This window comes from Amycolatopsis palatopharyngis (assembly GCF_003385185.1).
Taxonomy (GTDB): Bacteria; Actinomycetota; Actinomycetes; order Mycobacteriales; family Pseudonocardiaceae; genus Amycolatopsis; species Amycolatopsis palatopharyngis.
Map to the genome: position 1 here is coordinate 1 of NZ_PQHZ01000019.1, position 110,942 is coordinate 110,942.

A 110,942-nucleotide genomic window follows, 5' to 3' on the forward strand; every position below is an offset into this window, starting at 1 on the left:
GTATTTGATCTTGCTTGGTGGTACTTGCAGACCCTCCAACCCCATGTCGGGAGGTGACGGGGGCGGGGTGGTGCGGGAGGGTCATGCGGGGCAGCCGCAGGATTGGCGGTGTCGCAGGGTGGGAGGCAGCCGTACGGTCTCGGGCTCGCGATCGGAATCGGCGATACGCGCCAGCAGCAGTCTGACCGCATTGCGACCGATGTCCTCCACGGGCTGGGCCATCGTGGTCAGCGGTGGCTCGACCAGATCGGCCCACTCGGCGTCGTCGTACCCGACCACGGCGATGTCGCTACCCACCCGCAGACCACGCCGGCGTGCCTCGTGCAGGACCCCGACCATCATCGAGTCGTTCGCCACCACCACGGCCGTCGGCCGCTCGGGAGATTCCATCAACGCGCCGAACGCGGCCGTGCCACCGTCCCGAGAGGACTGTCCACAAGAGACTAAAGCCGGGTTCCACGTGCGGCCGCCCCTGCCGAGACCCAGGCGGTAGCCGAGTTTGCGTTCCTCGCTGGTGGTGAGTCCCGGCGCTCCGGAGATCAAACCGATCTGCCGATGACCCAGTGCGGCGAGGTGCTCGGTGAGCGCCGAGGTGGACTGGATGTTCTCCGCGCCAACCTGATCGACATCGCCGCGAGTCGCCACCCGGTCGACCAGCACGGTCGGCAGGCCCAGCGAGACGAGCTCCCCGATGACCGGGCCGTCGCCCGGGGCAGGGGTCAGCAGCAGTCCCTCCACCCGCCGCGCCCGCAGTGCCCGCACGGTCGCCTGTTCGGTTTCCACCGTGTCGTGGGTGTCGGCCAGCAGCACCGTGTACCCCGCCTCCGCGGCCTCTCGTTCGACCGCCTGCATCAGCACAGCGAAGTACGGGTTCGCGAGCAACGAGATCGCCACGCCGATCGACCGGGTGCCCCCGGTGACCAGGGAGCGGGCGATCACATCGCCCGTGTAACCCGTGGTCTCGATCGCCGAGAGGACCGCTGCCCTCGTCTCCGGAGCGACTGCTCTCGTCCCGTTGACCACATGTGAGACGGTGGTGATCGACACCCCGGCCAGCTCCGCGATATCGCGCTGGGTCGGTCTGGACGATCGTTGCGGCGGCACGGCAACCCCTGATTCTGTCGGCAATCGTTTGCGCAAACGCTTGCGCAGCACCCTATCGGTGTCTAACTTGCGGTTCATCCGGGATGGGGCCGCACCGATGGAGGACGGCTATGGCAGAGCGAGGGGCCGCGTCGAAGGACGCGACCCGATGATCCTGTTGGCCGGCCTGTGCACGATCGACCTGGTGCAACGAGTGGCGGAACTGCCGAGGCCAGGGCAGAAAGTGCAGTCCAGCTCGGTGGATGTCGCGGCGGGTGGACCCGCGACGAACGCCGCCGTCACCGTCGCCGCACTCGGCGAGCACGCCCGGCTGCTGACCGTGCTCGGCGCGCATCCGCTGGCCGAACTGGCCCGCGCCGACCTGTCCGAATGCGAGGTGGAGGTGGTGGACCTCGCGCCGGAGCATGCGGACCCACCCGCGGTAAGCGCGGTGGCCGTGCGCGACCACGACGGTGAGCGCACGGTCGTCTCCCACAACGCTGCCGCGGCCCCGCGCTTTCCCGGGAAAGTGCGGGTGGAGGACGCGCGCTTTCCCGGGAAAGTGCGATCGGTGCTGGTGGACGGGCACCACGGGGAGGTGGCGCTGGCCGTGGCCCGGTGGGCGCGTGAGCAGGGCGTGCCCGTGCTGCTCGACGCCGGGAGCTGGAAGCCGGTGCTGACCGAACTGTTGCCGATGGTGGACGTCGCGGCGTGCTCGGCGCACTTCCGTGCACCCGACGGCGTGCTCGACGATGTCCCGTACGTGATCACCACGGCCGGGCCGGATCCGGTGCGCTGGCGGTCGCTGTCGGAGCAGGGCGAGGTGCCGGTCCCCGCAGTGCACGCTCGTGACACCCTTGGCGCAGGCGACGTATGGCACGGTGCACTCGCGCACGCATGGGGCAGGCTGAGCCCGCGGCACGCGATCGAGTTCGCGAACGAGGTGGCCGCGGAGCGGGTGCGACATTCTGGAACACGAACCTGGGTAGGCCCGGTACGGGTCGGAATGGGAGAGAAATGACGTCCATCGATGAGCTGTTGACCAGGGCGCAAACGCTTGCGTCTACCGGAAAGCGCACCGTGCTCGGTATCACCGGCGCCCCGGCCTCCGGAAAGACGACGCTCGCCTGGCGGATCGCCGACGCGCTCGGCACCCGAGCCGTCGTCGTTGGCATGGACGGCTTCCACCTGGCCCAGGTCGAACTGGCCCGGCTGGGGCGCACCGACCGTAAGGGCGCGCCGGAAACCTTCGACGCGCACGGCTACGTGCACCTCGTCCGCAGGCTGAGCGAGGGCACCGAGCCGGTCTACGCGCCGGAATTCCGCAGGGAGATCGAGGAGCCGATCGCGGGCGCCGTTCCGGTGTCGCCCGAGGTGCAGGTGGTGATCACCGAGGGCAACTACCTGCTGCTCGACACCGAGCCATGGGATCAGCTGCGGGCCCTGCTGGACGAGGCGTGGTTCCTCGCCCCGAACGAGGACGAGCGGCTGGAACGCCTGGTCAGCAGGCACCGTTACTACGGTCGCTCGCTGGTCGAGGCCAAACAGCGTGCCCTCGGCTCCGACCAGCGCAATGCCGACCTCATCAAACCCACCGCCGCCAGGGCCGACCTCGTGGTGGAGGACATGCACCTGCAGAATTTCGCGGTGTGAGCCGAGCGGAGCGAGGCCGATCGACAGGGTGTGAGCCAACCGCGTAAAACGGCGGCCGAGGCTGGAACCGTACGGGTGAGCACCTTGCACGCCAAGCGGAGCGAGGCAGATTGAAGGAGTCCAGGTCGTGAGCGAAGCCGGGGTTCTCGTCGTCACGGGTGGGGCGCGCGGAATCGGCGCGGCCATCTGTGAGCTGGCTGCCGATCACGGGTACGACGTCGTGGTCAACTACGCCAGCGATCCCGCCGCGGCCGAGGCGGTCGCCGACCGCGTGCGGGTGAAGGGACGGCGTTGCGTCGCGATCCGCGCCGACGTAGCGAACGAGGACGAGGTGCTCGCCATGTTCGACACGGCCGTCGCGTTCGGTCCGCTCACCGGGTTGGTGAACAACGCCGCCATCACCGGCAACACCCCCGGCAGGCTCGACGAACAGGACGTCCGGACCGTCCGCGAGGTGCTCGACGTCAACGTGACCGGCACCTTCCTCTGCGCACGCGAAGCGGTGCGCCGCATGTCGACACGCTACGGCGGTGACGGCGGCACCATCGTGAACATCTCCTCCACAGCGGCCCGTACGGCCTCCGCGAACGAGTGGGTGCACTACGCGGCGAGCAAGGCCGCGGTCGAGACCCTGACCACCGGGCTCGCGCAGGAGGTGGCTCGCGAGGGAATCCGGGTCAACGCGGTCGCGCCGGGCACGGTCGAGACGGGCCTGCATGCGGCGGCCGGAATGCCGGACCGTCCGCAACGCGTCGCGCCGTCCATCCCACTCGGCAGGCCAGGGCTTCCCGCGGAGATCGCCGAGGCCGTGCTGTGGCTGCTTTCTGCCCGCTCGTCCTATGCGACCGGGACCGTGCTGACCGTCGGCGGAGGCCGCTGACACCAGTTGTCAACAGGCCCTGTGGACAACGAGGGCAGGTTGTCCACAGCTTGGGAATCGAATAACGATCACCGGAAGTTCACCGGATTCAGGTGACAGTGGGCCTGTGCAGGCACTTGGATAACGGCCCGAGTGGGGGTGAGAAAGGATGGCGGTCAGCATGGTGGCACTGATGTACGTGCATCATCTCGCCCTGACGGTTACCGATGTGGACCGAAGCGTGCCCTGGTACGAGCGGGTGCTCGACCTCAAGGAGGTCACCCGCCGCGAGGACGAGCGAACCGGCCTGCGCAAGGTGCTGTTGCGCGCACGGGGTGACCAGGACCCCGGCGTCGCGCTGGTCCTCGTGCAGCACCCGGATCCGACTCGTCCAGGACCGCCGCTCGGCGAGGACGGTGGTTCGCGCTGGGGAGCCGCGTTCGACGAGCGGCGCACCGGTCTCGACCACGTCGCCTTCACCGTCGGTTCCCGGACCGAACTACTGGAGTGGGAACAGCGCCTCGCCGACTACGGGGTCACCTACACCCCGGCCGCGCCGTCGCGCACCATGCCAGGGTCGGAGGCCGTGGTGTTCCGCGACCCGGACGGGATCCAGCTGGAGGTCTGGCTCGACTCGAAGTAGGCCGGTTCAGGCGCGCGCGGTGTCGGACTCCGAGTACTCCATCGGCTTGCGCATCTCCTGGCGGTAGCGCCAGAAGCCGTATCCGGTGCCGATGACGAAGAAGATGACGCTCGCCCAGACCAGCGCGGTCTTCAGCCACGGCACCACGTCGAGCAGGCCGGCGCCGTAGTACCCGAGCAGGACCAGTGTGGGCACCCAGAGCAGTCCGCCCGCGGCCGTGGCCAGCATGAACCGGCGTGGGTCCATCCGGGCGGCGCCCGCGATCAACGGCGCGAGCGTGCGCACCCAGGGAATCCAGCGTGCGGCGACGATGGCGAAGAAACCCTTGCGGTCGAGGAAGGATCTTGCCCGGTCGAGGTTCTGCCGGTTGAGTACCTTGCCGCCGCGGCGTGCGATGAACTTCGTCCCGGTGTGTTTACCGACGTAGTAGCCGACCTGGTTGCCGATGATCGCGACCACCAGCGCCGCGATCGACAGTCCCCACGCGTGCTTGTCCGCACCGTGCTGCGCGAGCACAACGCCGGCGCCGAACAGTAGTGAGTCGCCCGGCAGGAATAGGCCCACGATCAGGGCGCACTCGATGAACACGAAGCTGAGCACGATGACCCACACGAGCAGCGGACCAGCTGTATCCAGCCAGCCGAGCCCGAGACTGGCCGCTTCGGCCTGCACCACATTCACACCGCAGAGCGTACGTGCCATGCTCGCCACCCTGTCTGGGGAACGCACTAACGCTGCGGTTGTGGACAGACCGCAACCGGCTGGACGCGCTGGGTTGCCCCGGTGTCGCTGCCCTGCTCAAAGGTCGGGCAGGGTGTCTCCCCGCACGGCCTGAATGTCGATCTCGATCTTGACCGTGGTGCCGATCGCGGCCACCCCGGCCCGGACCATGGTGTTGTAGTCGATGGCGAAGTCGTTGCGCCGCAACAGCGTCTCCGCGTGGAACGCCGCACGCACGCCACCCCACGGATCCGGCCCGAAGCCGCCGTAGCGCAGGTCGAGTTCGATTTCCTTGCGTTGCCCGTGCAGGGTCAGCTCGCCCCGCAGCACCCAGGTGTCGGTGCCGGTCGCCCGCATTCCAGTGCTGACGAACTCGATCAGCGGATAGTCGTCCACGTCGAGGAAGTCCGGGGAGCGCAGGTGGTCGTCGCGCATCTTGATGCCGGTGTCGATCGCGGCCGCCTGGATCTGCGTCCGCACGGACGACTGCTCCACCGGGCGACCCACCTCGATCCGTCCGGCCAGCTCGCTGAACCTGGCCTTGATGCTGGCGATGCCGAGGTGCCGGGCGGTCGCCACGACCGAGGAGTGTGCCGGGTCGATCACCCATGGCCCCGCGGGCGGGAGCTTGACCGCCCCCGCCGCGGGTTCGAGGGTGACGTCGCCGAGCGAACCACTGCCGTCCGTCCCGATCTGCGCCGTCCTGGCGACCGGCAGGTACCCGGCCGCGGTCAGCACGGCGGTGTAGACGCCAGGGGGCAGTGGCTCGGTGAGCACCGCCCCCGTGGCGTCGGCGGGCACCCGCGCGACCTGCTTGCCGGTCATGTCGGTGACGGTCAGCGTCGCGTTCTCGACCGCGAAGCCCTCGCTGGTGCGGACCTGCACCCGTAGTCCGCCACCCATCAGCGCCCTGAGCCCGTCTGTGAACTCGATCCCGCACCGAGCCCGTCGAGGGCCTGTTCGTAGCCGAGCCGGACGTCGTGGGCGATCTCGCCGGAGGAGTCGGGTGCGAGTTCGACCTGGCTGGTCGCGGGCGGGTAGCCGCTGGCGACGACCGTGTACTCGCCCATCGGCAGGTCGCTCACCGAGTACCTGCCCTCGCCGTCGGTCTTGGTCACAGCCGCCACGTTGCCCTCGGCGTCGAGCACGGTGATCCGCGCGTCGGGTACCACCCGGTCGCCCTCGGTGCGGGCGACACCGGCCAGCGACACGGCGCCGGTCAGTTCGACGTCGTGGCGCAGCACGCCGCTGTCCGGCACGGTCAGCGTGACCGCCGCCGGACGGAGGCGCTCCCCGCTGGCCACCAGCGTGTAGGTCCCCGCGCTCACACCGTGGAAGGTGTAGGCCCCGTCGGTCTGCGTGATGCAGGCCCCGATGACCTCGCCCCGTTCGTCGGTAAGGGTGACTGTGGCCGAGGCCAGCGCCGTGCCGTGGTTGCCGAGGCGCACCACCCCGGTCACCTCGCCGGAGCCGGTCAGCGTGATCTCCACGTTCGCCGGGGATTCGCCGACCACCACGCTGGAGGCCTGCGGCTGGTGTCCGGTGGACGCGACGATCAGGACGTAGGTTCCCGGCCCTGGAGTGGGCACCGTGAACGCACCGTCGGAGTGCCCTGTGCCCCGCGAGACCTGGCGTCCGCGCTGGTCGATGAGGGTCAGCGCGGCCCCGGCCACCGAGGAACCGTCCTGGCGCCGGACGTGCCCGGCGATCGGCTGCCCGCCGGTTTCGGCAGGACTGCCGATCCCGGCCGAACCGTTGGTGATCGGCGCACTCGCGGCCTGGTACTCGCCGTGCCCGTTGCCATCGGCCCGCCAGTGCCTTCCGGCGGCGACGAGTTCACGTTCCGCTGTCTCGGACTGGATCTTCGCCTCGTCCTCGACGGTCACGGTGGCGGTGTCGGCTTCGCCTTCGAGCAGCGCCTCCCCGCCCTCGACCGGTGCCGACGCGGCGGCCGGGCCGCCGGCCAACGGGATCTCCTTCATGAACAGCAGCACCAGGAAGGCCAGCGCCGCCACACCGGCACCGATGTAGAACACCGTGCTGATCGACTCGGTGAAGCCGATGAAGAATGGCCGGGCCTGTTCGATCGGGAGGCTGTTGAGGAACGAGGAGTCCTCCATGATGTTGCCGCCCGCGCTGTTGATCGCACCGGGCGGGAAACCCGCGTCGGCGAAGGCGGTCCTGATGTTGTCGGTCAGCGTGCTGAACAGGATCGACAGGAACACCGCCACACCCAGGGTGCCGCCGATCTGCCGGAAGAACGTGGCGGACGCGGTGGAGACACCCATGTCCCTGCGCGGCCCGGCGTTCTGCACCGCGATGATCAGGGTCTGCATGCAGCCACCGAGCCCGAGGCCGATGACCAGCATGTACGTCAGCGGCTGCCAGATCGGCGAGTTCCACTCCACCTGGGCGAACATGAGCAGACCTGCCGACATCAGCGCGGTGCCGATGACCGGGAAGATCTTGTAGCGGCCGGTGCGCGAGGTGAGCTGACCCGAGATCACCGAGGCGGACATGATTCCCGCCATCAGCGGCAGCATCAGCAGACCCGACTCGGTCGGCGTGTAGCCCTGGACGATCTGCAGGTACTGCGGGACGAGCGTGATGGCGCCGAACATCGCGACACCGACGATGACGCCGCCGACGATCGCGACACTGAACGTGGAGTTGCGGAACAGCCGCAGTGGGATCAGCGCGGCGTCCTTCATCCGGTTCTCGATGAACAGGAAGAGCAGCAGCCCGAACGCGCCGATGGCGTAGCAGGCGATGGCGCGGTCGGAGTTCCAGCCCCACTGGCGGCCCTGCTCGGCGATCAGCAGCAGCGGCACCAGGGTGATCACCAGCGCCAGAGCGCCCCACCAGTCGATCTTGTGGGTGTGTCGCTCGTGCGGGACGTTGAGCACCTTGGCGACGACGAACAGCGCGATGGCGCCGAGCGGCACGTTCACCAGGAAGACCCAGCGCCAGCCCGCGATGCCGGCGAACGAGTCCAGTCCGGCGAAGAAGCCACCGAGCACCGGGCCGAGCACCGTGGAAGTGCCGAACACGGCGAGGAAGTAGCCCTGGTACTTGGCCCGCTGCCGGGCCGGGACGACGTCCCCGAGAATGGTCAGGGCCAGCGACATCAGGCCACCTGCGCCGAGGCCCTGGATGGCCCGGAACGCGGCCAGCTGATACATCGACTGCGCGAATGTGGCGGCGATGGACCCGGCCACGAAGATCGTGATGGCCGCCAGATAGAACGGTTTGCGCCCGTAGATGTCGGACAGCTTGCCGTAGAGCGGAGTCGCGATCGTCGCGGTGATCAAGTACGCGGTGGTGATCCACGCCTGCAGGCTCAGCCCGTCCAGGTCGTCGGCGATGGTGCGGATCGACGTTCCGACGATGGTCTGGTCCAGCGCCGCGAGGAACATCCCCGTCATCAGGCCGATCAGGATGACGACGATCTGCCGGTGCGTCAGGTTCGGCTCGGCGACGTCGTCCTGTGGTGCCGCCGGTGACCCTTCGGCGGTGGTGCTCATACGTTGTCCCCCTGCTTCTGGTTCGTTTGCTGTGCCGCGGCGCCCTCGACGAGATACGGCGCGGTGTCCTCGATGCCGGTGTTGAGGCGGTCGAACAGGGCGTTGAGCGTTGCCCTGTCCTCCTCCGGCCAGTCGGCGACGACCCGGGCCAGCCAGTGGTTGCGCTGTCTGCGGTTCTCCTCGAACACCCGCATGCCCTCGTCGGTCACGGCGAGCAGACAGGCCCGTCCGTCCTCGGGGTCAGCGGTCCGCTCGACCAGGCCGTGCTGGACGAGCGAACTGCTCTGCCTGCTGATGGTGGAGATGTCGGAGTGCAGCGATTCGGCGAGCTTGCTGGTGCGCTGTGGCCCGTCCTGCACCAGGCAGAACAGGAGGGCATAGGCGGCACGTTCGATGCCGTCCGGGCCGTGCTTCGCGACCTGCGACTTGGCGCGCGTGATGAGCCGCATGAAGCGGACGAGCTGGCGGCCGAGCTCGTCGGCGTTGGCCAGCTCGGCATCGGTGGGCTGGTACGCGGGCGCGTCGGCCTGCGTCGCGGAAGTAGTCATGGCGGGTCTTTCGCAGAGAAATGTCTTATTTGACGGCTACAACTAGTTGCTTAAGGCAAGGATGTCCCCAGCGGAGATGGTTGTGCAAGTCAAATAACCCGGTTTGTGGCCGATACCACGTTAGTTGTCACACGCAAGTGTTATGGCGAGGTCGTGCAGAGTTCCGGCAGCCGATGGTGTCCGGACAACCGGGGCAGTAAGGGAGTCTCAGGGTCGGTTTTCCGGGTCTTGGCCAGGGCTTTTCCCGAAGCGGTACGCCCAGCGCGGCTGGTCTCCTCGTGAGGTGAAAACGAACCCCGCATGGCCCCGGCGCGTCTGGCGCCGGCGCGGCCCCTTCGGCAAACTCGTCCTGCTTCTGGTGCTCGCCCTCGTGCCCGTCGGTGTCTTCTTCGCCGGGGCGTTCGGCCTCAACTACCTCAACTCGAAAATCAGCAACGTCGGTGAGCTGGCGTTCGAGAACCCGGTGGACGTTCCACCGGTGCTGGAACCACGGGTGGACTCCGACGGTCGTAAGCATTTCGACCTGCGTCTGCAGACCGGTCGCAGCGAACTCCTGCCGGGCCGCAGTACCGAGACCTGGGGCGTGAACGGCGCCTACCTCGGCCCGACGATCCGCGCTCGGACCGGCGACGACGTCACGATGCACGTTCGCAACGACCTGCCCGAGGCGTCGTCGCTGCACTGGCACGGCATGCGCCTGCCGGCGAAGATGGACGGCGGGCCGCATCAGGAGGTCGCCCCCGGCGACACCTGGTCTCCACACTGGACGGTCAAACAGCCTGCGGCGAGCCTCTGGTATCACCCGCATCCGCATGGGAAGACGGCGAAACACGTCTACCGTGGGGTGTCCGGGATGTTCCTGATCGACGACGAGGAGTCGGACGAACTCGGTCTGCCCGACGAATACGGTGTGGACGACATCCCGCTCGTAATCCAGGACAAGAAGTTCACCGAGGACGGCGCATTGGACCCCGGTGAGATGTCTGCTTTGGACGAGGCTGTCTCGGGCAGTACCGGCATTCTCGGCGACACGATCCTGGTCAACGGCACGTACGATCCGCACTTCCAGGCATCGCGCACCCTGACCCGGTTTCGGGTGCTCAACGGCTCGCCCGCCCGCATCTACAACCTCGGCTTCGATGACGGCCGTAGCTTCCAGGTCGTCGGCACCGACAGCGGTCTGCTGCCCGCCCCACAGGAGCGTGAGCGTGTCGTGGTGTCGCCGGGGGAGCGGGTGGAACTGGTGGTACGGCTGGAACCGGGTGATTCTCCTGTTCTGCGCAGCTTCCCCGGCGGCGTCGGCGCGGGTTTTCCACAGGACCGGTTCGCGGGTGACGACGACACGCTGGACCTCATCCAGCTACGTGCCCCGGCGACCCTCGAGCCCAGCCAGGACATCCCGGAGACGCTCGCGGAGGGCGAGCGACTTACGGCGCCGCCGGACGCGCGGGTGCGCGAGTTCAAACTCGGCGGAACCAGCCGCATCAACGGCGAGCGGATGGACATGGCGCGTATCGACGAGGTGGTGCCCGCGGGCGCCGTCGAGATCTGGGAGGTGCGCGGGGGCGGGAGCCCGCACAGCTTCCACATCCACGACGTCGCGTTCCGCATCCTGGATATCGACGGCGAACCGCCGCCCGCCTGGCTGGCCGGGCGCAAGGACACCGTGTACCTGCAGCCGGGCAAACGGTTCAGGCTCGTGGTGGAGTTCGGCACGGACGCCGATCCCGAGGTGCCGTACATGTATCACTGCCACCTGCTCTATCACGAGGACAACGGCATGATGGGCCAGTTCGTGATCGTCGAGCCCGGCCGGGAGGACGAGGTGCCGCGCACACTCGACATGGCCGGGCATCACCACGGCTGATCTCAGCCCCGCCAGCGCATGCGGATCGAACCGAGTAGCTCGCCCTTGCCCGCCGAGGTGGCGCCCGTTCGCCACACCGCGACCACCCAGGTGCCGGGGTGTGCGCGGGCGCGGGCGAGGTAGTCCTCGGCGCAGGCGTGGGTGTAGCGGGCGAACCACTGCTCACGGGTGACGCCCTTGTACTTCAGCGTCCACCCGGCATCTTCCACCAGTTCGGTGTGCTCGTGCAGGCGGTGTCCTTTCGCGAGTTCGCGGCGGTACTCGATGCGGTGCCAGTAGTCCCAGGTCGGCATTGGATCGAGGATGCGAACGGAAACCAGGGCGGGATCGGCGTTGCGGAATTCCGCTGTGGACCTTCCGCGCGGATGATTGCGAGCACACCGTGTATCGGGAGGTGACCGGTGAGTGAGCAGCAGTCCCCGCCGTTTCGACGCCGACGGCTCGGCCGGACGCTGCGTGACCTGCGCGAGTCGGCCCGCATGTCCCCGGCGGAGGTCTGCGCGCGCCTGGAGTTCTCGCCCGCCCGGCTGAGCCGGATGGAGAACGGGCAGACCGCGCCGGACATCGTGATCGTGAAGAGCCTGCTGGACGAGTACGGCATCCCGGTCAACGACTGGGAGCCCTACCTGGAACTGGCGCGGGAGGCGAAGCAGAAGGGCTGGTGGCAGGCACACGGCCTGCCCGCGATGGGATATGTCGCCCTGGAGGCAGCGGCGAATTCGGTGTGGGATTTCGCTTTGGCGTATGTGCCCGGCCTGCTCCAGAGCAGGGGATACGTGGAAGCTGTTCTCCGTGCGTCGACTCTGCGGCGGACCGAGCAGCAGGTACAAGACCAGATCGCAGTAAGAATGCGCCGTCAGCATCGGCTGTTGAGTGAGGATGGCGGGCTAGAACTGATCGCTGTCGTGGACGAGGGTGTGCTCCATCGGACGGTCGGCGGACTTGAGGTGATGCGCGATCAGTTGCGGCACATCACCAATCTGGCAGCAACGCCCACAGTCACAGTGCACGTCGTACCTTCCACGGTAGGAGTACATGTCGGCATGGAGGGTGCCTTCACTGTCCTGGCGTTTCCTGAGGCCGACGATCCTGATATCGCCTACCTCGAACACGTGACCGGAGCACTTCAACTGGAGAAGAAGGACGAGGTTCGCGCTTGTAGACTTACGTTCGAATTGTTGCGGAACCAAGCACTCGACCCAACCGATTCGATTGGGTTGATCAAGCGGTTGGCGCAGGAGATGTAGTTCGACCAAGCGAGGCGATGCCGTTGTCCAGGCCCTGGCACGTGGGCGCGCGGTGGCGCAGCAGTAGCTACAGCGGTCACGGAAACGACGGCAACTGCGTCGAGGTCGCCTACCCCGGCCCCACGGTCGCCATCCGCGACTCCAAGTCCCCCACGAACGGCACCCTCGTCCTCCCGCCCGCAGCCTGGTCGCACTTTCTCGCCGAAGTGTCGTCCCCCAGCGCCTAGTCGGCCTAGCTCTGCCCAATATTGCCCAACTTGGGTTCTGCACTCGGCTTCGCCAATGCCCGCCTCGTTGCCAGCACCACAAGGCTTATAAGTCGTTCCGCTGCGGGAATTCGTTGGCGAGTTCGTGTGTTGAGTGAGCCATGGCACAGGATCAGGCGCTCCACGACCTCCTCGCCTCACGCATGCTCAGCGTGCTGGTGACGCTCAAGCGGGACGGGCGGCCGCAGCTGTCCAACGTCCTGCACCACTACGACCGCGACGCGGGCGTCATCCGCGTTTCGCTCACCGACAGCCGGGCGAAGACCAAGAACGCGCGCCGCGATCCGCGCGTCAGCCTGCACGTCTCCAGTGCGGAAGGCTGGTCCTACGCGGTCGCCGAAGGCACCGCAGAGCTGTCGGAGGTCGCCCGCGACCCACAGGACGCGGCGGTCGAGGAACTCGTGCAGCTCTACCGTGACCTGCAGGGCGAGCACCCGGACTGGGACGAGTACCGCGCCGCGATGGTCGCCGAAGGCAGGCTGGTGCTGCGCCTGCACGTCGAGCGCGTCTACGGCGCGGCGGGCTGACGCACGCTGCCTACTCGCGGAACGCCAGGCCTCTTGCTGTCAGTTCCTCGCGCAGGATTCTGATCGCCTTCGGGCCGACGCCGTGCAGTGCAAGGAGGTCGGCCTCCCTGGCCTCGGTGAGTTGGGTCAGTCGAATGAGCCCGGCATCGGTCAGCGCTCGTGTCGCGGGCTGACCTATCGCCCTCGGAAGTTCGTCGTTCTGTTCGCCACTCGCCATGTAACTCCTCCGGTTCGCACGCGGGGCCATGATCGCAGGTTCGGCGAGCCGTTGTGGCTCGCCGAACCGGAACGGTCTCAGCGCACCGTGCGGAAGAACTCTCGTACATCGCCGGTGAGCAGGTCGGGTGTCTCCATCGCCGGGAAGTGCCCGCCGCGGTCGAACTCCGTCCAGCGCGCGACCTGCTTGTCCGGGTCGAGCACGCTGCGGATGCTGGTGTCGGTCGCGAACACCGCGACCGCCTGTGGCTGCGCGGGAGCCGGTGGCGCGCTGCTCTCGTCCGCGTTGGCGTACAGCTCGCGATAGGCCTGCATGCCCTCGTAGACCGTGTGCGCCGACGAAGCCCCGCTCCCGGTGAACCAGTACAGGCTGACCGTCGTCAGCAGGAAGTCCCGATCGACGGTGCCGTCCGGCCCCTTGATCGCCGGGTCCACCCACTGCTCGAACTTCTCCGCGATCCAGGCCAGTTGCCCGATCGGTGAGTCGTTCAGCGAGTAGGCCAGTGTTTGCGGCCGTGTCGCCTGCAGGTGGAGGTAACCCATGCCGTCGGTCCGCATCTCGTTGAATCGCTTCGCCCGCTCGGTGTCCGATTCGGACAGCCCGGCCGTGTCCAGCGGTGGGCCGAACGGGTAAGACGCGGGTCCGTTGATGTGGGTGGCGACCACGCGATGCGGCGCGACCATCCCCAGCAACATCGTCACACCCCCGCCGACATCACCACCCTGGGCCGCGAACCGCTCGTAACCGAGCCGGGTCATCAGTTCCGCGAACGCGTTCGCCACCCGGAACAGGTTGCCCCAGCCCGCCTCCTCGACGGGCGTGGAGAAACCGAATCCCGGCAGCGAGGGAATCACCACGTGGAAGGCGTCCGCCGGATCGCCGCCGTGGGCCTTCGGGTCGGTCAACGGGCCGATCATCTCCAGGAAGTCCGCAAAGGAACCCGGCCAGCCGTGGGTGAGAACCAATGGCAGCGCGTCCGGTTCAGGCGAGCGGACATGCAGGAAATGGATGTCCAGCCCGTCGATGTTGGTGACGTACTGGGGGAACTCGTTGAGTCGGCGTTCCTGTGCCCGCCAGTCGAAGTCATCGGCCCAGTACTCGGCCAGCTCCCTGAGGTAGTTCAGCGGTACCCCACGCTCCCAACCGGTGCCGGAGATCTGCCGAGGCCAGCGAGCGCCTGCCAGCCTGGCGTGCAGGTCGTCGAGCTCGGCCTGCGGAATGTCGATGCGGAAGGGGCGGATTTCCGTGTTGGTTTCCATGCCGGGAACGTTAGGAGCGAAACAGGCACGTTCAGTTCCTGTTTCCGGGGACACTCGAAAGATGGCCGACACTCCACAGCGCTTGCTGCGCCTGCTCGCCCTGCTGCAGACCCCGAAGGACTGGACCGGGCCCGAGCTGGCCGGGCGCCTCGAGGTGACCGTTCGCACCATCCGTAACGACGTGGAGCGGCTGCGCGAACTCGGCTATCCCGTGCACGGGTTGCGGGGCGTGACCGGTGGTTACCGCCTCGGCGCGGGCGCCGCCCTGCCACCGCTGCTCCTGGACGACGACGAGGCGGTCGCGGTCGCCGTCGGGCTGCGTCTCGGCACCGGGCAGGGTGCGGTTACCGGCATCGAAGAGACCTCGCTGCGCGCGCTGGCCAAGCTGGAACGGATGCTGCCCGCGCGTCTGCGCAGGCGGGTCAACAGCCTGCGGACCTACCTGGTGCCCCTTCCCGGCACCGGTCCGACGGTCGACGCGGGCGCGCTCACCGCCATGGTCGCGGCGGCCCGCGACCACGAGCGCCTGCGCTTCGACTACACCGGGCACGACGGCACCGAGACCAACCGCGACGTCGAACCGCACCGGCTCGTGCACGCCCGTGGCCGCTGGTATCTGGTCGCCTGGGACGTGGGCCGCGCGGACTGGCGCACCTTCCGAGCCGACCGGATCCGCCTGCGGATCCCGAACGGCCCTCGATTCGTGCTTCGCGAGGACCCCGGTGGCGACGTCGCGGACTACGTCAGCCGGGGTCTCGCCACCGCGCCATGGCAGTTGCGCGCGCGGATCACGGTTCACGCGCCCGCGGCGGTGGTCCGGCAGAAGGTGCCCTCCGTCGTATCGGTGGAAGTGGTGGACGAGAACACCTGCGTCATCACCGCGGGCTCGGATTCACCACAGTTCCTCGTGCACTACCTCGTCCAGCTCGACGCCGACTTCGAGGTCACCGAGCCGGCCGAGCTCGTCGAGTACGTCAGGAAACTGGCACGCCGCTTCCAGCGTGCGACGCCCTAGCCGCCGAGCCGGTCCAGCACCTGGTCGAGATTCCGGACGATCGTGTCGCTGGTGTCCCCGACGGCGGCCCGCAGGTAGAGGGCGTCGCCGACAGCCGCGATCAGCTCGGCCGTCAACGGGTCGGGCACGTGCTCGGCCAGCAGGGCGCGCCAGGACTCCATGATCGAGCGCATCGCGGCATCGACCCGCGGTTCGTTGCCCGCCATGCGGATCGTCGCCAGGGTCGCCTTGTGCAGCGGCTCGTTCTTGGTGACATCGCTGACCGAGGACCGCAGGTAGTAGTGCACAACGCCGTCCGGCGCCTGCTTCGCCTGTTCCATGTCGGCCTCGTTCAGCCGCTTGATCCGCTCCAGCAGCCCGTCGAGCAGGGCTTCCTTCGAGCCGAAGTGGTAGAGCAGGCCGCCTTTTGACACCCCGGCTTCGCCGGCGACGCCATCGAGCGTCACGGCTGCGTGGCCGTGGTCGACCAGCACGTTCTCGTAGGCGTCCAGGATCCGGTCACGGGACGAGGGCTTGGGCATGGATTTGACTATACCGTCTGGACGGTTTACTTTCGAATCGGGCGGTAACTGTACCGTCCAGACTGTTTACTTCAGGAGTGGATCGTGAGTCAGGGGGATCGCAAGCAGTGGGTCGCGCTCGGCGTGCTGGTGTTGCCGGTGCTGTTGATCAGCGTGGACATGACGGTGCTGGGCTTCGCCCTGCCCTATCTCAGTGAGGACCTCTCGCCGACCGGTGCGCAGCAGCTCTGGATCGTCGACATCTATTCGTTCATGCTCGCCGGGCTGCTGGTGCTGATGGGCACACTCGGCGACCGGGTCGGCAGGCGGAAGCTGCTGTTGGCCGGTGCGGTCGCCTTCGGTCTCGCTTCGGTGCTCGCGGCGTTCTCCACCAGCGCGTTCATGCTCATCCTGGCTCGCGCGCTGCTTGGCGTCGGCGGTGCGACATTGATGCCGTCCACGCTGTCGCTGATCCGCAGCATCTTCCTCGACGCGCAACAGCGGCGGATCGCGATCGCGGTCTGGAGTGCGGGCTTCTCCGGGGGGATGGCGCTCGGACCGGTCGTCGGCGGCTGGCTGCTGGAGCACTTCTGGTGGGGTTCGGTCTTCCTGATCAACGTGCCGGTGATGGTGCTGCTGCTGATCCTCGGACCGTTGTTGTTGCCCGAGGCGCGCGACCCGAAGCCGGGCCGGTTCGACCCGTTTTCGGCGCTGCTGTCGATGGCCACCGCGCTACCGGTGGTGTACGGCATCAAGTCCGCCGCCGAGGAGGGGCTTTCGATCACCGCACTGGCCGCGATCGCCGTGGGCGTCGGTGCCGGTGCGCTGTTCCTGCGCCGCCAGCGCAGGCTGCCCGACCCGATGATCGACCTCACGCTGTTCGCCAACCGGCGCTTCAGCGTCTCGCTCGTGACGAACGTCCTCGGGGTGTTCGCCATGGTCGGCCTGCTCTTCCTGGTGCCGCAGTACCTGCAGCTCGTGCTGGGCCTCCGGCCGATGACGGCAGCACTGTGGATGCTGCCAGCCACGATCGCGGGAGTGATCGGCGCGCTGACGGCTGCCCGGCTGGCCAGGTGGTTGCCGCTGCCGTCGCTGATCGGCGGCGGACTGTTGCTCTCGGCGGCCGGGTATCTCCTGCTCGCGACAATCGGCACGGACTCCGGGCTGGCCGCGCTCGTGGCCGGGTTCGTTCTGGTTGGCGGCGGTATCGCGGTTGCGGAGACGCTGACCAACGACCTCATCATCGCGGCCGCTCCGCCGGAGCGTGCCGGTGCCGCGTCGGCACTGTCCGAGACCGGATACGAACTCGGCGGTGCGCTCGGTATCGCCGTACTCGGCACCATCGCCACCGCGATCTACCGGGGCGGTATCCCAGCGGATGCGCCCGAGGCCGCGCGGGAGACCCTCGGTGGCGCGGCCGCGGTCGCAACGCAGCTGCCGCCGGGAGAGGCGGCGGGCCTGCTCCGCAGCGCGCAGGAGGCGTTCGTGCAGGGCCTGCACGTGACCGCGTACGCGGGTGCGGCGCTACTGCTCTACGCCGGGTTCCAGGCGATGATCCTGCTGCGTAACCGCAACCGGAAGGCAGTGGTGACCGCGCCTCTGCCATCCTAGGAAGGTCGGAATTCCTGCTCGTGCACACGAAACGTAGGCCATGGCGAAGTCAGTCAGCACTCACCTGCTCAACGCCGTTCGCGGCGGGCTCATCGGTACCGCGGAAGTGGTTCCCGGCGTCAGCGGCGGCACCGTCGCGCTGGTCGTCGGCATCTATGACGACCTGATCATCTCCGCCGGGCACCTGGTCAGTGGTGTCCGGATGGCGGCGACCGACCTGCCCCGAAAGCGTGGGAACGCGCGGGCGGCGGCCGAGTTCGGCAAGGTGCGCTGGGCCCTGGTGCTGGCCGTCCTCGCGGGCATGGCCATCGCGGTGCTGACCGCGGCGCGACTGGTCTCGCCGCTGGTGAAGGAGCACCCGGAGCCGTCCTACGCGGTCTTCTTCGGGCTGGTCCTGGCCTCGCTGTGGGTGCCGTTCCGTGGCTCCGGCCGGCGGTGGACGCCGGTGAACTACCTGCTGGCCCTGGTTGTCGCGGCCGCCGCCTTCGTGGTCACCGGACTGCCGGCCGCCGAGGTGGACCCAAACCCCGTGCTGGTCGCCTTCGCCGCCGCGCTCGCGGTGTGCGCTCTGGTGCTGCCGGGTGTCTCCGGTTCGTTCCTGCTGCTGACGTTCGGGCTCTACACCGTCACGATGGACGCGCTCAATGAGCGTGACCTCGGCTACATCGGCACGTTCGCCCTTGGGGCGATCTTCGGTCTCGCGTTCTTCGTGAAGCTGCTGCAGTGGCTGCTGGAGCACCACCACCACACCACCCTGGTCGTGATGACCGGTCTGCTTGCCGGATCGCTGCGGGCGTTGTGGCCGTGGCAGGACGAGGGCCGCAACCTGCAGGCGCCCGCCGACAACGCACCGATGATCTTCGGGCTGATGGCGCTCGGGTTCGTCGTGGTCGTGGTCGCGATCCTGATCGAGCGCAGGGCGCACGCACGCCGCGTCTCGGAGGCCGACGACAACGAAACGACAGCGGTCATCAAGCTCTGACAGCGTGTCTGAGACTTGCGGGTTGCGAGATCATGGTGATCCGTGGAACTCGGCTGACGAAGTCTCGATCGCGGAACCGAGTTCTCAGACAGGCGCTGACTTCACGCCCGGCATGGTTACGGTGGAGACATGAGCAACTGGCACCGTGAGCGAGTCGGGCACGGCACTGAGCGATGTGCAGCCCGCCGGCGAGTGAGGCAAGAGACATGAGCAATGATGCCCTGCTGACCAGACTTCGCGACGAGCTCGGCAGGGAGGCCGTGCTCACCGACACCGACGTCACCGGAAGCTACTCGCGCGACATGATGCCGCTGGCGCCCTCCGGGACACCGCTGGCGGTGGTGCTTCCGCGCGACGTCGCCGGGGTGCAGGCGGTCGTGCGGGCGTGTGCCGAGGCGAAGGTGCCGATCGTTCCGCGTGGCGCGGGCAGCGGGCTCTCCGGCGCGGCGAACGCGATCGACGGCTGTGTCGTGCTGGTGCTGACGAAGCTCAACGAGATCGTCGAGATCGACGCGGGTAACCGGCTCGCCGTGGTGCAGCCGGGCGTGGTGAACCTCGACTTCCGCGACGCGGTCGAGAAGCACGGGCTGTTCTATCCGCCGGATCCCTCCAGCTACGACTGGTGCACGATCGGCGGGAACCTCTCCACCAACGCCGGTGGCCTCTGCTGTGTGAAGTACGGGGTCACCACCGACTCGGTGCTCGGGCTCGAGGTCGTGCTCGCCGACGGCTCACTGCTGCACACCGGGCGGCGCACGGTGAAGGGTGTCGCGGGCTACGACCTGGCGCGACTGTTCGTCGGCAGCGAGGGCACGCTCGGAATCATCACCCAGGCCACCGTGGCGCTGAAGCCGTTGCCCCAGGCCCCGGCCACGCTCGTGGCGGGGTTCAGCAGCACCGCCGCCGCTGGTGAGGCCGTCGCCAGGGTGGTACGCGAGGGCCTGGTGCCGTCGTTGATGGAGATCATGGACGCGGCGTCGATCAAGGCATCGGAGACCTACCTCAAGACCGACATCGGAGCCGGTTCGGACTGTCAGGCACTGCTGCTGTGCCAATCGGACGCCGGTGGCGAGGTCGCGCGGCGGGAGATGGCCGCGCTGGAGCAGATCTGCAACGACTGCGGCGCGGACATGGCCTACGCGACCGACGACCTGGCCGAGGGCAACATGCTGCTGCAGGCGCGGCGGGTGGTGCTGACGGCGCTGGAGCTCTACGGCACCTGGCTCACCGACGACGTGTGCGTGCCGCGCACCCGAATCGCCGAGCTGATCGCGGGCTGCCAGCGGATCAGTGAGGAGGTCGGCCTGCGGATCGCGGTCGTCGGGCACGCCGGGGACGGCAACATGCACCCGACGATCGTCTACGACCCCACTTCCGCGGACGAGTTCGCCCGCGCGCAGCGAGCGTTCGACGACATCCTCGAGGTCGGCATGGCGCTCGGCGGCACGGTGACCGGGGAACACGGCGTCGGCAAGATCAAGCGGGAGTGGCTGGAGCGCGAGATCGGCCCGGTCGGACTCCGCGTGCACCAGCAGATCAAGGCCGCTCTCGACCCGGAGAACCTCTTCAACCCCGGCTCGATGTTCGCCATGCCGTGACCGTTCCGGTAGTGCCATTCCTGCGGGATCGGCGCCGGGTTTTGCGGGCCAGGCTGGCGCGGAGGTCGCGCGTGTCTGTCGTCGTCACGTTGTTCACCCTGTACCGGCTACAGCAGCGTGAGCAGGCCGACCACTGATCCGGCAGCGAGGCCGAGCAGCACGGCCAGCAGCAGGATCCAGCGGGCCGCCAGTGGCGCGGGTGGTCGCGGCTCCATCTCCTTGGCTGGCAACTGATGCTCGACGGTGACCGGTTCGTCCTCCTGGCCGGCACTCGGACCAGCCAGGTCGTCGAGTGCGGCGCGTTCGCGCTCCAGTGAACTGGCGCCCGTTCCCGAGAGCAGCCCATAACCGTGCGGCAGTCCGTCGTCGGCCTGTTCCCCGGTGGCCGGGCGCTGCTGTTCGGCCCGTGCTGTCGCCGCATCCGGTGGCCGTGGAGGGGATGGGGCCGCCCTCGCCTGGGCGCGCAGGGCCTCGGCCAGCAGGCGCTCGGGATCGGAATCGGCGGGCTCGCTCATCAGGCTCAGGGTATCGCCCGGGCTGGCGAGACTCAGCCGAGTAGGCCGGACCGCCGCCAGACTCGCTCTGTCGACCCGCCGATGAGGCCCGCTTCGGACAGAAAGGTGACCACCCGTTCGGCCCCGTGTCGCTTCACCTCACGATGGTGCGGATTGGCCCAGGCCTGCGCGCGGGCCTGGCGCGGGTCGAGCCCGGCCCGCCGATACTGCGCGGACCGGGTCAGCGAGGTCGCCAGCAGCATCGCGCCCTGGGCGGCCACGTACCTGGCGAATTCGCGCTCCACCCGGCGACTCGTCTCCAGCGTCCGCAGCAGGTCCTCCCTGGCGTACCGCACATGCCGTGCTTCCTCGGTGACGTGGATTCGCATCACAGCACGCACGATCGGTTGCAGGCTCTCGTCGCGCATGGTGTCGCGCTGCAGGACGTCGAAGACCTCCTCACCCATCAACGTGGCGGCCCACATCGACGGTCCGCGCAGCACGAACGGGAGCGTATGCCCGATCAGATACCAGCGTGGATGCTGCCGATACGGCCGGCCGCCCGCCTTCGTGATGAGCTTGGCGAACATCGTCGAATGCCTGCACTCCTCGGCCACCTCGGTATAGGCGTACTGGACGTGTTCGGACGTCGGATCACCGCGATAGGCCAGTCGCATCAGCAACTGCATGAGGATGGTCTCGAACCAGATGCCAACACTGACGGTATTGATCATTTCCTGCTTGGAAAGTTCGAGGCGCTGCCGCTGGCTCATTCCGGCCCACAGTTCGGTGCCGTAGAGCGTGACCAGTTGCTCTGGCACGAAGAACTTGTCGGGATGCAGGGGCGCTGCCCAGTCGATATCGACATCGGGGTCGTAGAACTGCCTGGCCGAGGAGGTCTGCAGGCGTTGCGCGGTGACCTCGCGCCCTGGTGGGGTCCGTGCGGTGTGACTGGCCATGGGCCGTTCCTCTCGCCGGCTGTCCCCAAAGATTAGAACGGCCATTGAAAGAATGGAACCTCAAATGGTTTTGCCTTCCTCCTGGCTCAGCAGCGGGCCGAAGCGGCGGGCCAGCCAGTCCGACAGTTCCCGGCTCATCGACTGGGCCAGCGCCGCCGACACCGCCGACTGAGCCTGTGGCCGCAGCCGTTTGGCCTGCTCGGTGAGTTCGGGAACCTCCGCGACGCTCGGTGTCCAGCCCGCGTCGGTGGAAGGCAACACGTGGTCGTCGACCAGGCGCAGGAACAGCGCGGCCAGTTCGTCGGTATGCCGGAGCACCTGCTCGGCGATGTCCAGCACCGTCGGCATCGGCACCCCGGCGGCGAGCAACTCGCGACCGGCCTGCAACAGCCGAGGGCTACGGACCAGGATCGTGGCTCCCTGACGTTCGAAGATTCCCAGCTTGAAGGCACGTTCCAGGGCGGAGGCGTCGCCGTGGCCGCCGAATTCAGCGGCGAGTTCGGCGAGTGTGAGCTGCGCTGGAACCTCGTCGGTCCACGGCTGCGTGAGTACCTCTTCGAGCCCGAGCAGGTCACCGAGATCGCGCCCGGCCTCCCAGGCGGAGATCATCTCGTGGATCTGCGCGAAGGTGTAGCCGCGGTCGAGCAGGCCGAGCACCAGGCGCAGCCGCGCGAGGTGGGCCTCGGTGTAGACGGCGATACGCCCGCGCCGGGCGGGCGCCGGAAGCAGGCCACGATCCTGGTAGACGCGGACGTTGCCGACGGTGGTGCCCGCCAGGCGGGCGAGGTCGTCGACCCGGTATTCGGACATCAGCGCAGTCTAGGGAGTGGGGGTGGTGGCCGTGTCGATCCACTTCCCTCGGCGCAGCACCCTGGCGGGCCGAAGGTCTTCGTTCAGCACCACCAGGTCGGCTCGCAGACCGACCTGCAGGGAACCGGTCGTCGCGGTGAGGCCGAGCAGTTCGGCGGGTCTGCCGGAGGTGGCGCGCACGGCATCGGTGATGCTCAGGCCCGCGCCGGTGACCAGGTTCCGGAACGCGACGTCCATGGTGAGCGTGCTGCCCGCCAGCGATCCGTTGCTCGCCAGTGTCGCCACACCGTCGGTGACGTCGACATCGAGCCTGCCAAGTGTGTAGGTGCCGTCGGCCGCGTCGGTCGCCGACATCGCGTCGGTGATCAGCACGGTCCGGCCGAGGCCCGCGTGGGTGGCGGCCAGGCGGAGCACGGTCGGGTGCACGTGGACCAGGTCGCAGATGAGTTCTACCGTCACCCGCTCGTCGTCCAGCAGTGCGCCGATCGGGCCCGGCTCGCGGTGGTGCAGCGGACGCATGCCGTTGAACAGGTGGGTGGCGACGGTGGCGCCCGCGTCGACCGCCGGGCGGATCTGCTCCTCGACGCCGTCGGTGTGTCCGATCGCGGCCAGCACGCCGGACTCGCTCAGCTGACGCACGGCCTTGATGCCACCGTGCAGTTCGGGGGCGAGGGTGACCATCCGGATATGGCCCTGGCCGGCCTGCAGCAGCGTTTCGACCGTGTCGGTGTCCGGCTCGCGTAGCGCGTCCGGATCGTGCGCGCCGCAGCGGGACTGCGCGATGAACGGGCCTTCGAGGTGAACACCTGCCAGTTCACCGTCCTCGACCAGTTCGGTCAAAGCCGCGATCTGGCTGGTCAACACGGGTACGGGGTCGGAGACGAGGCTGGCCAGCAGGGTGGTCGTGCCATGCCTGCGGTGCGCGGCGATGGCTTTGCTCGCCTGGGCGGGGTCGGTGGTGGAGAATGAGGCACCACCTCCGCCGTGGCAGTGGGTGTCGATGAACCCAGGGACGACCAGGGAACCCGAGACGTCGATCCGGCGGCCCGCAGGTCCGGGTCCGGAACCGATTCCGGTGATCAGCTCACCGGAGATCGAAACCCAGCCGGGATCGATCAGCCCGTCCGGGCCGGCGATCCTGCCGCCGGTCAGTACGAAATCTTCGACACCACTCACGACGCCATCATATTGGTCCAGACCAGGTAGTGGGCAACCCACCACATTTCGACGCTATCTCGTTATTTAATTACGACCCTGCGCTTGCATGGCCTTCTGCAGGGCTTCCAGTGCGCGACTCGCGGTCGATTTGACCGTCCCCTTCGAGATACCGGCCGCTTCGGAGATCTCGGCCTCCGACAGACCGCCGTAGTAACGGAGTACGAGCACCTCGCGCTGCCGTGGCGGGAGTTTGGACAGCGCGTTGACCACCGACTGGTGTTCGGTCGAGAGCATCGCGAGGCTTTCGGCGGAGCGCGCGTTGACGGCATGTGGCGGCACGTACTCGCGGGCCGTCTTGCGCCTGCGCAACACGCTGCGGGAACCGTTGACCACGGCCGTCCGGAGGTAACCGACGGCCGCGGCCGCATCGCGCAGGTTGCCCCAGTTGCGGTGCAGGCCGGTGAATGCCTCCTGCACCACGTCCTCGGCGGTCGCGGGTTCGTCGACCAGCAGGATGGCCAGCCGGACGAGGCGCATCCGGTGAGTCCGGTAGAGGTCCTCCAGGGTCAGCGGTGCCGCGGGCCTCACCGGCGGCGCCGGAGCGTCCAACGTGCGCAGGTGGCCCAGCGTCTGCTCGACGCTGCTCTCCGCGCTGCCCTGCATGTGCGTCCCCGTCCCTGGCCTGTGTCTGCTGCCTGTCCTGCCGTTCATCCGCCTGCAGGCAAAGCGTATCGGGTTGGCCAGCGGAAGCCAGTGTGGCGCGGAGCGTCTCGGGTCCGGGGTGGGCGCCAGAAGTCGCGGGTTTCCCCCGATCGCTTACGGTGCGCTGGCACTCGCATGTCGACGTTGGAGGACAGATGGCCTGGTTCGTGGTGGAAATTCGTTATGTGCAGGACAAGTTCGCCGAGGTGCGTCCCCGGCACCGGGACTACCTCGCTGACCTCGCCGAGCAGGGTGTCGTCGCCGTCGCAGGACCGCTCGCGGACGGCAGTGGTGGTATGTACCTGTGCCAGGCGGAGGACCGCGAAGCCCTCCAGGCGGTGATCGACGCCGACCCGTACTACATCGAGGGCGCGGTCGAGGAGCGCACCGTCCGGGAGTTCACTCCGATGATCGGCGCTTGGGTGCCCCAGGCCTCGGTCTGAGGCGTTACTTGGTAGCCGCGCGGCCGCCGTGCCCAGTGACGGCGGCTTCGCGCGCACCGCGGGCCTTGATGTCCTCGAGTGCGCCGCGGTCCGCGTCTGGAACGAGTTTGCGCGAGCCGATCTCGATGATCGGCGGCAGGAACGCGCGGATGAGTTTGAGCCCGCCGACCCAGCGGGGCACGTGAATGGTCCTGGCCCTGCGCTTGATGCCCGCCTCGAGGCAGTCCAGTGCGACCTCGAGCGGGTAGGTCTTGCCGATCAGGCCGGGCATTCCCGCACGCATCTTGCCGAACACGGGGTGTGCGTCTGCGCTGTCGACCAGATCGGTACGGATCCAGGTCGGGTGCGCGACGCCGACCTTCACGCCGAGGTGGTGCACCTCGGCGCGCAGGCTGTTGCAGAACGCCTCCACGCCGGCCTTGGCCGCCGAGTAGTTCGCCATGCCGGGGGCGTGGGTGATCGCGGCGAGTGAGGAAATCGCCAGCAGGTAGCCCTTGCGCTCGATGACGTGCGGCATCGTCACGCGGAACGTGCGCCAGACGCCGAGGAGGTCGACCTCGATCACCTTCTCGAACGCGCCGGGGTCGACCGAACGCACGAAGCCCGTGCTGGCGATCCCCGCGTTGGCGATCACGATGTCGATGCCGCCGAAGTGCTCGACGACTCCGGCCGTTGCCCGCTCCAGCGCGTCCCAGCTGGTCACGTCGGCTTCCCAGGAGTGGGCGCTGGAGCCGATCCGCTCCGCCACCGCCTGCTGCTCCTCGGCCTCAAGTCCGACGAGGGCGACCTTGGCGCCGTCGGCGGCCAGTCGCTCCGCGAGGCCCGCGCCGATTCCGCGCGCCGCCCCGGTGATCAGGACGACCTTGCCCCTGACCTTGTTCTTGCCGCCACCGGTAAGCAGGGAGAGCGGGTTCGCCATCTGGTGCCTCCTCGACACGCCATCGTGCTTGGTGCTCAGCACGCTACCTCAACCTACTCCCAGTAGGCTACTCGCCAGTAAATCGCACTTTCCCGGGAAAGCGGCGTCGGGTCTCGCACTTTCCCGGGAAAGCGCGATTCGCGGTGCTCGGCGGGAATGCTCTGGAGAGGCCTCGAGTTGGCAAGTACATGACTGTTGATCTCGGTAGGTACGGAATCTGGCGGCCCGCGGGCGGGCTCACCCCTGAGTTCGCCGCCGAGGTGGAAACGCTCGGCTTCGGCGCCGTGTGGATCGGCGGCTCGCCCCCCGGCGACCTCGAACTAGCCGAGAGCCTGCTCGACGCCACGAGCACGCTGGCCGTCGCGACCGGGATCGTGAACATGTGGACCGACGACGCGGAAACCGTCGCCCGGTCCTACCACCGGCTCGCCGCGAAGCATCCTGGCCGGTTCCTGCTCGGCGTCGGCGTCGGCCACCCCGAGGCGCAGCAGACCTACACCCGGCCCTACGACAAGATCGTCGAGTACCTCGACCAGTTGGACGCGGCAGGCGTGCCGGTCGAGGGGCGCGCGCTGGCCGCGCTCGGACCGAAGGTGCTGCGCCTGTCCGGTGAGCGGACCGTCGGCGCACATCCGTACCTGACGACTCCCGAGCACACCCGGCAGGCTCGCGAGATCCTCGGGTCCGGCCCCCTGCTTGCGCCGGAACAGAAGGTCGTCCTCGGCACCGACCCCGAGCGCGCTCGCACGATCGGCAGGCCGGCCGTGCGCTATCCCTACCTCATGCTGGTCAACTACCTGAACAACCTGCGTCGACTCGGCTGGAGCGAGGACGACATCGCCGACGGCGGCAGCGACTCGCTGATCGACGCGCTCGTCGTGCACGGTGACGCGACGACCGTCGCGGCCGGGGTCAAGGCACACCTCGACGCCGGGGCCGATCACGTCAATATCCAGGTCCTCACCGAGGAGGGAGCCGACCCGCTGCCGGTCTACCGGGAACTGGCGAAGGCGCTGCGCTGACTGCCGAGGTGGGCGCGATCCGAGCCTCGTAGGATGCGGGCACAAGGTGCCGCGTTTTCGAGGAGGACAACGATGCCCATCGCGACCCCCGAGGTCTATGCGGAGATGCTGGACCGGGCGAAGGCGAACGAATTCGCCTACCCGGCCATCAACGTGACCTCGTCGGAAACTCTGAACGCCGCCCTGCGCGGTTTCGCCGAGGCGGAGAGCGACGGGATCATCCAGTTCTCCACCGGAGGGTCGGAGTTCGCGTCCGGCCAGAAGGTCAAGGACATGGTCACCGGCTCGACCGCGCTGGCGGAGTTCGCGCACGTGGTCGCCGAGAAGTACCCGGTGAACATCGCGCTGCACACCGACCACTGCCCGAAGGACAAGCTGGACGGCTTCGTCCGGCCGCTGATCGACATCTCCCAGGAGCGGGTGAACCGCGGGCAGAACCCGCTGTTCCAGTCGCATATGTGGGACGGGTCGGCGATCGACCTCGAGGAGAACCTGGAGATCGCCGCCGAACTGCTGGAGAAGGCGGCCGCCGCGAAGATCATCCTCGAGGTGGAGATCGGCGTCGTCGGCGGCGAGGAGGACGGTGTCGCCAACGACATCAACGACAAGCTCTACACCGCCGAGGGCGACTTCGTCCGGACCATCGAGACGCTCGGGTCCGGGGACAAGGGCCGGTACCTGCTCGCGGCGACGTTCGGCAACGTGCACGGCGTGTACAAGCCGGGCAACGTCAAGCTGCGCCCCGAGGTGCTCAAGGGCGGCCAGCGCGTCGCCGCGGAGAAGCTCGGGCTGGCCGAGGGCTCGAAGCCGTTCGAGCTGGTGTTCCACGGCGGTTCCGGCTCGTCGATCGAGGACATCCACGCGGCGCTGTCCTACGGCGTGGTGAAGATGAACGTCGACACCGACACGCAGTACGCCTTCACCCGCCCGATCGCCGAGCACATGTTCAAGAACTACGACGGCGTGCTGAAGATCGACGGCGAGGTCGGCAACAAGAAGGTCTACGACCCCCGCAGCTACCTCAAGGCCGCCGAAGGCGCGATGGCCGCCCGCGTGGTCGAGGCCGCCGAGTCGCTCAAGTCCGCGGGCCAGAAGCTGAGCTGAGTCGCGGATCGCTGGGTGTCCCCTGAGGATGTCCCCAATGTGGCATTGGGGAACTTCAACGTCCCGAATGCCGCATTGGGGAACTTCAACGTCCCGAATGCCGCATTGGGGACACCCAGCCCCTCACCCGGAGGAGTGGTGAATTTGCCTGCCGAGTCAACTGCCGGGCAAGGTGTCGCTCGATGATGCCCAAACGCCTGGTGGCCGCCGTTCTCGTCGGCGCCCTGGTTCTCGCCGCCGCGAGCACCACGCTCGCCCTGCTGCTGTAGCCGCCCCTCACCTCGCGGGGGACTCACGTGGGAGCAGAATGGTGGGCATGACGCACGCCAACCTGCTCGGCCCCGAGCCGACCCACCTGCCCGAGCGCGCCGAAGCCGAAGCCGCGATGGATTCCGGCACCGACCCTGCCGAGGTCGCCGCGGAGTACCCGGACTTCAGTGAGGCGTGGGCCGCACTGGCCGATAAGTCCTTCGAGGCGGGCGAGACCGTCGCCGCCTACGCCTATGCCCGCACCGGCTACCACCGCGGCCTCGACCAGTTGCGCCGCGCGGGCTGGAAGGGCTTCGGTCCGGTGCCCTGGTCGCACCGGCCCAACCAGGGTTTCCTGCGCGCGCTCGCGGTGCTCGCCAAGGCCGCGGGCCGGATCGGTGAGACCGAGGAGTACGAGCGCTGCACGAAGTTCCTCGTCGACTCCGACCCGGCCGCTGCCGAGGCGAACGGCCTCAGCTGAGGCTCGCTCCGCCTCAGAACCAGCCGCAGTTGTCCGGAGCGGGCTTACCCGCGAAACGGCCCTCGAGCCAGGCGAGGGCCTCAGGGTATGCCCGGATCGCGCCACCGATGTGGCTCGGCACCAGAGAGGTGCTGAACTGCACGGTGGCGCCCTGTGCGCACCACTCCCGGGCCATCTGCCTGCCCTGCGCGTAGGGAACGATGTCGTCCAGCGCGCTGTGCACCACCAGCACCGGGACATCCGGTTTCCGCTCACCGATCCGTTGCTCCGCCACCCGCGAGGCGTAGGGCTCCTCGTTCAGGTAAGCGGCGAGCGGGCGGCCGTCCTTGGTCAGATCGGCCGACCTGGTGAACGCGTGCGCGGTGATCGCCTCCGGCGTGCACTGGTTCTCGACCTCGGCCAGCAGCCGCTTGCCCTCGTCGTTGAGCAGGTCCGGGATGTTCAGTTCCGGGTAGGCGTAGTCCAGGCTGAGCAGTGAATAGCCGAGGAAGCCGGCCGCATAGTGTCCGTCGAGGTTGACTGCCACCTTCGCCAGGTCGGCGGGCACCGCCCCGGCGTAGGCGCCCTTGATGTCGAGTTCCGGTGCGTACTCCGGGGCAAGTTCCGCCGCGGCGGCCGAGGCGCCGCCGCCCTGCGAGTAGCCGGAGATGCCCAATGGTCCAGAGTCGGGCAGATCCGCCTCTGGAAGCCGCTGCGCCGCCCTGAGCGCGTCGAGTACCGCGTGGCCCTCGGCGGCCCGGTTCACGTAGGTGTGCATACCGGGTGTGCCGAGGCCCTCGTAGTCCGTGACCACGACCGCGAAGCCGCGGGTGAGCATTCCCGCGATGGAGGGACCCTCGTACTCCAGCCCAGCGGCGAGTGCCTTGGACGGTGCGCAGTTGTCGCCGACTCCTTGAGTGCCCGGCGCGTAACCGACGATCGGTCGCTCGCCGGTACCCCTCCACGGCACGTCCGGAGTGAGGACCGTACCGGTCACGGCGATCGGATCACCGTGGGTGTCCGTGCTGCGGTACATGATCCGCTGTACCTGCGCAGGTGCCCGGACCAGCTTGACCGGGTCGAGGAAGAACTCCGACGGTTCGCTCCTGATCACGTCACCGGGCTGCCCCGGCGGCAACGGCGAAGGCGGGTCGTAGAAGGATGGCTCGGCGGAAACCGGTGTCGCGACGACCGTGAGCAGGGCGAACCCCACGGCCGTGCTGAGCAGGGCGCCGAGCAGGCGATGGGCACGGCCGGGTGCGCGCATACTTGCTCCTCGATGAGCGTGGTTTTCGACAGAGATGTCGGAAATGTGTCTATGTGAGGTGGCGCACGATGTCAACCCCCGCCCGGCGCCGACCGGGACGGCCTCGGAAACTGCCACAGGAGGAACTGCGCGCGCTGGTGCTGCGTGCGGCGAGAAAGATGTTCGCCGCGCATGGGCAGCATGCGGCCACGATCGAGCAGATCGCTCGAGAGGCCGGGGTGAGCAGGCAGAACGTTTACGAGCACTTCGGTGATCGTGCCGTTCTCTTCGCCGCCGTCGTAGCCGAGGTCGAGGAACTCGCGGTCGCGTGGATGGGAGCTCAGGCGCTCGGCAACACCGAACCCGATCTGCGGGTGTGGGCGCGCGCCAACTTCGCGGCGATGTTCGACTTCGTCGAGGAACACCCCGACGGGCTACCGGTGCTGGAGGAGGCCGAGCGCGGCGGGGATCCGGCGATGACGCGGGTGCGCTCGCAGCTGGCCGGGCTCTACACCGAGGCCAGCAAGAAGCGCTGGGCCGCTTACGGCATAGAACCCGGCCGCACGGATACGGCGCTGGCCGCGATGTACATCGCGATGACCGAGGCGCTGGTCAACCTCACAGGCGACGGCGAACCCCCGGACAGGGAGGCGCTGATCGACCTGCTGACCGAGTTCACCATCGGCGGCGTGTTGCGGCTTTACCAGCACGGAACGGGCATCATCGACCGGCTGCGCTGACCGTCGTGGTCAGCAGCGGTCGAGCATGTCGCCCAGTGCCGACTTCTCCGCGTTGCTGACGGTGAGTTCCCACTTGTGTTTCACCGCGACCCACATGCTGGCGTAGGTGCACCAGTAGCTCGTCGTCGGCGGCTTCCAGTCCTCCGGGGCCTTGTCGCCCTTCTCCTGGTTGACGTTGTCCGTGACGGCGATCAGCTGCGGGCCGGAGAGGTCGTTGGCGAACTCTTCCCGCTTGTCCGTGCTCCACTTGGCCGCGCCGGTACGCCATGCTTCAGCGAGTGGAACGACATGGTCGATGTCCACATCGGACGGCTGTGACCAGGTGGCCCCGTCGTACGCGCTGTGCCAGCTGCCCGAGGTCGGGTAGCAGTCGTTGCCGGTTCGTACGTTCGTGCCGTCGCGCTTGAGGACCACTTCGCGGGTGTTGCAGTTGTCGCCCTGGCTGCCCCAGTGCGGAAACTTGTCCCGGTCGTATCCGGTCATCGGACCGTCTGCGGACACGGTGAGTTCGGCCAGTTGCGCTTCGGCGGTGGGGCCGCTGGGGATTCCCGGCGGTTCGGCGGCGGCGACACCAGCGAGACCCGCGACGAGGAGCGCGGAGACACCGGTGGCGGCGAACGCCCGGCGGACTGTGCGGAACGAGGAGTCGGTGCGGGAGACGTTCACGGCGTGCCTTCTCTCGTCAGGCCGGCGCTTTGGCTGCCGATCCGGCGGTTGGGGACTTTCCGACCTTGAACCAGGAAAGTGACGAACACAACACGAGTGGGTGAATCGGACCAGCACTTTCGTGGGAAAGTGCGCCAACACCTCGCAATTTCCCGGGAAAGTGCGAGCGCCGTGGCGCCGGGATCAGGCGAGACCGCGAACCAGACGCAGGTTTTCGGTGTGGCGGTACCAGGTCCAGCGCTTCATCGGCCGGGAGTACGGCACGCCGTCCGACAGCGGGACCAGCGGGAGGCAGCCGAGCTGGAACGCGCGCGCGGTGAACGTGATACGCCGTTTGAACAGTGCACCCCTGGTCACCTGCACCACGAGTCCGGCGTTGCTGTCGTCCGGCTCGACGGTGATCCCGCGAGCCGCACCGCGTAACGCCACGTCGTCATCGCAGTAGGCCACGCCGCGTACCGGGCCGATCACTCCGCGTCCGACCAGAACCCCGCCTGCGTCGTCGCGGATCAGTGGGACGGGATCCACATCACCGACGAGCGCGAGGTGCAGTGCACGCCGGGGATCGGTCGGCAACGACCAGATCTCCGCGACCGCCGAAGCGGGATCGGCCGGGACGAAACCGAGGGTCGTCGCGGCAAGTTTGTCCTTGCGTAGCAGGCGAAGTGCCACTGCGGCCAGGTCGCTGTCCGTGCCTGCGACGACCAGATGTCCCGCCCCTTCGGCGGTCAGCAGCGGGTCCACGTCGGACTTGCCGGGCCGGGCAGGAAGGTGGTGGACTGGGAGCCCTTCGATGTCGGGAAGCTCCGGCGTGTTCTCACCGCACACCAGCAGCAGTCCGTGCACGTGATCGACCTTCCTGTCCATTTCGTGTTGGCTGATCGCCGGTGCTGATCGCGCGATGTACAGTCATGCACCGGCATTTCCCATCGCCACAATCCTGTCGCCGAACATCCTGGAGTGTCACATGCCGGCCATCGTGCTCATCGGAGCCCAATGGGGAGACGAAGGCAAGGGCAAGGCCACCGACCTGCTTGGCGACCGCGTGCAGTGGGTCGTGCGTTACCAGGGTGGCAACAACGCGGGCCACACGGTGGTGCTGCCCGATGGCCAGGACTTCGCCCTGCACCTCATCCCGTCGGGAATCCTCACGCCGGGGGTCACCAACGTGATCGGCAACGGCGTCGTGGTGGATCCTGCTGTGCTCCTCGACGAGCTGGCCGGGCTGGAGAAGCGCGGAGTCGACACCTCGGGGTTGCTGCTGTCCGCTGACGCGCACCTGATCATGCCGTACCACGTGGCCATCGACAAAGTGACCGAGCGCTACCTCGGCGCGAAGAAGATCGGCACCACCGGACGCGGGATCGGGCCCTGCTACCAGGACAAGATCGCCCGCGTCGGCGTACGGGTGCAGGACCTGCTGGACGAGAAGATCCTCCGGCAGAAGGTCGAGGCGGCCCTGGAGTTCAAGAACCAGGTGCTGGTCAAGGTCTACAACCGCAAGGCACTCGACCCCGAGCAGGTGGCTGACGAGGTGCTGGAGGCGGGCGAGAAGTTCGCCCACCGCATCGCCGACACCAGGCTGCAGCTGAACAAGGCCCTCGAGCGCGGCGAGACCGTGCTGCTGGAGGGCTCGCAGGGCACCCTGCTCGACGTCGACCACGGCACCTACCCGTTCGTCACGTCCTCGAACCCGACCTCGGGTGGCGCGAGCGCGGGCTCCGGCATCGGCCCGGGGCGGATCACCACCGTGCTGGGGATCCTCAAGGCCTACACCACTCGCGTCGGCTCCGGACCGTTCCCGACGGAGCTGCACGACGAAGCGGGCGAGAACCTGCGCAAGTCCGGCGGTGAGTTCGGAGTCACCACGGGACGTTCGCGTCGCACGGGCTGGTTCGACGCCGTGATCGCCCGCTACGCGGTGCGGGTCAACGGAATCACCGACTACTTCCTCACCAAGCTGGATGTTCTCTCCGGTCTGGAAAGGGTTCCGGTCTGCGTCGGGTATGAAGTGGACGGTTTCCGCACCGAGGACATGCCGATGACGCAGACCGACGTGCACCACGCGACGCCGGTCTACGAGGAGCTGCCGGGCTGGTGGGAGGACATCAGCCAGTGCCGCACGTTCGAGGAGCTCCCGGCCAACGCGCGCGCCTACGTCGAGCGCATCGAGGAACTCTCCGGCGCCCGGGTCTCAGCCGTCGGCGTCGGCCCCGGCCGGGAACAGACGATCGTCCGTCACCAGTTCGCCTGACGCCTCCGGAGGAGTTCCCCAATGTGGCTTTCGGGAACTTAGACGTCCCCAATGTGGCATTGGGGAACTCCAACGTCCCGAATGCCACATTGGGGAACTAACCTCAGCGGTCCTGGCGGGCTTCCAGTGCCGTGTCCGGCTGGTCGGCGAAGAGGCCGTCCACGCCTGCCGCGAAGAAGGCTTCGTACTCCGCGAAGGCGTCACCCCACGCGGCCGGGTCGTCCGACGACCGCAGGTTCGCCGGCAGGAACGCGTTCTCGTTGCGGAAGGTGAACGGCACGACCTCGAGTCCCGCGGCGTGCGCGTCGCGCACGAGTGAGCTCGGCGAGGTCAGGTTGCCGTCGGCGTCCCTCGGGATGATCTGGTTCTTCTCCGGCCCGAGGTAGTCGGCGTACCGGGCGATCTCCCGCAGGCCTTCCGGCGTCACCAGGTCGGCATAGGTGCGCGGGTCGTCCCCGGCGACGAAGTCCGCGGGTGCGCCATTGGCGAGTGTCAGCTGCACGAGCGGGACGCGCACCTGCCGGTCCAGTTCCTTCAGGTTGTTCACCTCGAACGACTGGATGATCACCGGCGCGTTGTGCCGATCGAGGCCGTTGCGCTTGAGGATCTCCACCAGCTTCGGCTCGACGGGGTTGCCGATCGAGTCGAAGTACGTGGAGTGCTTCACCTCCGGATACGTGCCGAGGGTGCGCCGCAGCTCCCTGCCGAGGCGCTTCGTGAGATCGAGCACCTCCTGGTACGTCACCACCTCGAACCGGCCGTCGTAGATCGTGTTGTGCGGCCGCAGCTGCGGAATCCGCTCCACCGCGCGCAACGTCTTCAGTTCCGCGAGGGTGAAGTCCTCGGTGAACCAGCCCGTGTGCTCGGTGCCGTCGATGACCTTCGTGGTCTTGCGGTCGGCGAACTCCGGGTGCTCGGCGACGTCCGTGGTGCCGCCGATCTCGTTCTCGTGCCGTGCGACCAGGTGCCCGTCCTTCGTCGGAACCAGGTCGACGTCCACCCAGTTCACGCCCTGGCGATAGGCCAGCTCGTAGGACGCGAGGGTGTGTTCGGGGCGGTATCCCGGCGCTCCCCGGTGTCCGACGATCACCGGCCCATCGTGCCCCTGGCGGGCGGTTGCCCCAGCATCCGGCCCCTTCTCCTTCGCCACGGCCGTGCCCGACACGGTGACCACGCCGAGTACGGCGAGTCCGGTCAGGGCCAGCGCGGCCAGTCTTGTTCGCACCATCGCAGGGAACCTCCAAGCAGGGATCCAGGATCTTCCGGGCAACCCTCACCGCCCAGTGCGTCCGCAGGGCGAAGGAACCAGGTCACCTCGCTGACACCCTGGTAAACGACGAGTGCGCGGAGTCTAGCCAGCCGCGGTATTTCATCGGCGACTTTCCGTAACTGCGGGCTGTACATCAGGGGAACCCGCAGACCGGCTACCGGCACGGGCTACGCTCTGCGCGTGCGTGTCCTGGTAATCGGCTCCGGAGCCCGTGAGCATGCCCTCGTCCTCGCCGCCTCGCACGACCCGGCGGTCACCGCGATCGGCTGCGCGCCCGGCAACGCCGGAATCGCCGCGCTCGCGGAACCACTCGCGGTGGACCAAGCCGACCCCGCCTCGGTCACCGAACTGGCCGTGAGCTGGAAGGCTGATCTCGTGGTGATCGGCCCCGAGGTGCCGCTCGTCGCCGGTGCCGCCGACGCGGTCCGCGCCGCGGGTATCACCTGTTTCGGCCCTTCCGCCGCCGCCGCCCGGATCGAGGGGTCCAAGTCCTTCGCCAAGGACGTCATGGCGACCGCCGGTGTCCCGACCGCGCACAGCGAGATCGTGGACAACCCGGCACATCTCGACGCCGCGCTGCTCCGCTTCGGCCCCACCTGGGTGGTCAAGGACGACGGCCTGGCCGCAGGCAAGGGCGTCGTCGTCACCAAGGACGTCGACGTCGCGCGCAAGCACGCCATCACCCTGCTCGACGGTGGTCATCCTGTGCTGCTCGAGTCGTTCCTGGACGGTCCGGAAGCGTCTCTCTTCTGCCTGGTCGACGGCCGTACCGTGGTGCCGTTGCTGCCCGCGCAGGACTTCAAGCGGGTGGGCGACGGCGACGCGGGACCGAACACCGGCGGAATGGGCGCCTACGCTCCACTGCCCTGGGCCCCCGACGACCTCGTCGAGGACATCGTGCGCACGACCGTGCAGCCGGTGGTGGACGAGCTCGCGAATCGTGGCACGCCGTTCTCCGGGCTGCTCTATGCCGGGCTCGCGCTCACGTCGCAGGGTCCGCAGGTCATCGAGTTCAACTGTCGCTTCGGCGACCCGGAGACCCAAGCGGTGCTCGCGCTGCTGCGAACGCCGATCGCCGGGCTGTTGTCCGCCACCGCCACCGGAACCCTCGCCGAGCAGCCGCCACTGGACTGGGCCGACGGCGCGGCCGTGACCGTGGTGCTGGCGGCCGACGGTTATCCCGGCGTCCCGCGCCCCGGTGACCTCATCACCGGTTCGGAGGCCGAGGGAGTGCTGCACGCGGGCACCCGGCGGCGCGAGGACGGCGCGGTGGTCTCGCACGGCGGCCGGGTGCTCTCGGTCGTCGGCACCGGCGCGGACCTCGAAGCCGCGCGGGCACAGGCCTACGAGCGCGTGGCGAAGGTGCACCTGCCGGGATCGCATCACCGCACCGACATCGCCCTGCGCGCCGTACGCGGCGAGATCGTCCTGCCCGTACCCCAGCACTGAACCGGTTTTCTGGCGAATTCAGACCGCTGTTACACCGGCGTTGGTAACCTCTTCTGGGAACCGGCCGGTTACCGACCGTCAGCGGGGGTGGGCAGATGACAGACAGCGCCGTGAGTTCCGGTAGTGCTCTGTCGACGTACGCGCTGGGTGCGAGCGCCCCCGTTGTCCCCGGAGCCCGTGATATCCAGGTCGAACCGGGCAAGCTCCTCGAGGTCGCTGGCGTGCTCGAGGAGCAGGCCAACGAGTTGCAGGACCGGGTCCGCGCCCAGCTGGGCGCGCTGCGTATCGCACCGCCGTCGGAGGACATCGTCAGTAAGAACGCCATCGAGGCGTGGAACTCGGTGGTGGTCGACGGCGAGGAGTCCTACGAGGCCAGGGTCCGGGCCTACATCGAGGGTTTGCGTGCCCTGGTCGAGCAGTTGCGCGCTGCCAGCGCCGCCTACGAGACCGGCGAGGACGACAAGGCGGCGAGCTTCGGTGACCGGCACGATCCCGGCGCGTAACCAGGTGCTGCTCATGGTGGTGCTGCTGGGACTGTCCGGGTGTGGTTCGACGGAGCCGGGACTGGCCGTCCCCATGCCGGACAGCGCCGGGCCGAGTGAGCCGGTCCAGCGACCGGAGGAACTTCCGCTCGACGACGTCCACCCGTGCTCGCTGCTCAGTGGTGCACAGCTCGACGAGCTCGGGGTGAACAGCAAGCCGAGGCCGGCTGGGCGAGTCTGCTCGTTCGACGTCGACCGTGCCCGGCCGTACTACTCGCACGTGCTGGAGACGATCACGGATGCGGACCTGCACGCCTGGATCGACGGTGCGTACGCGTCCACGACCGTGCGTACCCGTAGCGCGGACGTGGCCGGGTTCCCGGCCCTGACCCGCTTCCGGGAGCGGGGTACTCCTGGCGACTGCGAGACCCTTGTCAGTGTGGCGCGGGGACAGACTCTGCGCTCACAGTTGTATCCGATCACCCGTGACGCCTTCGACCAGCAGGAGCTGTGTGCACTGTCGGCGAAGGCCGCGACGCTCGCGTTGCGGACCCTCCGAGCGAAGGGCTGAGTGAGAGAGCATGAATGGCGTGCCCATCAGCGTTGCCGACATCTCGGCCCTGGTCGACCGGATACGCAGTCACCGGTTCGACGGATACACCGATATCGGCCTCGCTGACGAGATCGACCTGTTCAGGGCGGGAGCGGGCACCGAGGGTCTCGGCGCCGCGGTGGACGCGCTCAAGGCGGTCGGCGACGCGCTGGTGAGCACGGAACGGACACTGCGCGAGGAGTTGGGCAAGCTCGGTGTCGAGTGGCAGAGCGACGCCGGAATCCAGGCAGGCGCCGCGATCGACCGGGAGGCCGCCTTCAGCGCCGACGCGAACGAGAAGGTCAGCCACTCGGCCGAGATGATCTTCGCGCAGGGCGAGGCCTTCAACCGGACACTGCACAAGTTGCCCGACTCGCGGACGCTGCGTGAGGGCGCGGGCGGCTACAGCCTCGGCGACTCTCTGTTCAGTCTGATCGGCTACGAGACCGACCACACGAGGAAGGTGCTCGCCGCGCGAGAGGCCAGGCAACAAGCGCTCGAGGCGCTGAACGGCTACGCCATGGAGAGCGGCGAGAACCTGAGTTCGGTCCAGCCGATGTCGCGGCCGGAGGCGTTGCAGATGAGCGCGGCTCCACGGCTTCCCGGTTCGGTGGATGCCGGCGGCGGGCCGCTGCCGGACACCTCGTCGCCCACCGTCGCCGCCGATGCGGCAGGGGAACAGGGCAGGGCACCTGCCCAAGGACAGGCACCAGCACCACTGCGCGGACCGGCCCCGGTGGCCGAGGCGCCGGCTCCGGCGATGGGCGCGACGTCGCACCCCGCGCCGGCGGCGCGGGGCACGGGAGCTCAGGCCCCTGCGGCCACCGTGCCGAGCGGTACGGCTCCGAGCGCGTCCGCGCCCAGCACCTCCGCTCCTGGCACGAGCGGCACCGGCGGGTTCGCCGGTGCGGTACGGCCAGGCCCGCAGCCCGATCCGGGCCGGGTTCCGGCAGCAGGAGGCGGTTCCGGGGCAGCGGCCCCGCTCGCACCAGGAGCCGCCGTCGGCGGCGTCGCGGGAACGGGCTCAGGCGCGGGTGCCGGGGCCGGATCGTCCTCCGGATCGACGCAGGGCGGTGCCGCGGGTGCCAAACAGGGCCAGCCCAATCCGACCGGCAGGCCCGCAGTTCCCGGCGGCCCCACGGCCACCCCGGTGGGGGGTGTCGCTGGCAAGTTCGTGCCGCAGGCAGGTACCGGAACGCCGGGAGGACAGGCGGCCAACGAGACGCAGCTGGGCAAGGGTAAGTCGTTCGGCTCGGTGCCCCAACCGGCGCAGCAGCCCGGCCCGTTCAGCGGCTCGGTGACCCCGGCGCAGAGTGGCGGCCCTGGCAGGGCGGGCGACCTCAGCGGAGGTATCGCCGCACTCGGTGCGGGCGGAGTCGCGGGCGCACTCAGCGGGCAGGACGAGCGCAAGGGCCGGGGTGTCGGCCGCAGCGCCCCCGGAGCCGCCCGCTCCCCGCATCAGTTGCCCGTCGGCGACCTGCCGGAGGAAGAGGCCAGAGTCTCGCGCAACTCGGAGAAGCTCAACCCCCGAGGCGGCAAGGGACAGAGCAGCTTCATGGAGCGCGCGGCGCCGCAGGACGGGGAGTCCGATGAGGGCCACGTGCGCAAGTTCGGCATCGACGACAGCGACTTGTTCGCCGATCCGCGCATGGTTTCGCCGGACGTGATCACCGGATCAGACACGGATCGGCGCTGAACACCTCGATGACCGAACCGAACGGCAGCGTTGTGCTGTCGGCCCTGGAGCTGGACATGCTGTGGGAGGTCGAACGACTGCCCGACAGGCATCCGGCACTCGACGTCCCGAGCCCCGGCGTCACGCGGAACGAGCGCGCCATGCTCGTCGAGCAGGCGTGGGAGTCCTTGTCCCGGCGCGGGCTCGCGCGCGGCCGCAAGGCCTCCGGCGAACTGATCGACATGCTCAACCTGTTCGCCCACCCCAAAGTCTCGATCGACGTGTGGGTGTGGACCGACAGGGAGATCCGCGGGCTCGCGGTGAGTATCGGTAGCCAGGCCCTGCTGGGCGTGGTCGACGGTGACGAGGTGTGGCTGATCCCGGCTCGGGACGGAGCGCTACCGGAGGCCGCCGTGTCGGTGGCCGGTGAGCTGGCACCCGGCATCGGCCAGTCGGTCAGCGTGCCGTACGAGGTGCTGCGCGACGCCGACGCCGAGGCGCAGGGTGACGTCAAGGCGATGGTACTGGCACTCGAGGATCGCAAGGTTCCGTTGTGGGAGGCGCAGGAACTCGCGGGAATGCTCGTCGGAACCGTCGCGCGTGGACAGTTGGGAGTGCAGAAGTCCATACGCGACGGTCAGCGTAGGGCGGGGAGAGTAGTGGCGTTCCATGACACCGATGCGGGCCGGTACCTTTTTCAGGTGGAGCGCAACGCGGATGGTCAGGATTGGGCGACCATCGCGCCTGCCGACAATGCGCTGCTGGCGCAGCGGGTGTGGGAACTGCTGGACGAGGTGTGATCACCAACGTCCTGCTGGACCATCCCGTCCTGGCCTGGCTGACCTACCTGGTTGGTGCGCAGATCTGTGCTTCTGTGGGCTACCTGCTCGCCCGCTGGCCCGCATTCGGCCCGAGGGTGGCATGGGTGCTCAGCGGCGTCGCGATGCTGCCGATCGGGGCGCTGACACTCGTGCCGACGTCCCGCGTTGTGGAACAGGTCTGTGCGGTCCAGTTCTCTGTTCCGTCATTGGCAGCTGTGGAGAACGTGGCGAACATTGCCCTTTTCGTTCCGTTGGCACTGTTCGCCACCGTGGCGATCCGGCGTCCGGTCGTCATATTGGCGGCAGGCTCGGGATTGTCTCTGATGATCGAGGGGATGCAGGCTCTCATCCCATCGATCGGCCGTTCCTGCGACACGAACGACTGGCTGATGAACACCATCGGGGTGATTCTCGGTGTTCTCGCCGCCGTTGCCGTCATCGCACTGGCGAAAGCGCGCAACGGCACCACCGGAGGTCCTACAGTGGGCCGGGAACCCTGACGGAGGAGCCCACGTCCTATCGTCGGGAGCGCGAAGGGGATGACAAGGCGTGCCGAAATACGAGATCGACGCCATTCGCGGATTGGTGTCCGCCGCGCAGGCGAATTCGGGTGGAATCGGGCAGATCGCGGATGGTTTGCCCAAGGATCTGGACCAGAACGCGTTCGGCGGGATGCAGGCGTCGAAAGACCTCTCCGGCGGAGTCGGCGATTTCATCGGTTCCATGTCGGACCAGTTCGCCCGCGGCGAGATGCTGCTGAACGAGGTCGCCTCGGCGCTGGACAGGATCGCGCAGAGACTCGAGGAGCAGGAAGCGGACTACGGCGACGCCGTGACTCCGCGCGAGGCCTGACGATTCAATCCAGATCCAAGTCCCGCCGAGTCGATCGTGACGCGCGTTGCCAGCAAACACGGAACGGGGGAGAGCAGTGACCGACAGTCCTGGTACCACCGCGATAGCGGATATGGCGGCGCTGCCCGGCCCGGGTGGCGGGAAACTCGGCGAGTTGTACAGCCAGGTCGGCAAGATCAAGAGCGAGGTCGCGACGCAGGCCGCGGAGAGTTTCCGAACGGCCGCGACGAGCGCTGGTGATCGCGGCAAGGCCGTGCAGAATGCGGTGAACGCGGTCGAGGGCAAATGGCAGGGCGAGGCCGCGGAGGCGTTCCTCGGGTACATGAACCGCTTCACCAGGGCGGGCAGCGACATCCAGGCATCCCTGGGCAAGGCCGCGACCTCAATGGACGGTGTGGCCGAGCGTCTGCGACAACTCAAGACCGACGTCGACAAGGCGTTGTCCGACGCGGCCGACGAGGCGAAGCGGGTCAACCAGCAGGCCGAGGACGACATCACGGCGGCGCGGGACAGGCTCGGCGCGGGAGAGCCGCCGGAGAACGTCCCCGACCCCGCACGGATCCGTTCGGCGGCGGACACGCGGCTCAAGGAGATTCGCGACGAGGCCGAGCGCAAGGTCGAGGGCCTGTTGGAGACGGCGGAGGCGGACCTGTCGAAGCTGCTTGGCGGGATCAAGGTCGACCTCGACGGGGACGGCTTCTGCGGTATCCAGCCCCCCGCCTCGGACAGCACAACGGCGTCCAGTGTCGAACGGGTGGGTCCCGCGCCGCGCTCGGCGCCGGAGGTGTCCGGCGGCAGTGGTTCCGGGGGCTCCGGCGGTGGCGGTTCCTACGGTGGCGGTGGTGGTACCGGTGGCGCTCTCGGCCCGAGTGGCCCGCCGTCCAGCGGACCACCCCCCGGAAATGTCGGCCAATGGATCCGCGAGGCCATCAAGATCCTGCAGGCCAACGGAATACCCGTCACCGAGGACAATATCGACGAGATCTGGACGATCATCGAGAAGGAATCCGGCGGAGATCCCCACGCCATCAACAACTGGGATTGCGTGCCGCTGAACACCAAGATCCTGACGAAGCGGGGCTGGCTGAAACACAACGAGGTCGAAGCCGGCGATCACACGATCGGCCACGACCTGGAAACCGGGCGCGGTGAATGGACTCGGATAAATCGAGTGGTGCACTACGGAGACGCGCCCTTGGTCCGAGTCGGTAACTCCCGCTGGCACGCGACGACGACTCCCAACCATCGTTGGCTCGTGGAGGGTGGCGATTCGCGGTTCGTTGCCACCACCGGTCTCGACCGGGAAAGCCGCGTCGTCCTCGCCGCCCCGGCCGGCAACACGTCGAGCCTGTCTGTCACGACGGACGAGGCGGGGATGCTGGGCGAGGTCGCGAGTGCCGGATACTCGACGACCGGATGCCCGGCCGACCTGCTCGCGCGTGCCGGACACCCCCGGCAGGACGCCGTCCGGCAGGTTCTCTCGATGTCGGCTGATCAGCGGACGGCGTGGCTTCAGGCGGTCATGGGTACCGCTGGTGCATCCGCGACGGGTGAAGTACTCGAGGCCGCACTCATCGCCGTTTACCTGTCCGGGGCGCGGCCGGAGGTGTTGCGTCCACGAGCGCCGTCGCTTCCTGACTGGAGTCTGGAAGCGCTGGTGCGCCCGAACAATCCCGTTATCCCGGGCGCGTTCCTCACCACGGAGAGCGCCGGTCGCGGTGACGTCTGGTGCGTGAGCACCGGCTTGGGCACCTGGACGGCGATGGAGGACGAGCACGTATTCCTGACGGGGAACTCCAACGCTGCCAAGGGGACACCGTCGAAAGGCCTGATGCAGTGCATCGATCCGACGTTCCAGGCGCACAAACTGCCGGGGCACGACGACATCTACAACCCGGTGGACAACATCATCGCCGGCGTCCGCTACACCTTTGATCGCTACGGCGGCTTCGAGGGCCACCCGGGCCTCAAGTCCATGGCGGGCGGTGGCGGTTACCAGGGCTACTGACCCCGCACGTCACGCCGTTCTACGCTGATCGCATGGTCGATCCCGTTGCGTTCCCCGGTCCTTCCCGCCGCGCCGACGTCGCCCCCTTCCACGTGATGGAGGTGCTCTCCGCGGCCAAGGCGCGGCAGCGCACTCACGGCGACGTGATCGCGCTGTGCGCGGGGCAGCCGACCGCCGGTGCTCCGCGCCCGGTGCTCGACGCCGCCGAGAAGGCGCTGCGGGAAGGCGATCTCGGCTACACCGTTCAGCTCGGTATCCCGGAGCTGCGCGAGGCGATCGCCGGTCACTATGAGCGGAGTTACGGACTCGAGGTAGACCCGCAGGACGTCATCGTCACCACCGGATCGTCCGGCGGGTTCCTGCTCTCGTTCCTCTCCGCGTTCGAGGCGGGTGACCGGGTGGCGATGGCGCGTCCGGGCTATCCCGCCTACCGCAACCTGCTCGCGGCGCTCGGCTGCGAGGTCGTCGAGTTCACCACCGATGAGAGCACCCGCTTCCAGCCGACGACGGAACTGCTCGACCAGTTAGGGCCGATCAGCGGCCTCATCGTCGCCAGTCCCAGCAATCCCACCGGCACGACACTCGCTCCCGGCGAGCTCGCCGCGATCGCCGGCTGGTGCTCCGCGCGGGGCGTGCAGCTGGTCAGCGACGAGATCTACCACGGCATCTCCTACGGCACCGAACTCGCCAGCGCATGGCAGAGCTCGCGGGAGGCGCTCGTACTTGGCTCGTTCTCGAAGTACTTCGCCATGACCGGCTGGCGGCTGGGCTGGATGCTGGTGCCCCAGCGGCTGCATCGGGCGGTGGACGTTCTGACCGGCAACTTCAACATCTGCGCACCCGCGCTCGCCCAGCGCGCCGCGGTGGCCGCCTTCACCGCCGACTCGTACGCCGAACTCGACGGGCACGTCGAGCGGTACCGGAAGAACCGGGACCTGCTGCTCGGTGGCCTGCGGGAGATCGGGCTGGATCGGGTGGCGCCGGTGGACGGGGCGTTCTACGCCTATGCCGACGTTTCCGCGCACACCTCCGACAGCCTGAGCTGGTGCCAGCGTCTGCTGGCGGACACGGGGCTGGCCATCACACCCGGCATCGACTTCGATCCCGGAGAGGGCGGCAAGTTCGTCAGGTTCTCCTTCGCCGGATCCGAGTCGGAGGTGGCGGAGGGTGTGCGCAGGCTCGGCGCTTGGCTCTGACCGGTCTGCACCGCCGTAGAGAATCGGGGTAACCCGGAGATCTCCCTGAGGATCGCCGGAGAAACGAGCTTTACCGGCCACGGCGTGACAGCCTGGAGACAGCGGCACACCGAATCGGAGGAAGACCATGTTCTGGAAGATCGTCGGGGCCCTGATCGCCATCTGGCTGGCGTTCACCGTGCTCGGATTCGTGATCAAGGGTCTGTTCTGGCTGGCGATCATCGGTGGCGTGCTGTTCGTCGGCACCGCTGCCTACGGAGCCATCAAGGGTAAGAACGACCCCAAGCGGCTACGGTCGTGAACACTGGCGCGGTGATCCTGTCGATCGTGCTGGCCTCGGTGTTTCTCGGGGCAGGTGGCGCGAAACTGGCCGGATCCAAGCCGACGAACGAGGCGGCCGCACACCTCGGCGTACCCCGCGGGCTCGACCTGACCATCGGTGCGCTCGAGGTCGCCGCGGCGGTCGGCCTGATCGTCGGGTTCTGGGTGGGCTGGCTCGGGGTCGCCGCATCGGTCGGGCTGGTGCTGATGATGATCGGTGCCGTGCGCTTCCATCTGCGGGCCGGGGACTCGGTGCAGAAGTTCAGCCCACCAGCCGCACTGGGGGTGCTGGCGGCGATCAATGCGGTTTTGCTGATCGCGTAGCGAAACGGCTCAGGCCGGGCGCAGGAACGTCAGCGCGGTGCTCGCGCCGGTCCAGCGCTCGGCCCGCAGCCCTGCCGCCCTCGCTCCGTCTATATTGGACTGTCGATCGTCGACGAACAGGCAGTCCTGTGGCCGCGCACCGATTCTGGTCATGAGGACGTCGAAGATCGCGCGATCCGGCTTGGCCAGGCGTAGGTCCCCGGAGAACACCAACTCGCGAAAGTGCCGCGTCCAGTCCTGGCGTTCGGCGAACCGGGCGAACGACACCGGAGCGTTGGACAGCAGCGCCATCCGCGCCCCGGTCTCGGACAGTGTTTCCAGGAGCTCGAGGGCCGGCTGCTCGGTTCGGGACCAGCCGAGGATGTCCAGCTCGGTCAGCTCGTCGGATGTCGCGCGATCGATGCCGACCCCCACCCGCTGCCCAACCGCTCGCCAGTAGTCCAGATCGGTGCAGCCGCGATCGTATGCGCTTCGCGCCGCCCAGTACGCGGGTTCGAACTCCGAAGCGGGCACGCCGAGCCGCTGCGCGAGCGCGGGCAGCTTGTCCGTCCTGGCGCTGATGACTTCGCCGTAGTCGAAGACCAGCCACTCGTTCCGGGTCATGCGAGCGCCGTCTTGATGCGTTGCAGGGCTTCTTCGATATCGGTGGCCGAGACATCGCGGTGGGTCACGAACCGCACCTTGCCCGCCATCGGCAGCGTCCGGATCCCGATGGATTCCAGCGCGTACAGGGAGCGCTGAACGTCGGCGACACCGGCCAGGACGATATTCGTCTCCGGCGTCTCGACCTGCCAGCCGAGTTCGGCAAGGCCCTCGGCCAGCCGCCGCGCGTTCTCGTGATCGGAGTGCAGGTCGCTCATCTGGTCCAAGGCCACGAGGCAGGCCGCGGCCAGCACTCCCGACTGGCGCGTCCCGCCGCCGAGCATCTGCCGCATCCGTTTCGCCCGCTCGATGAATTCCGCACTCGCCGCGAGCACCGAGCCGACCGGGGCGCCGAGGCCCTTGCTGAAGCAGGCGGCGACCGAGTCGACGCCAACGGTGAGTGCCGCGGGTGGCAGGTCGAGGGCGGTCGCGGCGTGCCAGATACGGGCGCCGTCGAGGTGTACTCGCAGCCCGGCTTCCTTCGCGGTGGCCGCCAGTTGGGCGTGTTCGTGGGGCGGGGTGACGGCTCCGCCCGCCGCGTTGTGTGTGTTCTCCAGGCAGAGCAGGGTGGTGCGCAGGGTGTAGTAGGGGCCGTCGGCGGGGCCCACCGCGCCGCGCAGCGTGCCCGGCGTCGGGCGGCCCGGGCCCGCGTCGTGCTCGAGTGGAGCCGGCATCCCGCCTGCCAGCCATGCCGCTGAGCCCAGTTCGTTGACGAGGACATGGGCGTCGCGCGGGGCGAGGAAGCGATCGCCCCTGGACAGGTGCAAACTCAGCGCGATGAGGTTGGCCATCGTGCCGCTGGGTGTCCACAGCGCCGCGGGCATGCCGAGTAGTGCGGCTGAGCGCTGTTCCAGCTCCTGGACCGTGGGGTCGCCGTCGAGGACATTGTCCCCCACCTCGGCTCTGGCCATCGCCGCTCGCATCGCGTCGCCTGGACGGGTGACAGTGTCGGATCGAAAGTCGATCACGGAAGCGGCAGTTTTGGTCACGGTCAGATCACATCACAGGACTGTTTGCGCTTTCAACCGCCGTTTGCTCCGCAGATTTTTCTGCGGCGATCTCGTTCGGTGTGCAACCGTGGACGTCCCCACTTCCGTCCTTCACCCGGACGACCAAAGCGAGCGGAGAGCCAACCGCGTGGACCAGCGCGACGAGCAGGAGTTCGCGGAGTACTTCGCCGCACGGCGGGACTCCGTGCGCAGGACCGCGTACATGCTGTGCGGTGACTGGCACCGCGCGGACGATCTCGCGCAGATGGCTTTCGTCGCGCTGCACCGGAAGTGGCGCAAGATCCGCGACCGGTCGGCGACGGATGCCTATGTGCGGAAGACGCTGGTCAGGGCCTCGATCGACGAGTCTCGCCGGCCATGGCGAAGGGAACGACAGACGGAAACGATGCCCGAGCAGGTCGTCGAGGGCGAGCACCTCGACGACCGGGTCGCGACCAGGCAGGACCTGCTCGCGGGACTGCGCAAGGTGCCACCGAAGCAGCGGGCGGTACTGGTCCTGCGCTACTTCGAGGGGCTCGATGTGGCCGCGGTGGCCGGCACCCTCGGCTGCAGCGAAGGCAACGTGAAGAGCCAGACGGCGCGAGGGTTGGCGAATCTCCGAGTGGTGCTGGAGGAGGTGGAAGCGCATGGATGACCGCGAGCTGGAGACCCTGTTCCGGGACGCTCCCGGCGAGCCGCCTGCGCCCACCTTCGACGTCGGCGACATCGCCGCGCGCTCCAAGCGGGCTACGGCCCGTAAGCAGAACATGATCGTTCTGGCATGCAGCTTTGGTGTACTCGTACTTGCCGGTCTCGGCACGCTCGGTGTAGTGCTGAACAGTGGACTCCCCGAGGACACTGCGAGCGTCGCGGGCGGTGCGGTTTCCGACAACGCGACCAAGTTCGACGCTCAGGAGCAACCCGGGGACGTCCCAGGGCGTCTTCCCAACGCGGGGACACCAGAAGGCTTCCCGGACGCGTCGCCCAAGCAGGGGGGCGACGCGTCAGGGGAGAGCACCTCAGGGTGCGATCAGGTTGATCGGGAGCTCGCCATCGCCCTCGCTGGCGAGCTCCCGATCGCCGTCACCTCCGATGCGCAGCCGGGTCGGCTCTGCGCACCCGGCTGGCGCTCCGCCGGATTCCACGTCGAAGACGGCAGCGCATCGGGCACCGTCTCGGCGACGGTCGTTCCGGCGGGCAGCGCGATCCAGCTGGCCGAGCAGCCGCGTGGAACCGCGATCGTTGAGCGTCCCGCTGCGTCGGGCAGCACGGTCGTCGTGCTGAGCATCCCCGACCCGGGGTCGAAGGCCCCAGTAGCCGATACGGTGGAGTCCATCGCGGCCAAGCTCGCCGCCAGGTACTGACCTGGCAGGATGTTCGGAATGAGCGACCGGCACCGAGACCATGTCGGGTATGGCACTGAGCGATGTGGAGCCTGCCGGCGTGTGAGGCAAGGGATATGAGCGACCGGCACCGAGACCATGTCGGGTATGGCACTGAGCGATGTGGAGCCTGCCGGCGTGTGAGGCAAGGGATATGAGCGACCGGCACCGAGACCATGTCGGGTATGGCACTGAGCGATGTGCAGCCTGCCGGCGTGTGAGGCAACAGGCATGAGCGCTCCTGCCAGCACTCCCAAGGGGGAGCGCAGGCGCGCGGCACTGGTGGCCGCGGCCGCCGAACTGCTCACCGAAGGCGGCTTCGACGCCGTTCGTCACCGGGCGGTGGCTGAACGGGCCGGGTTGCCGTTGGCGTCGACCACGTACTACTTCGACTCCCTCGACGATCTGGTGACGGCGGCAGTCGAACACCAGTCGCGCGCCGAGCTCGACCAAGGCCGTCAGTGCCTGGACGACCTGGTGACCAGGAACCGCGGCGTCGACGCCCAGGTGGACCTCGTGCTCGAACTACTACTCGGCCCGCAGCACGACGATCGTGCGGCCGATGCCGAGGCGGTGCTGCTGCGGTACGAGCGGCTGGTGGCGACCGGCCGCCGCCCTTACCTCCGGCCGCTGATGCGCACCCTGAGCGCCGAGCTGAACGAGCTGCTCACAGAGATCTTCGCCCGGTCGGGCAAGTCTGTCGGCGCAGCCGAACTCGAACGGCTCATCGCACTGGTCGACGGTGCCGTGGTCAACGCACTGGTGGCGGTGGACCCCGAGCCGAGGACGGCCGCGGCCAGGATGCTGCGCATAGCACTGACCTGAGCAGGGTTTACGCTGTTGCGCCGTGAGTGAGAAACCGCGAATCCCGAACGTGCTCGCCGGCCGCTATGCCTCTGCCGAACTGGTGGCGCTGTGGTCGCCGGAGCGCAAGGTCGTGCTGGAGCGGGAGCTCTGGCTAGCCGTCCTGCGCGCGCAGAGCGAGCTCGGGGTCGAGATTCCGGCCGGGGTGCTCGCCGACTACGAGCGTGTGCTGGAACAGGTGGATCTGGACTCGATCGCGGCGCGCGAGCGGGTCACCCGGCACGACGTCAAGGCGCGGATCGAGGAGTTCAACGCGCTGGCCGGGCACGAACACGTGCACAAGGGCATGACCTCGCGGGACCTGACCGAGAACGTCGAACAGTTGCAGGTCCGGCGCTCGTTGGAGCTGGTGCGTGGCCGGGTGGCCGCGGTGCTCGGCAGGCTTGCCGTGCTGGCCGCCGAGTACGGCGACCTCGTGCTGGCCGGTCGCTCGCACAACGTCGCGGCGCAGGCCACCACGCTCGGCAAGAGGTTCGCGACCTCGGCCGACGAGCTACTGGTCGCCTTCGACCGGCTGGACGAGCTGGTCGCGCGCTATCCGTTGCGTGGGATCAAGGGTCCGGTCGGTACCGCACAGGACATGCTGGACCTGCTGGGCGACGAGGCCGCGCTGGACAGCCTGGAGCGCAAGGTCGCCCAGCACCTCGGTTTCGAGCGGGTGCTGACCAGCGTCGGCCAGGTGTACCCGAGGTCGCTTGACTTCGACGTCGTGTCGGCGGTGGTCCAGGTCGCGGCCGCGCCGTCCAGCCTGGCCACGACGATCCGGCTGATGGCGGGCAACGAGCTGGTCACCGAGGGCTTCAAGCCCGGCCAGGTCGGCTCCTCGGCGATGCCGCACAAGATGAACACCCGCTCCTGCGAGCGGGTCAACGGGCTCGCCGTGGTGCTGCGCGGTTACCTGTCCATGGTCGGTGAGCTCGCGGGCGACCAGTGGAACGAGGGCGATGTGTCCGACTCGGTGGTGCGCCGGGTCGCGCTGCCGGACGCGTTCTTCGCGCTCGACGGGCTGTTGGAGACTTTCCTGACGGTGCTGGCCGAGTTCGGTGCCTTCCCCGCGGTTGTCGACCGCGAACTGGCCCGCTACCTGCCGTTCCTCGCGACGACGAAGGTGCTGATGGCCTCGGTCCGCGCTGGTGTCGGCAGGGAGACCGCGCACGAGGCGATCAAGGAGAACGCCGTCGCTGTCGCCCTCGCGATGCGCGAGCAGGGGCAGGTCGACAACGATCTGCTGGACCGGCTTGCCGCCGACGAGCGGGTGCCGCTCGACCACGCGGAACTCGAGAAGCTGCTCGCCGACCGGATCTCGTTCACCGGCACCGCGGGACGACAGGTCGCCGCCGTGGTCGCGCGGGTCGAGGAGGTCCTCAAGCGCTTCCCCGAGGCCACGAACTACGCCCCGCAGCCCATCCTCTGATCGCACTTTCCCGGGAAAGCGCGGGGCGGTAAGCCCGTGACCTGGGGCCCGCAGGGCCCAACCTCGCGCTTTCCCGGGAAAGTGCGAGGTCTTGAGCCGGGGCAGGGCGTGACCTCGCTCACCTGAGCGCTCACTATCTGAGATCGAGTGGATTGCGGCGCGGTGCTCTGGAAGCATCAACGCCGTGGTGACGCAGGTGGCTATCGTCGATCGTGTCGCGCTGGTACAGCGCAGGCACATCGATCTGCTGCGCGTCAGCTCGGCGCTGTGCCGATTTTGCTGATCCGCTGATGTAGCGCGTCCGCGCGCTTTCCAGCGGTCTAGCCCGGTCTGGTTACTTCCACCGCCGCGGCCGCCCCTGGATGTGCGGCCGGCCCTGACTCCCGAGGTCCGCATGCACACTCTCGTCCTGTTCGGCCTGGCAGGCTTCCTCGCGCAACTCGTCGATGGCTCACTCGGGATGGCTTTCGGCGTCACCGCGACCACGACATTGGTCACCGTTGGCACCGCGCCCGCGGTGGCTTCCGCCGCGGTGCACCTCGCCGAGGTCGGTACCTCGCTGGCTTCCGGCTTCTCGCACTGGCGCTTCCGCAACATCGACTGGCGAACGGTGGGCATCCTCGCGCTGCCCGGCGCGATCGGCGCTGTGCTCGGCGCCTACGTGCTGACCTCACTCAGCTCGACCTCCGCCGCCGTCTGGATCACCACAGTCCTGTTGGTGCTCGGGCTGTACGTGCTGATCCGGTTCGCCTTCCTCAAGCTGGGCAGCCTGATCACGACGAAGCGCCCCGGCGCCCGCTTTCTGGGGCCGCTGGGGCTGATCGCCGGATTCATCGACGCCAGCGGTGGCGGCGGCTGGGGTCCGGTCGCCACGACGACGCTGCTGTCGTCCGGCAGGCTGGAGCCCCGCAAGGTCGTCGGTTCGGTGGACACGTCCGAGTTCATCGTCGCGCTGGCGGCGAGCGTCGGCTTCTTCTTCACGCTCTCGCAGGAGCACCACCTGAACTACACGGTGGTGGCCGGGTTGATGATCGGTGGCGTTATCGCCGCGCCGTTCGCGGCCTGGCTGGTCCGCAGGATGCCGCCGCGGGTGCTCGGCGCAGCTGCGGGCGGGATGATCGTGTTCACCAACGCCCGTTCGCTGCTCATCGCGGCAGGCGCCGGAACCACGCTGATCGTCGTGATCTACGTGGCGATCGTCGCACTGTGGGGTGCCGGGCTGTTCGCCGCGATCCGCTCGGTCCGGGAGGAGAAGCGGGTCAACACCCTCGCCGGCGAGGACGACCCGAAAGCCTCCACCGCCCGGTCCCTCTCCTCCTGACCCGCGCGCCTCACCTCCAGGGCTTGGGACGCCTGCAAGTACACCCAAGCAAGATCCACATCGGCTTTAACCGCAGCCAAGTGGCGGGGCGATGGGCGTGGGTTGGTGGTAGAAAACTGCGAAGTTGACCTTGCTTGGGTGTACTTGCAGGCGCACCAATGGTGAGGGGGCTGGGACTGGGGTGGGTCTCGCAGCGGCGGGAGGGCGCCCTGAGGTGTTGGGGTGGTTTCGCTGGGGCGTCACCTCGGGGAAATGCGGCGGCCACTCCCGTCGGGCCTACTGGGTGGCGTGGACGCACGTTTGCTCGTCTCACTGTCCGGCATCAACTCCCGATCACTGCAGCGCTGCGCCGAGCTGGCCACGGAGCTGGACCAGCGGCAGGTACCGCTGTCCATGCTCGCCACTCCGAACACCGCCGAGCCCGACGCCACAGCATGGATGCGCACCCGTGCCCGCGCCGGCGACGACGTCCTGCTGCACGGCTACGACCACCGCGTCACCCCGACGCATACGGTCCGGATCGGCCGTAAGGCGGAGTTCGCCGCGCTGCCTGCGCACGAAGCCCGGCTGCGGCTGATCGCGGCGACCTCGGCCCTGGAACGCACCGGCCTGCGGGCCGACGGATTCGCCCCGCCGCGCTGGCTCGTCTCCCGCGGCACCCTGGACGCACTGCGCGAACGCGGGTTCTCGCTGTGCGCCGACCTGTCGGCGGTCCGGATCCTGCGCACCGGCGAGGTCCACCGCGCGCGGGTACAGGGATTCGGCGGTCAGCGTCAGCGCACGGAGACCGTCCGCTGCTTCGCGCTGGTACTCAGCGCCGCCCGCTCGGCCCGCCGTGGCGGCCTGGTCCGGCTCGGCGTCGACGCCGCCGATCTGGCGCACGCCAGCAGGCGCCAGGCGTTTCTCGATGCCGTCGACATCGCCCTCGAGGCGGGAGCGCGCGGTGCGACCTATTCGGCTACAGCCGCGCGTACTCGCCGCGTGGCAGCACCCTGACCTCGGTGCTTTCGGGCGCGAGATTGGTGAACAGCCCGTAGTGCATGGCGGGGTTGGCGAGCACCGCCTCGTGGATCGGCACGGCGAGTCGTGGCCCGACCGCGCGCAGGAAGTTCACCGCCTCACTCGCCTTCAGCCACGGCGCGCCGGTGGGCAGGCCCAGCACGTCGATCTGCTGCTCCGGAACATGGAACGAGTCGCCGGGGTGATAGAAGGCGCCGTCGCCGAACACGAATCCGACGTTGGGCACCACCGGGATGTCGGTGTGGATCACCGCATGCCGCCCGCCGACGGTGTTCACCTCGGTTTCGCCGATGGTGAGCACGTCGCCCGCGTGTGCGGTACGAGCGGGTAGCCCGAGCTTCTCGACCGTCTCGGCCGTACCGGGGTCGGTGATCAGTTCGGCGCCCGGATTCGCGGCCAGCAGCGCGGGCAGGCGTTCGGAGTCGATGTGGTCGAAATGCTGATGCGTGATGAGGACCGCGTCCAGCTCCCGCTCGTTCTCGAAGCCTGCGGAGAACGTACCGGGGTCGACCAGTATTCGGGCGCTGTCCGTCTCGAGCAGAACGCAAGAATGTCCGAAGTGGACGATACGCATCTGTTCTCCCTGCTACGGAGGCATGTTCATCAAGGCTACGTCCAGGGTGCCGAGCCGTCGAGGAGTGCGTCCCCGAGTGGGGTACGGCGATACAGCACGCCACGGCCGCTCCGGCTCGCCGTCAGCAGCCCCGCGTCGCGCAGGGCGGTCAGGTGCTCGGAGACCGTGCTCGGGGCGAACCCCAACCTGCCGGCGAGGGCGGCCGTGGTGGCCGGCGCGTCCAGTGCGTGCAGCAGCGTCGCCTTCGTCCTGCCGACCACCGCCGTCAGCGCGGCGTCCGGGGCAGGTCGCGACGACCACAACTCGGCCACTCCCCGCGCGGGATAGAGCACCGACGGCTGCCACGGAGGCACCATCATCACGCCCACTCTCGGCCAGGCGAATACGCAGGGCAGCAGGGCGAGCCCGCGCTCGTCCAGTTCGAGCCGCGCGCGGCTGCGGCTTTCGACGGCCAGCACCGCACCGGCCAGCCGGATCTGTGGATGGAGCCCGGCAAGGGCGAGCGCCGTACCGCCCTCGGCGAGCCTCGCGGACCGATACGCGATGTCGGCGGCGAGCGTCTCCCGGATCTTCGGCCAATGCGGTGCGACGAGTTCGGCCCACACGAGCTCCAGCTGGTCGGCGAGCAGATCGCGGGCCCGCTGTGGATCGTCCGGCAGCGCGCCGAGATCGGCATCGACCATGGCAAGTTCGGTGGCGACCTGTTCGGCAGGTGTCCTGCGGACCTCGGCGAGTTGCGCCTGTGCGGTGGTGCGGGGTCCGGAAGGGGGTGGGCTGAGGAAGTCGGTGATGTAGTGCCGTGCGCCGAGTACCAGCCGCAGTTCGCCGATCGGCAACGTGCTTGCCCTGCGCGCGGCTTCGGTCAGCCAGGGCAGATGCGCCGGGTGCCCACGCAGGCCGAACAGTGTTTGCACCGCGCCCAGCGCTTCCTCCAACGGCGAGATCGCGAACCGCACACGGTTGGTGCTCGCCCGCGTGAGGACCAGTTCGATCACGCCGACCACCGCCGTCCAATTCGGCCCTGCCCGAATCAGTATCGCGCATCATCGCCGCGCCGCAGAGTTCGTCCATGACGACGATCGACCACGCCGGCCCCACCGGCCTCCTACGGCATGTCGGGTACTGGCGCTGGTCCGCCGGGGTCCAGCTCGCACGGCTGCCCACCACGATGGCCCCGCTGGCGTTCACCGTGCTGACCACCGCCACCACGGGTTCCTACCGCCTCGGTGGCGTGATGATGTCGGTGTTCGTGGTGGCCGAACTGCTCGGTGCCGTTCCGGCAGGCAGATTTCTCGACCGGATCGGTGCGGGCAGGGGCATCGTGCTGATGCTGGTCGCCGCCGCGACGGGGCTCACCGCGCTCGCTGCTGCAGCCGCGGCGGGGGCGTCACCGATCGTGCTACTCGTACTGGTGGTCGTGCCCGGTGTCGTGGCAGGCGGGCTCTCGGGCGGCTTCCGCACCCTCCTCGCGGGAACCGTCGACGATGCGCTGCTGCCGAGGGCGATCGCGGTGGACGCCATGTTGATGGAGGCCGTGCTCATCGGTGGCCCCATGCTGGTGGTGCTGCTGAATCTGGTGGACTCGCTGCTGCCGCTGGCCGCGATGGCCGTGGTCTACCTGCTCGCGGCCACCTGCGCGCCCCGCACGGTCACGGTGCGGGTGGAGCAACCGGCGCAGCGCCCCAAGCTGCCGATCGGCGCGGCGGCGTGCTGGCTCGCGTGCCTGTTCTCCATCGGGCACCTGTTGTCCACGGTCGAGGTCGCTCCGCTGCCGCTGGCGCAGCGCCTGGGTGCGGGGGAAGCGGCGGCGGCCCTGATCGTGGCCGTGTTGTCCGGCGCGAGTATCGGCGGCAGCGCGTTGTTCGCCTGGCGCGGCCGCACCACCAGGGCCTCGGCGATCGTTTTTCTCTGCGGGTTCGTCGTGGGCGGGGTGCTGGCGGCGATCGGGCACGGCTGGCCGGGCCTGCTGGCTGGGGTGGTGCTCATCGGCGTATGCGTCGGGCCGTTGCTCACGGTGGCGTCGGTGCGATTGCAGCGGCTGTTGCCGGCGGGGCGGCGGTCCGAGGGCTTCTCGGTGGCCTTCGCGGTCAACGCGTCCGGTTTCGGAATCGGTTCACTCACCGTCGGACTGCTACCGCTGCACCTGGCCCCGTTGCTCGGCGCGGGTAGTGCGGCGCTGGCCTGTGCCATTCTGGTGGTACGCCCTTCCTGACAGCCTGTTGGCAGCTTGTCAGTAAGGCCTTAGTCTGGCCTAGCAGCCGAGCCGATGGAGGCATGCCTGATGACCCGCATCGTGGAACCCGCCGAGCAGCCCACACCGGAGGCGGCCGCCCCGGCCAGGGAGACGTTCGACTCGCTCAATCCGGCGACCGACGAGGTCGTGGGCACGTACCCGGTGCACACCGCCGAGGAGGTCGAGCAGGCCGTTGCCCGCGCTCGCGAGGCCGCGCTGTGGTGGGACTCGCTCGGTTTCGACGGCAGGGCCGAACGGCTGCGCCGGTGGAAGGGCGTGCTGGCGCGACGGCTCGCGCAGCTGTGCGACGTCGTGCACACCGAGACCGGTAAGCCGCACGGGGACGCACAGCTGGAGGCCGTGCTGGCCATCGAGCACATCGCCTGGGCGAGCAAGAACGCGCGCAAGGTGCTCGGCAAGCAGCGAAGGGCCGCGGGCCTGCTGCTGTCCAACCAGGCGGCGAGCGTGGAGTACCAGCCGCTCGGCGTCGTCGGCGTGATCGGACCGTGGAACTACCCGGTCTACACGCCGCTGGGTTCGGTCAGCTACGCACTGGCAGCGGGCAACGCGGTCGTGTTCAAGCCGAGCGAGTACACCCCCGGCGTTGGCAAATGGCTCGTCGACGCGTTCAACGAGGTGGTGCCAGAGCACCCGGTGCTGCAGCTGATCACCGGCTTCGGTGCGACGGGTGCGGCACTGACCAAATCCGGGGTGGACAAGATCGCCTTCACCGGATCGGCCGCCACCGGCAAGAAGGTGATGGCCTCGGCCGCCGAGACGCTGACCCCGGTCATCATCGAGGGTGGTGGGAAGGACCCGTTGCTGGTCGATGCCGACGCCAACCTGGACGCGGCGGCGGACGCCACCGTCTGGGGCGCGTTCTCCAACTCCGGACAGACCTGTGTGGGTGTCGAGCGGGTGTATGTGCACGAGCAGGTACACGACGAGTTCGTCGCCAAGGTCGTCGAGCGGGCGAAGCAGGTGCGGGCGGGAGCGGATCCCGGTGCGCAGTACGGGCCCATGACCATGCCGAGCCAGATCGACGTCGTCCGCAGGCACATCGCCGACGCGCTCGCCAAGGGCGGCAGGGCTCTCGTCGGCGGTGCCGACGCCGTCGGCGACCGGTACGTGCAGCCGACCGTGCTGGTCGACGTGCCGGAGGACTCGATCGCCGTGCGCGAGGAGACATTCGGTCCCACCGTCACCATCGCCAAGGTGCGCGATATGGACGAGGCGATCGAGAAGGCCAACGACTCGACGTTCGGGCTCGGCTCGACGGTGTTCTCCAAACGGCGCGGCATGGAGCTCGCCCGCCGCCTGCGCACCGGGCAGACCGCGATCAACGCGCCCCTGTCCTTCGCCGGGATCGCGTCACTGCCGTTCGGCGGGGTCGGCGACTCGGGCTTCGGCCGGATCCACGGCCCGGAGGGCCTGCGCGAGTTCGCCAGGGCGAAGTCGATCGCCAGGCAGCGCTACACCGCACCGCTGGCACTGACGACGTTCAGCCGTTCGGAGAAGACCGACGCCCTCGTCGGCAAGCTGATGGCCGTGATGCACGGCAAGCGCTGATTCCAGCGCCGCCTGCGGTGTGTTGGGGTTCCCCAATGTGGCATTGGGGAACTCCAACGTCCCTAATGCCACATTGGGGAACCCCCCGGCCCGCCGGAATCAGCGGCCGCGGATGAGGTCGGCGGCCTTCTCCGCGACCATGATCGTGGGTGCGTTGGTGTTACCGCGCGGCACCACCGGCATCACCGAGGCGTCGACCACGCGTAGCCCGTCCACCCCTCGGACGCGCAGCGCGGGATCGACGACGGCCTGCTCACCGCTGCCCATCGCGCACGTGCCCACCGGGTGGTAGAGGGTCTGGGTGCACTGGCGCACGTGCTCGGCCAGCGCCGTGTCGTCCGGGTCGGCCATCGAGGGCAGGAACGGCTTGTCCAGGAATCGGGCCAGCGGCCCGGTGCGCCCGATCTCCATCAGCGTGCGGATCCCCGCGAGTGTCGCCTCGAAGTCGGCTGGCTCGCTGTAGTAGGCGGGGTCGATCTCCGGGCGCCACTGCGGGTGCGCCGAGCGCAGTCGCAGCCTGCCGCGGCTGGCCACGTCGACCAGCGTCGTCGCGGAGGTGAACCCGGGGACCGTTGGCTCCCGGAAACCGTTGTCGTAGAACAACGTCGGCGCGACGTGGAACTGCATGTCGGGGGCGTCGAGACCGTCTACTGTAGACATGAAACCGCCCGCTTCGCCGACGTTGGAGGCAAGTGGGCCGCGTTTGGTGAGCTGCCAGCGCAGCATGCCGACCGGTGTCGCGGCGTCGACGAGGTCCGTGGTGTCGCGTGTGGACCAGATAACCGGTGTCGCCGGATGGTCGTGCAGGTTCTCGCCGACGCCTGGCAGGTGCACGGCCACGTCGATACCGTGCTCGCGAAGATGCTCGGCAGGGCCGATGCCGGACAACATGAGCAGCTGGGGTGAGTTGACCGCCCCGCCGCAGAGGATCACCTCGGTACCGGCGTGCGCGGTTTGCTCCGTTCCGCCATGTAAGAAGGACACGCCGGTGGCCCTGCCATCGGTCACCAGCACCCGGGTGGTCTGTGCGTGGGTACGCACGGTGAGGTTCGGGCGTTTCATCGCCGGCCGGAGGTACGCGTCGGCCACCGACCAGCGCCTGCCTTTGCGGCAGGTCACCTGGTACAGCCCCGCACCGTCCTGCGACTCTCCGTTGAAGTCGTCGTTGCGCTTGAGGCCGTGTGAGACGGCGGAGTCGACCCACGCGTTCGAGAGTTCGTGGGTGAAGACGCGGTCCTCGACATGCAGAGGGCCGTCCGTGCCGTGCAACGGGCCGCCCAGCCGGGTGTTGCCCTCCGCGCGCATGAAGTAAGGCAGCACGTCGGCGTATCCCCAGCCCTCCGCGCCATGCGCGTCGCGCCAGCCGTCGTAGTCGGCGCGATTACCGCGGATGTAGATCATCGCGTTCATCGACGAGCAGCCGCCGAGCATCTTGCCGCGTGGCCAGTAGGCGGAGCGGCCGAGGTGTTTCTGTTCTGTGGTCTCGTAGTTCCAGTCCCATTGGGTCTTGAACAAGGAGGCGAAGGCCGCTGGGATGTGGATCTCGTCGGCGGTGTCCTCGCCGCCCGCCTCCAGCAGCAGCACTCGTGCCGATGGATCCTCGGTCAGGCGGTTCGCCAGCACGCATCCGGCGCTGCCCGCTCCGACGATCACGTAGTCCCAGTCCTGATCGGCCACGATGCCTCCTGGTATTGGCGCTGCGTCAACGACCGATGATGACCGAAGACACATACTCAGGCCAAGGGTGTCATGTCCGGACTGCTCCGTCTGCCTGAATCTGCGGTGTTCGAGCAACTCACTCGCAGTCACGTCCGTCTACCTGACGTCGCGCCTGAGAGGTGCGTGCGTCGGTCGCGGCGGGTGGCTTGTCGGGGGGCTACCCGCCGCGGCCGTGTGAGGCCGCCGAGCCCGCTCCCGCAACGCTCGGTTAGGCTCAGTAAGGGTTGTGCACAATGCGGTCGACAGGGGTCGGCCGGAGCTTGCGGAGGCCGGCTCGTGGCGGGCGTATGCAGGTGAGACTCCAGCGGCAGGCGAACCAGCGGCTGTGCATTACCCGACTTTGAACAAGACACAGTAAGTACCGCCGACCTGCACAGACGAGGGAGCAGTCTGCCGTGGCCCGAGTCGTCGTTGACGTCATGCCCAAGCCGGAGATCCTGGACCCCCAAGGCCAAGCTGTCGCCGGCGCATTGCCGCGCCTCGGTTTTCAGGGGGTCACCGGTGTCCGCCAGGGAAAGCATTTCGAGCTCGAAATCGACGATTCCGTCGACGACGAGACGCTCGCCAAGATCGCCGAGGGCTTCCTGGCCAACCCGGTGATCGAGGACTGGACCGTGCGCAGGATCGCCGAATGACCGGCCCGCGCGTCGGGGTCGTCACCTTCCCCGGAACCCTGGACGACACGGACGCCGAGCGCGCCGTGCGCTACGCCGACGCCGAACCGGTCTCGCTGTGGCATGCCGACGCCGACCTCAAGGGCGTGGACGCCGTGGTCATCCCCGGCGGCTTCTCCTACGGCGACTACCTGCGCGCAGGCGCCATCGCGCGCTTCTCCCCGGTCATGACCTCGGTGATCGAGGCTGCCCACAAGGGCATGCCGGTGCTCGGGATCTGCAACGGCTTCCAGGTGCTGTGCGAGGCCGGCCTGCTGCCGGGCGCGCTCGTGCGCAACGAGGGCCTGCACTTCATCTGCCGGGACCAGTGGCTACGCGTGGAGAACAACACCACGGCGTGGAGCACCCGGTACGACGCGGGCGCCGAGATCCTCATCCCGATGAAGAACATCGACGGTTGCTACGTCGCCGACCAGCCGACCCTGGACATGCTGGAGGCCGAGGGCCGGGTCGTGTTCCGCTACGTGGACGGCAACCCGAACGGCTCGCGTGCCGACATCGCCGGCATCACCAGCTCCAACGGACGGGTCGTCGGCCTGATGCCACACCCCGAGCACGCCATCGACGCCCTGACCGGTCCGTCCGACGACGGCCTCGGCATCTTCTACTCCGCCCTGGACTCCCTGGTCTCCGCCTGACGACGCGCGATATCTCGCACTTTCCCGGGAAAGTGCGAGATACCCGGCGCGTGCAAGTACCGCGCTTTCCCGGGAAAGTGCGATCAGGTGGGGGCGGCGGCTTGGACCAGGCGGGCGTAGGGGCCGTTCGCGGCGAGTAGCTCGTCGTGGCTGCCCAGTTCGGTGATCCTGCCATCCTCCAGCACCACCACCCGGTCGGCCGCCGCCGCAGTGTGCAGCCGGTGAGCGATCGCGATCACCGTCCGTCCGGCCAGCACCCGGCTCAGCGAGCGCTCCAGTGCGCGCGCCGAACCGGTGTCCAGCAACGAGGTCGCCTCGTCGAGCACCAGCGTGTGCGGGTCGGCCAGCACCACCCGCGCCAGCGCGAGCTGCTGCGCCACGGACGCGGGCACCGCCCGAGCCCCTGACCCGAGCACCGTGTCCAGTCCCCGCTCCAACGACCGCACCCAGGGCGACGCGCCGACCGCGTCCAGTGCGTCGAGCAGTTCGGCGTCGGTCCACTCCCCGTCACCTTGTCGCTGCGCGGGCCGCGCGGGCAGAGTCAGGTTCTCCCGCAGCGTGCCGGCGAACACGTGGTGCTCCTGGGTCAGCAGCAGTACCTCACCGCGCAACAGATCCTCCGGCATCGAGGAAACCTCGACCCCGCCGATCGTGATCGACCCGCTGGTCGGTGCCGCGATCCCGGCCAGCAACCGGCCCAGCGTCGATTTGCCTGCCCCTGACGGTCCCACCACCGCAAGCCGCTCGCCCCTTGGTATCCGCAGGTCGACGCCGTGCAGCACCTCTCGGCCCGGCGCATAGCCGAACCGTACGTCGCGCACCCGCGACACCGAGTTCTCCGGCGCCTCACCGGACGCACCCCGCCGGTCCTCGCTGCTCGCCCGCACGCCGAGTACGCGGCGCAACGCGGTGCCCGAGATCCGCAGGTCATCCACCCACCACAGCACCTCGTCCATCGGCTCAGCCAGCGCCTGCGCGTAGAGCACCATCGTGGTGATCGTTCCCAGCTGCACCAGCCCGTCGCTGTAGGCCCAGGCGCCAAGCAACAGGATCACCGCGATCGGGATCGCGTGCGAGAGCTCCAGCCACGGAACCCACCGCGCCTCCAGCTTGCGCATCATCCGCTCACCTGTGACCGCTTCCTGCAGGCGATGCTCGCCCTGCGCGATGCGCCGCCCCGTGAGCCCGAGCGCCTCGGCGGTCCGCGCGCCCTCCGCGGTCTCGTGGAAGCCGGACTGCAGAACCGCCCACCGATCCAGCATCTCCTCGATGGCCTTCGGAATCCGCTTCCAGTACCAGCGGGTGGGGATGCCCAGTACCGGGACCGCGACGAGTAGCCCGAGTGCCAGCAGCGGCGAGGTCAAGATCATCGCGACGACTGTCAGCACCACCGTGATCAGCGCGATCAGGATCTCCGGGACGGCGTTGCGGACCGCGTAGCTGATCCGGTCGACGTCGCTCGTCGCGCGGCTGAGCAGGTCGCCGGTGCCCGCGGCCTCGACGGTGCCCAGCGGCAGCCGGAGCGACTGCTCCACGAAGTCCTCGCGGGTCTGCGCCAGTACCCGCTCGCCGAGGATGCCCGCCCGCAGCCGCGCTGCCCGTTTCAACACGCCCTGGGCCAGCAGGATCCCGACGAACATCAGCGCCAGCAGGTCGATGCTCACCGTGTCGCTGCCCGTGACCACCTTGTCCACGAGCGCGCCGAGGATCTGCGGCCCGGCAAGGCCGGCGACGGTCGCGATCATGAACAGCCCGATGACGGCCGCGAAACCCGACCGGTGCGTGCGCAGCGTGCCGCGTGCCCAGATCCGGGCCTGCGCGGCCGTGGCCAGCGGCAGTTTCAGTTGCACGGTGTCACCTCGGGCAGTCCGGGTCCGACGACCTCGTCGGCCACCGCGGCCCACAGCGGGCTCTGGGCGAACACCACGGTCGTCCGGCCTCTGCGTAGTTCGGCGACCCGCTCGGTGATGCGGGCCTCCGTGTGCGCGTCGACCGCAGAGGTCGGCTCGTCGAGCAGCAGCACATCGGCGTCCAGTGCGAGTGCCCGTGCGAGGTTCAGCCGCTGCCGCTGGCCGCCGGAGACCTCGCGCCCGCGCTCGCCGATCAGCTCGTCAAGGCCCAGCGGCAGCGCCTGCACGATGTCCTCCGCGTCGGCCGCCTCGATGGCGGTAACGACGTCCACGGACGTCTCGGCCGGTGCCGCGACCTGCTCGCGCAAGATGCCGGAGAACCAGAGGTCCTGGTTGTGCGCGTACACCACCCGATGCCGGAGTTCGGCCAGCGCGACCCGGTGCGCGGGTACACCGGACACCAGCACCCGCTGCCCCGGCGCCGCGTCGGTGAACCTCGCCAGCCGCTCCGCGACCGCCTCTGCCCGCGCCCCGAGGTCGATCACCGTGAGCTTGCCCGCCACCGCCGTGACATCGGACTCGGTGTCGTGCAGCTCCAGCGCACCCTCCGGCAGCGGAACCGGGGACTCCGGGTCGGTCAGCCTGGCACGCAGACGCAGCAGGCCACATGCCTTCTTCGCCGAGACCACTGCTGAAGCGAATGCGCCCGCGGCCTCGGTCGCCGTGTTCACCGGAATCACCAGGAACGCCGACGCCCCATAGAAGGCCACCAGCTCACCCGCGCTGATCACACCCTCGGTCGCGAGCCGGGCGCCCAGCCAGGTGATCGTGACGGTGACCAGACCGGGTAGCACCACCTCGGCGGCCGACAGCCAGGACTCGCTGCGAGCGACGTCCACACCGGCGCGCTGAACCCGCCTGCTCGCCGACCGGAAGCGGCCGAGGAACTGCCACTCGCCACCGACGCCCCGCAGCACACGCAGGCCGGACACGATGTCCGCACCCAGTGCGTTGACCCCTGACAGCTCCTCACGCTGGGCCTGCTTCCGCCGTTGCAGCGGGGCCAGCAGCGGACCGATGCCCAGCATCGCCAAGGGCACGCCGACCAGCGCCACGAGACCGAGCAGCGGCGAGAAGGTGAGTAGTGCGACACCCACCACGACGAAGGCTACCACCGCGCCGACCAGCCTGCCCGCGACCTCGAAGGCGCTACCGCAGTGGTTCACGTCCGAGGAGGAGAAGGCCAGCACGTCTCCCGTGCCCGCCTGCTCGCGCAGGGCAGCCCCGAGACGGGCGGTGTGCCTCGCCACGGTTCGCTGCGCGCTGGAAGCGCCGTGCATCCACATCCCGTGCCCGGTGAACAGCAACGAGGTGCCGAACACGGCCTGCGCGATCCCGATCAGCAGGATCAGGCCACCGAGCAGGAGCAAGGCGCCGTTGTCACCACCGGCGATCCCGTTGTCGATGGCCTTGCCCACCACCAGCGGCAGCAGCGCGCCGGGAACGAGCCACAGCGCGCCGAACACCGCCGAGACCGTGGCCAGCCAGGGCCGCGCCCGGAGGATCGCCAGCAGGAAGCCTGCCGGCGTGGGCTGCTCGGGTAGTCGCAGCGTGGGAGCCGGATACGGCGAGTAGGGCACGTCACACGACGTTAGAAGGCCCGGGAGTGCGAGGCGACCGAATTTCGCCCGCCCGTCTCCCACCACCACCCAAGGGGAGGCGCTGACGCGCCGCGGTGCTGCCCGCCCGTCTCCCGCCGCCACCCAAGGGGAGGCGCTGACGCGCCGCGGTCTCCCGTGCCGGGACCGGCCGCTCGTCTCCCGCGCCAATACCACAAGTACCCTTGACCCTGTGGCGAATCCTGACGTGGACACCTTGACCAGCACCGTCGTCGACACCACCGCACATGCCGTGGGGACTCCCGAGCTCGCGCAGCCCTATCTCGAACTCGGTCTGGCCGAGGACGAGTACGCCCGGATCCGCGAGATCCTCGGCCGCAGGCCCACCGACGCCGAACTGGCGATGTACTCGGTGATGTGGAGCGAGCACTGCTCGTACAAGTCGTCCAAGAAGCACCTCGGCTACTTCGGCGAGACGTCCACGCCCGCGATGCGGGAGAAGATGCTCGCCGGCATCGGTGAGAACGCCGGTGTGGTCGATGTCGGTGACGGCTGGGCCGTCACGTTCAAGGTGGAGAGCCACAACCACCCGTCCTATGTGGAGCCGTATCAGGGCGCCGCCACCGGTGTGGGCGGGATCGTCCGCGACATCCTGGCGATGGGCGCCCGCCCACTCGCGGTGGCCGATCCGCTGCGATTCGGACCCGCGGACGCACCGGACACCCGCAGGGTGCTGCCGGGCGTGGTGGCCGGAGTGGCGGGTTACGGCAACTGCCTCGGCCTGCCGAACATCGGTGGCGAGGTCGCGTTCGACAAGTCCTACGCGGGCAACCCCTTGGTCAACGCCATGTGCGTCGGCGCGATGCGGGTGGAGGACCTGCACCTCGCGCACGCATCCGGGACCGGCAACAAGATCATCCTGTTCGGTGCGCGGACCGGCCTGGACGGTATCGGCGGTGTCTCCGTGCTGGCCAGTGACACGTTCTCCGGCGACGAGAGCGCGGGCGGGCGCAAGAAGCTGCCGAGCGTTCAGGTGGGCGACCCGTTCACCGAGAAGGTCCTCATCGAGTGCTGCCTCGAACTGTTCGCCAAGAAGATCGTGGTGGGCATCCAGGACCTCGGTGGCGCAGGCCTGTCCTGCGCGACCTCGGAGCTGGCCGCGGCCGGTGACGGCGGGATGCACATCGAACTCGACCGGGTTCCGCTGCGCGCCGAGGGCATGACCCCCGCGGAGGTCCTTTCCAGCGAGTCGCAGGAACGCATGTGCGCGGTCGTGCAACCGTCCGATGTGGACGCGTTTATGGCGGTCTGCGCCAAGTGGGACGTCATCGCCACCGAGATCGGCGAGGTGACCGACGGCGAGAATCTGGTGATCGACTGGCACGGCGAGACGGTTGTGGACGTACCGCCGCGCACGGTCGCGCATCAGGGCCCGGTCTACGACCGCCCGTTCGAGCGTCCGGCCAAGCAGGATGCCCTGCAGGCGGACTCCGCGAGCTCGCTGCCGCGTCCGTCCACTTCGGAGCAGCTGCGCGACACCGTGCTGACGATGATCGCCTCGCCGAACCTGGCGTCCAAGGAATGGGTCACTCAGCAGTACGACCGCTATGTGCGGGGCAACACCGTGCTCGCGCAGCCCGCCGACTCCGGCGTGATCCGGATCGACGAGTCGACGGGGCGTGGCGTCGCGATCTCCACGGACTGCAACAGCCGCTTCGTGTTCCTCGACCCGTACCGCGGAACCCAGCTGGCACTGGCCGAGTCCTACCGCAACGTCGCCACCAGCGGGGCGATGCCGCTCGCGGTCACCAACTGCCTGAACTTCGGTGCTCCCACCGATCCCGGCGTCATGTGGCAGTTCGAGCGCGCCGTGCACGGCCTCGCCGACGGCTGCGTGGAACTCGGGATCCCGGTCACCGGCGGCAATGTCAGCTTCTTCAACCAGACCGGAGACACCGCGATCATGCCGACCCCGGTGGTGGGTGTGCTCGGTGTGCTCGACGACGTCACCAGGCGCATTCCGACCGGCATCGGTGCCGAGGCCGGAGAGACGCTGATTCTGCTCGGCGACACCCGCGAAGAGCTGGACGGTTCCGCCTGGGCCGAGGTCATGCACGGCCACCTCGGTGGTCAGCCGCCCGAGGTGGACCTGGCCAGGGAGCGGCTGCTGGCCGAGGTCCTGGTCGCCGGCTCGCGGGACGGATTGATCTCCGCCGCGCACGACCTGTCCGACGGTGGGCTCGCCCAGACACTGGTCGAAACCGTGCTGATCGGTCAGTGCGGTGCCAGGGTCGTGCTCGATCCGGACAGTGACCCGTTCGTGCAGCTCTTCTCCGAGTCGGCGGGCCGAGTGCTGGTCGCGGTGCCGCGTAGCGAGGAACTGCGGTTCACCGAACTCTGCACCGCGCGGGGCCTGCCCTGGCGCAAGACCGGCGTGGTCGACCCGGAGTCCGGTGCACTGGACATTCAGGACATCGCGAACTTCCCGCTGACGGAGCTCCGCGAGGCCTGGGAAGGCACCCTGCCCGCCCTCTTCGACTGAGCTTCAGGCCCCGCGGATGGCGCGCGGGCTCACCTCGTTCTCGAACGTGGCTTCGGTGAAGGTCGAGGCCGCTTCGAACCGCGTGCCGGTGAAGTCCGCGAGCCCGTTGACGGTGAAGCCGTCGAAGCCCGCGCGGTCGTGGAACAGTACGTCGCGGCACAGGAAACGGCCGCCCAGCCGTCCACTCCGGACTTCGGCAGCGGTGAACCAGGCCGGTCCGGAGATCTCGCAGCCGCTGAGGTCAGTTGTGCTGTGCAACCGGGCATAGCGCAGGGTCAGCTCGCCGATCCGCCGCCCGGAAAGGTCGAGGTACTCCAGTACGGCGCCGGTCAGATCGAGGTCGGGAGCAGGAATGTGCGGTTCCCCCGTTTTCGGCAGTAGTACGACCACGAGGCGCTGCGCGGTGAGCCGGACCTGCAGTTCGTGCTCGGCCGCGACCGAGTTGTCGTGTGTGGCGCCGCCGCCGTCGTCGTAGCGGGAATGACCGAATGGCCGGCGCAGGTAGGCGCAGAGCACGTCTAGCACCGTCTGGGTGTAGTCGACGCGGCCCTTCGCCAGTGCGGCGAGTGCATGCAGTGCGCCCACCCGTACCTGGTCCGCTTCATTCCCGAGCAGTTCGACCGACCGCGCGAAACGCTCATCGGCCACGCGCTCCCTGTCATGCTCGTGGCGTTGCCGTTCGATCTCCTGGCGAGCCTCCTCGACCCGCCGTCTGCGGTCGTTGAGCCAGAGTGCGTAGAGCGCGATCACGGCACCACCCGCGAGGCCTCCTGTGCGGAGCGCATCACTGCGGCTGGTCTGGTCTTCGGTGAGCAACCAGCCGCTGACCAGTACGAGTAGCAGTACCGAGCACAAGATCGTGCCGAGCAGCGGGGCCCGCCGGCGAAGGGATGCACCGCTCATCGAGCGGAAGGGGGATCGGTCACCAGTGAGCGCTGCAGGAGCACGGTGTCCAGCCACCGGTCGTGTTTGAAGCCGACCCCGGTGAGCCTGCCGGCCTCGGTGAAGCCGCGGCAGCGGTGCAACTCCAGCGAGGCCGCGTCACCCGTGTCGGCCACGACTGCCAGCACTTCCCGGATCCCCACCGCCGCACAGCGCTCGAGCAGCGCGTCCAGCAGCCTGCCGCCGGCGCCTTTGCCCGCGGCCGTGGGCGCGAGATAGATCGAGTCCTCGACCGTCCGGTTGTAGGCCGGTCGCGTCTTCCACGGCGTGCAGTAGGCGTAGCCGATCAGGGTCCCGTCGAACTCTGCGGCGAGAAACGGCAGACCCGCGCCGGTGACCGCCGCGAAGCGCCGCTCCCACTCGGCGGCGTCGGGTGCTGTCAGTTCGAAGGTCGCGGTGCTGGTCTCGACGTAGTGCGCGTAGATCGACCTGATCGCGGGAAGATCGTCGGTGACCGCGTCCCGGAGGCTTAATTTCTCTATAGTGGAACTGCTCACTACTATAGGATAGATGAATCTCGTCGCTCTGGGCCAGCGCGTGCAGCGGCTGCGTGCGCAGCGCGGCATGACGTTGCAGGAGCTCGCTACCGAGGGCGGAGTCAGCGTCAGCATGCTGTCCGCGGTGGAGCGGGGAGCGAAGGCGCCAACGGTGGTGGTTCTGGACCGGATCGCGACCGGCCTCGGGGTTCGGCTCGCAACCCTGGTCGCCGAGCCCGATGCCGACCGCGTCGTGATCCGCCGTGCCGCCGAGCAGGACACGGTCGCCGAAGGCGGGTGGAGCCGGACGATCCTCTCGCCCGTGGTGCCGGGCGTGAACTTCGAATGGATCCGCACCACTCTCCCGCCAGGCCGTGACGCGGGCAGCTTCCCCGCCTACGCGCCGGGCTCCCATGTGTTCGTCGTACTGCAGGAAGGGCGGCTGCGGCTGACGGTGGGCGAGCGCGAGTCTGAGCTCCGGGCCGGCGATTCGGCCTATTTCGCCGCGGACGCCGTGCACCGCTACGCCAACCTCGGCGACCGGGACTGCGTCTATTTCGTGGCCGCGTTGATCATGCGCCCCCGAACACCGAACAGCCGTCAGGACCATCCCGACGCAGGACGGTCCTGACGGCTCTCCCGAGGGTCAGTTGATGAACACGAGGCTGATGCAGAAGCCGGTCTCGTCGAAGTTGTCCGCCGACACCTCACCGGTCATCGGCTCTCCCTCCAGCGTGCCGCTGAGCTCCGCGGTGACGTAGTAGGTCCCGTCGCTCAGTTCGCCGACCCGCAACTGGGCGTCCCCGTCGATCAGGATGTCCACGTCCCGCTCGGTAAGGGATTTCTCGGCTGCACACACCATCGCCATCGACGCGGCCTTGTCGCCACTGTTGATCTTGCCGACCCAGTCCTCGATGACGACCTTCGCCGCCGCGGCCCCGGTTCCGTTGCCGGTGCCCGGGTCCGGTGAGTCGGCCTCGCTCGGCTCTGCCTCAACGGACTCGGGTTCGCTCACACCGGTCGGGCCGGCGGTCGGCGGGGTGGGCAGGTTCAGGTTTCCGCCGGATATTTTGATGCTCTGCCAGCACCACTTCTCCGCCTCCTTGTTGAGGCCGCCGTCGAATCCGATCGGGGCGCCTTCCAGCGTGACCTCGACGCTTGCCGTGTAGGAGGTCTCGGAGACCTTCTTCGGCTCGCCGAGCAACCGCGCGCCGCCGACGTCGTCGACGTTCTCGATGGCCTTGCCGACCTGTGACTCGGCTGCGCTGCACTCAAGTCCGCTCAGGGCAGCGCGGTCCTTGCTGTTCAACCCCGCGACGATGGCCTCGGCCGTCTCCTTGGGGCCTGCCCCGGACGCGTCCTCGTCACTGAGCAGGAAACCCGGCGCGAGGAAGCCGGTGATCAGGATGCCTGCGACGGCCAAGACCGCGACGGAGAGGCCGATCCACAGCCCGGTCTTGCTCTTCTTCGGTGGCGGACCGCCGAAGCCACTGAGCTGCCCGTACTGCCCACCCTGCGGATATCCGGCGTACTGCCCGTATGCCGCGTTGGGGTCGTAACCGGGCTGGCCGTACTGCCCACCGGGCTGCTGGCCGTAGCCGGGCTGCTGACCGTACGGTCCGGCAGGCTGGCCGCCCTGCTGCGGGAAGCCGCTCGACTGCGGGTAACCACCACCCTGGCCATAGGGATCGGGTTGCTGACCATATGGCTGACCAGGCTGAGGTGGGTAGGTCATGAGCCGTTCCTCCAGTGATCCTGCGCGGAAGCGGTCCCATGCCGTTTTGGGTATCGAGGCGCGCCCGCGCTGGTTGCGTCAGTGCTGCGACGCGAGCGTGGAGGCTTCGGTTCCTCCTCTTGTTCACCCGGATGCGCGCATCCTGCCTGGGCTTGTTCGATCCACGTAAAGCGGCTCCCGCCCGATCTGGATGATCGAGCGGGAGCCCGTGACGCGGTGTTTCGATGCGTGCTCAGCCGGTGGCGAGCACCTTCAGCCGGTCGTACGCCCCGTTGAACGTGTTCTGGTCAATGGGGCTGGAGGTGTACTGCCAGAAGGTGTAGAAGCTCCACCCGTTGGGCAGCGTGCCCACAGACGAGCTGTACCTGGCGATCCACAGCGGCACCGTGCCACCGAAGGACTGCGCGGTACCGACGCACTGGTTCCACCAGCTGGTGGAGGTGTAGATGACCGGCCAACGACCGGTGCGAGCGTGGTAGGTGTCATGGAAGTCCCTGATCCACGCGGCCATCGACGCCTTGCTCTTGCCGTAACAGGTGGAGCCGTAGGGGTTGTATTCCATGTCGAGCGCCCCGGGCAGAGTCTTTCCGTCGCGGGACCAACCGCCACCGTTGTTGACGAAGTAGTTGGCCTGCACGGCGCCGCTCGACCTGTCCGGCAGGGCGAAGTGGTAGGAGCCGCGGATCATGCCGATGTTGTATGAGCCGTTGTACTGCTGGGCGAAGTACGGGCTCTTGTAGCCGGTCCCCTCGGTCGCCTTCACGTAGGCGAACCGCTTGCCCTGGTTCCACCAGTACTGCCAGTCGACGTTCTTCTGCCAGCCGCTCACGTCGATCCCCGCGACGCTGGCCTGAACCCGCATATCGTCACCCTGCGCGGCCGCGGCGCTGGTGGCAGGGCTGGACTCGTCGCCTTCGACTCTGGCGATCTGCGAACCGAGTGGGTGGTCGTACTTCTTGACGTACTCATCCACGGGCATGCCGTTGATGACCTGGGTGTTCGCGGCTGCCGGGGTCAGTGCGCCGAGCAGGAGCACACTGGCCGAGGCTGCGACGGCGGTGCCGATCACGCGCCGCCAACCTCTTCGTGCAGTGGACATAGGTATCCCTTCCGAGTTGCCCTCGCGGAGGATGGCTCACTGCCTGTAGCCATCCGAGCGTCGATTGTCGCGGACAACTGTGTCGCTTGTCACTAGTTTGCGTGAAATACCCGAAACGAGTGGGTGATTTACAGGTGCAACTCTTGCGCTGGCAGCGGGAAGGGTCTTGGGATCGAACTAGCCGGTGGCGAGCTTTTGCAGCCGTTCCTGGCTGCCGTTGAAGTAGTTCTGGTCGCCGGGCAGGCTGCCCGCGTCGGCCCACTGCCAGATCGTCTGGGTGGGCCAGCCCGCGGGCAGTGCGCCGATCTCGGGGGCGTAACGCGCGAGCCACAACGGGTTGGTCGAGCCGAAGGCGTCGCTGTTGCCGGTGCAGGTCTTCCACCAGTTCGTGCTGGTGTAGATCGTCGGGTGCCGGCCGGTCAGTTCGTGGTATCTGTCCGAAAAGGCCTGAATCCAGGCCGTCATCTCCGCGGGCGACTTGTCGTAACAGGTTTCGCCGTACGGGTTGTACTCGACGTCGAGCGCACCGGGCAGGGTTTTGCCGTCCGCGGACCAGCCGCCACCGTGGTTGACGAAGTAGTCGGCCTGGGCCGCGCCGCCGGACACGTCCGGACGGGCGAAGTGGTACGCGCCGCGGATCAACCCTGTCTCGTAGGAACCGTTGTACTGCTGGGCGAATCGGGGACTCCGGTAACCGGTGCCCTCGGTCGCCTTGACGTAGACGAACTTCGCCCCGGTCTTCGCCGCGGCCGGCCAGTCGACGTCCCCCTGCCAGCCGCTGACGTCATGGCCGAGTGTCTGGTCCGCCGGGCCGTACCGGCCACTTGGCGGGACCCCGTGGACGCCCTCGTGCTTGGCGATCTGCGAGCCGGCCCAACGTTCGCCCGCGCCGGTGTAGTTCGCGGTCTCGGCGGGCGCGGGTATAGCGGTCAAGACCATGGCACTGGTCGCCGCGATCGCGGCGACTGCCAGGCCGGCGCTGCGAGGCGCGAGGTTCATCTGCATTGGGTGACTCCCAACCAACTCTGGTGGCACGTCCCTCCAGGGCATCACCATGCCTCGATAGAACGTATTTCGCGAGCTGAGAGTCACCCGAAAGAGTAGAAGTGTTCAGGTAGGACAGAGCGAAAAGGAGAATGTTCCCTCGCTCTTCAAGGGTTTACCGCTCCCGGGCGAGCGCCTGAACGAGATGCTCGGCGGGTACCACGGCCGTCACCACATCGTGTGGGTTAATCGCGACCGGGTGGCCGGCGAGCAGTTCGACCATGTCGCGGCCGAGGACCGCCCGCGCGTGCGGCCATTCCTTCGGTACCAGCGATTTGGCCGTGTAGGCCGGGACCAGTACTCGACCGTCGGTGTTGTGGAACCCGATGACCGTGCGCTGCACCGGGGACATCGCGTACACGAACAAGGTCGAGTCGAGGATGACCTTGGGCAGATCCTCCGCGGGCCGGTATTTCGTCCGGACGAGCTGCAGCAGGCGTTCCAGATCGCTGTTCGGTTCCGGAAAACCGAGCGCCTTGGGCGAGGGCCGGTAGCGGTCGTTGGGGTGGAAGTCCTCGACGATGTCGCCCGCGGCGTTCACGGGGTACGCGCCGACGACGGCCCAGGACGGCACGCGTCCGTTGGGGTCGAAGGCCTCATCGATGACGTAGAGCCAGCTGTTCGGGTTGGCCCTGGCGTTCGCCCGCATCTCCCGGGTGATCTTCGGTTTCTTCGGGATCGTCGGCTTCGAAATCAGCCGGTCCGCTTCGTCCCGCTGCGCCATATCGGTCCCCACGTCTGTCGCGTCGCCTGATGATGTGTCCGGCGGTGTCGTGTCCTTCGCTCATCCTAGTGTTGCGGCATGAGCCCTTCGCGTCCGCCTGATGCCGGTGAGTTACGAGCCGCGGTCCAGCGGGTTTCCGCCTGGCTGAGCGGAACGGAGCCGGAGCCGCCGCGTTCGGAGGTCGCCGCCGCGGTCCGGCTGAGCCTGCGCACACTCGCCGCCGACGCTCCCGGCCGCAGCGTCGAGGTGCGGGTGCCTCCGTTCGCGGCCGTGCAGTGCGTCGAAGGGCCAAGGCACACCAGGGGCACGCCACCGAACGTCATCGAGACCGAGGCCCGCACCTGGTTGGAGCTCGCCACGGGACTGCTTCACTGGGCGGACGCGGTGGAGCAGGGCAAGGTCAGCGCATCGGGAACCCGCGCCGACCTCACCCACTTGCTGCCGATCCTGCGGTTGTGACACGTCCCCAATGCCACATTGGGGACATCTGAGTTCCCGAATGCCACATTGGGGACGTTGAAGTTCCCGAATGCCACATTGGGGAACTTCGGCAGGCCCCCAGGGGTCAGTTCTTTCGGGCGATGCCGCCCGCGATGCAGTACTGAACCTGGTTGAGCGGCTTGAGCTGGGGGCCGTCCGGCCACCAGTCGGCGCACAGGACCAAGCCGGGGTCGACCATGTCCAGGCCACAGAACAACGCCTCGATCTCGGACTTCGTGCGGAAGGTGCCGCTGCCCATCGGGCTGTGCAGGAAGACGTCCTCCATCTTGCGGGCCACCGTGCTGTACTCGTTCTCCGGATCGAGGAAGTGGCTGATCGCCACATACGAGCCAGTGGGCAGTGCGTCGATGTAGTTCTGCATCATGTCGACCAGGTTGTCGCTGCCGGTGTAGTGGTGCAGGGTCCCCATCTGGAACAGCGCGATCGGCTGGGTGAAGTCGAGATGCCTGCGAACCACCTCGTCCTCCAGCACCTGCTGCGGGTTGAAGATGTCCGCCGCGGAGAAGTGCGTCTGCTCGTTCTCCTCGAGTAGCGCCCTGCCGTGTGCGAGGACCACCGGGTCGTTGTCGATGTAGACGACCGTGGAGTCGGAGTTGATCCGCTGCGCGACCTGGTGGGTGTTCTCGGCTGTGGGCAACCCGCTGCCGCAGTCCAGGTACTGGGTGACCCCGGTCTGGTGCGCGATGAACCGGGTGGCGCGAATCAGGAAGCCACGGTTCTCGGTGGCGAGGTCCTGCGCCTCGGGCGCCTTCTTCTGGACACCGCGCAGCACCTCGCGGTCGATCTCGTAGTTGTCCTTGCCGTTGAGGAACGCGTCGTATACGCGAGCGATGCTGGCCCTCGTTGGGTCGACGCCGACGGGCGGTTTCGGGTCGGTACGCGGAGCAACTTCGGTCATCCTGGCCTCACAGTCGTGAAATGGTGGACGGGCAGGTGTGCGACCTGCCGGGCTTCGGCTATGACGGGTGCCACACAGGGTATTGGTATGCGCTCGCGCCGTAAACGGAGGTCTGGGTCGCCGCCTGACCAGGACACGCACGCTGCGTGAGCAGTTGGATCTTTTCGGTGGAACCCGGGGTAGGGTTCTCCATCGCAGTGGTCGGTTGGGCAGTATCGACAGCGAAGAGCGCACAGGAGAGGACGCGGCAATGACCACGGGCGGCGCCGAACACGGTGGAGGACCGACGGCGAGGCGAATGGTCCTCGGCGCGCACCTGCGCCGGTTGCGGGAGTCGGTCGGGATCACGCGGTCCGAGGCGGGCTACCAGATCCGCAGCTCGGAATCCAAGATCAGCCGGCTCGAACTGGGCCGGGTCGGCTTCAAGGAACGCGATGTCGCCGACCTGCTGACCATGTACGGCGTGGCCGACGAGCAGGAGCGCGACAACTTCCTCGGCATGGTCAAGGAGTCCAACAAGCCAGGCTGGTGGCAGAGCTACAGCGACGTCATGCCCAGGTGGCTGGACAACTTCGTCGGTCTGGAGGAGGCGGCCTCGCGGCTGCAGGTCTACGAACTCCAGTTCATCCCCGGCCTGATGCAGACCGAGGACTACGCGCGGGCGGTCGTGAGCCACGGGTCGCCGGATCCGTACAACGACGTGATGGAACAGCGGGTCGCGTTCCGGATGCGCAGGCAGAAGATCCTGCAGAGGCCCGACGCACCCCGGTTGTGGGCGGTCATCGACGAGTCCGTGCTGCACCGGCCCATCGGCGGCCATGCGGTGCTGCTCGGGCAGATCGAGAAGCTGCTTGAGCTCACGGCGACGCCGCATATCTCGTTGCAGGTCGTCGAGATGCACCGCAGTGGATATGCCGCCGAGGGCGCGTTCACGCTGCTGCGCTTCGCCGAGCCAGAACTGCCGAACATCGCCTACATCGAACATCTCAGCGGCTCGCTGCTCATCGAGCGGCTGGACGAGGTCGAGCCGTACAGCCGTGCTCTGGACCGGCTCGCCGTCGACGCGCTCACGCCGGACCAGACACGACAGTTCCTGCTGAAGCGGCGCAGCGAGCTTCGTTCCGACCTCGACTGAGGGGCTGGCAGGGCGAGCCAGCGTAGGGCAAGGCCTACCTACTTGTTGTCACCCAAATTGGTTAATTTCGACCAAAATTCTGCTGCACGTGCATTCACACGCGCACTGGCACGTGCTACGTTCCGTGCACAATTGAATGCACGTGCAGATGCATTGTCCCCCGAGTTAGACGTCGGGAAGGTTGGGGATCATGGAGCAGGTACGTAACGGCATGTCGGCAGACCTTCTGTCGAGCGCGAACTGGCGCAAGAGCAGGCACAGCGGAGCGGTCGGCAACTGCGTCGAGGTCGCACCACTGGCAGGCGGAGAGATCGCGATGCGCAACTCGCGCTTTCCCGGCGGTCCCGCGCTGATCTACACGCGTGAGGAGATCGCCGCGTTCCTCGCGGGCGCCAAGGACGGCGAGTTCGATGACGTCCTCTCGTGATGCGGACCAGGTCGTGGAAACCGAAAAGGCCCTGCGCAGGCTGATCGACCGTGGCTACCGTTTCGTGCACCCCAGAGATGCCGACGGCGAGGTTCTCGCGGTGGTCGGAGTCCGGGCACACGGCACGGTGATCGATGTGGTCCGGCTGGAGGCCGAGGACGATGTTCTCGCGATCCGCATGCCAGCCGACGAATCGGACATCCTCGAACCTCGTACCCAGTTGTGGCGGTCCAGGGGTGAGATGCGCGTCGTAATCGACGAACTGCTCTCGCTCGGCGACCGTGAGTATGCCCCCCGCAGCGCGGAAGCCCGTGGCTGCTGGGTTCCCGGCGAGCCAGGCCGGGCCAAGTGGCTGGTGGCTTCGGCTTAGCCGGTCAAAGAGGAGTTCGACAAGGCGCGGCCCCGGTGTACCCCCTGCACCGGGGCCGCGCCTACTTGTAGTGAGGCCAGTCTCGAACTGGCGCGCAACCTCGGTCATCGGGCTGTGGCCGTCTACACTTCAGACGTAGGCAACCCTCGTCATCAGGGAGCTCCTCGGTGCTTTCCGACCAGTCCGCCACTGGATCTTCCGCGCCCGACCAGCCAGAACCCGAACCCCGCGAGGAGTGCGGCGTCTTCGGCGTCTGGGCTCCGGGTGAGGAAGTCGCGAAACTGGCCTACTACGGGCTGTACGCACTTCAGCACCGTGGGCAAGAGGCCGCGGGAATCTCCGTGGCCGACGGCCGCCAGATCGTCGTGTTCAAGGACCTCGGCCTGGTAAGTCAGGTCTTCAACGAACAGATCCTCTCGACCCTGCAGGGGCATATCGCCGTCGGCCACTGCCGCTACTCGACCACCGGTGGCGGTACCTGGGAGAACGCGCAGCCCAACTTCCGCACCACGGCGGCAGGCAGCGGGCTCTCACTCGGCCACAACGGCAATCTGGTCAACACCGCCGAGTTGAACGAACGGGCGCGTGAGCTGGGAGTCATCAGCAGGCAGGGAGCCACGACCGACTCCGATCTGATCTGTGGCCTGCTCGCCGCGGCGGCTGCCGACAAGGGCATCGAGGCCGCCGCGCTCGAACTGCTCCCGACGGTCAAGGGCGCCTTCTGTCTCACCTTCGCCGACGAGAACACGCTCTACGCCGCCCGCGATCCGCACGGCGTCCGGCCGCTGGTCCTCGGCAGGCTGGAGCGCGGCTGGGTGGTCGCGAGTGAGACCGCGGCACTGGACATCGTCGGCGCTTCCTTCGTCAGGGAGGTCGAGCCCGGCGAGTTGCTGGCGATCGACGCGGAGGGGTTGCGTTCCTCGCGCTTCGCCAACCCCGAGCCGAAGGGGTGCGTGTTCGAGTACGTCTACCTGGCCCGGCCCGACACGACGATCTCCGGCCGCGGCGTGCACGCGACCAGGGTCGAGATCGGCCGCAGGCTCGCCGATGAGCATCCTGCCGACGCCGACCTGGTGATCCCGGTGCCGGAGTCCGGCACGCCCGCGGCCATCGGCTACGCGGCGGCGTCCGGCATCCCGTACGGCTCAGGACTGGTGAAGAACGCCTACGTCGGGCGCACGTTCATCCAGCCGTCGCAGACCATCCGCCAACTCGGCATCCGGCTCAAGCTCAATCCGCTGCGCGATGTCATTCGCGGCAAGCGGCTCGTGGTGGTGGACGACTCCATCGTGCGAGGCAACACCCAGCGCGCGCTGGTGCGGATGCTGCGCGAGTCCGGCGCGCTCGAGGTGCACGTCCGGATCGCCTCGCCACCGGTGCGCTGGCCCTGCTTCTACGGCATCGACTTCGCCTCCCGCGCCGAACTCGTCGCGAACGGGGTGGACACCGACGGGATCCGCAGGTCGATCGGCGCGGATTCCCTCGGCTACGTTTCGCTGGACAGCCTGGTCGCTGCCTCCGAGCAGCCGAGGAGCCGGCTGTGCGCAGCATGCTTCGACGGCGAGTACCCGATTCCCCTGCCGGACGAGGCACTCGGCAAGAACCTGCTGGAAGGACTCAGTGGCGCGGAGGGGGCCTCCGGCCCGGCCCGGCACGTGTCCCCTGCCGGGTACGGTGCCGAGGACGCCGTCCGGCGTCCCTGATGATCCGAGAACCCAGGACGGAGTTCGCTTCGTGAGCGAGTCCACGAGCGCCACCTATGCCGCAGCAGGCGTCGATATCGACGCTGGCGATGAAGCTGTCGAGCTGCTCAAGCCGCATGCGGAGCGTGCCTCCCGCCCCGAGGTGATGGGTGGTGTCGGCGGGTTCGCGGGTCTGTTCAACCTGAAGCTGGACCGCTGGACCGAGCCGGTGCTCGCCTCGTCCACCGACGGTGTCGGTACGAAGATCGCCGTGGCCCAGGCGCTGGACAAGCACGACACCGTCGGAATCGACCTGGTGGCGATGGTCGTCGACGACCTGGTCGTGACGGGCGCGGAACCGCTGTTCCTGCAGGACTACATCGCGGTCGGCAAGGTCGTTCCCGCCCGGATCGAGGCGCTGGTCGCGGGTATCGCCGAAGGCTGCGTGCAGGCAGGTTGCGCGTTGCTCGGCGGGGAGACCGCCGAGCACCCGGGAATGATGGGCGAGGGCGACTACGACATCTCCGCCACCGGTGTCGGTGTCGTCGAGGCCTCGCAGCTGCTCGGCCCGGATCGGGTCCGGCCGGGCGACGTCGCCATCGCGATGGGATCGACGGGCCTGCACTCCAACGGCTACTCGCTGGCCAGGCACGTGCTGTTGGACATCGCCAGGATGCCGCTCGGCGGGCACGTCGAGGAACTCGGCAGGACGCTGGGCGAGGAGTTGCTCGAGCCGACCAAGATCTACGCCCGCGACTGCATGGCGCTCGTCGCGGAGGCGGAGGTGCGGACTTTCGCGCACATCACCGGCGGCGGCCTCGAGGCGAACCTGGCGCGGGTCATGCCGCGCGGGCTGCGGGCGAGCCTGGAGCGCGGAACGTGGACCCCGGCCTCGATCTTCGCGCTGATCGCGCAGCTCGGGAAGGTCGACCGCGCCGAGATGGAGCGCACGTTCAACATGGGTGTCGGCATGGTCGCGATCGTCGCGCCCGAGGACGTCGATCGCTCGCTCGCCGTGCTCACGGCGCGGCACATCCCGGCGTGGGTGCTCGGTGACGTCGGCCCGGCCGAGGACCCCGACGGCCCCCGCGCGGTCCTCTCCGGAGACCACCCTCGTTTCTGAGGCACGGCCCTTGTGCGCCTGCTGCGTACAGAGGACATCGGGGACAATGGCCGCATGGCCGATGACCTCAGGGTGAACTCGCGGCTGGTCATCCCGGCCGGCGAGCTCAGCGAGCGCTTTTCCCGCTCGTCCGGCCCTGGTGGCCAGGGTGTCAACACGACGGACTCGCGTGTCGAGCTCTCCTTCGACGTCGCGAACTCGCCGTCGCTGCGCGACGACCAGCGGGAGCGACTGCTGCGCAGGCTCTCCGGGCGCCTGACGGGTGGGGTGCTGACCATCGCGGCCAGTGAGCATCGTGCGCAGCTGGCGAACCGGGAGGCCGCACGCGAACGACTGGTGGCAGCACTCCGGGATGCCATGGCGCCACCGCCGCCGCCCCGCAGGCCCACCCGGCCGACCCGTGGTTCGAAGGAGCGCCGGATCGCGGCGAAGAAGCGTCGCGGCGATGTGAAGAAGGGACGCAGGGGTCGTTTCGACGACTAACGAATTTTCGTACATACCGGGCAGTTCTGTGGATCACCCCGGCTGGTCGGATTAGTGTGCGCCGGGTGACTGGTGCAACCCATGCGACCCCCGAACCGCCCGACGACAGCTTTCTGCGAGCCCTGACCGCCGCGACCGCCGACGCCGTCGCCCGCGCCGAGCCTCCTGGCACCGACCACGCCGGGGCCCCTGCCGAGCTACGCGAGCAGGTCACCGCCGCCGTGGCCGGACACGGTGCCGAACTGGTCGCGCTCAGCCGGGATCTGCATGCCAATCCCGAGGTCGGTTTCGCCGAACACCGGTCGGTCCAAGAGGTCGCGGCGTTGTTGCGGCGGCACGGTCACCACGCGCGCATCGGTCTCGGCGGCCTGGATACCGCCCTGATGGCGAGCGCGGGAACGTCCGGCCCGCATATCGCCGTACTCGCCGAGTACGACGCGTTGCCCGGCATCGGTCACGCGTGCGGGCACAACATCATCTGCACCACCGCGGTCGGTGGCTTCCTCGGTGCGGCGTCCGCCGTCACCGCCGCAGGCGGCCGTGTCTCGCTGATCGGCACTCCCGCCGAGGAGGGCGGCGGTGGCAAGGAAACGCTGGCTCGCGCTGGTGTGTTCGACGACGTCGACGCCGTGGTGATGCTGCACCCGTTCAGCCACGACATCGCGATGCACCCGTTCCTCGGTCGCCGCCAGCTCGAAATGGTCTTCCACGGAGTCGGCGCACACGCCGCGGCGCAGCCGTTCATGGGCCGCAACGCGCTGGACGCGGCGGTCACGGCGTACCAGGGCGTCGCCGCGCTGCGCCAGCACCTGCCACCCGGTGACCGGGTGCACGGCGTCTTCACCGACGGCGGGGCACGACCGAACGTGGTTCCCGAGCGTGCCGCACTCCTGTTCTACCTGCGTTCGATGCGGCCGGAGACCCTGCGGGACCTGGCGGACCGGTTGGCGGCCATCGCACGGGGTGCTGCCGAAGTCACCGGCTGCGGCGTCGAGCTCGTCTGGGATGCGCAGCCGCCGTACCTGCCGATCCGGTTCAACCAGGCACTGGCCGGAAGGTGGGCGGCCAACCAGGAACCGTGCGGGCGCAAGCCGTTGCCGCCGGGAATCGTGCCCGACTTTCTCACCGGTTCCACCGATCTCGGCAACCTGAGTTACCGAATGCCCGCGATCCATCCGATGATCGCCGTGTCAGAGCCCACGGTTGCCTTGCACACCAAGGAGTTCGCCATCGCCGCCGGTTCGGGCAGCGGTGACGAAGCGGTGTTGGACGGAGCGCTCGGGCTCGCGTTGACCGCGCTCGACTACCTGGCAGACGACGGGCTGCGCGAGGCGGTGCACCGCGAGTTCGCCGAAGCCGGCGGGCCACTCGACGTCCCGGAGTTCTTCGCCTGAACTCCGATTCGTAGGCACAGCAACGATCTTGGGGGTGGCGCCATGTCAAAGGCCATGCAGCAGCCCGAACAGACCCGGCTGGACAGAACACTCAACTGGATCGAACGCGCGGGCAATCGCCTGCCGGAGCCGTTCATCCTGTTCGCGCTGCTGACCTTGCTGGTCGGTGTGATCGCCACCGTGATGGCCGCGTTCAACGTGTCCGTGCTGATTCCCGGCGAGGACGAGGCGACACCGATCCGGGGCGCGTTCAGCGGTGAGGGCGTGCGCTTTCTCTTCACCGGGCTGGCGAAGAACTTCATCGAGTTCCCGCCGCTGCAAACGGTCGTGACGATCATGCTCGGTGTGGGAATGGCCGAGCGAACCGGAATGCTCGCCGCGGTGATCCGGCTGGCGTTCCGGAAGGCGCCACGCTGGCTGTTGCCCTACGCGCTGGGCTTCATCGGAGTGACCGGCAGCATCATGGCTGACTCCGCGTTCATCATCATCCCGCCGCTGGCCGCCATGGTTTTCAAGGCAGCGGGGCGGCATCCGGTCGCCGGGTTGATCGGCGGGTTCGCCGCAGCGGGAGCCGGTTACTCGACCTCGGTGCTGGTGACCAGTCTCGACGCGCTGTTCGCGGGAATCAGCAACTCGGTGGCCGCGACCCTGCCCGATCCGGGAACCACCGTCACTCCGGTGTCGAACTACTTCTTCAACGTCGTCGCCGCGATCCTGCTCAGTCTGACCGCCGGGTTCATCATCGCGAAGGTGGTCGAACCCTCGTTGGAGCGCAACAACTTCCCGCGCGACGAGGTGTTAGAGGACGTCGGTGGCGACTTCACCGGGCCGGCCAAGCCGGAGCACAACGCGCTCTCGGTGGAACTGGAACCCAAGGAGCGTCGCGCGCTTCGGGTGGCCGGGCTGACCCTGCTGGGCCTGATCGCCGCGATCATGGTGCTGGTTCTGGTGCCCGGATCGCCGCTACGCAACGACGAAGGTGGCTTCCTGCCGAAGTCACCGTTGCTCGACTCGGTGACGACCCTGGTGTTCCTGGCGTTCTTCGTGCCCGGACTCGCGTACGGCATCGCCGTCGGTGTCGTGGCCAAGGCCGCCGATGTGCCGGTGCTGATGGGCAAGGCACTCAAGGACCTTTCGGGGTTCATCGTGCTGGCTTTCATGCTCGGTCAGTTCATCGCGTTGTTCTCCTGGACCAACATCGGCGCCTGGCTCGCGGTCACCGGGGCCAATTTCCTGCAGGACATCGGGCTCACCGGGTATCCGGCGTTGCTTGGCTTCATCATTCTCGCCTCGTTGCTGAATCTGTTCATCATCTCCGGCTCCAGCCTGTGGACCTTGATGGCGAGCGTGTTCGTGCCGATGTTCCTCTTACTGGGCTTCGAGCCCGGGTTCACTCAGGCCGCATTCCGGGTGGGTGACTCGGCGACCCAGGTGATGACCCCGCTGAACCCCTACATGATCGTGTTGCTCACCTTCGTCCGGCGCTATCAGCCGGATGCGGGTCTCGGCACGGTGATCGCGAAGATGGTCCCGTTCGTGGTTCCATTTTGGACGATGTGGGCGGTGATTCTGAGCGTGTTCTACTTCGCGGATCTGCCGATGGGGCCGGGAATGGATATCCACATCGACCGGTAGTGGCCGCTAGCTGTTGATCGACCTCGGTCCGTCGGTGAATCTGTCGACATATCGGCCCGTGGACGTCGAGTACGAGCTGGCTGCTGAGGGCGCGGGCAGGGTCGTGGCGGCACCCGCACCGCTCCCGGTCGGAGTCCGCGCGTCGGGCCTTTCCCGCGCCACCTCCCTCGGCCGCGGGATCGGTGTTCGCGGTGCGGGAATCGCGGAGGCACGCCACCACCGGCGGGTGAGCAGGGCGCCGCCCGCCGCGCTGATCGTGTTGAGCATGACGTCATCCACCGAGGTCACGCGGCCTGCGTTGATCAAGTACTGTCCGGTTTCGATGATCGTCGAGATCAGTAGCGCTCCGAGTGACACCCGGATGAGTGACCGATATGCCGGAAATCGGAGTGGGATGAGGGCCCCTAACGGGGTGAGCAGGATGAGATTGCCCCCGATTTGCCAGATCGAGCCGTGCGGTGCCACCGCGTCGAGCACGTCGGTTCCCGGCAACAGGTGCAACGTGGAGCCGGCGGATCGGTCGATCGGCATCGCGACCAGACAGAAGATGAACGTGGCCGCGGTGACGAGGCCGACGTCGATTCCGGCCATGAGCCGGGCCAAGCGGGGCACGTAGACCCGCGATCGGCGCGAGGTCAGGAGGTGCCAGGCGAACGCCGCGAGCGGTAGCGCGGCGAATGCGACAGGGATGAGATCGGCGAATGTTCCGAGCAGTGACTTCACCACGCCTCCTTCTCGAACGCGACTTGTCGTCACCTTTGCACCCGGAAACCGGGGCTGCGCGTGGAGAAGGAGGCCCGTTGAGGTGATCTTGAAACGGGCGGCGACCGTGCGACTGTGCTAGGGCCGCGTCAGCTATCAGTGCTGGTCAGCCGGTCGGCGAAGAGCCAATAAGACCAGCACCATGACACCGATCAGCACGTAACTGCTCCCGAGCAGGTGCTGCCACCACGTCCATCGCAGCTCCAGGTCATGGGTCTGCGGGAGGTGGCTGTGCGGTCCGATCGCGAACACCGCGAGTACCAGCCCGACCAGGATTCGCACCCCGAGGCCGCTGCGCAGCGCCAGCCGGACCAGCACCACGGCGCCCGGGATGATCCACACCCAGTGATGCGACCAGCTGACCGGTGACGCCAGCAGCCCGAACACGGCGATCGCCAGTAACGCGCCGACCTGATCGCCCGCGGCCAGCGCTCGCCTGGCACCGATCCAGGCGAGCGCCAGGGCCACGGCGACCAGGGTCAGCCACAGTGCGGTCTGAAACGTGCCCTCGGGCAGCAGCCGGTAGAGCACGGCTCGGAAATTCTGGTTGAACGCGTAGGCGAGGCCCCCGATGCGCTCCGGGTCGAGCAGCGAGTCGAACCAGTACCGCGCTGTGTCCGATGGTGCCAATGCCCAGGCGAACAGACCGAAGCCCACGAAAGAACCGCAGGTCACAGCGGCGGCGCGATACTGCTTTCGGGCCAGGAAGTACAGCACGAACACGGCCGGGGTCAGCTTGATCGCGGTGGCGAGGCCGATCAGCAGGCCGCGTGGCCAGCGGGTACGGGGCAGCAGGCAGTCCAATGCCACCAGGCCCATCAGGATCAGGTTGATCTGGCCGAAGCTGATGGTCTGCCTTGCGGGTTCGAACACTGCCCAGGCAGCGGCGGCTCCCACTCCGACGACCACGGCGACGCTCCGGCGCCCGTACAACCGGCCACTCACCGCGAGGGTGGTCGCGAGCAGGCCGAGCACGCTGATGGCCGTGATCAGCACCTTCGCCACATGCCACGGCAGCAGCCATACCGGCGCGAACACGATCGCGGCGAACGGCGGGTAGGTGAACGGCAGCCGCATACCGGGCACCAGGTCGGGGAACCGCTCCGAGTAGAGGCCGATCCCGTGCAGCCACGCGTACCCGCCCGCGCGGTAAACGTGCAGGTCGAGAAAGCCGGGCCAGATGAGGATGAATGCCAGGGCGGTCACGCCGAGTGCGATCAGCAGGCCTTTGGAAAGGCGGGTGTGCCGCTTCAGTTCGGCAGCGTCTGCCGCGCGGACGCCGTGGCGCCGCGACACGGAAATCTTGCTGCTCAACCCCTGGCCCCCAGCTCGCGAATACCGCACGATGTGCGGCCGATCCTAGGGTGAGGCTGGCGCCACCCGACGTTCAGCTCAGGTTGGGCACGGCTCCTTCTGTTCGTGCTCGCTCACCTGAGGGCCGGCGCAGCGCCAGCCAGATCAGCGAGCCGAGGCCGACGAGCACGTAACTCGAGCCCACCAGGTGCTGCCACCACACCCACTGGAGTTCGGCTTCGTGCAGCTGCGGCAGGAAGGTGTGCGGCCCGACTACGAAGATGAGGCCGAGCAGTACCAGCAGCCCGCGGAGCAGCGCGCTCGCACGGTGGCCGGTTCGTGGCAGGATCACGGCCGCAGGGGCGACCCACACCCAATGGTGCGACCAGCTGATGGGCGAGGCGAGTACGGCCCAGCAGGCGATGGCCAGCAGTGCGACGACGTCGTCACCTGCGGCGCGTGCTCGTCGTGCGGCGATCCAGGCCAGAACGAACGTGCCTGCGACGAGCAACGCCCACACGGCCGATCGCACGAGACCTTCGTCCAGCACCCGGTGCAGGATTGCTTGGTAGGACTGGTTGAACGCGTATGCCACGCCCACCGTGGTGTCGGTCCTCGGCAGGAAGTCGAACCAGTACTTCAGGGACTCCCCGGGAGCGAGGGCGAATCCGGCCAGGGTGAAGCCGCCGAACGACGCCAGGCTGACGGCCGCCGCCCGGTACTGGCGGCGCACCAGGAAGTACAGCACGAACACGGCCGGGGTCAGCTTGATCGCGGTGGCGAGGCCGATCAGCAGGCCACGCGGCCAGCGGGTACGGGGCATCAGGCAGTCCACCGTCACCAGCCCCATGAGGATCAGGTTGACCTGGCCGAAGTTGATGGTCTGCCGGACCGGTTCGAGCACCAGCCCGGCCGCGGCGACGCCGAGACCGATCACCAGCGCGAGCGAACGCCGGCCGTACACGCGGTAAGCGGTGACGACCACCGTCGCGACGAGGCCGAGCACGCTCAGGAAGGTCAGGACGAACTTGGCGAGGTGCCACGGCAGCAGATAGAGCGGACTGAACAGGATCGCGGACAGCGGGGGATAGATGAACGGCAGCGGCGATCCGGGCACGAGCCCCGGAAAATCGGGCGAGTAGAGGCCGATCCCGTTGAGCCAGGCGTAGCCGCCGGTGCGGTACACATGCAGGTCCACGAAACCGCTGATCAGGATCGCGTAGGTGGCCACCGAGACCACCAGGACTGTCAGCGCGATCCGCACCAACCGTTGATGACGCTGGTACTCGTCCGGAGCCGAGGTGATTCCAACCCGGTCGAGAACGGATCGATAGCTGAGCAAACCGTAACCCCTTGGACTCGTATGCCAAATCGTTACAATAGCGGATGGCCTCGCTCAGCTGCGCCAGTGGTACTGCCGCTCGGGCCGCCCGGTGCCGCCGTAGCGAAGCCGTACCTCAGCCTGTCCGGTGGCCGAGAAGTGCTCGAGGTAACGCCGCGCGCTCGGCCGGGAAAGCTCGGTGACCCGGGCACATTCGGTGGCCGACAGCCCGTCGGGGTGGTCGCGGAGTGCCTGCCGAACCAGCTGCGCCGTCTGTTCGGTCAGTCCCTTCGGCAGCGTGCCCCCGGAGCGAGGCCTGCCGCCGAACACCGCGTCGACGTCGTGCTGTCCTGCACCCGTCTGTGCCGAAAGCCGGTTCAGTTTCTCGTGCAGGGAGCCGAAGTGCTCGAGTTGATCCCGCAACGCCGCGTACGGAAACGGCTTGATCAGGTAGTGCAGCGCGCCACCGCGCATCGCGCTCCTGATCGTTTCGACGTCACGTGCCGCGGTGATGACCACAACGTCGGTGTCCACGGTTGACGGATCGGCGCGCAGCTCGCGAAGGACCGCGATGCCGTCCAGATCGGGCAGGTAGATGTCCAGGAGGACCAGGTCGGGTTTGAGGTCGTTGACCGCGCGCAACGCGTCGGCTCCCGTGTGCGCCACTCCGACCACGGTGAACCCGGGCGTCCGCTCTACGTATCCACTGTGGACCTTGGCCACCATGAAGTCGTCGTCCACGACCAGAACCCGGATCACGTCGTCACCTTCGCCGCATCGGCGAGTATCGGCAGTTCCGCGGTGAACACCGCACCTCCAGCGTTGTGTACCTGTACGGAACCGCCCCGCCTGCGGCAGATCTGCCGGGTGATCGCCAGCCCCAGCCCGCGCTGGCCGGCATCCTCGGCGGCCTTCGTGGTGAAGCCGTGGGTGAAGACCTCCGTGGCGATCTCCGGTGCGACACCGGGGCCGGAGTCGCGAACGACGACCGCGACCGTATCGGACTCCTGCCGGATCTCCACCTCGATCCAGTCGCCGCCGGTGCCGTGCAGCGCATCCAGTGCGTTGTCCACGAGGTTGCCCACCACGGTCACCAGATCACCGGACAGCCGTTCGTCCACTGAAGCGAGGCTGCTGGTTTCGGTGAGCCGTAGCCCGATTCCCTGCTCCGCGGCGAGACTCGCCTTCGCGATCAGCAGCGCCGCGACGGCGACATCGCCGATATGTGTGGTGACCTGGTCGTGCCACTCGTCGTGCGCCCGGCTGACCAGGTCGACGTAGTTGCGCACTTCCTCGTACTCGCCCAGTTCGATCAATCCGGCGATGGTGTGCAGGCGGTTGGTGAACTCGTGCGCCTGGGCGCGAAGGGTGTCCGTCGCCCTGGAATTGGCGGCGAGTTCCTCGCGCAGGGCGACCAGTTCGGTCCGGTCGCGTAACGTCGCCACGGCGCCGAGTTCGCGACCGTCACGCGCGACCGCCATCCGGTTCATCACCAGCACCCGCCCCGCGCGCAGCACGATCTGGTCGGCTCCGCTCGCCGTTCCGATGAGGACGTCCCGCAGCCGTTGGTTGAGGTCGAGGTCGGCAACGCGTACACCGACACATTCCTGCGGAAGGGCCAGTAGCTCCCGTGCCTTGTCGTTGACGAGGGTGATGCGGCCCTGCTCGTCGAGGGCCACCACGCCTTCCTTGATCCCGTGCAACAGCGCCTCGCGGTGCTCCACCAGCCCGGTGATCTCGCGGGGTTCGAGACCGAGGGTCTGCCGCTTGACCCACCAGGTGATGAAGACCGAGCCGGCGATGCCGATCAGGGTCGCGATCACCAGCAGGGCCAGCGCGTTACCTGGAGAGTTGGTCACGCCCTCGAAGAACCCCGGCATCTCCTTGCCCGCAGCGACGATCCCGAGGATCTCACCGTTCTTGTCGAGCACGGGAACGTGCGCCACGAGGTAGTCGTCCACCTCCCCGACCCAGGCGCGGCCTACGGTGACCGTGCTCTCGCCGAGCGGCAGCGCGTCGCGGATCTGCCGTGGATCCGGTGAGGTCAGCACCTTCCGATCGGGGCTGGCGATGATCACCGAGTCCGCGCCGGAGAGGCTGCGTGCGCTTTCGGCGAAGATCGGGAGTGCGTCGCGCCGCACCGGATCGGCCAGGCTGGTGCGTACCCCCGGCGTCGCCGCGACGTTTTCCGCCACGGACAGCAGCTTCCGGCCCTCGGTGTCGGTGAAACTCTTGCCGGACTGGATCACCGAGAAGGTGACCACGCACGCCAGCAGCGCGAAGACGATCGCCAGCTGCCAGCCCAGCAGTTGGCGGGCGAGGGAACCCTGTACGCCCACGCCACACCTCCGTGTGTTCTGTCTCGCTTGACCGGACCTCCAACTATGACACCTCGCCGGCGCTGCGCCACGTGACCACAAAGAACACAAGTACCGAAAGGCGCGTAAGGGAGACAGCGGGCCAGCGCCGGGGGAGCATGACCGATCAGGCGGATGCTGACAGGCGTGGCGGATCGGCGGGGTTGCGTTTCATGGTGATTCGTGGAACTCGGCCGACGAAGTCCCGCTATCGAGGCGGCAGGGCGTAGAGCAGCGAGACTGGAAAGTCTTCTGGGAAGTCAGAGCCCTGGCGACTCGATCGCGGACCCGAGTTCTCAGACAAGCACTGAGGCCGGCGTCACACGGTCCGGCGAACACGAGCAGGACAGAAACACGAGCACATCGAGGTGCACTCCGCATGAAGAACCCGAAGACCTGGCTGGCGGTGCTGGGTGCCGCACTGCTGGTACTGGTCGTCCCACCACTGGTGTCCGCGGGTGGTGACGAGAGCGGCTCACAGATCCGCGGCCTGCGGTTCATGGTGCCGAACTCCCCAGGTGGTGGGTACGACATCACCGCGCGCACGGCGGCGAAGACCATTGAGGACGCCGAGTTCAACGGCAACATCGAAGTGTTCAACCTGCCCGGAGCAGGTGGCACGGTCGGCCTCGGCAGGCTGGTCAGTGAACGCGGAAACGCGAAACTGGCCATGTCGATGGGACTCGGCGTTGTCGGCTCGGTCTACACCAACCAGTCGCCGTCCTCACTCCAGGACACCACGCCGATCGCCCGCCTGACGGAAGAGTCCGACATCGTCGTGGTGGCGAAGGACTCCCCGTACAAGAACATCGGCCAACTGGTCGAAGCCTGGAAGAAGGACCCTGGTGCGGTCCCGGTCGGTGGTGGTTCCTCCCCCGGCGGGCCGGACCATCTCGCGCCGATGCTGATGGCGAAAGCCGTCGGTATCAAGCCCCGCCAGGTTCGGTATGTGCAGTACGACGGGGGCGGTGAGCTGATGGCCTCGGTACTCGGCGGAAAGGTCGGTTTCGGGGTTTCCGGAATCGGCGAGACCCGCGACCAGATCGATGCGGGAGAGCTGCGCGCGCTCGCGGTGACGAGCCCGAAGCGCGTGCCGGGTATCGACGCTCCCACCCTGCAGGAGTCCGGAGTGGACGTCGGCTTCACCAACTGGCGCGGAGTGGTCGCACCGCCCGGCATCAGTGACGAGGACCGGGACAAACTCGTGACGATGTTCAGCAGGATGCACGGAACCGAGCAGTGGCAGGAAGCACTGCGGAAGAACGGCTGGGGCGACGCGTTCCTGACCGGAGACGAGTTCGGTGCCTTTCTGAAGTCGGAGAACAATCGCGTGGTTTCGGTACTGAAGGAGTTGGGGCTGGCATGACTTCCTCGCTCGGTAACTCGTCCACGGAAACTGTGAACACTGTGGACAGCCCTGTGGATACCTTCGGGAACTCGGCACCGCCGCCTTGGTGGCGCGCGCATTCCGAACTCGGAATCTGTGTGCTGATGCTGGTGCTCGGTGTGCTTGTGCTGACCGACGCGCTGACCATGCCGGCCGATTTCACCCAGCGCGGGCCGATCGGACCGAAGACCGTGCCGGTGGTCGTCGGCTCGTTACTCGTGCTCGTTTCGGTTCTGCTGGCCCGCAATGTGTTGCGCGGCGGCCGGGGTGAGGCCGAGGCGGGCGAGGACATCGACCTCGCCGCGCCGACCGACTGGCGCACCGTGCTGCTGCTCTCCGGAGCGTTCCTGGCCAATGCGGCACTGATCGGCACCGTGGGTTTCCCGATCTCCTCGGCGATTCTGTTCTGGGGTGCCTGTTATGCCCTTGGCAGCCGCAACTTCGTCCGCGACCCATTGATCTCCGCAGCGGTCGCGGTGATCACCTGGGTCATGTTCAACGAGCTGCTCGGGGTTCCGCTGCCCGGTGGGCCGCTGATGGAGGTGCTCTGATGATGCGTCCGCCAATTCGCACTTTCCCGGGAAAGTGCGCGAAGGGCATTCCCGTGACCTGGGATGAGCGGTTCCGGTCTCGCACTTTCCCGGGAAAGTGCGAGCAGAACTGGCCCGGTGCGGGTGCGGAATCAGGCGTTGTGCTGGAGGTGTGCTGACCGTGGACTCGTTCTCCCTGCTGATCGACGGGTTCGGTGCCGCACTGACCCCGCAGAACCTGATGTTCGCCGTCATCGGCGTGATCCTCGGTACGGCGATCGGAGTGCTGCCGGGGATCGGCCCGGCGATGGCCGTGGCCCTGCTGCTGCCGGTGACCTTCGGGCTCGACGCCTCCGCTGCGTTGATCATGTTCGCCGGCATCTACTACGGCGGCATGTTCGGTGGATCCACCACATCGATCCTGCTGAACACACCGGGCGAGAGCGCGTCGGTGGTGACGGCGATCGAGGGCAATCCGATGGCCAAACGCGGCCGGGGCTCGCAGGCTCTCGCCGCGGCCGCGATCGGTAACTTCGTCGGCGGCATGATCGGCACCCTCGGGCTCGTCGTGCTCGCACCGACCATCGCCTCGCTCGCGGTGAATATCGGGGCGCCCGACTACTTCGCGATCATGGTGCTGGCGTTCATCGCTGTCACCTCGGTACTCGGCCGGTCGCGCATCCGCGGCTTCTCCTCACTGCTGATCGGTCTGACGATCGGCCTGATCGGTCTCGACCAGATGACCGGGCAGTCCCGGCTGACGTTCGGATCACTGCACCTGGCAGACGGCATCGACGTGGTGATCGTGGCGGTCGGATTGTTCGCGGTCGGCGAGTCGCTGTGGGTCGCGTCGCGGCTGCGGCACGGGCAGGAAAAGCCGATCCCGGTCGGTCAGCCGTGGCTGGGCCGTAGCGACCTGCGCCGCACCTGGCGGCCGTGGCTGCGCGGGCCGGTGATCGGCTTCCCGTTCGGCGCGATTCCCGCCGGTGGTGCGGAGATCCCGACGTTCCTCTCCTACGTTGTCGAGAAGCGGCTGTCCCGGCGCAAGGACGAGTGGGGCAAGGGCGCGATCGAAGGGGTCGCCGGCCCGGAGTCCACGGCCAGCGCCTCAGCAGCCGGCACGCTGGTGACGATGCTGACCCTCGGGCTGCCGACGACGGCGGTGGCCGCGGTGATGCTGGTCGCGTTCCAGCAGTACGGGTTCCAGCCGGGGCCGCTGCTGTTCGAGCAGGAGTCCGGTCTGGTGTGGACGTTGATCGCGAGCCTGTTCGTCGGGCTGGCGCTGCTGCTGGTGATCAACCTGCCGCTCGCGCCGCTGTGGGCGAAGCTGCTGCGGATTCCGCGCCCTTACCTGTACGCGGGCATCCTGTTCTTCGCCAGCGTCGGCGCGTATGCCGTCGGCGGCGAGGTGATCGACCTACTGCTGCTGTTCCTCGTCGGGCTGCTCGGGTTCGCGATGCGCAGGTACGGACTACCGGTGCTGCCCGCGGTGATCGGGGTCATCCTCGGCCCGGCAGCCGAACTGCAGATGCGGCGGGCGTTGCAGATCAGCGACGGTGAGCTGATCGGCCTGGTCAACTCGCCGATGGCACTGGTGGTTTACGCGATCATCGCGGTGATCCTGGCCTGGCCCCTGGTCCGCAGGTTCCTGCCCAGGGCCGAGGTGAGTGAAGAACGCATCGACGCCTGATGCCGTCGCCGAGGCCCCCTGACTCGCGTTGCGAACGCGAGCCAGGGGGCCTCGTTCGTATCAGCTGCGGGCGGCGGCAGCGTGGGCTTCGGCGAGCAGGCGCTGCAGGTGCAGGCCGCGGTGGACGTCGCAGGGGTGGGTGCTGGTGCCACTGGCGATCATCGCCGCGAAATCGTCCAGCATGGCTGTGTAGGACTCGCTCGCCGAGCCGGGCCTGCGTCCGAGGCAACGGAACCCGTGCTCTCCGTACACCGCGAACTCGACCACGGTCGGTTGTACGGGCAGCCGCAACGACATGCTCACGGTGCTGGTGGCGCCGCCGGTGTGCTCGAGCAGCACGTGCCAGAGGTCGTTCGCTCCCTGGTGCGCACTCAGCACCCGAGTGATGCGGCCGAGTGCGGCGTCGATCAGGTCGAAGGCATGCGGTCCGATGTCGGCCAGCGCACCCTGCTCATGCCGCCACGCCGAAGCGCCGTAGGTGTCCCCGAGCAGCGCGCCGGACAGCCAGCGCACGTTTCCGCCGGACCAGTCGCCCTCCTGGGCCAGCCCGCTCAGCCACTCCTGGGTCTGTAGCGAGTAGCGCAGGGTGAGTACCACCAGCGCCACGACACCGGACTCGGTGACGGCGTCGGCGAGGCGTTGCGCCCCCGCGACATCGGCGGCGATCGGCTTCTCCAGGATCAGGTGCTTACCGGCCTTGGCCGCGCGGACGCCCAGCTCGGACTGGATCGCCGGCGGCACCGCGAGTGCGACGGCGTCCACGGCGTCGAACAACTCGTCGACATCGGCGCAAGCGACGGCGCCATTCGCCTCGGCGAGTTCCCTCGCCACCTCCGGCCGCCGCGTCCAGATGGCGGACAGGGTGGTTCCGGGATGGTCGGCAAGGCCGGGGACGTGCACCGACGAGGCCCATGGGCCACCGCCGATCAGACCGACTCGGAGGGGGGCTGGAGGCGCTTCATCGTGCATGCGCGAAAGGGTAGGCCACCCAGCTGGAGTCAGGTGTAGCTGTAGAAGCCGCGGCCGGTCTTCTTGCCGAGCAGGCCCGCGTCGACCATCCGCAGCAACAGCGGCGGGGCCGAGTAAAGCGGCTCCTTGAACTCGGCATACATGGAATCCGCGATCGCCTTGATGGTGTCCAGCCCGATCAGGTCGGAAAGGCGCAGCGGTCCCATCGGGTGCGCGGTGCCCAGTTCCATACCGCGATCGATGTCCTCCGCCGAGGCGAAGCCGCTCTCGATCATCCGGATGGCCGACAGCAGGTAGGGCACCAGCAGCGAGTTCACGATGAACCCGGCGCGGTCCTGCGAGCGGATCACGGTCTTGCTCAACGCGCCGGTGACGTGCTCGTCGGCGCGCCGGATCGTCTCCTCGCCGGTGAGCAGCGAGGGCACCAGTTCCACCAGTGGCAGGACCGGAACCGGGTTGAAGAAGTGGATGCCGACCACCTGCTCGGGCCGGCTCGTGGCCATGCCCAGCTTCATGATCGGAATGGAGGAGGTGTTCGAGGCGAAGATCGCGTCCGCGCGCTGGACGACCTTGTCGAGCGAGCTGAACACCTCGACCTTGGCCTGCTCCTGCTCCAGTACGGCCTCGACCACCAGGTCCCGGTCGGCGAACGCCTCCAGGTCCGTGGTGAAGGTCAGCCTGCCCAGTGCGGCTTCGGCGTCGGCCTCGGACAGCTTGCCGTTGCGGACGCCGCGTTGCAGCGACTTCTCGATCCGGGCCCGGCCCGCATCGAGTGCGGGCTGGCTCACCTCGGTGATCGCCACCTCGAGCCCGGCTTTCGCGTGCACCTCGGCGATACCCGAACCCATCAGGCCCGCGCCGACCACACCTACCCGCTGGATCTCAGTCACTGCTCTCCTCACCGTGCCCAGTCAATCCGATGTCCGGCAGACGCACGTTCTGAAGACACACGAAACTCGAGGGTGGGGTCTGGGGTTGCCCCCAGCACCCACCCTCGGGTTTCTCGTACGTCAACGGCGGTACTCGTCGTACCCGTCGTCGTACGGGTCTTCGTCCCGCTGCTCGTCCACGTGCTGGTCACCGGAGGAGCTACCGGACAGCTCTCGCTGTAATGCATCGAAGTCCGTGGTGGGAGTGCTGTACTTGAGCTCCCGGGCCACCTTCGTCTGCTTGGCCTTAGCTCGGCCGCGCCCCATGGCTCGACCCCCTCGCACAGGGGCGGGGCGGCCGGGGGAAATCGGCGGCCCCGCATCGTCTCGACAACTATTTCCTCCGACCACCGTACCGTGTCCCGGGGGTAAGACGCGACGCGGCACGGTGTGCGGGATCCGACACTTCCGGAGCTTGTCCGAGAACCCGGGTCCGCGACCCGAGCCACCAGGGCTCCGGCTCCGATGGGCCGTCCAGTTTTGCTGCTGACCGCCCGCCCCGCCTCGACAGCGGGTTGTCCTCCGGTCGCGGACCGTGCCGCCCGCCGGTCGCCGCCCGTCCGGCTCGCGGTATAGCCAGGCGGTGGTTGCGATCCCCGGCCGACGTGCCACGATTCTCCTGTGCTTCGACCGTTCGTGGCGTACCTGCGGGTGTACGAGCCACTCTCAGCGTTCGGCGACCCGCCGGACCCGCGGCTGGTCAAGGCCGTCGAGACCGCGCAGCTGACCAGGGCCTCGGCAGGCGAACGCGAGCAACTCATGTGGCTCAAATCACAAACCGCCGCGCCCGCGCGGTTGCTGCCCGCCGAGCTCGCCGACGGCAGGGCCGCGCCGAGTACCACGACAGATGTCCTGGTGCTGGACCCGGCCGAGGTGCCTGTCGGTCCCGACGTCACGGTCGGTCCGGGGCCGCTGGTCTGCCCCCTCGAACTGCGGGCGCGCTCGGCCGCCGCCCTCGCCAGCTTCGTCGGCGACGCCCACCCGACCCTGCGCGACTCCGTGCTCAACGCGGGCGGGGTCAGCGTCGAGTCCGTGCGGGCACGCACCACCGCCGCACTCGGCGACCTGCGCCGCTCCGCCATGCACGTGCTCTCCACCACCTGGACTGTGCCGTTGCCGTGGTTCGCACTGGTCGATCCGGACGAGCGGCGGCTCGTGCTCGGCGCGGGCAGGCACGATCCGGAGCGAGAGCTTTCCTGGCGGGTGGCGATGGTGGACGCGCGCAGGCGGGTCTCCGACGCACGGAAGCTGGTGGAGAACAGCATCGGTGACTCGGGGCCCGGCCGGGTGCTCGCGGAGACTGGCCGCTGGCTGGAGCACTTCCACGAGGACTCCGCGGTCGAACTGGACTACGGCGGCCTCGTGCAGCTGATCTCCGACCCGATCCTGGACACCGACACCTCCGCCGAGGAAGTGCACCGGATCCTCGACTCGCTGCGAACCGGCGATGTCGAGGAACTCGCCGAGTTGTTCCAGGACCTGCGGGACTACTGGGCGGAACTGGCCGCGAGGGAACGCCTCAACTGATCGGTCGGGCGCAGTTCGCCGACCGGCCGGCCGCCGCCGAACACCTCACCGTAGCCACGGCCGAGTCCGTCGAGGACGGACCGGGCCGCCGGATTGTCCGGCAGCGCCCCGAGCGCGTCCAGCGCCGCGACCAGCAGCGGGTTACGTGGCCGCTGAGCTCCGTCGTCCACCTTCAGCGCGATGGCCGTGCCGTCCGGGAGAGCGATCGCGTGCACCCCTTCCGCACCACCCTTGGCCAGCAGACCCTCGACGGTGAGCATCAGCATCGTGTCCTCGCGGCCCGTGCCGGCCACCAGCCACGGATGCGCTCGCATGACGTCGGCGATACGCCGCTCGGGGCCGTCCTCGGCGGTGATGAGCCTGCCGAACGCACGGGCAAGGCCGGCCAGGGAGAACGCGAACAGCGGTGCCCCACAGCCGTCGACGGCGGTGGAGGCGATCGGCTCACCGGTGAGCTTGACGACCGTTTCGGCGATGACCTGCTGTAGTTCGTGCCCCGGGTCCTCGTAGTTCGCCAGTGGCCAGCCGCGCTGAGCGCAGGTGACGACCATGCCCGCGTGCTTGCCGGAGCAGTTCATCGCGGCCCTGCGCTTGCCCGGCCAGTCGCGGATCGCGGCCACCCTGCTGTCCTCGTGCAGCGGGTAGTCCGGCGGGCAGTGCAGTGCCTGCTCGTCGAGACCGTGGGCGGCGAGCAGCGCCAGCGCCCGATCGACGTGGCCGGGCTCGCCGTTGTGCGAGGCGCAGGCCAGCGCCAGGTCGGCGTCGTCGATCTCCAGACCGGCCCGGAGCATCCCGAGTGCCTGTAACGGCTTGTTCGAGGAGCGGGGGAAGACCGGAATCTCGACGTCACCGACGGCTGTGCGAACGGAGCCGTCCGGGTTGGTGATCACGAGGGCGCCGTGGTGCACGCTTTCCACGAAGTTCGAACGGACGACCTCGATCAGGGCAGGATTGGCCGAAGAAGTGAGACTGGGGGTGTTCAAGGGAAGCGCTCTAGTCCTTTCTTGTCGAGCGCGCGATCGGACGAACGTAGCCGGGCCCGAACCTTTGATGCGCACGTTAGGCCGGGCAGCGGCACGCCTCCGCTCGTCCGAGCCTTCGGCGGGCGCGCGCCCGGGATTCCTTGGTCGTCAGTTCACTGACGCTCGCTCTGGTCCTTTCCGGTCCAGCCGCGTTCACGGCTGATCAGCTCGTCGACCGAGGCCGTGCCCTGCGCGTACCGACCGGCGATCTCGGCGTTGATGGTGTCCACCACGCACTGCACCTCGCGCCGTCGCTGAGAGACCGACACTTCCTGCTCCCGGTAGTCGGCGAGGGTCACGAGCAGTTTGTCATCACTGAGTGAGGTGACGTCCGACAGATCCGAGTCCCCGACCAGTGCCTCCGCCTGTCTGCGGTGCTCGCCCGCGCGCGACGGCTCCAGCGGCTGGTGCCTGCCGGAGCCCATGGCCGGGCCGAGCGCGTTGTCGGCGAGGATCGTGGCCAGCTGGTCGACCACACTGCGCCCACCGGAAGTGCGCCTTGCCTGTTCGGCGAGGACGATGTCGATCCGGGCGTGCAGCAATCGGCGCAGGTAGGACAGGTCGGTTTCCTCCTGCGCTGCCTCGTTCCGGCGTTCGCGCAGCGCGGGGAGCGCGAGCTCACCGAGGTCGCGCACGTAGTCGGCGTTGAGGACGCGGTCGATTCGACGACGCCCACCGGGCCGGACTTCGATCACGGTCGCCATCCTGCTCTACATCGGTTGGGTGCGCCAGGGCCGGTCGTCTGAACCACTCGCTCTAGCTGATGTCTGACCATGATCTCGCAATCCGCCGTTCGCAGAGGCCCTCAGCCACGCAGAGACTTGGCCGCGGCCCGGCCGGGAGCCTCCCCCTCCTCGGGGACCGAGTCGGGATCGACCGCCGCCTGCACGATCCGGTCCTCCGTGCCGGTGAGGAACTCCCCGTCCACCGGGGCAGAGCGTTTCAGCAGCGCCAGCGCGATCGGACCCAGCTCGTGGTGCAGGACCACGCTGCCCACCCGGCCCACCGTGCGCTCGCCGAGCGTCACCGGGTCGCCGGTCTCCGGCGTGATCTCCGGGGAACCGTCCAGGTGCAGCAGCACCAGATGCCTGGGCGGCCTGCCGACGTTGTGCACCTTCGACACGGTCTCCTGCCCGCGGTAGCAGCCCTTTGCCACGTGCGCCGCCGAGCCGATCCAGTTGACCTCGTGCGGAATCGTTCGGTCGTCGGTGTCCATGCCCAGCCTGGGGCGCAGGGACTCCACCCGCAGCGCCTCGTAGGCCCAGCTGCCGACGGGACGCGCCCCAGCGTCGGTGATGCGCGCCCACCACCGTGCCAGTTCGCCGCGCGGCACGTGGAGGTCCACGCTGGCACGCCCTGGCCAGGGCATGCGGCGCGCGAATCCACCGGGAAACGCCGCGACGCTGTACGGCTCGTCGTCCAGCTCGATGTCCAGTGCGCTGAGGATGCCCTGGATCTCCGGTCCGAGCAGGGTAAGCGTCGCGAGCTCGTCCGTGACGTCGGAGATCTCGACCTTGGACCAGAACTTCATGGCCTCGAAGTACTCGAGCGGGCTCTGCATCCCGCCCTTGGGTAGCGCGCTGGTGATTTCCGCGCCGGGCATGGTGTCCAGGTAGACGGTCTCCCCGACGTGGGCCAGGACCAGATGCGACTCGACCCGGCCGTAGCTGTCCAGTACGAGCGACTCGGTGCCGCTGCCTTCCGCAAGCCCGGTGACGTGCTGGGAGATCACCAGGTGCAGCCAGGACAGTCGCTCCTCGCCCCGCACCGCGAGGACCTGCCGGTACGACCGGTCCACCACGGCCACGGACCGGACGGCGGTGCGCTGCTCGGCGAACGGATCGCCCCAGTGCCATGGCACGCCCTCGTCGGGGTGGCCTTCGGGCGCCGCGATCGATCCGGGCAGCTCCAGCAGCGGCGAGTGATAGCTCATGTATTCGATGGTAGGCCAGGAAGGTTATGCACGGTTCAGTCCCGATTCACGGGTGGCTGAGTAGTGTCGCGGTATGCGCGTGCTCGCCTTCACAGACGGAACACTGGCCGACCCCGACGCCGCCCACATCCGAGTCGATGATCTCGGTTTGCTGCGCGGGGATGGGATCTTCGAGACGATCCTCGTCGTCGACGGCGAACCGAGGGAACTCGGTCCGCATCTGGACCGCCTTGCCAGGTCGGCTTCGATGCTCGACCTGCCCGAACCGGACGGCCCGACCTGGGAACGCTTGTCGCGCAAGGTGATCGACACCTGGGCCGAGCGTGGCGGATCGGCTGAGTTCGGACTCAAGCTGGTCTACACCCGGGGGCTGGAGGGCGACCCCTCCTCGGCGCCGACGGGATTCGCGCTCGGATTCGAAATCGACGAGAAGGTGATCCGGGCGCGTACCGAAGGTGTGGCCGCGGTTACCCTCGATCGTGGCGTCGACACGGACCTCGCCGAGCGCGCGCCGTGGCTGCTGCTGGGGGCCAAGTCGCTGTCCTACGCGGTGAACATGGCGGCGGGCCGCGAGGCCGCTCGCCGGGGCGCCTCGGACGTCGTCTTCCTCGCCAGCGACGGTTCTGTGCTGGAAGGGCCCACCTCAACCGTCGTGATCGCCCGCGGCCGCACGCTCTACACGCCGCCTGCCACCATCGGCATCCTGCCGGGCACGACCCAGGCCGGGCTGTTCCGCGGGGCCGAGCGCGCCGGGTGGAGCACCAAGATCGAACCGCTGCGGGTCGAGGATCTGCGCGCGGCCGACGCCGTCTTCCTGGCTTCGTCGGCGCGGAAGGTGACTCGGGTGCACACCCTCGACGGGGAGGTGCTGCCGGATTCCGCCGCGCTGCACGCCGAGGTCGCGCAGGCCTACGAGGCCGTCTACACCTGATCGGTACGGCGGATACGGATGACTCGCGGGGTGACGTCCTCGGCGAGGTAGGCGGTGACCTTGTGCAGGCCGTCCAGTACGTAGCCAGGTTGTCCCGCCCGGTCCACCAGTACCGCCGCGGGCCGGTGTCCCGCCCGGATCGCGGAGCGGTAGTACTCGACTCGCGCGTGCTCCGCGCGGGGCCAGTCCCCGTGCGGGAGGAACGTGTCGTCGCTGAGTTCGTACTGACCGTCGGTCAGCAGGTCGAGCAGCGGTCGCAGCGTGTCACTCAGCGGTTTGCGGATCTGCCCCGTCGCCAGCGCGATGCGCAGTTTCGCGGCCAATTGTGGACGCTGTGCGGGCGGTAGTCCGTCCACGACGTCGAGCACGCCGGTACCACCGCTCACCGTGACCTCTTCCATACTCAGAATGACGCCCGGAAGCGCAGGATGGTTCCTGGCCGGGCCTGCGCGAGCGAGGGCAGGGCGTCCGGATGAACCACCGCGACCACGGGATAGCCGCCAGTGGTCGGATGGTCGGCCAGAAACACCACGGGCAGGCCGCTGGGTGGCACCTGGATCGCGCCGGTGCGGATGCCCTCGCTGGGCAGCTCCGTATCCGTTCGCTCGGGTACGCGGCGCAATGGGCTGCCGTCCAGTCGCAGGCCGACCCGGTTCGAAGCCGAGGTGATCGTCCAGCTGCCCGCCAGGCCGGTGGCCGGGTCGATGAACCAGTCCTCGCGGGGGCCGAGCAGCACGGGCACGGCCAGATCCGTGCTCGGTGGCCGCGGCGCCAGCGTATCCGCCCCGGTGGGCACGCCGGTGGCAGCGCCGAGAGCCAGAAGGTCGCCCGCCGCAAGTGGTGGCGGCCCGATGCCGGACAACACGTCCCTGGAGCGGCTGCCGAGTTCGACGGGGGTGTCGACGCCTCCCGAGATCGCCACGTAACAGCGCAGTCCGCTCGCGGGGGTCCCGAGTGCGAGCGTTTGTGCGGGGCGCAGGTGCAGCGCGACATGCGAACCCACCTCGCGGCCGTCGATCCGTACCGAGACCGCGGGACCGGTCACCGCGATCGTGCAGGAGACGCGCGCGAGCAGCCGGAGCCCACCGAGCAGGGCCTCCACTCCGGCCGCGCCCTCGGGATTGCCGACGAGCCGATTCGCCAGCCGCAGGGCGGGCTGGTCCAGCGCGCCGGATGGCGGCACGCCGAGGTGTGCGTGTCCCGGCCTGCCGAGGTCCTGGATCAGCGCGTTCGGACCGGGGTCGAGGACCTCGACGCTCCTCATCCGACGCTCCGGAAGCGGACGGTGTCCCCGGGTGCGAGCAGCGCGGGGCGCTCGGCACGCGGGTCGAACAGCACGGCACTGGTTCGCCCGAGCAGCCGCCAGCCGCCGGGCGACGAGCGTGGATAGACGCCGGTGAACTCGCCCGCTACGGCGACCGAGCCGGCGGGCACGCTGGTGCGTGGGGTGTGCAGTCTCGGCTGCCGCAGTGGCTCGGGCAGGCCGGTGAGGTAGCCGAAGCCCGGGGCGAAACCGGTGAAGGCGACGCGGTACTCGGCCCCGGTGTGCAGCTCGACGACCTCGTCGACGCCGATGCCCGCGGTCTCGGCGACCTGATCCAGATCAGCACCGTCGTAGTGCACGTCCAGCAGGACCTCCCGGCCCTCGACGGCAGGTGGGTGCTCGAGATCCGCCGACTCCACCAGTGCGCGAATCGTGGCGAGCCCGCGCTCGCCGTCGCGGCTGGCGATCAGCAGGCTGCGGGCCCCGGGGACCAGTTCGGTGATGTGGTCCTGCTCGGCGGCCGCGATGACGGCACGTACGGCGGTCATCTGCCGCAGCGAGTCGCAGTCGAGCAGCGTCGCGTCCAGCCCGTACCGCCGCCAGCGCATCGGCCAGGCGCCTCAGCCCACCACGCGGCGCAGGTAGAGCGATACGTGCGGCTGCATCGGCTCCCCGACCATCGCACGCTCCTCGACGTAGCCGAGGTCACCGTTGTTCACCAGGCCGTAGAGCCGCTTGGCCCCGGTGACGTCCTTGGCCGTGGCGCTGCGAATGACGGCATCCGTGCCCAGCTCCCAGGAGGACTGGCCGCCGGGCTTGCCGTAGAAGAGTTCGAGGATGCCGCTGGAATGGGTGAGCAGCAGTTCGATCGTGTCGTCTTCCTGCGGACGCCACCAACCGGTCTCCCGCGCCGCGGGACGGACGACGTTGCCCTCGTCGTCGAGCAGCCAGGACCGCGCCTCGTGGAACAGGAAGGGACGGCCGTCATGGGCGATCGTCAGCTGCTGAGCGATACGCCGGGGGCCGTCGATGGTCGGGTAGTTGACCTCACCCTCACCACGCCACACGCCGACCAGCGGCAACAGGGCGAGGCAGGCGTCGTTGAGGTTCTCGCCCTGGCGCAGGTTCGCCGTGTCGCCAGGGATCGGCAGATCGTCCAGCTGCGGAACGTTGCGCTCGCGCGTGTTCTCCGCGCGGGCAGCCGCCGCCACGATCGCGTCGTCGCCGCTGGTGGACATACTCAGCGCTGGTCCGAGTACAGCCGGTAGACGACGTAACCGCCGAACCAGGTCACGCCGAGGATGGCGAGCAGCAGCAGGGTCGTAAAAAGAATCTCCACGGCCAGCACAATAACCCCTTGCCTCCGCGTGCACCTGCCCGGAGTGGCGCCCAACACGAATCAAGGCCACCTCGCGTGTGTGTCGAACACACGCGAGGTGGCCTTGCCGGCTTCGTTCGGTCAGACGGCGATCGAGACCTGGTGCAGACCCGGCCCTTCGGCGGTCACGTTCGCCTCACCGTTGCCCGCACGGTGCAGCGCGCGCACCGTCCACTGTCCCGGCGCCGCGTAGAAGCGGAAGTCGCCCTCTGGCGAGGCTTGTACCTCACCGACGAAGTCGCCGCCGTCGTTGAGCAGCCGGACGTAGGCTCCGCCGAGCGGGCCCTCTCCGCCGCGTACCGTTCCCGCGACCACGACCTGACCGTTCGTGTCGATATCGGCCGCCGTGGCCGTCTGCGCCGGGGCGCCGCAACCGTCGCTCATCGTCACTTGCCTCCTGTCCCTGCTCCGGTTTCGATCGGCACGCCGACGAGCGAGCCGTACTCAGTCCAAGATCCGTCGTAGTTCTTCACGTCCTCGAGCCCGAGCAGCTCGCGCAGCGCGAACCAGGTGTGGCTGGAACGCTCGCCGATGCGGCAGTAGGCGATGGTCGACTTCGAGGTGTCCAGACCCGCGTCCTTGTAGAGCTCGGCGAGCTCCTCGGCGGACTTGAAGGTGCCGTCCTCGTTCGCGGTCTTCGCCCAGGGGACGTTCACCGCGCTCGGGATGTGGCCGGAACGCTGCGCGGATTCCTGCGGCAGGTGTGCCGGAGCGTTCAGCTTGCCGGTGAACTCGTCCGGGGAACGCACGTCCACCAGGTTCTTCGTGTTGATGGCGTCGACGACCTCGTCGCGGAAGGCGCGGATCGTGGTGTCCGGCTCCTTCGCGGAGTAGCTCGTGGCCTCCCGCTTGACCTCGTCAGCGGTCAGCTCGCGGCCGTCGAGCTCCCACTTCTTGCGGCCGCCGTCGAGCAGCTGGACCTTGTCGTGGCCGTACAGCTTGAAGTACCAGTACGCGTAGGCGGCGAACCAGTTGTTGTTGCCGCCGTAGAGGATCACCAGGTCGTCGTTCGAGATCCCCTTCTCGGACAGCAGCTTCTCGAATCCGGCACGGTCGACGAAGTCGCGCCGCACCGGGTCCTGCAGCTCGTTCTTCCAGTCGATCCGCACCGCACCGCGGATGTGTCCGCCGTCGTAGGCGGTGGTGTCCTCATCGACCTCGGCGAACACCACACCGGGGCTGTCCAGGTTCTCCTCGGCCCACTGGGTGGTGACCAGGACGTCTTCACGGCTCATGGAGCGGCACTCTCTTTCTCTACGGTTTCTCGAGCAGTTCTGATTAGGACGGTTGACCGGTCCGGGGCGCGAACCGGCGGACGAGCAGGTAGACCTCGCAGCCGAGGCAGAAGTTGAACGCCGCGTTGAGGAATGCGGCGAACAGTGCGAACGCCGTGGCCACCAGGCCGAGCGCGGTGAGTTCCGTGGCGTAGCCGATCGTGCCGACCAGTGCGAACACGAAACCCACCGCTTGAGCGAAGCGCAGTGGTGCCGCGTCCTCCCGCTCGCTGGTCGGCCCCAGCCGCGGTGCGACCAGGAGCCGGTACAGCACCGAGTACGGCGCGGGCTTCAGTCCGACGAACGCACCGATCGCGAACACCACTGTCTGCGCCGCGAGCAGCGGCCACCAGCCGGTGGCCAGTACGACGGCGAGTACAACGGTCGTGATGACGGCCGCGAACCGCGGTCCGCGGGGATCAACAGCGGGTCCTGCGAACATCTGGCGCTCCTGGGCTGGACAGATGGTGGCGCATACGCGCCCGGCTCGACAGGTGGAGCAACGGTCGGCGGCGGAAGCCCTGATCAGCGCAGGGGACGCACGCCGGAACGCGGCGAGAGTGGACACAGGCTGCTGCGCACGCGGCACAGGTCAACTGCGCGGCGCTGCGTCAGCAAGTGAATAGGCAGCCGGTCCACGAGGGCCAGAGTACCCAGTCTTCCCTCAGAGTGGGAAGCCCGCTCACCGTATGGGACGAGTCCCAGATTCCGGGACCACGGTCCTCGCACTTTCCCGGGAAAGCGCGCTACTTGCACGCGCGGGGTACGTCACTTTCCCGGGAAAGTGCGTGTGGCGGGAAGGTGGGGGCGTAGCGCGTCCAGCAGATCGGCGGCCTTGGGCACGCCGCCCACCCGCAGCAGTTCCGTGCCGCGGGTGGACAGGGCCAGAGTGGTCGGGGTGCGCAGCACGCCGAGCGCCTCGGCGACCTCGGGCCGCTGGGTCACGTCGAGGTCGACGTGGTGCAGGCCCGTCGTGCGCTCGGCCAGGTCGGAAAGCACGGCGCGAGCATGCCTGCACGGTGCGCAGAACGTGGTGGAGATCTGTACCAGCGTGACTCCCGCTGTGGGATCGATTACCTCGGTGACCGCGGCGGGCAGGGCGCGTTCGGGCCGCTTCGCGGACCGCACCCGGCCGTTGCGCGCGGCGAGCAATGCGCCCGCGACCAACGCGGCGGCCAGCGTGGCCAGCAGCACCCACACCCCGGTCATCGACGTTCGATTCCTTTCCCGCTTCTGTCCTGTCAGTTGCCCGACATCCCGCTGAACCGGACGTTCTCGGCCGTGCCCTTGACCACGATCGCCCCATCCTCCACCTCGATGGCGGTCGGCGTCACCGTGAAGGGCAGCGACCCAGTGCTGATGTCCGCCTCGAAATTGGGCAGCAGCACCTTCTGCACCTCAGGTGGAACAACGGTCCTTTCCTCGCCATTCCCGAACTCGAGGCGCTGCGGGCTGATCCGTACGGTGTTCCCGTCGAGGTCGATGATCGCGAACGCGACGATCTCCACCCGGTCGCCCGCGATCTGCACTTCGCCGGACAGCCGGACCCCGGTGGACGAGCTGTCCTTCTTGTTCTCCTCCTCGGAGAGGTTCTCCTCCACGTTGGGCTCGTCACCGTGGTGGACGTAGTCCTCTGTGGACGGTGCGATCCGCAGGTTCTCGATCTTGTCGAGCGGATCGACGTTGGCCATATCGCTGTCCTTGATTCGGACCTGACCCTCGACGTCGCTGATCGTGATGTTGTCCACGTTGCCAGCCGTCAGGTCGGACAGCGGAGCGTCCACTCCCCGCAGTTCCGCTCTGACTCCGACGTCGCGCAGGGTGTCCTGGACCGGCACTCCGGTCGCGGAGACGGAGATGTGGCGGTACTCACCGGCGAGTGCCTGAGTGGTGAACGGGAAGCCGTGCACGGTCACCGAGGGATCTTCGGTCAGCCCCAGTTGTTCCCGTGCCTTCTGCGACACCGTGTGCTCCGCAACGGCCGCGAGTGCGAAATCCGCTCCGACCAGCAGTCCTGCCAGTACCAGGAGGACGATCACGATCTTCCTGGCGCGCCGTCCCTTGCGCTTGGCGGGACGGCCGGGACCGCGCCGATTCTGCTGGGTGACGGGACTGCTCACAATCGCTTCCGATCTGTCATCGAGCCGGCTTTGTGCCTGTGTCTTACGCAATACTCGGTTCATGCACTGTCGCAAGGTTCGACCACCGTCCGCGTCTCACCTGCATGCGGCCGCCACGAGCCGACCTCCGGCCGGCCCCCGTCGACCGCATTGTGCATAAACCAACCTGCCCGACCTGGTGTGATCCGGTCGTCAAGATGGGGACTACTGCCTTGTCGTCGGCTATTCTCACTCAGCACCGACTCGGTTGCCGAATCCGAGGCGACCTCACGAACAAGGCGGTGTGGCAATGAGCCTGGACTTGCTGGTTCTCACGGCGGAACAGGACGCCAACGCCGTGCTTCCTGCCCTCGATCTGCTGCCACACACCGTACGCGTGCGCGCCCCCGAGGTGACAGCACTGCTCGACGCGGGCCCCCGGGACCTGATTCTGCTCGACGCACGGGCGGACCTGGCCTCCGCGAAGAGCCTGTGCCGCCTGCTCAAGGGCACGGCTGACGACGAGGCGTCGACGCCCGTCGTCGCGGTCGTCGGCGAGGGCGGGCTGGTGGCGGTCAGCGCCGAGTGGCGCACCGACGACATAATCCTGCCCACCGCGGGGCCTGCCGAGGTCGATGCCCGGCTGCGGCTGGCCACCACACGCGACGGGGCGGTCTCGCAGGCCGACGCGGAACTGCGCGTCGGGGACCTGGTGATCGACGAGGCCACCTACACCGCCCGGCTGCGCAAGCGCACCCTCGAACTGACGTACAAGGAATTCGAGCTGCTCAAGTACCTCGCGCAGCACGCGGGCCGGGTGTTCACCAGGGCCCAGCTGCTGCAGGAGGTATGGGGCTACGACTTCTTCGGCGGCACGCGCACCGTCGACGTCCACGTGCGGCGGCTGCGGGCGAAGTTCGGCCCAGAGCACGAGCAGATGATCGGCACCGTGCGCAACGTGGGCTACAAGTTCGAGCGTCCCGCGAAGGGCGCCGCCGCGACGCCGCCCACCGCGTCGATGATGCCGGAGCAACTTCAGCGCGGACACTTCGCCAACTCCTGATCCCCGCCACTGGTTGCGGCTTGTGCACAACTCGGTGACGGGCCGCCCACAGCGACGGCTGGGTAGGTTGGAGCCATGCTGAACGCGGTGTGGATCGAGGACCCGGACCCTGCCACAGTCGAGCGGATACGTGCGCTGCTGCTCGCGGCGCGGGACGCCGACGGAAGGCCGGAGCTTCCTCCCGGCACGACACTTCCCCCGGAACTGACCGGCGGGTCGCACCTGCTGGCGGACGTGGCCGGTGAACTCGCCGGATACGCCCATCTGGACACCGAGGGCGATTCCTTCGGCCGGCAGGTCGCTGAGCTGATCGTGCACCCGCGGCGGCGACGCAACGGTTACGGCACGGCGCTGGTGAAGGCGCTGGTCGACAGGACCGGCGCGGTGGCAGGAGAGGACCGGCTGCGCGTATGGGCGCACGGCGACCATCCGGGCGCCGCCCGGCTTGCTGAGCGAGTGGGGTTCACCAGGGCCCGTGAACTTCTGGTCATGCACGCCGGCGTCGAGGGCGAGCGGTGGCCGGAGCCCTCGCCGCGCGAGGGCGTCACCATCCGTACGTTCCGCCCAGGACTCGACGAGGACGCCGTGATCGCGGTCAACGCCCGTGCCTTCGACTGGCATCCGGAGCAGGGCAGTCTTACGGCGGAGGAGCTGCGGGCCACCGAGCGGGAGGACTGGTTCGATCCCGCGGGTTTCTTCCTCGCGGAGAACGCGAAGGGTGAGGTCGTCGGCTTTCACTGGACGAAGGTCCACGAGCCGAACCCGGAACGGTTCGGCGGAAAGCCCGTCGGTGAGGTCTACGTGGTGGGTGTGGACCCTGCCATGCAAGGCGGCGGTCTCGGCAAGGCACTCACGCTGGCCGGTCTGCGTCATCTGGCCGATCGCGGTCTGGAGCAGATCATTCTCTATGTCGAGGGCGACAACGCACCCGCGGTGTCTGTCTACTCCGGACTCGGATTCACCCGCTACGAGGTCGACGTTCAGTACGCGTCGTAGCCGCCGCCAGGTCTCGCACTTTCCCGGGAAAGTGCGGATGGTCAGCCGAACCGGCCGGAGATGTAGTCCTCCGTCGCCTGGTTGCTCGGCGTGGAGAAGATCTTCGTCGTCTCGTCGATCTCCACCAGCTCACCGGGCTGGCCGACGCCGCGCAGGTTGAAGAACCCGGTCGTGTTGCTGACCCTGGCCGCCTGCTGCATGTTGTGCGTCACGATGACGATCGTGTAATCGGCCTTCAACTCCATCATCAGGTCCTCGATGGCCTGGGTCGAGATCGGGTCGAGTGCCGAACACGGCTCGTCCATCAGCAGGACCTCGGGTTCCACCGCGATCGCCCTGGCGATACAGAGCCGCTGCTGCTGCCCGCCGGAGAGGCTCGAGCCCGGTTTGGCCAGCCGGTCCTTCACCTCTCCCCAGAGGTTCGCCGACCGCAGTGACCTCTCGACCAGATCGTCCAGATCGGACTTCTTCATCCGCTTGTTGTTCAACCGGAGGCCCGCGGCCACGTTGTCGTAGATCGACATGGTCGGGAACGGGTTCGGCCGCTGGAAAACCATGCCGATCTGCCTGCGGACACCGACGGGGTCGACGTCCTGGCCGTAGAGGTCCTCGCCGTCCATCGTGATCGTGCCGTCGACCCTGGCGTTCGGAACGAGTTCGTGCATGCGGTTGATGGAGCGCAGGAACGTCGACTTGCCGCACCCGGACGGGCCGATCAACGCGGTGACCGACCGTGGCTGGATCGTCATCGAAACGCCCTGCACGGCGAGGAACGTGTCGTAGTAGATGTCGAGGTCCTTGACCTCGATGCGCTTGGCCACTGTGCTTCCTATCGGTGTTGATCGGACGACGCGTGATCGTCGAACGCGTCTACGGGTCGCAACTCGGGTTGTCCTGTCATTTTCCGCAGCTCGGCGACCCGCAGCCGCCATCGCGAGGCCTCCGGCCGAGCGCGTCCTGTGGTCCTCTTGGCTTGGGCCACTGTGCTTCGCTTTCTATCCGTATCTACCCGCTCAACCGCGGGTCTTCGGTGCGAACAGTCGGGAGATCAGTCGTGCGATGAGGTTGAGCGCCATCACCAAAATGATAAGGACCAGTGCCGCAGCCCAGGCCCGATCGAGGGATGGCTCAGGCGGGACGCCCGGACTGACGTACTGGTAGTAGGAGAACACCGACAGCGTCGCCATCCGACCGTCGAAGGGATTGAAGTTGTCGCTCGAGGTGATACCAACGGTGATCAGCAGCGGTGCTGTCTCCCCGATGACCCTGGCGATGGCCAGCGTCACGCCTGTCGCGATGCCGGCCAGCGCCGTCGGCAGCACGACCTTCACGATGGTGCGCCATTTGGGCACGGCCAGCGCGTAAGAGGCTTCGCGCAGCTCGTTCGGCACGAGCTTGAGCATCTCCTCTGTGGAGCGCACGACCACGGGGATCATCAGCACGCTCAACGCGATCGCACCCATGATCCCCATTCGCACACCGGGACCGAAGATGAGCGCGAACAGTGCGTAGGCGAACAGACCGGCCACGATCGACGGGATACCGGTCATCACGTCCACAAAGAACGTGATCCACTTGGCGAGCTTGCCTCGGCCGTATTCCACCAGGTAGATGGCGGTCAGCATGCCCACCGGCACCGAGATCAGGGTTGCCAGGCCGGTGATGATCAGTGTGCCCATGAGGGCGTGATAGATGCCGCCGCCCTCGCCGACGACACCGCGCATCGAGTAGCTGAAGAACTCGATGTCGAAGCGCTCGAGGCCCTTGCTCAGCACGGTGTACACGACCGAGATCAGTGGCAGGAGCGCGAGAAGGAACGCGGAGTAGACGAACGCTGTGACCGTCCGGTCAGTTGCCTTGCGGACGCCCTCGACGATGCGGGACCACAGGTGGATCGCGGCCGCGTAGCCGACAGCGACGATTACGGCGGCGAACACGATGCTCATGCCGGTCTGCCACAGCGCGATGCCGAGCACGAGCGCCGCTGCAAGTGTCAGCTGCGGTGCCCTGCGAGGCAGCGTGCCATGGGTCAGGGGCATTCCGCCGAGGGGAGTGTCCAGGTCCTGGTCCGGACCACGGGAGGTGGTCGAAGTGCTCATCAGTTGGCTCCGGAGAAGTTGCGGCGCCGGTTGATCACCGCGCGGGCGGCCATGTTCACGAGCAGAGTGATGGCGAACAGCACGAGACCGGACGCGATCAGAGCGTTCACGTCGATCCCCGTGGATTCCGGGAACTCCAGGGCGATGTTGGCCGCGATGGTGCCGGGATTGCCACTGCTGATCAGATTGAACGTGACTCCGCCGGAGACCGACAGCACGATGGCGATGGCCATGGTCTCGCCGAGCGCGCGGCCGAGTCCCAGCATCGACGCTCCGATGATGCTGGAGCGACCGAAGGGAAGCACGGCCATTCTGATCATCTCCCAGCGCGTTGCCCCGAGTGCGAGGGAGGCCTCCTCGTGCAGCCTGGGGGTCTGCCGGAACGCTTCGCGCACGACTGCGGTGATGATCGGCAGGATCATCACCGCAAGCACGATCGCCGCGACCAGCATCGTCCGCCCGGTCGCCGACGGCGGGCCCGCGAACAGCGGGATGAACCCGACGTTCTCCGCCAGCCATCCGGACGGTCCGAGGGTCGCGGGCGCCAGTACGGCGACGCCCCACAGGCCGTAGACGATGCTGGGCACCGCGGCCAGCAGGTCGATGAGGTAGCCGAGGCTCTGAGCCAGCCCGCGCGGCGCGAAGTGGGTGATGAACATGGCGATGGCCACGGCGAGCGGGGCCGCGATCACCAGCGCGAATATGGCAGAGATCAGCGTGCCGAACAGCAGTGGCCAGATGTAGAGGATCAGGCCGTTGTCGCCGGGGATCTCCTCCTTCGGTGCCATGAGTGCGGGCCACGCCTCGACCAGCAGGAACGCGGCCACGCCCGCGAGAACGACGAGGATGAGGATCCCAGATCCCGTCGACGCTCCGGCGAAGATGCGATCCCCCGGCCGCTGCCGGATGCGGCGGCGGACCGGTTTCCTCTCTGTGCTGGAGGGCACCGTCAATCCCTTTCTAGTGATGTGTTGGCAACTGCCCCGGTTCGATGTTCCAGGGGTGGACGCGCAGCGGCCCGGGCGATCGCCGCATTTGACGATCGCCCGGACCTCGGCAGGTGTTGCGTGTGGTGGATGATCAGCCTGCCGAGATGGCCTCGACGGCGGGCTGCAGCTTCTGGCGCAGCGAGTCCGAGATCGGTGCGGAGCCGGCCGACTCCTCGGAGGCCTGCTGGCCTTCCTCGCTGATGATGTGGTTGAAGAAGGCCTTCACCATCTCGGCCTTCTTCGGGTCGTCGTACTTGGTGCAGGCCAGGTTGTACGACACCAGCACGATCGGGTAGGTGCCGGACTCGGCCGTGTCGCGGGCGAGGTCGTAGGCGAAGCTGTACTCGCCGCGGCCTTCGACGCGCTCGGAGACGTCCAGTACTGCGGCTGCCGCCTCCGGCGAATACGCGACGAACTCTTCGCCGACACCGACCTTGACCGTGGTCAGGTCACCGGCCTGGCTCGCGTCGGCGTAACCGATCGTGCCCTTGCCGTTCGTGACCGCCTGGACGACGCCGGAGGTGCCCTTGGCTGCCTCGCCGCCCGGTACCGGCCAGTCACCGCTCACCTCGTGCGGCCACGCATCGCCAGCGGCCTTGGACAGGTAGTCCACGAAGTTCTCGGTGGTGCCCGACTCGTCAGCCCGGTTCACCGGAGTGATCGGGGTGTTCGGAAGTTGCACGCCCGGGTTGTCCGCTGCGATAGCGGGGTCGTTCCAGGTCTTGATCTTCTGGTTGAAGATGTCGGCGATCGTCTCGGGCTTGAGGTTGAGCTCCTCGACGCCCTCTACGTTGACGATGACCGCGATCGGCGAGACGTACGCTGGAATCTCGACGACCTGGCCGCAGCGCTCCTTGGCGGCCGCTAGCTCCTTTTCGTCGAGGTAGGCGTCGGTGCCCCCGAAGTCGGAGCCGCCGTTAACGAACTGCTCCCGGCCGCCACCGGAACCGATCGGGTCGTAATTGACGGTGACATCCGGGTTGCCCTCGATGAAGCTGGCCGACCACGCCTGCATCGCGGCGTCCTGTGCGCTGGAACCCGCACCCGCGATTGTGCCGGACAGGTTCGACTCCCCGCCGGCGCTGTCGCCCGCTGGCGCCTCGTTGGCCGAGCCGCAGGCCGCCAGACCGACGGTGAGCGCGGCAGCCGCCGGCAGCGCGATGATGCGGCCCAGGGTGGAACGCTTCACAGTTTTCCCTCTTTCGAAGTGTCTTCAGTTGCACGACTCGTCGTATGCCCTCGATTGAGGACGCTAAGAGGCAGACATGACGTCGCAGGGCAGAGAAGGTGAACGGCAGGCGAACGACGCTCGGCAAGAATCGGTCGTCACGGCAACGTCACGGCTAAGTTACTGAGAGTTAGACATTGGGCGAAAAATACCCGTCTTGACCAGGGCGTAACCCAAAAGAACCGTCACGCGAAGCTCCGCGTGACGGTTCGTGGTCGATGAGAGGTCAATCACTTTCGGGGCTTATCCCCGACGTGTTCACCCTCGGAACGAGGTTCAGAGATCCTCGTCCGGACCGTAGCCAGGCATCTTGCCGGTGACGACGAACACCATTCGCTTCGCCACCGAGACGGCGTGATCGGCATAGCGCTCATAGAACCGGCCCAGCAGGGTGACGTCCACAGCGGCGGCCACACCGTGCGGCCAATCCTTGTCCATGATCACGGTGAACAGGTGCCGGTGCAGGTCGTCCACCTGGTCGTCATCGGACTCCAGGCTGCGGGCCGCGTCGACATCCTTGGTCTGGATGACCGACTGGGTCTGCCGTGCCAGCTTCACCGCGACCTCGCCCATCTGGGCGAAGTAAGTCCGCACCTGCTCCGGCAGTACCGGATCCGGATGCCTGCGCCGGGCGGTCTTGGCGACGTGCAGGGCCAGATCGCCCATCCGCTCCAGGCTCTCGGCCGCGTGAATGGCTGCCAGCACCGTACGCAGGTCGGTGGCGACCGGCGCCTGCAGTGCGAGGAGGGCGTATGCCTGCTCCTCGCATTCCGCGCGCGCGTCGTCCACCTTCGCGTCGTTGCTGATCACCTTCTCGGCAAGTGCCAGATCGGTGTCCAGCAGAGCCG

At 68.2% G+C, this 110,942-nt stretch carries 115 protein-coding genes and 3 pseudogenes (1 of these 118 running past the window's edge); 60 read left to right on the forward strand and 58 right to left on the reverse strand.

Annotation, left to right across the window (positions count from 1 at the left end; genetic code table 11):
* Nucleotides 1-81 precede the first annotated feature (81 nt).
* On the reverse strand, nt 82-1,104 hold the full coding sequence (locus D0C15_RS16185; RefSeq protein WP_116046082.1) for a LacI family DNA-binding transcriptional regulator: 1,023 nt from the start codon (nt 1,102-1,104) through the stop codon (nt 82-84).
* A 148-nt stretch (nt 1,105-1,252) separates the two neighbouring features.
* Here D0C15_RS16185 and D0C15_RS16190 point away from each other — a divergent pair, with 148 nt between their 5' ends.
* The 4 genes from D0C15_RS16190 to D0C15_RS16205 all read left to right on the forward strand — a co-directional run bounded on the left by D0C15_RS16190 (nt 1,253) and on the right by D0C15_RS16205 (nt 4,238).
* Nucleotides 1,253-2,104, forward strand: a complete 852-nt coding sequence (locus tag D0C15_RS16190) for a PfkB family carbohydrate kinase (RefSeq protein ID WP_116046084.1) — start codon at nt 1,253-1,255, stop codon at nt 2,102-2,104.
* Nucleotides 2,101-2,736 (forward strand): nucleoside/nucleotide kinase family protein, encoded by a 636-nt coding sequence (locus D0C15_RS16195; RefSeq protein WP_116046087.1) that lies wholly within the window; start codon nt 2,101-2,103, stop codon nt 2,734-2,736. The genes D0C15_RS16190 and D0C15_RS16195 overlap by 4 nt, the downstream gene beginning before the upstream one ends.
* A gap of 127 nt (nt 2,737-2,863) precedes the next feature.
* Nucleotides 2,864-3,616, forward strand: a complete 753-nt coding sequence (locus tag D0C15_RS16200) for an SDR family oxidoreductase (protein WP_116046090.1) — start codon at nt 2,864-2,866, stop codon at nt 3,614-3,616.
* Between the two features lie 160 nt (nt 3,617-3,776).
* On the forward strand, nt 3,777-4,238 hold the full coding sequence (locus D0C15_RS16205) for a VOC family protein (protein WP_116046093.1): 462 nt from the start codon (nt 3,777-3,779) through the stop codon (nt 4,236-4,238).
* Nucleotides 4,239-4,244: 6 nt separating this feature from the next.
* Here D0C15_RS16205 and D0C15_RS16210 read toward each other — a convergent pair whose 3' ends face one another.
* The 4 genes from D0C15_RS16210 to D0C15_RS16225 form a co-directional block, all read right to left on the reverse strand.
* Complete coding sequence (locus D0C15_RS16210; protein WP_162830099.1) at nt 4,245-4,940, reverse strand: DedA family protein; 696 nt, start codon at nt 4,938-4,940, stop codon at nt 4,245-4,247.
* Between the two features lie 96 nt (nt 4,941-5,036).
* Entirely contained in the window at nt 5,037-5,861 is an 825-nt protein-coding gene (locus D0C15_RS16215) for a YceI family protein (protein ID WP_116046096.1), read from the reverse strand.
* Nucleotides 5,861-8,482: an MFS transporter gene (locus D0C15_RS16220; protein ID WP_116046099.1), complete on the reverse strand. Its 2,622-nt coding sequence runs from the start codon at nt 8,480-8,482 to the stop codon at nt 5,861-5,863. The genes D0C15_RS16215 and D0C15_RS16220 overlap by 1 nt, the downstream gene beginning before the upstream one ends.
* Nucleotides 8,479-9,030 carry a MarR family winged helix-turn-helix transcriptional regulator gene (locus D0C15_RS16225; RefSeq protein WP_116046102.1) on the reverse strand — a complete coding sequence of 184 codons (552 nt, stop codon included), beginning with the start codon at nt 9,028-9,030 and terminating at the stop codon, nt 8,479-8,481. The genes D0C15_RS16220 and D0C15_RS16225 overlap by 4 nt, the downstream gene beginning before the upstream one ends.
* Nucleotides 9,031-9,313: 283 nt before the next feature.
* On the opposite strand from D0C15_RS16225, the gene D0C15_RS16230 reads away from it, so the two are divergent.
* The gene (locus tag D0C15_RS16230; RefSeq protein WP_245975867.1) at nt 9,314-10,897 is read left to right on the forward strand and encodes a multicopper oxidase family protein; all 1,584 of its coding nucleotides are present in this window, start codon (nt 9,314-9,316) and stop codon (nt 10,895-10,897) included.
* A 2-nt stretch (nt 10,898-10,899) separates the two neighbouring features.
* Here the strand turns inward: D0C15_RS16230 and D0C15_RS16235 are convergent, their stop codons facing one another.
* On the reverse strand, nt 10,900-11,190 hold the full coding sequence (locus D0C15_RS16235; protein WP_116046107.1) for a hypothetical protein: 291 nt from the start codon (nt 11,188-11,190) through the stop codon (nt 10,900-10,902).
* Nucleotides 11,191-11,298: 108 nt separating this feature from the next.
* Here D0C15_RS16235 and D0C15_RS16240 point away from each other — a divergent pair, with 108 nt between their 5' ends.
* The 3 genes from D0C15_RS16240 (at nt 11,299) to D0C15_RS16250 (ending at nt 12,937) form a co-directional block, all read left to right on the forward strand.
* The gene (locus tag D0C15_RS16240) at nt 11,299-12,144 is read left to right on the forward strand and encodes a helix-turn-helix domain-containing protein (RefSeq protein ID WP_116046109.1); all 846 of its coding nucleotides are present in this window, start codon (nt 11,299-11,301) and stop codon (nt 12,142-12,144) included.
* 17 nt (nt 12,145-12,161) lie between these two features.
* Entirely contained in the window at nt 12,162-12,371 is a 210-nt protein-coding gene (locus tag D0C15_RS16245) for a DUF397 domain-containing protein (protein WP_116046112.1), read from the forward strand.
* Nucleotides 12,372-12,511: 140 nt separating this feature from the next.
* The gene (locus D0C15_RS16250; RefSeq protein WP_116046114.1) at nt 12,512-12,937 is read left to right on the forward strand and encodes a PPOX class F420-dependent oxidoreductase; all 426 of its coding nucleotides are present in this window, start codon (nt 12,512-12,514) and stop codon (nt 12,935-12,937) included.
* Between the two features lie 10 nt (nt 12,938-12,947).
* Here the strand turns inward: D0C15_RS16250 and D0C15_RS16255 are convergent, their stop codons facing one another.
* A complete protein-coding gene (locus D0C15_RS16255) occupies nt 12,948-13,154 on the reverse strand; it encodes a helix-hairpin-helix domain-containing protein (protein ID WP_116046117.1) in 207 nt (68 codons plus the stop codon).
* A gap of 77 nt (nt 13,155-13,231) precedes the next feature.
* Nucleotides 13,232-14,413 carry an epoxide hydrolase family protein gene (locus tag D0C15_RS16260; protein ID WP_116046119.1) on the reverse strand — a complete coding sequence of 394 codons (1,182 nt, stop codon included), beginning with the start codon at nt 14,411-14,413 and terminating at the stop codon, nt 13,232-13,234.
* 61 nt (nt 14,414-14,474) lie between these two features.
* Between D0C15_RS16260 and D0C15_RS16265 the strand changes: the two genes are divergently transcribed.
* Nucleotides 14,475-15,428 (forward strand): helix-turn-helix transcriptional regulator, encoded by a 954-nt coding sequence (locus D0C15_RS16265; protein ID WP_116046121.1) that lies wholly within the window; start codon nt 14,475-14,477, stop codon nt 15,426-15,428.
* Here the strand turns inward: D0C15_RS16265 and D0C15_RS16270 are convergent.
* Nucleotides 15,425-15,949 (reverse strand): TetR/AcrR family transcriptional regulator, encoded by a 525-nt coding sequence (locus D0C15_RS16270; RefSeq protein ID WP_116046124.1) that lies wholly within the window; start codon nt 15,947-15,949, stop codon nt 15,425-15,427. The genes D0C15_RS16265 and D0C15_RS16270 overlap by 4 nt on opposite strands.
* An 84-nt stretch (nt 15,950-16,033) precedes the next feature.
* On the opposite strand from D0C15_RS16270, the gene D0C15_RS16275 reads away from it, so the two are divergent.
* The 3 genes from D0C15_RS16275 (at nt 16,034) to D0C15_RS16285 (ending at nt 20,119) form a co-directional block, all read left to right on the forward strand.
* Nucleotides 16,034-17,539, forward strand: coding sequence for an MFS transporter (locus D0C15_RS16275; protein WP_245975869.1), 1,506 nt, complete (start codon nt 16,034-16,036; stop codon nt 17,537-17,539).
* 40 nt (nt 17,540-17,579) lie between these two features.
* Nucleotides 17,580-18,521, forward strand: a complete 942-nt coding sequence (locus D0C15_RS16280) for a DUF368 domain-containing protein (protein WP_116046128.1) — start codon at nt 17,580-17,582, stop codon at nt 18,519-18,521.
* 206 nt (nt 18,522-18,727) lie between these two features.
* On the forward strand, nt 18,728-20,119 hold the full coding sequence (locus tag D0C15_RS16285; RefSeq protein WP_116046131.1) for an FAD-binding oxidoreductase: 1,392 nt from the start codon (nt 18,728-18,730) through the stop codon (nt 20,117-20,119).
* Between the two features lie 107 nt (nt 20,120-20,226).
* Here D0C15_RS16285 and D0C15_RS16290 read toward each other — a convergent pair whose 3' ends face one another.
* The 5 genes from D0C15_RS16290 to D0C15_RS16310 form a co-directional block, all read right to left on the reverse strand.
* A complete protein-coding gene (locus D0C15_RS16290; RefSeq protein ID WP_116046133.1) occupies nt 20,227-20,634 on the reverse strand; it encodes a hypothetical protein in 408 nt (135 codons plus the stop codon).
* A 32-nt stretch (nt 20,635-20,666) separates the two neighbouring features.
* Nucleotides 20,667-21,572, reverse strand: coding sequence for an AurF N-oxygenase family protein (locus D0C15_RS16295; protein ID WP_116046135.1), 906 nt, complete (start codon nt 21,570-21,572; stop codon nt 20,667-20,669).
* 60 nt (nt 21,573-21,632) lie between these two features.
* Nucleotides 21,633-22,382, reverse strand: a complete 750-nt coding sequence (locus tag D0C15_RS16300; RefSeq protein ID WP_116046138.1) for a MerR family transcriptional regulator — start codon at nt 22,380-22,382, stop codon at nt 21,633-21,635.
* A gap of 9 nt (nt 22,383-22,391) precedes the next feature.
* Complete coding sequence (gene nagA / locus D0C15_RS16305; protein ID WP_116046140.1) at nt 22,392-23,558, reverse strand: N-acetylglucosamine-6-phosphate deacetylase; 1,167 nt, start codon at nt 23,556-23,558, stop codon at nt 22,392-22,394.
* Nucleotides 23,559-23,624: 66 nt separating this feature from the next.
* Nucleotides 23,625-24,203, reverse strand: a complete 579-nt coding sequence (locus D0C15_RS16310) for a SigE family RNA polymerase sigma factor (protein ID WP_245975871.1) — start codon at nt 24,201-24,203, stop codon at nt 23,625-23,627.
* 194 nt (nt 24,204-24,397) lie between these two features.
* Between D0C15_RS16310 and D0C15_RS16315 the strand changes: the two genes are divergently transcribed.
* Entirely contained in the window at nt 24,398-24,685 is a 288-nt protein-coding gene (locus D0C15_RS16315) for a YciI family protein (protein WP_116046146.1), read from the forward strand.
* Nucleotides 24,686-24,689: 4 nt separating this feature from the next.
* Here D0C15_RS16315 and D0C15_RS16320 read toward each other — a convergent pair whose 3' ends face one another.
* Complete coding sequence (locus D0C15_RS16320) at nt 24,690-25,604, reverse strand: SDR family oxidoreductase (protein WP_116046149.1); 915 nt, start codon at nt 25,602-25,604, stop codon at nt 24,690-24,692.
* Nucleotides 25,605-25,792: 188 nt separating this feature from the next.
* On the opposite strand from D0C15_RS16320, the gene D0C15_RS16325 reads away from it, so the two are divergent.
* The 3 genes from D0C15_RS16325 to D0C15_RS16335 all read left to right on the forward strand — a co-directional run bounded on the left by D0C15_RS16325 (nt 25,793) and on the right by D0C15_RS16335 (nt 28,460).
* The gene (locus tag D0C15_RS16325) at nt 25,793-26,626 is read left to right on the forward strand and encodes an LLM class F420-dependent oxidoreductase (protein ID WP_116046152.1); all 834 of its coding nucleotides are present in this window, start codon (nt 25,793-25,795) and stop codon (nt 26,624-26,626) included.
* A gap of 72 nt (nt 26,627-26,698) precedes the next feature.
* Nucleotides 26,699-27,730, forward strand: coding sequence for a class II fructose-bisphosphate aldolase (gene fbaA / locus D0C15_RS16330; protein ID WP_116046154.1), 1,032 nt, complete (start codon nt 26,699-26,701; stop codon nt 27,728-27,730).
* A gap of 316 nt (nt 27,731-28,046) precedes the next feature.
* A complete protein-coding gene (locus tag D0C15_RS16335; protein WP_116046352.1) occupies nt 28,047-28,460 on the forward strand; it encodes a DUF3151 domain-containing protein in 414 nt (137 codons plus the stop codon).
* A gap of 13 nt (nt 28,461-28,473) precedes the next feature.
* On the opposite strand, the gene D0C15_RS16340 is transcribed toward D0C15_RS16335, so the two are convergent.
* Complete coding sequence (locus D0C15_RS16340) at nt 28,474-29,706, reverse strand: lipase family protein (RefSeq protein WP_116046156.1); 1,233 nt, start codon at nt 29,704-29,706, stop codon at nt 28,474-28,476.
* 68 nt (nt 29,707-29,774) lie between these two features.
* Here D0C15_RS16340 and D0C15_RS16345 point away from each other — a divergent pair, with 68 nt between their 5' ends.
* On the forward strand, nt 29,775-30,425 hold the full coding sequence (locus tag D0C15_RS16345; RefSeq protein WP_116046158.1) for a TetR/AcrR family transcriptional regulator: 651 nt from the start codon (nt 29,775-29,777) through the stop codon (nt 30,423-30,425).
* A gap of 9 nt (nt 30,426-30,434) precedes the next feature.
* Here the strand turns inward: D0C15_RS16345 and D0C15_RS16350 are convergent, their stop codons facing one another.
* Complete coding sequence (locus tag D0C15_RS16350; protein ID WP_116046161.1) at nt 30,435-31,091, reverse strand: HNH endonuclease family protein; 657 nt, start codon at nt 31,089-31,091, stop codon at nt 30,435-30,437.
* A gap of 183 nt (nt 31,092-31,274) precedes the next feature.
* Nucleotides 31,275-31,958: a hypothetical protein gene (locus D0C15_RS16355; RefSeq protein WP_211323220.1), complete on the reverse strand. Its 684-nt coding sequence runs from the start codon at nt 31,956-31,958 to the stop codon at nt 31,275-31,277.
* 100 nt (nt 31,959-32,058) lie between these two features.
* On the opposite strand from D0C15_RS16355, the gene D0C15_RS16360 reads away from it, so the two are divergent.
* Nucleotides 32,059-33,345: an adenylosuccinate synthase gene (locus D0C15_RS16360; RefSeq protein WP_116046163.1), complete on the forward strand. Its 1,287-nt coding sequence runs from the start codon at nt 32,059-32,061 to the stop codon at nt 33,343-33,345.
* Nucleotides 33,346-33,448: 103 nt separating this feature from the next.
* On the opposite strand, the gene D0C15_RS16365 is transcribed toward D0C15_RS16360, so the two are convergent.
* On the reverse strand, nt 33,449-34,573 hold the full coding sequence (locus D0C15_RS16365; RefSeq protein ID WP_116046166.1) for a glycerophosphodiester phosphodiesterase: 1,125 nt from the start codon (nt 34,571-34,573) through the stop codon (nt 33,449-33,451).
* 222 nt (nt 34,574-34,795) lie between these two features.
* Here D0C15_RS16365 and purD point away from each other — a divergent pair, with 222 nt between their 5' ends.
* From purD to D0C15_RS16425, 13 genes and pseudogenes are all read left to right on the forward strand, one after another.
* Nucleotides 34,796-36,064 carry a phosphoribosylamine--glycine ligase gene (purD, locus tag D0C15_RS16370; RefSeq protein WP_116046168.1) on the forward strand — a complete coding sequence of 423 codons (1,269 nt, stop codon included), beginning with the start codon at nt 34,796-34,798 and terminating at the stop codon, nt 36,062-36,064.
* Between the two features lie 95 nt (nt 36,065-36,159).
* Entirely contained in the window at nt 36,160-36,567 is a 408-nt protein-coding gene (locus D0C15_RS16375) for a PE domain-containing protein (RefSeq protein ID WP_116046170.1), read from the forward strand.
* Nucleotides 36,542-37,117, forward strand: coding sequence for a DUF3558 domain-containing protein (locus tag D0C15_RS16380; RefSeq protein WP_116046172.1), 576 nt, complete (start codon nt 36,542-36,544; stop codon nt 37,115-37,117). The genes D0C15_RS16375 and D0C15_RS16380 overlap by 26 nt, the downstream gene beginning before the upstream one ends.
* Nucleotides 37,118-37,136: 19 nt before the next feature.
* Complete coding sequence (locus tag D0C15_RS16385) at nt 37,137-38,834, forward strand: magnesium chelatase (RefSeq protein WP_245975872.1); 1,698 nt, start codon at nt 37,137-37,139, stop codon at nt 38,832-38,834.
* An 8-nt stretch (nt 38,835-38,842) separates the two neighbouring features.
* The gene (locus D0C15_RS16390) at nt 38,843-39,613 is read left to right on the forward strand and encodes an ESX secretion-associated protein EspG (RefSeq protein WP_116046174.1); all 771 of its coding nucleotides are present in this window, start codon (nt 38,843-38,845) and stop codon (nt 39,611-39,613) included.
* Nucleotides 39,610-40,134 (forward strand): VanZ family protein, encoded by a 525-nt coding sequence (locus tag D0C15_RS16395; RefSeq protein WP_116046177.1) that lies wholly within the window; start codon nt 39,610-39,612, stop codon nt 40,132-40,134. The genes D0C15_RS16390 and D0C15_RS16395 overlap by 4 nt, the downstream gene beginning before the upstream one ends.
* Nucleotides 40,135-40,183: 49 nt before the next feature.
* Nucleotides 40,184-40,486 (forward strand): hypothetical protein, encoded by a 303-nt coding sequence (locus tag D0C15_RS16400; RefSeq protein WP_116046180.1) that lies wholly within the window; start codon nt 40,184-40,186, stop codon nt 40,484-40,486.
* A gap of 112 nt (nt 40,487-40,598) precedes the next feature.
* Nucleotides 40,599-40,889, forward strand: a pseudogene (locus D0C15_RS35055) (WXG100 family type VII secretion target); the annotation flags it as partial.
* A 387-nt stretch (nt 40,890-41,276) separates the two neighbouring features.
* Nucleotides 41,277-41,528, forward strand: a pseudogene (locus tag D0C15_RS35735) (lytic transglycosylase); the annotation flags it as partial.
* A gap of 750 nt (nt 41,529-42,278) precedes the next feature.
* A pseudogene (locus tag D0C15_RS35060) lies at nt 42,279-42,494 on the forward strand (transglycosylase SLT domain-containing protein); the annotation flags it as partial.
* Between the two features lie 32 nt (nt 42,495-42,526).
* Nucleotides 42,527-43,690: a pyridoxal phosphate-dependent aminotransferase gene (locus D0C15_RS16420; protein WP_116046183.1), complete on the forward strand. Its 1,164-nt coding sequence runs from the start codon at nt 42,527-42,529 to the stop codon at nt 43,688-43,690.
* Between the two features lie 127 nt (nt 43,691-43,817).
* Complete coding sequence (locus D0C15_RS34525) at nt 43,818-43,991, forward strand: hypothetical protein (protein WP_170161345.1); 174 nt, start codon at nt 43,818-43,820, stop codon at nt 43,989-43,991.
* A gap of 11 nt (nt 43,992-44,002) precedes the next feature.
* Entirely contained in the window at nt 44,003-44,335 is a 333-nt protein-coding gene (locus tag D0C15_RS16425; protein WP_162830100.1) for a DoxX family protein, read from the forward strand.
* Between the two features lie 9 nt (nt 44,336-44,344).
* Here D0C15_RS16425 and D0C15_RS16430 read toward each other — a convergent pair whose 3' ends face one another.
* Entirely contained in the window at nt 44,345-44,938 is a 594-nt protein-coding gene (locus tag D0C15_RS16430; protein WP_116046189.1) for an HAD family hydrolase, read from the reverse strand.
* Entirely contained in the window at nt 44,935-45,966 is a 1,032-nt protein-coding gene (locus D0C15_RS16435) for a threonine aldolase family protein (RefSeq protein WP_116046192.1), read from the reverse strand. The genes D0C15_RS16430 and D0C15_RS16435 overlap by 4 nt, the downstream gene beginning before the upstream one ends.
* Nucleotides 45,967-46,114: 148 nt before the next feature.
* Between D0C15_RS16435 and D0C15_RS16440 the strand changes: the two genes are divergently transcribed.
* The 7 genes from D0C15_RS16440 (at nt 46,115) to D0C15_RS16465 (ending at nt 51,943) form a co-directional block, all read left to right on the forward strand.
* Nucleotides 46,115-46,621: a SigE family RNA polymerase sigma factor gene (locus D0C15_RS16440; RefSeq protein ID WP_116046194.1), complete on the forward strand. Its 507-nt coding sequence runs from the start codon at nt 46,115-46,117 to the stop codon at nt 46,619-46,621.
* On the forward strand, nt 46,614-47,330 hold the full coding sequence (locus tag D0C15_RS16445; protein ID WP_116046197.1) for a hypothetical protein: 717 nt from the start codon (nt 46,614-46,616) through the stop codon (nt 47,328-47,330). Before D0C15_RS16440 ends, D0C15_RS16445 begins: the two co-directional genes overlap by 8 nt.
* Nucleotides 47,331-47,579: 249 nt before the next feature.
* Nucleotides 47,580-48,173, forward strand: coding sequence for a TetR/AcrR family transcriptional regulator (locus D0C15_RS16450; RefSeq protein WP_116046199.1), 594 nt, complete (start codon nt 47,580-47,582; stop codon nt 48,171-48,173).
* Between the two features lie 22 nt (nt 48,174-48,195).
* Entirely contained in the window at nt 48,196-49,626 is a 1,431-nt protein-coding gene (gene purB, locus D0C15_RS16455; protein ID WP_116046202.1) for an adenylosuccinate lyase, read from the forward strand.
* Between the two features lie 187 nt (nt 49,627-49,813).
* Nucleotides 49,814-49,909: a putative leader peptide gene (locus D0C15_RS35595; protein ID WP_342768577.1), complete on the forward strand. Its 96-nt coding sequence runs from the start codon at nt 49,814-49,816 to the stop codon at nt 49,907-49,909.
* A gap of 111 nt (nt 49,910-50,020) precedes the next feature.
* Nucleotides 50,021-50,947, forward strand: coding sequence for a sulfite exporter TauE/SafE family protein (locus D0C15_RS16460; protein ID WP_116046205.1), 927 nt, complete (start codon nt 50,021-50,023; stop codon nt 50,945-50,947).
* Between the two features lie 288 nt (nt 50,948-51,235).
* Nucleotides 51,236-51,943, forward strand: a complete 708-nt coding sequence (locus D0C15_RS16465; protein WP_245975874.1) for a DUF2334 domain-containing protein — start codon at nt 51,236-51,238, stop codon at nt 51,941-51,943.
* On the opposite strand, the gene D0C15_RS16470 is transcribed toward D0C15_RS16465, so the two are convergent.
* Both D0C15_RS16470 and D0C15_RS16475 read right to left on the reverse strand, forming a co-directional pair.
* Entirely contained in the window at nt 51,906-52,541 is a 636-nt protein-coding gene (locus D0C15_RS16470; RefSeq protein ID WP_116046210.1) for an MBL fold metallo-hydrolase, read from the reverse strand. The two genes, D0C15_RS16465 and D0C15_RS16470, sit on opposite strands and share 38 nt — an antisense overlap.
* Before the next feature lie 35 nt (nt 52,542-52,576).
* Nucleotides 52,577-53,536, reverse strand: coding sequence for a DUF5937 family protein (locus D0C15_RS16475; protein ID WP_116046359.1), 960 nt, complete (start codon nt 53,534-53,536; stop codon nt 52,577-52,579).
* Nucleotides 53,537-53,610: 74 nt separating this feature from the next.
* On the opposite strand from D0C15_RS16475, the gene D0C15_RS16480 reads away from it, so the two are divergent.
* Nucleotides 53,611-54,753: an MFS transporter gene (locus tag D0C15_RS16480; protein WP_116046212.1), complete on the forward strand. Its 1,143-nt coding sequence runs from the start codon at nt 53,611-53,613 to the stop codon at nt 54,751-54,753.
* Nucleotides 54,754-54,822: 69 nt separating this feature from the next.
* A complete protein-coding gene (locus D0C15_RS16485) occupies nt 54,823-56,343 on the forward strand; it encodes an aldehyde dehydrogenase family protein (protein WP_116046214.1) in 1,521 nt (506 codons plus the stop codon).
* A 99-nt stretch (nt 56,344-56,442) separates the two neighbouring features.
* On the opposite strand, the gene D0C15_RS16490 is transcribed toward D0C15_RS16485, so the two are convergent.
* Entirely contained in the window at nt 56,443-58,020 is a 1,578-nt protein-coding gene (locus D0C15_RS16490; protein ID WP_211323222.1) for a GMC family oxidoreductase, read from the reverse strand.
* Nucleotides 58,021-58,457: 437 nt separating this feature from the next.
* Between D0C15_RS16490 and purS the strand changes: the two genes are divergently transcribed.
* Both purS and purQ read left to right on the forward strand, forming a co-directional pair.
* Nucleotides 58,458-58,697, forward strand: coding sequence for a phosphoribosylformylglycinamidine synthase subunit PurS (gene purS, locus D0C15_RS16495; RefSeq protein ID WP_116046217.1), 240 nt, complete (start codon nt 58,458-58,460; stop codon nt 58,695-58,697).
* Nucleotides 58,694-59,374 carry a phosphoribosylformylglycinamidine synthase subunit PurQ gene (purQ, locus tag D0C15_RS16500; protein WP_116046220.1) on the forward strand — a complete coding sequence of 227 codons (681 nt, stop codon included), beginning with the start codon at nt 58,694-58,696 and terminating at the stop codon, nt 59,372-59,374. Before purS ends, purQ begins: the two co-directional genes overlap by 4 nt.
* An 83-nt stretch (nt 59,375-59,457) precedes the next feature.
* On the opposite strand, the gene D0C15_RS16505 is transcribed toward purQ, so the two are convergent.
* Together D0C15_RS16505 and D0C15_RS16510 are read right to left on the reverse strand one after the other, a co-directional pair.
* Complete coding sequence (locus D0C15_RS16505) at nt 59,458-61,224, reverse strand: ABC transporter ATP-binding protein (protein WP_116046223.1); 1,767 nt, start codon at nt 61,222-61,224, stop codon at nt 59,458-59,460.
* Entirely contained in the window at nt 61,215-62,864 is a 1,650-nt protein-coding gene (locus D0C15_RS16510) for an ABC transporter transmembrane domain-containing protein (RefSeq protein ID WP_116046225.1), read from the reverse strand. The genes D0C15_RS16505 and D0C15_RS16510 overlap by 10 nt, the downstream gene beginning before the upstream one ends.
* Nucleotides 62,865-63,075: 211 nt before the next feature.
* Between D0C15_RS16510 and purL the strand changes: the two genes are divergently transcribed.
* Entirely contained in the window at nt 63,076-65,385 is a 2,310-nt protein-coding gene (purL, locus tag D0C15_RS16515) for a phosphoribosylformylglycinamidine synthase subunit PurL (RefSeq protein WP_116046228.1), read from the forward strand.
* Between the two features lie 3 nt (nt 65,386-65,388).
* On the opposite strand, the gene D0C15_RS16520 is transcribed toward purL, so the two are convergent.
* Both D0C15_RS16520 and D0C15_RS16525 read right to left on the reverse strand, forming a co-directional pair.
* A complete protein-coding gene (locus tag D0C15_RS16520; protein ID WP_116046231.1) occupies nt 65,389-66,288 on the reverse strand; it encodes a pentapeptide repeat-containing protein in 900 nt (299 codons plus the stop codon).
* Nucleotides 66,285-66,824, reverse strand: coding sequence for a GNAT family N-acetyltransferase (locus D0C15_RS16525; RefSeq protein ID WP_245975876.1), 540 nt, complete (start codon nt 66,822-66,824; stop codon nt 66,285-66,287). The genes D0C15_RS16520 and D0C15_RS16525 overlap by 4 nt, the downstream gene beginning before the upstream one ends.
* Before the next feature lie 13 nt (nt 66,825-66,837).
* On the opposite strand from D0C15_RS16525, the gene D0C15_RS16530 reads away from it, so the two are divergent.
* Complete coding sequence (locus D0C15_RS16530; RefSeq protein WP_116046236.1) at nt 66,838-67,434, forward strand: helix-turn-helix domain-containing protein; 597 nt, start codon at nt 66,838-66,840, stop codon at nt 67,432-67,434.
* A 15-nt stretch (nt 67,435-67,449) separates the two neighbouring features.
* Here the strand turns inward: D0C15_RS16530 and D0C15_RS34725 are convergent, their stop codons facing one another.
* The 4 genes from D0C15_RS34725 to D0C15_RS16550 all read right to left on the reverse strand — a co-directional run bounded on the left by D0C15_RS34725 (nt 67,450) and on the right by D0C15_RS16550 (nt 71,405).
* Nucleotides 67,450-68,538 carry a hypothetical protein gene (locus tag D0C15_RS34725; RefSeq protein WP_211323223.1) on the reverse strand — a complete coding sequence of 363 codons (1,089 nt, stop codon included), beginning with the start codon at nt 68,536-68,538 and terminating at the stop codon, nt 67,450-67,452.
* Between the two features lie 232 nt (nt 68,539-68,770).
* The gene (locus tag D0C15_RS16540) at nt 68,771-69,637 is read right to left on the reverse strand and encodes a lysozyme (RefSeq protein WP_116046239.1); all 867 of its coding nucleotides are present in this window, start codon (nt 69,635-69,637) and stop codon (nt 68,771-68,773) included.
* Between the two features lie 177 nt (nt 69,638-69,814).
* Entirely contained in the window at nt 69,815-70,636 is an 822-nt protein-coding gene (locus D0C15_RS16545; protein WP_425455400.1) for a lysozyme, read from the reverse strand.
* 160 nt (nt 70,637-70,796) lie between these two features.
* Nucleotides 70,797-71,405 carry a type VII secretion system-associated protein gene (locus tag D0C15_RS16550; RefSeq protein ID WP_116046242.1) on the reverse strand — a complete coding sequence of 203 codons (609 nt, stop codon included), beginning with the start codon at nt 71,403-71,405 and terminating at the stop codon, nt 70,797-70,799.
* 78 nt (nt 71,406-71,483) lie between these two features.
* Here D0C15_RS16550 and D0C15_RS16555 point away from each other — a divergent pair, with 78 nt between their 5' ends.
* Nucleotides 71,484-71,864 (forward strand): sterol carrier family protein, encoded by a 381-nt coding sequence (locus D0C15_RS16555; RefSeq protein ID WP_162830101.1) that lies wholly within the window; start codon nt 71,484-71,486, stop codon nt 71,862-71,864.
* 106 nt (nt 71,865-71,970) lie between these two features.
* Here D0C15_RS16555 and D0C15_RS16560 read toward each other — a convergent pair whose 3' ends face one another.
* The gene (locus D0C15_RS16560; RefSeq protein WP_116046245.1) at nt 71,971-72,804 is read right to left on the reverse strand and encodes an SAM-dependent methyltransferase; all 834 of its coding nucleotides are present in this window, start codon (nt 72,802-72,804) and stop codon (nt 71,971-71,973) included.
* A 250-nt stretch (nt 72,805-73,054) separates the two neighbouring features.
* On the opposite strand from D0C15_RS16560, the gene D0C15_RS16565 reads away from it, so the two are divergent.
* From D0C15_RS16565 to D0C15_RS16600, 8 genes are all read left to right on the forward strand, one after another.
* Complete coding sequence (locus D0C15_RS16565; RefSeq protein ID WP_116046248.1) at nt 73,055-73,939, forward strand: helix-turn-helix domain-containing protein; 885 nt, start codon at nt 73,055-73,057, stop codon at nt 73,937-73,939.
* Nucleotides 73,940-74,129: 190 nt separating this feature from the next.
* Complete coding sequence (locus D0C15_RS16570) at nt 74,130-74,366, forward strand: DUF397 domain-containing protein (RefSeq protein ID WP_425455401.1); 237 nt, start codon at nt 74,130-74,132, stop codon at nt 74,364-74,366.
* Nucleotides 74,350-74,736 (forward strand): hypothetical protein, encoded by a 387-nt coding sequence (locus D0C15_RS16575; protein WP_116046251.1) that lies wholly within the window; start codon nt 74,350-74,352, stop codon nt 74,734-74,736. Before D0C15_RS16570 ends, D0C15_RS16575 begins: the two co-directional genes overlap by 17 nt.
* A gap of 167 nt (nt 74,737-74,903) precedes the next feature.
* Nucleotides 74,904-76,439, forward strand: a complete 1,536-nt coding sequence (purF, locus tag D0C15_RS16580; RefSeq protein WP_116046253.1) for an amidophosphoribosyltransferase — start codon at nt 74,904-74,906, stop codon at nt 76,437-76,439.
* Between the two features lie 31 nt (nt 76,440-76,470).
* Nucleotides 76,471-77,541: a phosphoribosylformylglycinamidine cyclo-ligase gene (gene purM, locus D0C15_RS16585; RefSeq protein WP_116046255.1), complete on the forward strand. Its 1,071-nt coding sequence runs from the start codon at nt 76,471-76,473 to the stop codon at nt 77,539-77,541.
* A gap of 54 nt (nt 77,542-77,595) precedes the next feature.
* A complete protein-coding gene (arfB, locus tag D0C15_RS16590; RefSeq protein ID WP_116046371.1) occupies nt 77,596-78,024 on the forward strand; it encodes an alternative ribosome rescue aminoacyl-tRNA hydrolase ArfB in 429 nt (142 codons plus the stop codon).
* Between the two features lie 65 nt (nt 78,025-78,089).
* Complete coding sequence (locus D0C15_RS16595) at nt 78,090-79,418, forward strand: M20 family metallopeptidase (protein WP_116046261.1); 1,329 nt, start codon at nt 78,090-78,092, stop codon at nt 79,416-79,418.
* 42 nt (nt 79,419-79,460) lie between these two features.
* Nucleotides 79,461-81,053 (forward strand): AbgT family transporter, encoded by a 1,593-nt coding sequence (locus tag D0C15_RS16600; protein ID WP_116046264.1) that lies wholly within the window; start codon nt 79,461-79,463, stop codon nt 81,051-81,053.
* A gap of 6 nt (nt 81,054-81,059) precedes the next feature.
* Here the strand turns inward: D0C15_RS16600 and D0C15_RS16605 are convergent, their stop codons facing one another.
* The 5 genes from D0C15_RS16605 to D0C15_RS16625 form a co-directional block, all read right to left on the reverse strand.
* Nucleotides 81,060-81,776, reverse strand: coding sequence for a VanZ family protein (locus tag D0C15_RS16605; protein WP_116046268.1), 717 nt, complete (start codon nt 81,774-81,776; stop codon nt 81,060-81,062).
* Nucleotides 81,777-81,911: 135 nt separating this feature from the next.
* On the reverse strand, nt 81,912-83,129 hold the full coding sequence (locus tag D0C15_RS16610) for a glycosyltransferase 87 family protein (RefSeq protein WP_245975878.1): 1,218 nt from the start codon (nt 83,127-83,129) through the stop codon (nt 81,912-81,914).
* 73 nt (nt 83,130-83,202) lie between these two features.
* Entirely contained in the window at nt 83,203-84,450 is a 1,248-nt protein-coding gene (locus D0C15_RS16615; RefSeq protein WP_162830102.1) for a glycosyltransferase 87 family protein, read from the reverse strand.
* Nucleotides 84,451-84,504: 54 nt separating this feature from the next.
* Nucleotides 84,505-85,188 carry a response regulator gene (locus D0C15_RS16620; RefSeq protein WP_116046275.1) on the reverse strand — a complete coding sequence of 228 codons (684 nt, stop codon included), beginning with the start codon at nt 85,186-85,188 and terminating at the stop codon, nt 84,505-84,507.
* Nucleotides 85,185-86,768, reverse strand: coding sequence for a sensor histidine kinase (locus D0C15_RS16625; RefSeq protein ID WP_116046277.1), 1,584 nt, complete (start codon nt 86,766-86,768; stop codon nt 85,185-85,187). Before D0C15_RS16625 ends, D0C15_RS16620 begins: the two co-directional genes overlap by 4 nt.
* 397 nt (nt 86,769-87,165) lie before the next feature.
* Here D0C15_RS16625 and D0C15_RS16630 point away from each other — a divergent pair, with 397 nt between their 5' ends.
* The 3 genes from D0C15_RS16630 to D0C15_RS16640 all read left to right on the forward strand — a co-directional run bounded on the left by D0C15_RS16630 (nt 87,166) and on the right by D0C15_RS16640 (nt 90,393).
* Nucleotides 87,166-88,152, forward strand: a complete 987-nt coding sequence (locus D0C15_RS16630) for a Bug family tripartite tricarboxylate transporter substrate binding protein (RefSeq protein ID WP_116046279.1) — start codon at nt 87,166-87,168, stop codon at nt 88,150-88,152.
* Nucleotides 88,149-88,724 (forward strand): tripartite tricarboxylate transporter TctB family protein, encoded by a 576-nt coding sequence (locus D0C15_RS16635; protein WP_116046282.1) that lies wholly within the window; start codon nt 88,149-88,151, stop codon nt 88,722-88,724. Before D0C15_RS16630 ends, D0C15_RS16635 begins: the two co-directional genes overlap by 4 nt.
* Nucleotides 88,725-88,944: 220 nt before the next feature.
* Entirely contained in the window at nt 88,945-90,393 is a 1,449-nt protein-coding gene (locus D0C15_RS16640; RefSeq protein WP_116046374.1) for a tripartite tricarboxylate transporter permease, read from the forward strand.
* A 60-nt stretch (nt 90,394-90,453) separates the two neighbouring features.
* Here the strand turns inward: D0C15_RS16640 and D0C15_RS16645 are convergent, their stop codons facing one another.
* The 3 genes from D0C15_RS16645 to D0C15_RS16655 form a co-directional block, all read right to left on the reverse strand.
* On the reverse strand, nt 90,454-91,362 hold the full coding sequence (locus D0C15_RS16645; protein ID WP_116046284.1) for a Gfo/Idh/MocA family protein: 909 nt from the start codon (nt 91,360-91,362) through the stop codon (nt 90,454-90,456).
* Between the two features lie 29 nt (nt 91,363-91,391).
* Nucleotides 91,392-92,252 (reverse strand): 3-hydroxybutyryl-CoA dehydrogenase, encoded by an 861-nt coding sequence (locus tag D0C15_RS16650; protein WP_116046286.1) that lies wholly within the window; start codon nt 92,250-92,252, stop codon nt 91,392-91,394.
* A gap of 120 nt (nt 92,253-92,372) precedes the next feature.
* Nucleotides 92,373-92,558 (reverse strand): DUF3073 domain-containing protein, encoded by a 186-nt coding sequence (locus tag D0C15_RS16655; RefSeq protein WP_116046289.1) that lies wholly within the window; start codon nt 92,556-92,558, stop codon nt 92,373-92,375.
* A 354-nt stretch (nt 92,559-92,912) separates the two neighbouring features.
* Here D0C15_RS16655 and D0C15_RS16660 point away from each other — a divergent pair, with 354 nt between their 5' ends.
* The gene (locus D0C15_RS16660; RefSeq protein WP_116046293.1) at nt 92,913-93,818 is read left to right on the forward strand and encodes a DUF8083 family protein; all 906 of its coding nucleotides are present in this window, start codon (nt 92,913-92,915) and stop codon (nt 93,816-93,818) included.
* Here the strand turns inward: D0C15_RS16660 and D0C15_RS16665 are convergent.
* The 3 genes from D0C15_RS16665 to ygfZ all read right to left on the reverse strand — a co-directional run bounded on the left by D0C15_RS16665 (nt 93,779) and on the right by ygfZ (nt 96,773).
* Nucleotides 93,779-94,801: an asparaginase gene (locus tag D0C15_RS16665; RefSeq protein ID WP_116046296.1), complete on the reverse strand. Its 1,023-nt coding sequence runs from the start codon at nt 94,799-94,801 to the stop codon at nt 93,779-93,781. The two genes, D0C15_RS16660 and D0C15_RS16665, sit on opposite strands and share 40 nt — an antisense overlap.
* 152 nt (nt 94,802-94,953) lie before the next feature.
* Nucleotides 94,954-95,535: an RsiG family protein gene (locus D0C15_RS16670; RefSeq protein WP_116046376.1), complete on the reverse strand. Its 582-nt coding sequence runs from the start codon at nt 95,533-95,535 to the stop codon at nt 94,954-94,956.
* Between the two features lie 110 nt (nt 95,536-95,645).
* Nucleotides 95,646-96,773 (reverse strand): CAF17-like 4Fe-4S cluster assembly/insertion protein YgfZ, encoded by a 1,128-nt coding sequence (ygfZ, locus tag D0C15_RS16675; protein ID WP_116046298.1) that lies wholly within the window; start codon nt 96,771-96,773, stop codon nt 95,646-95,648.
* Nucleotides 96,774-96,846: 73 nt separating this feature from the next.
* Here ygfZ and D0C15_RS16680 point away from each other — a divergent pair, with 73 nt between their 5' ends.
* Nucleotides 96,847-97,704: an aminodeoxychorismate lyase gene (locus D0C15_RS16680; RefSeq protein ID WP_116046301.1), complete on the forward strand. Its 858-nt coding sequence runs from the start codon at nt 96,847-96,849 to the stop codon at nt 97,702-97,704.
* On the opposite strand, the gene D0C15_RS16685 is transcribed toward D0C15_RS16680, so the two are convergent.
* The 9 genes from D0C15_RS16685 to D0C15_RS16725 all read right to left on the reverse strand — a co-directional run bounded on the left by D0C15_RS16685 (nt 97,695) and on the right by D0C15_RS16725 (nt 103,743).
* Nucleotides 97,695-98,090 carry a hypothetical protein gene (locus tag D0C15_RS16685; RefSeq protein WP_342768579.1) on the reverse strand — a complete coding sequence of 132 codons (396 nt, stop codon included), beginning with the start codon at nt 98,088-98,090 and terminating at the stop codon, nt 97,695-97,697. The genes D0C15_RS16680 and D0C15_RS16685 overlap by 10 nt on opposite strands.
* 17 nt (nt 98,091-98,107) lie before the next feature.
* Nucleotides 98,108-98,968 (reverse strand): 5-oxoprolinase subunit C family protein, encoded by an 861-nt coding sequence (locus tag D0C15_RS16690; RefSeq protein ID WP_116046306.1) that lies wholly within the window; start codon nt 98,966-98,968, stop codon nt 98,108-98,110.
* A complete protein-coding gene (pxpB, locus tag D0C15_RS16695; RefSeq protein WP_116046309.1) occupies nt 98,965-99,576 on the reverse strand; it encodes a 5-oxoprolinase subunit PxpB in 612 nt (203 codons plus the stop codon). The genes D0C15_RS16690 and pxpB overlap by 4 nt, the downstream gene beginning before the upstream one ends.
* Before the next feature lie 12 nt (nt 99,577-99,588).
* Nucleotides 99,589-100,206, reverse strand: coding sequence for a heme-binding beta-barrel domain-containing protein (locus tag D0C15_RS16700; RefSeq protein WP_116046311.1), 618 nt, complete (start codon nt 100,204-100,206; stop codon nt 99,589-99,591).
* A gap of 221 nt (nt 100,207-100,427) precedes the next feature.
* Nucleotides 100,428-100,730: a DUF1416 domain-containing protein gene (locus tag D0C15_RS16705; RefSeq protein WP_116046313.1), complete on the reverse strand. Its 303-nt coding sequence runs from the start codon at nt 100,728-100,730 to the stop codon at nt 100,428-100,430.
* Between the two features lie 2 nt (nt 100,731-100,732).
* Entirely contained in the window at nt 100,733-101,581 is an 849-nt protein-coding gene (locus D0C15_RS16710; protein ID WP_116046316.1) for a sulfurtransferase, read from the reverse strand.
* Between the two features lie 43 nt (nt 101,582-101,624).
* The gene (locus tag D0C15_RS16715; protein WP_116046318.1) at nt 101,625-102,062 is read right to left on the reverse strand and encodes a DUF4395 domain-containing protein; all 438 of its coding nucleotides are present in this window, start codon (nt 102,060-102,062) and stop codon (nt 101,625-101,627) included.
* Between the two features lie 326 nt (nt 102,063-102,388).
* Entirely contained in the window at nt 102,389-102,829 is a 441-nt protein-coding gene (locus D0C15_RS16720) for a TlpA family protein disulfide reductase (RefSeq protein WP_116046321.1), read from the reverse strand.
* Nucleotides 102,830-102,861: 32 nt separating this feature from the next.
* Nucleotides 102,862-103,743 (reverse strand): LmeA family phospholipid-binding protein, encoded by an 882-nt coding sequence (locus tag D0C15_RS16725; RefSeq protein ID WP_245975886.1) that lies wholly within the window; start codon nt 103,741-103,743, stop codon nt 102,862-102,864.
* Between the two features lie 286 nt (nt 103,744-104,029).
* Here D0C15_RS16725 and D0C15_RS16730 point away from each other — a divergent pair, with 286 nt between their 5' ends.
* Nucleotides 104,030-104,782 (forward strand): response regulator transcription factor, encoded by a 753-nt coding sequence (locus tag D0C15_RS16730; protein ID WP_116046327.1) that lies wholly within the window; start codon nt 104,030-104,032, stop codon nt 104,780-104,782.
* 75 nt (nt 104,783-104,857) lie between these two features.
* On the forward strand, nt 104,858-105,778 hold the full coding sequence (gene mshD / locus D0C15_RS16735) for a mycothiol synthase (RefSeq protein ID WP_116046330.1): 921 nt from the start codon (nt 104,858-104,860) through the stop codon (nt 105,776-105,778).
* Between the two features lie 41 nt (nt 105,779-105,819).
* Here the strand turns inward: mshD and pstB are convergent, their stop codons facing one another.
* From pstB to phoU, 5 genes are all read right to left on the reverse strand, one after another.
* Nucleotides 105,820-106,599: a phosphate ABC transporter ATP-binding protein PstB gene (pstB, locus tag D0C15_RS16740; RefSeq protein ID WP_116046333.1), complete on the reverse strand. Its 780-nt coding sequence runs from the start codon at nt 106,597-106,599 to the stop codon at nt 105,820-105,822.
* Between the two features lie 192 nt (nt 106,600-106,791).
* Complete coding sequence (gene pstA, locus D0C15_RS16745; RefSeq protein ID WP_116046336.1) at nt 106,792-107,877, reverse strand: phosphate ABC transporter permease PstA; 1,086 nt, start codon at nt 107,875-107,877, stop codon at nt 106,792-106,794.
* Nucleotides 107,877-108,824 (reverse strand): phosphate ABC transporter permease subunit PstC, encoded by a 948-nt coding sequence (gene pstC / locus D0C15_RS16750; RefSeq protein WP_116046338.1) that lies wholly within the window; start codon nt 108,822-108,824, stop codon nt 107,877-107,879. Before pstC ends, pstA begins: the two co-directional genes overlap by 1 nt.
* A 133-nt stretch (nt 108,825-108,957) precedes the next feature.
* Complete coding sequence (gene pstS / locus D0C15_RS16755) at nt 108,958-110,055, reverse strand: phosphate ABC transporter substrate-binding protein PstS (RefSeq protein WP_116046341.1); 1,098 nt, start codon at nt 110,053-110,055, stop codon at nt 108,958-108,960.
* 315 nt (nt 110,056-110,370) lie between these two features.
* Nucleotides 110,371-110,942: the 3' portion of a phosphate signaling complex protein PhoU gene (phoU, locus tag D0C15_RS16760; RefSeq protein WP_116046344.1), read on the reverse strand. Its footprint extends 94 nt past the window's final position; 572 of the gene's 666 nt are visible here — the last part of the coding sequence; the start codon falls outside the window, past its right edge — the gene reads right to left on this strand; it ends in the stop codon at nt 110,371-110,373.

What these genes read in the sequence shown, in the direction of transcription:
- D0C15_RS16190 (WP_116046084.1), top strand. Translation starts at nt 1,253, where the DNA reads ATGATCCTGTTGGCCGGCCTGTGCACGATCGACCTGGTGCAACGAGTG.
- D0C15_RS16195 (WP_116046087.1), top strand. Translation starts at nt 2,101, where the DNA reads ATGACGTCCATCGATGAGCTGTTGACCAGGGCGCAAACGCTTGCGTCT.
- D0C15_RS16205 (WP_116046093.1), top strand. Translation starts at nt 3,777, where the DNA reads ATGGTGGCACTGATGTACGTGCATCATCTCGCCCTGACGGTTACCGAT.
- D0C15_RS16210 (WP_162830099.1), bottom strand. Translation starts at nt 4,940, where the DNA reads ATGGCACGTACGCTCTGCGGTGTGAATGTGGTGCAGGCCGAAGCGGCC.
- D0C15_RS16215 (WP_116046096.1), bottom strand. Translation starts at nt 5,861, where the DNA reads ATGGGTGGCGGACTACGGGTGCAGGTCCGCACCAGCGAGGGCTTCGCG.
- D0C15_RS16220 (WP_116046099.1), bottom strand. Translation starts at nt 8,482, where the DNA reads ATGAGCACCACCGCCGAAGGGTCACCGGCGGCACCACAGGACGACGTC.
- D0C15_RS16225 (WP_116046102.1), bottom strand. Translation starts at nt 9,030, where the DNA reads ATGACTACTTCCGCGACGCAGGCCGACGCGCCCGCGTACCAGCCCACC.
- D0C15_RS16235 (WP_116046107.1), bottom strand. Translation starts at nt 11,190, where the DNA reads ATGCCGACCTGGGACTACTGGCACCGCATCGAGTACCGCCGCGAACTC.
- D0C15_RS16245 (WP_116046112.1), top strand. Translation starts at nt 12,162, where the DNA reads ATGCCGTTGTCCAGGCCCTGGCACGTGGGCGCGCGGTGGCGCAGCAGT.
- D0C15_RS16250 (WP_116046114.1), top strand. Translation starts at nt 12,512, where the DNA reads ATGGCACAGGATCAGGCGCTCCACGACCTCCTCGCCTCACGCATGCTC.
- D0C15_RS16255 (WP_116046117.1), bottom strand. Translation starts at nt 13,154, where the DNA reads ATGGCGAGTGGCGAACAGAACGACGAACTTCCGAGGGCGATAGGTCAG.
- D0C15_RS16260 (WP_116046119.1), bottom strand. Translation starts at nt 14,413, where the DNA reads ATGGAAACCAACACGGAAATCCGCCCCTTCCGCATCGACATTCCGCAG.
- D0C15_RS16265 (WP_116046121.1), top strand. Translation starts at nt 14,475, where the DNA reads ATGGCCGACACTCCACAGCGCTTGCTGCGCCTGCTCGCCCTGCTGCAG.
- D0C15_RS16270 (WP_116046124.1), bottom strand. Translation starts at nt 15,949, where the DNA reads ATGCCCAAGCCCTCGTCCCGTGACCGGATCCTGGACGCCTACGAGAAC.
- D0C15_RS16280 (WP_116046128.1), top strand. Translation starts at nt 17,580, where the DNA reads ATGGCGAAGTCAGTCAGCACTCACCTGCTCAACGCCGTTCGCGGCGGG.
- D0C15_RS16285 (WP_116046131.1), top strand. Translation starts at nt 18,728, where the DNA reads ATGAGCAATGATGCCCTGCTGACCAGACTTCGCGACGAGCTCGGCAGG.
- D0C15_RS16290 (WP_116046133.1), bottom strand. Translation starts at nt 20,634, where the DNA reads ATGAGCGAGCCCGCCGATTCCGATCCCGAGCGCCTGCTGGCCGAGGCC.
- D0C15_RS16295 (WP_116046135.1), bottom strand. Translation starts at nt 21,572, where the DNA reads ATGGCCAGTCACACCGCACGGACCCCACCAGGGCGCGAGGTCACCGCG.
- D0C15_RS16300 (WP_116046138.1), bottom strand. Translation starts at nt 22,382, where the DNA reads ATGTCCGAATACCGGGTCGACGACCTCGCCCGCCTGGCGGGCACCACC.
- D0C15_RS16310 (WP_245975871.1), bottom strand. Translation starts at nt 24,203, where the DNA reads ATGCAGGGCAGCGCGGAGAGCAGCGTCGAGCAGACGCTGGGCCACCTG.
- D0C15_RS16315 (WP_116046146.1), top strand. Translation starts at nt 24,398, where the DNA reads ATGGCCTGGTTCGTGGTGGAAATTCGTTATGTGCAGGACAAGTTCGCC.
- D0C15_RS16320 (WP_116046149.1), bottom strand. Translation starts at nt 25,604, where the DNA reads ATGGCGAACCCGCTCTCCCTGCTTACCGGTGGCGGCAAGAACAAGGTC.
- D0C15_RS16325 (WP_116046152.1), top strand. Translation starts at nt 25,793, where the DNA reads ATGACTGTTGATCTCGGTAGGTACGGAATCTGGCGGCCCGCGGGCGGG.
- fbaA (WP_116046154.1), top strand. Translation starts at nt 26,699, where the DNA reads ATGCCCATCGCGACCCCCGAGGTCTATGCGGAGATGCTGGACCGGGCG.
- D0C15_RS16335 (WP_116046352.1), top strand. Translation starts at nt 28,047, where the DNA reads ATGACGCACGCCAACCTGCTCGGCCCCGAGCCGACCCACCTGCCCGAG.
- D0C15_RS16340 (WP_116046156.1), bottom strand. Translation starts at nt 29,706, where the DNA reads ATGCGCGCACCCGGCCGTGCCCATCGCCTGCTCGGCGCCCTGCTCAGC.
- D0C15_RS16345 (WP_116046158.1), top strand. Translation starts at nt 29,775, where the DNA reads ATGTCAACCCCCGCCCGGCGCCGACCGGGACGGCCTCGGAAACTGCCA.
- D0C15_RS16355 (WP_211323220.1), bottom strand. Translation starts at nt 31,958, where the DNA reads ATGGACAGGAAGGTCGATCACGTGCACGGACTGCTGCTGGTGTGCGGT.
- D0C15_RS16360 (WP_116046163.1), top strand. Translation starts at nt 32,059, where the DNA reads ATGCCGGCCATCGTGCTCATCGGAGCCCAATGGGGAGACGAAGGCAAG.
- D0C15_RS16365 (WP_116046166.1), bottom strand. Translation starts at nt 34,573, where the DNA reads ATGGTGCGAACAAGACTGGCCGCGCTGGCCCTGACCGGACTCGCCGTA.
- D0C15_RS16375 (WP_116046170.1), top strand. Translation starts at nt 36,160, where the DNA reads ATGACAGACAGCGCCGTGAGTTCCGGTAGTGCTCTGTCGACGTACGCG.
- D0C15_RS16390 (WP_116046174.1), top strand. Translation starts at nt 38,843, where the DNA reads ATGACCGAACCGAACGGCAGCGTTGTGCTGTCGGCCCTGGAGCTGGAC.
- D0C15_RS16420 (WP_116046183.1), top strand. Translation starts at nt 42,527, where the DNA reads ATGGTCGATCCCGTTGCGTTCCCCGGTCCTTCCCGCCGCGCCGACGTC.
- D0C15_RS34525 (WP_170161345.1), top strand. Translation starts at nt 43,818, where the DNA reads ATGTTCTGGAAGATCGTCGGGGCCCTGATCGCCATCTGGCTGGCGTTC.
- D0C15_RS16430 (WP_116046189.1), bottom strand. Translation starts at nt 44,938, where the DNA reads ATGACCCGGAACGAGTGGCTGGTCTTCGACTACGGCGAAGTCATCAGC.
- D0C15_RS16445 (WP_116046197.1), top strand. Translation starts at nt 46,614, where the DNA reads ATGGATGACCGCGAGCTGGAGACCCTGTTCCGGGACGCTCCCGGCGAG.
- D0C15_RS16450 (WP_116046199.1), top strand. Translation starts at nt 47,580, where the DNA reads ATGAGCGCTCCTGCCAGCACTCCCAAGGGGGAGCGCAGGCGCGCGGCA.
- D0C15_RS16460 (WP_116046205.1), top strand. Translation starts at nt 50,021, where the DNA reads ATGCACACTCTCGTCCTGTTCGGCCTGGCAGGCTTCCTCGCGCAACTC.
- D0C15_RS16470 (WP_116046210.1), bottom strand. Translation starts at nt 52,541, where the DNA reads ATGCGTATCGTCCACTTCGGACATTCTTGCGTTCTGCTCGAGACGGAC.
- D0C15_RS16480 (WP_116046212.1), top strand. Translation starts at nt 53,611, where the DNA reads ATGACGACGATCGACCACGCCGGCCCCACCGGCCTCCTACGGCATGTC.
- D0C15_RS16485 (WP_116046214.1), top strand. Translation starts at nt 54,823, where the DNA reads ATGACCCGCATCGTGGAACCCGCCGAGCAGCCCACACCGGAGGCGGCC.
- purQ (WP_116046220.1), top strand. Translation starts at nt 58,694, where the DNA reads ATGACCGGCCCGCGCGTCGGGGTCGTCACCTTCCCCGGAACCCTGGAC.
- D0C15_RS16520 (WP_116046231.1), bottom strand. Translation starts at nt 66,288, where the DNA reads ATGAGCGGTGCATCCCTTCGCCGGCGGGCCCCGCTGCTCGGCACGATC.
- D0C15_RS16530 (WP_116046236.1), top strand. Translation starts at nt 66,838, where the DNA reads ATGAATCTCGTCGCTCTGGGCCAGCGCGTGCAGCGGCTGCGTGCGCAG.
- D0C15_RS34725 (WP_211323223.1), bottom strand. Translation starts at nt 68,538, where the DNA reads ATGACCTACCCACCTCAGCCTGGTCAGCCATATGGTCAGCAACCCGAT.
- D0C15_RS16540 (WP_116046239.1), bottom strand. Translation starts at nt 69,637, where the DNA reads ATGTCCACTGCACGAAGAGGTTGGCGGCGCGTGATCGGCACCGCCGTC.
- D0C15_RS16545 (WP_425455400.1), bottom strand. Translation starts at nt 70,636, where the DNA reads ATGAACCTCGCGCCTCGCAGCGCCGGCCTGGCAGTCGCCGCGATCGCG.
- D0C15_RS16550 (WP_116046242.1), bottom strand. Translation starts at nt 71,405, where the DNA reads ATGGCGCAGCGGGACGAAGCGGACCGGCTGATTTCGAAGCCGACGATC.
- D0C15_RS16555 (WP_162830101.1), top strand. Translation starts at nt 71,484, where the DNA reads ATGAGCCCTTCGCGTCCGCCTGATGCCGGTGAGTTACGAGCCGCGGTC.
- D0C15_RS16560 (WP_116046245.1), bottom strand. Translation starts at nt 72,804, where the DNA reads ATGACCGAAGTTGCTCCGCGTACCGACCCGAAACCGCCCGTCGGCGTC.
- D0C15_RS16565 (WP_116046248.1), top strand. Translation starts at nt 73,055, where the DNA reads ATGACCACGGGCGGCGCCGAACACGGTGGAGGACCGACGGCGAGGCGA.
- D0C15_RS16570 (WP_425455401.1), top strand. Translation starts at nt 74,130, where the DNA reads ATGGAGCAGGTACGTAACGGCATGTCGGCAGACCTTCTGTCGAGCGCG.
- D0C15_RS16575 (WP_116046251.1), top strand. Translation starts at nt 74,350, where the DNA reads ATGACGTCCTCTCGTGATGCGGACCAGGTCGTGGAAACCGAAAAGGCC.
- arfB (WP_116046371.1), top strand. Translation starts at nt 77,596, where the DNA reads ATGGCCGATGACCTCAGGGTGAACTCGCGGCTGGTCATCCCGGCCGGC.
- D0C15_RS16600 (WP_116046264.1), top strand. Translation starts at nt 79,461, where the DNA reads ATGTCAAAGGCCATGCAGCAGCCCGAACAGACCCGGCTGGACAGAACA.
- D0C15_RS16630 (WP_116046279.1), top strand. Translation starts at nt 87,166, where the DNA reads ATGAAGAACCCGAAGACCTGGCTGGCGGTGCTGGGTGCCGCACTGCTG.
- D0C15_RS16635 (WP_116046282.1), top strand. Translation starts at nt 88,149, where the DNA reads ATGACTTCCTCGCTCGGTAACTCGTCCACGGAAACTGTGAACACTGTG.
- D0C15_RS16640 (WP_116046374.1), top strand. Translation starts at nt 88,945, where the DNA reads ATGTTCGCCGTCATCGGCGTGATCCTCGGTACGGCGATCGGAGTGCTG.
- D0C15_RS16645 (WP_116046284.1), bottom strand. Translation starts at nt 91,362, where the DNA reads ATGCACGATGAAGCGCCTCCAGCCCCCCTCCGAGTCGGTCTGATCGGC.
- D0C15_RS16655 (WP_116046289.1), bottom strand. Translation starts at nt 92,558, where the DNA reads ATGGGGCGCGGCCGAGCTAAGGCCAAGCAGACGAAGGTGGCCCGGGAG.
- ygfZ (WP_116046298.1), bottom strand. Translation starts at nt 96,773, where the DNA reads ATGAGCTATCACTCGCCGCTGCTGGAGCTGCCCGGATCGATCGCGGCG.
- D0C15_RS16680 (WP_116046301.1), top strand. Translation starts at nt 96,847, where the DNA reads ATGCGCGTGCTCGCCTTCACAGACGGAACACTGGCCGACCCCGACGCC.
- D0C15_RS16690 (WP_116046306.1), bottom strand. Translation starts at nt 98,968, where the DNA reads ATGAGGAGCGTCGAGGTCCTCGACCCCGGTCCGAACGCGCTGATCCAG.
- pxpB (WP_116046309.1), bottom strand. Translation starts at nt 99,576, where the DNA reads ATGCGCTGGCGGCGGTACGGGCTGGACGCGACGCTGCTCGACTGCGAC.
- D0C15_RS16700 (WP_116046311.1), bottom strand. Translation starts at nt 100,206, where the DNA reads ATGTCCACCAGCGGCGACGACGCGATCGTGGCGGCGGCTGCCCGCGCG.
- D0C15_RS16705 (WP_116046313.1), bottom strand. Translation starts at nt 100,730, where the DNA reads ATGAGCGACGGTTGCGGCGCCCCGGCGCAGACGGCCACGGCGGCCGAT.
- D0C15_RS16710 (WP_116046316.1), bottom strand. Translation starts at nt 101,581, where the DNA reads ATGAGCCGTGAAGACGTCCTGGTCACCACCCAGTGGGCCGAGGAGAAC.
- D0C15_RS16715 (WP_116046318.1), bottom strand. Translation starts at nt 102,062, where the DNA reads ATGTTCGCAGGACCCGCTGTTGATCCCCGCGGACCGCGGTTCGCGGCC.
- D0C15_RS16720 (WP_116046321.1), bottom strand. Translation starts at nt 102,829, where the DNA reads ATGACCGGGGTGTGGGTGCTGCTGGCCACGCTGGCCGCCGCGTTGGTC.
- D0C15_RS16730 (WP_116046327.1), top strand. Translation starts at nt 104,030, where the DNA reads ATGAGCCTGGACTTGCTGGTTCTCACGGCGGAACAGGACGCCAACGCC.
- mshD (WP_116046330.1), top strand. Translation starts at nt 104,858, where the DNA reads ATGCTGAACGCGGTGTGGATCGAGGACCCGGACCCTGCCACAGTCGAG.
- pstA (WP_116046336.1), bottom strand. Translation starts at nt 107,877, where the DNA reads ATGAGCACTTCGACCACCTCCCGTGGTCCGGACCAGGACCTGGACACT.